Annotated in this window: 109 protein-coding genes and 1 tRNA gene (2 of these 110 running past the window's edge); 36 read left to right on the forward strand and 74 right to left on the reverse strand. The window is 64.1% G+C overall.

The features are described 5' to 3' along the window. A protein-coding gene (locus FJ959_RS23965) for an MFS transporter (RefSeq protein ID WP_140632478.1) crosses the window boundary here: on the reverse strand, positions 1–796 show its 5' portion. Its footprint begins 440 nt before the window's first position; only the first 796 of its 1,236 coding nucleotides appear in the window; the start codon lies at positions 794–796; its stop codon lies beyond the left edge, outside the window. A 227-nt stretch (positions 797–1,023) separates the two neighbouring features. Then, positions 1,024–1,311: a hypothetical protein gene (locus FJ959_RS23970; protein WP_140632481.1), complete on the reverse strand. Its 288-nt coding sequence runs from the start codon at positions 1,309–1,311 to the stop codon at positions 1,024–1,026. Between the two features lie 193 nt (positions 1,312–1,504). Here FJ959_RS23970 and FJ959_RS23975 point away from each other — a divergent pair, with 193 nt between their 5' ends. Beyond that, the gene (locus FJ959_RS23975) at positions 1,505–1,837 is read left to right on the forward strand and encodes a hypothetical protein (protein ID WP_140496294.1); all 333 of its coding nucleotides are present in this window, start codon (positions 1,505–1,507) and stop codon (positions 1,835–1,837) included. Positions 1,838–2,797: 960 nt separating this feature from the next. On the opposite strand, the gene FJ959_RS23985 is transcribed toward FJ959_RS23975, so the two are convergent. Further along, positions 2,798–2,872: transfer RNA gene (locus FJ959_RS23985), tRNA-Val, on the reverse strand. Between the two features lie 116 nt (positions 2,873–2,988). Next, the gene (locus FJ959_RS23990; RefSeq protein ID WP_006199474.1) at positions 2,989–3,351 is read right to left on the reverse strand and encodes a response regulator; all 363 of its coding nucleotides are present in this window, start codon (positions 3,349–3,351) and stop codon (positions 2,989–2,991) included. A 164-nt stretch (positions 3,352–3,515) separates the two neighbouring features. Here FJ959_RS23990 and FJ959_RS23995 point away from each other — a divergent pair, with 164 nt between their 5' ends. Then, positions 3,516–4,457 carry an N-formylglutamate amidohydrolase gene (locus tag FJ959_RS23995; RefSeq protein WP_140632484.1) on the forward strand — a complete coding sequence of 314 codons (942 nt, stop codon included), beginning with the start codon at positions 3,516–3,518 and terminating at the stop codon, positions 4,455–4,457. Positions 4,458–4,839: 382 nt separating this feature from the next. Continuing rightward, complete coding sequence (gene hisN / locus FJ959_RS24000) at positions 4,840–5,613, forward strand: histidinol-phosphatase (RefSeq protein ID WP_140513691.1); 774 nt, start codon at positions 4,840–4,842, stop codon at positions 5,611–5,613. A gap of 24 nt (positions 5,614–5,637) precedes the next feature. Here hisN and FJ959_RS24005 read toward each other — a convergent pair whose 3' ends face one another. Then, positions 5,638–6,081, reverse strand: coding sequence for a hypothetical protein (locus FJ959_RS24005; RefSeq protein ID WP_140513690.1), 444 nt, complete (start codon positions 6,079–6,081; stop codon positions 5,638–5,640). Between the two features lie 305 nt (positions 6,082–6,386). Then, positions 6,387–7,367 (reverse strand): alpha/beta hydrolase, encoded by a 981-nt coding sequence (locus FJ959_RS24010; protein WP_140632487.1) that lies wholly within the window; start codon positions 7,365–7,367, stop codon positions 6,387–6,389. Positions 7,368–7,836: 469 nt separating this feature from the next. On the opposite strand from FJ959_RS24010, the gene FJ959_RS24015 reads away from it, so the two are divergent. Continuing rightward, positions 7,837–8,304, forward strand: a complete 468-nt coding sequence (locus FJ959_RS24015; protein ID WP_140496288.1) for an Hsp20 family protein — start codon at positions 7,837–7,839, stop codon at positions 8,302–8,304. A 73-nt stretch (positions 8,305–8,377) separates the two neighbouring features. On the opposite strand, the gene FJ959_RS24020 is transcribed toward FJ959_RS24015, so the two are convergent. Further along, positions 8,378–9,430: a low specificity L-threonine aldolase gene (locus tag FJ959_RS24020; protein WP_140632490.1), complete on the reverse strand. Its 1,053-nt coding sequence runs from the start codon at positions 9,428–9,430 to the stop codon at positions 8,378–8,380. A 473-nt stretch (positions 9,431–9,903) separates the two neighbouring features. Between FJ959_RS24020 and gltB the strand changes: the two genes are divergently transcribed. Continuing rightward, complete coding sequence (gene gltB, locus FJ959_RS24025; RefSeq protein WP_140632493.1) at positions 9,904–14,628, forward strand: glutamate synthase large subunit; 4,725 nt, start codon at positions 9,904–9,906, stop codon at positions 14,626–14,628. 142 nt (positions 14,629–14,770) lie between these two features. After that, positions 14,771–16,225 (forward strand): glutamate synthase subunit beta, encoded by a 1,455-nt coding sequence (locus tag FJ959_RS24030; RefSeq protein WP_140522407.1) that lies wholly within the window; start codon positions 14,771–14,773, stop codon positions 16,223–16,225. Between the two features lie 154 nt (positions 16,226–16,379). Here the strand turns inward: FJ959_RS24030 and FJ959_RS24035 are convergent, their stop codons facing one another. Together FJ959_RS24035 and FJ959_RS24040 are read right to left on the reverse strand one after the other, a co-directional pair. Beyond that, positions 16,380–17,609 carry a DUF459 domain-containing protein gene (locus FJ959_RS24035; protein ID WP_140624327.1) on the reverse strand — a complete coding sequence of 410 codons (1,230 nt, stop codon included), beginning with the start codon at positions 17,607–17,609 and terminating at the stop codon, positions 16,380–16,382. A 27-nt stretch (positions 17,610–17,636) separates the two neighbouring features. Beyond that, on the reverse strand, positions 17,637–18,860 hold the full coding sequence (locus FJ959_RS24040; RefSeq protein WP_140496283.1) for a lytic murein transglycosylase: 1,224 nt from the start codon (positions 18,858–18,860) through the stop codon (positions 17,637–17,639). Positions 18,861–19,061: 201 nt separating this feature from the next. Between FJ959_RS24040 and galU the strand changes: the two genes are divergently transcribed. Beyond that, the gene (gene galU, locus FJ959_RS24045) at positions 19,062–19,976 is read left to right on the forward strand and encodes a UTP--glucose-1-phosphate uridylyltransferase GalU (RefSeq protein WP_181168598.1); all 915 of its coding nucleotides are present in this window, start codon (positions 19,062–19,064) and stop codon (positions 19,974–19,976) included. A 56-nt stretch (positions 19,977–20,032) separates the two neighbouring features. On the opposite strand, the gene FJ959_RS24050 is transcribed toward galU, so the two are convergent. Further along, positions 20,033–21,808: an outer membrane beta-barrel protein gene (locus tag FJ959_RS24050; RefSeq protein WP_181171970.1), complete on the reverse strand. Its 1,776-nt coding sequence runs from the start codon at positions 21,806–21,808 to the stop codon at positions 20,033–20,035. 227 nt (positions 21,809–22,035) lie between these two features. Here FJ959_RS24050 and FJ959_RS24055 point away from each other — a divergent pair, with 227 nt between their 5' ends. Continuing rightward, entirely contained in the window at positions 22,036–23,037 is a 1,002-nt protein-coding gene (locus FJ959_RS24055) for a KpsF/GutQ family sugar-phosphate isomerase (RefSeq protein ID WP_140632496.1), read from the forward strand. Between the two features lie 114 nt (positions 23,038–23,151). Here FJ959_RS24055 and FJ959_RS24060 read toward each other — a convergent pair whose 3' ends face one another. From FJ959_RS24060 to FJ959_RS24115, 12 genes are all read right to left on the reverse strand, one after another. Then, the gene (locus FJ959_RS24060; protein ID WP_140496280.1) at positions 23,152–23,616 is read right to left on the reverse strand and encodes an NfeD family protein; all 465 of its coding nucleotides are present in this window, start codon (positions 23,614–23,616) and stop codon (positions 23,152–23,154) included. 24 nt (positions 23,617–23,640) lie between these two features. Next, the gene (locus tag FJ959_RS24065) at positions 23,641–24,591 is read right to left on the reverse strand and encodes an SPFH domain-containing protein (RefSeq protein ID WP_140513683.1); all 951 of its coding nucleotides are present in this window, start codon (positions 24,589–24,591) and stop codon (positions 23,641–23,643) included. Positions 24,592–24,680: 89 nt separating this feature from the next. Further along, entirely contained in the window at positions 24,681–25,925 is a 1,245-nt protein-coding gene (locus FJ959_RS24070; protein ID WP_140632499.1) for an FAD-binding oxidoreductase, read from the reverse strand. A gap of 55 nt (positions 25,926–25,980) precedes the next feature. Next, on the reverse strand, positions 25,981–27,045 hold the full coding sequence (gene hemH, locus FJ959_RS24075; RefSeq protein ID WP_140632502.1) for a ferrochelatase: 1,065 nt from the start codon (positions 27,043–27,045) through the stop codon (positions 25,981–25,983). 134 nt (positions 27,046–27,179) lie between these two features. Then, complete coding sequence (locus FJ959_RS24080; protein WP_140624316.1) at positions 27,180–29,204, reverse strand: bifunctional metallophosphatase/5'-nucleotidase; 2,025 nt, start codon at positions 29,202–29,204, stop codon at positions 27,180–27,182. Between the two features lie 203 nt (positions 29,205–29,407). Further along, on the reverse strand, positions 29,408–29,785 hold the full coding sequence (locus FJ959_RS24085; protein ID WP_140496275.1) for a hypothetical protein: 378 nt from the start codon (positions 29,783–29,785) through the stop codon (positions 29,408–29,410). Positions 29,786–29,971: 186 nt separating this feature from the next. Further along, positions 29,972–31,417: a homospermidine synthase gene (locus FJ959_RS24090; protein WP_140560308.1), complete on the reverse strand. Its 1,446-nt coding sequence runs from the start codon at positions 31,415–31,417 to the stop codon at positions 29,972–29,974. Between the two features lie 109 nt (positions 31,418–31,526). Then, the gene (locus tag FJ959_RS24095) at positions 31,527–32,450 is read right to left on the reverse strand and encodes a DUF3445 domain-containing protein (protein WP_140632505.1); all 924 of its coding nucleotides are present in this window, start codon (positions 32,448–32,450) and stop codon (positions 31,527–31,529) included. A gap of 3 nt (positions 32,451–32,453) precedes the next feature. Continuing rightward, a complete protein-coding gene (locus FJ959_RS24100; protein WP_140632508.1) occupies positions 32,454–33,116 on the reverse strand; it encodes an aminotransferase class IV family protein in 663 nt (220 codons plus the stop codon). After that, complete coding sequence (locus FJ959_RS24105) at positions 33,065–34,210, reverse strand: aminodeoxychorismate synthase component I (RefSeq protein ID WP_140513676.1); 1,146 nt, start codon at positions 34,208–34,210, stop codon at positions 33,065–33,067. Before FJ959_RS24105 ends, FJ959_RS24100 begins: the two co-directional genes overlap by 52 nt. Positions 34,211–34,404: 194 nt before the next feature. Then, positions 34,405–35,130: a proton-conducting membrane transporter gene (locus tag FJ959_RS24110; protein WP_140496270.1), complete on the reverse strand. Its 726-nt coding sequence runs from the start codon at positions 35,128–35,130 to the stop codon at positions 34,405–34,407. A 376-nt stretch (positions 35,131–35,506) separates the two neighbouring features. Beyond that, positions 35,507–37,345, reverse strand: coding sequence for a M3 family oligoendopeptidase (locus FJ959_RS24115; protein ID WP_181171971.1), 1,839 nt, complete (start codon positions 37,343–37,345; stop codon positions 35,507–35,509). A 168-nt stretch (positions 37,346–37,513) separates the two neighbouring features. On the opposite strand from FJ959_RS24115, the gene FJ959_RS24120 reads away from it, so the two are divergent. From FJ959_RS24120 to FJ959_RS31910, 3 genes are all read left to right on the forward strand, one after another. Beyond that, positions 37,514–39,049: a sigma-54 dependent transcriptional regulator gene (locus FJ959_RS24120; protein ID WP_140522386.1), complete on the forward strand. Its 1,536-nt coding sequence runs from the start codon at positions 37,514–37,516 to the stop codon at positions 39,047–39,049. A gap of 469 nt (positions 39,050–39,518) precedes the next feature. Continuing rightward, entirely contained in the window at positions 39,519–41,345 is a 1,827-nt protein-coding gene (locus tag FJ959_RS24125; RefSeq protein ID WP_181171642.1) for a DUF882 domain-containing protein, read from the forward strand. Between the two features lie 195 nt (positions 41,346–41,540). Next, positions 41,541–41,717 carry a hypothetical protein gene (locus FJ959_RS31910; protein ID WP_181165230.1) on the forward strand — a complete coding sequence of 59 codons (177 nt, stop codon included), beginning with the start codon at positions 41,541–41,543 and terminating at the stop codon, positions 41,715–41,717. An 86-nt stretch (positions 41,718–41,803) separates the two neighbouring features. Here FJ959_RS31910 and FJ959_RS24130 read toward each other — a convergent pair whose 3' ends face one another. Next, entirely contained in the window at positions 41,804–42,697 is an 894-nt protein-coding gene (locus FJ959_RS24130) for an AraC family transcriptional regulator (RefSeq protein WP_140632514.1), read from the reverse strand. Positions 42,698–42,916: 219 nt separating this feature from the next. Between FJ959_RS24130 and FJ959_RS24135 the strand changes: the two genes are divergently transcribed. Next, positions 42,917–43,675, forward strand: a complete 759-nt coding sequence (locus FJ959_RS24135; RefSeq protein WP_140632517.1) for an SDR family oxidoreductase — start codon at positions 42,917–42,919, stop codon at positions 43,673–43,675. A gap of 12 nt (positions 43,676–43,687) precedes the next feature. On the opposite strand, the gene FJ959_RS24140 is transcribed toward FJ959_RS24135, so the two are convergent. Further along, the gene (locus FJ959_RS24140; RefSeq protein ID WP_140556574.1) at positions 43,688–44,326 is read right to left on the reverse strand and encodes a 2-dehydro-3-deoxy-phosphogluconate aldolase; all 639 of its coding nucleotides are present in this window, start codon (positions 44,324–44,326) and stop codon (positions 43,688–43,690) included. Between the two features lie 187 nt (positions 44,327–44,513). On the opposite strand from FJ959_RS24140, the gene FJ959_RS24145 reads away from it, so the two are divergent. The 3 genes from FJ959_RS24145 (at position 44,514) to FJ959_RS24155 (ending at position 47,537) form a co-directional block, all read left to right on the forward strand. Next, the gene (locus tag FJ959_RS24145; protein WP_140632520.1) at positions 44,514–45,443 is read left to right on the forward strand and encodes a rhodanese-related sulfurtransferase; all 930 of its coding nucleotides are present in this window, start codon (positions 44,514–44,516) and stop codon (positions 45,441–45,443) included. A 116-nt stretch (positions 45,444–45,559) separates the two neighbouring features. Beyond that, positions 45,560–46,300, forward strand: a complete 741-nt coding sequence (locus FJ959_RS24150) for a tellurite resistance TerB family protein (protein WP_140632523.1) — start codon at positions 45,560–45,562, stop codon at positions 46,298–46,300. A gap of 484 nt (positions 46,301–46,784) precedes the next feature. After that, complete coding sequence (locus tag FJ959_RS24155; RefSeq protein ID WP_140632526.1) at positions 46,785–47,537, forward strand: SDR family oxidoreductase; 753 nt, start codon at positions 46,785–46,787, stop codon at positions 47,535–47,537. A gap of 62 nt (positions 47,538–47,599) precedes the next feature. On the opposite strand, the gene FJ959_RS24160 is transcribed toward FJ959_RS24155, so the two are convergent. Then, entirely contained in the window at positions 47,600–47,974 is a 375-nt protein-coding gene (locus tag FJ959_RS24160; protein ID WP_140496262.1) for a YciI family protein, read from the reverse strand. Positions 47,975–48,122: 148 nt separating this feature from the next. Next, positions 48,123–49,307 carry a pyridoxal phosphate-dependent aminotransferase gene (locus FJ959_RS24165; protein ID WP_140496261.1) on the reverse strand — a complete coding sequence of 395 codons (1,185 nt, stop codon included), beginning with the start codon at positions 49,305–49,307 and terminating at the stop codon, positions 48,123–48,125. Between the two features lie 83 nt (positions 49,308–49,390). On the opposite strand from FJ959_RS24165, the gene FJ959_RS24170 reads away from it, so the two are divergent. Genes FJ959_RS24170 through denD form a run of 4 tightly spaced genes read left to right on the forward strand, consistent with a single transcriptional unit; the run spans position 49,391 to position 52,393 of the window. Beyond that, the gene (locus FJ959_RS24170; protein ID WP_140522370.1) at positions 49,391–50,077 is read left to right on the forward strand and encodes a GNAT family protein; all 687 of its coding nucleotides are present in this window, start codon (positions 49,391–49,393) and stop codon (positions 50,075–50,077) included. Positions 50,078–50,104: 27 nt separating this feature from the next. Further along, the gene (locus FJ959_RS24175) at positions 50,105–51,133 is read left to right on the forward strand and encodes a cation diffusion facilitator family transporter (protein WP_140522368.1); all 1,029 of its coding nucleotides are present in this window, start codon (positions 50,105–50,107) and stop codon (positions 51,131–51,133) included. Between the two features lie 60 nt (positions 51,134–51,193). Further along, positions 51,194–51,406 carry a SoxR reducing system RseC family protein gene (locus FJ959_RS24180; RefSeq protein ID WP_140632529.1) on the forward strand — a complete coding sequence of 71 codons (213 nt, stop codon included), beginning with the start codon at positions 51,194–51,196 and terminating at the stop codon, positions 51,404–51,406. Positions 51,407–51,418: 12 nt separating this feature from the next. After that, positions 51,419–52,393 (forward strand): D-erythronate dehydrogenase, encoded by a 975-nt coding sequence (gene denD, locus FJ959_RS24185; protein ID WP_140496257.1) that lies wholly within the window; start codon positions 51,419–51,421, stop codon positions 52,391–52,393. Positions 52,394–52,546: 153 nt separating this feature from the next. Here denD and FJ959_RS24190 read toward each other — a convergent pair whose 3' ends face one another. The 3 genes from FJ959_RS24190 to FJ959_RS24200 form a co-directional block, all read right to left on the reverse strand. Next, positions 52,547–53,710, reverse strand: coding sequence for a nickel/cobalt transporter (locus FJ959_RS24190; protein ID WP_140496256.1), 1,164 nt, complete (start codon positions 53,708–53,710; stop codon positions 52,547–52,549). After that, entirely contained in the window at positions 53,707–54,375 is a 669-nt protein-coding gene (locus FJ959_RS24195; RefSeq protein ID WP_140632532.1) for a DUF1007 family protein, read from the reverse strand. The genes FJ959_RS24190 and FJ959_RS24195 overlap by 4 nt, the downstream gene beginning before the upstream one ends. 88 nt (positions 54,376–54,463) lie before the next feature. Continuing rightward, complete coding sequence (locus FJ959_RS24200) at positions 54,464–55,363, reverse strand: LysR family transcriptional regulator (RefSeq protein ID WP_140496254.1); 900 nt, start codon at positions 55,361–55,363, stop codon at positions 54,464–54,466. A 685-nt stretch (positions 55,364–56,048) separates the two neighbouring features. Here FJ959_RS24200 and odc2 point away from each other — a divergent pair. Further along, entirely contained in the window at positions 56,049–57,182 is a 1,134-nt protein-coding gene (odc2, locus tag FJ959_RS24205; RefSeq protein ID WP_140632535.1) for an ornithine/lysine decarboxylase, read from the forward strand. 267 nt (positions 57,183–57,449) lie between these two features. Next, positions 57,450–58,007, forward strand: a complete 558-nt coding sequence (locus FJ959_RS24210) for an N-acetyltransferase (RefSeq protein ID WP_246679009.1) — start codon at positions 57,450–57,452, stop codon at positions 58,005–58,007. Positions 58,008–58,090: 83 nt separating this feature from the next. On the opposite strand, the gene FJ959_RS24215 is transcribed toward FJ959_RS24210, so the two are convergent. The 5 genes from FJ959_RS24215 to FJ959_RS24235 all read right to left on the reverse strand — a co-directional run bounded on the left by FJ959_RS24215 (position 58,091) and on the right by FJ959_RS24235 (position 62,348). Next, entirely contained in the window at positions 58,091–58,375 is a 285-nt protein-coding gene (locus FJ959_RS24215; RefSeq protein ID WP_140496252.1) for an SCP2 sterol-binding domain-containing protein, read from the reverse strand. Positions 58,376–58,611: 236 nt separating this feature from the next. Then, the gene (locus FJ959_RS24220; protein ID WP_140496251.1) at positions 58,612–59,133 is read right to left on the reverse strand and encodes a hypothetical protein; all 522 of its coding nucleotides are present in this window, start codon (positions 59,131–59,133) and stop codon (positions 58,612–58,614) included. A 30-nt stretch (positions 59,134–59,163) separates the two neighbouring features. Then, a complete protein-coding gene (locus tag FJ959_RS24225; RefSeq protein WP_140496250.1) occupies positions 59,164–59,589 on the reverse strand; it encodes a hypothetical protein in 426 nt (141 codons plus the stop codon). 13 nt (positions 59,590–59,602) lie between these two features. Beyond that, positions 59,603–60,163 carry a rod-binding protein gene (locus FJ959_RS24230; protein ID WP_181171643.1) on the reverse strand — a complete coding sequence of 187 codons (561 nt, stop codon included), beginning with the start codon at positions 60,161–60,163 and terminating at the stop codon, positions 59,603–59,605. 211 nt (positions 60,164–60,374) lie between these two features. Beyond that, positions 60,375–62,348, reverse strand: coding sequence for a BTAD domain-containing putative transcriptional regulator (locus tag FJ959_RS24235; RefSeq protein WP_140584605.1), 1,974 nt, complete (start codon positions 62,346–62,348; stop codon positions 60,375–60,377). A 151-nt stretch (positions 62,349–62,499) separates the two neighbouring features. On the opposite strand from FJ959_RS24235, the gene FJ959_RS24240 reads away from it, so the two are divergent. From FJ959_RS24240 to FJ959_RS24250, 3 genes are all read left to right on the forward strand, one after another. Beyond that, entirely contained in the window at positions 62,500–63,492 is a 993-nt protein-coding gene (locus tag FJ959_RS24240; RefSeq protein ID WP_140632538.1) for a DMT family transporter, read from the forward strand. Between the two features lie 111 nt (positions 63,493–63,603). After that, on the forward strand, positions 63,604–64,245 hold the full coding sequence (locus FJ959_RS24245; protein ID WP_226880524.1) for a hypothetical protein: 642 nt from the start codon (positions 63,604–63,606) through the stop codon (positions 64,243–64,245). Between the two features lie 34 nt (positions 64,246–64,279). Beyond that, positions 64,280–65,173: a DUF1194 domain-containing protein gene (locus FJ959_RS24250; protein WP_348640293.1), complete on the forward strand. Its 894-nt coding sequence runs from the start codon at positions 64,280–64,282 to the stop codon at positions 65,171–65,173. A gap of 235 nt (positions 65,174–65,408) precedes the next feature. Here the strand turns inward: FJ959_RS24250 and FJ959_RS24260 are convergent, their stop codons facing one another. Further along, a complete protein-coding gene (locus FJ959_RS24260; protein ID WP_140513655.1) occupies positions 65,409–66,203 on the reverse strand; it encodes an SDR family oxidoreductase in 795 nt (264 codons plus the stop codon). 449 nt (positions 66,204–66,652) lie between these two features. Then, positions 66,653–67,231 carry a TetR/AcrR family transcriptional regulator gene (locus FJ959_RS24265; protein ID WP_140513927.1) on the reverse strand — a complete coding sequence of 193 codons (579 nt, stop codon included), beginning with the start codon at positions 67,229–67,231 and terminating at the stop codon, positions 66,653–66,655. Between the two features lie 79 nt (positions 67,232–67,310). On the opposite strand from FJ959_RS24265, the gene FJ959_RS24270 reads away from it, so the two are divergent. Together FJ959_RS24270 and FJ959_RS24275 are read left to right on the forward strand one after the other, a co-directional pair. Next, positions 67,311–67,673, forward strand: a complete 363-nt coding sequence (locus tag FJ959_RS24270) for a hypothetical protein (RefSeq protein ID WP_140632541.1) — start codon at positions 67,311–67,313, stop codon at positions 67,671–67,673. Positions 67,674–67,763: 90 nt separating this feature from the next. Further along, the gene (locus FJ959_RS24275) at positions 67,764–68,222 is read left to right on the forward strand and encodes a nuclear transport factor 2 family protein (protein WP_140496243.1); all 459 of its coding nucleotides are present in this window, start codon (positions 67,764–67,766) and stop codon (positions 68,220–68,222) included. A gap of 175 nt (positions 68,223–68,397) precedes the next feature. Here the strand turns inward: FJ959_RS24275 and FJ959_RS24280 are convergent, their stop codons facing one another. From FJ959_RS24280 to flhA, 3 genes are read right to left on the reverse strand one after another with little or no spacing between them, the layout of a single operon-like run. Then, positions 68,398–68,781: a hypothetical protein gene (locus tag FJ959_RS24280; RefSeq protein WP_140632544.1), complete on the reverse strand. Its 384-nt coding sequence runs from the start codon at positions 68,779–68,781 to the stop codon at positions 68,398–68,400. Between the two features lies 1 nt (position 68,782). After that, complete coding sequence (gene fliR / locus FJ959_RS24285) at positions 68,783–69,535, reverse strand: flagellar biosynthetic protein FliR (RefSeq protein ID WP_140624292.1); 753 nt, start codon at positions 69,533–69,535, stop codon at positions 68,783–68,785. Then, positions 69,532–71,619 carry a flagellar biosynthesis protein FlhA gene (gene flhA / locus FJ959_RS24290; protein WP_140496240.1) on the reverse strand — a complete coding sequence of 696 codons (2,088 nt, stop codon included), beginning with the start codon at positions 71,617–71,619 and terminating at the stop codon, positions 69,532–69,534. Before flhA ends, fliR begins: the two co-directional genes overlap by 4 nt. 114 nt (positions 71,620–71,733) lie before the next feature. Here flhA and FJ959_RS24295 point away from each other — a divergent pair, with 114 nt between their 5' ends. From FJ959_RS24295 to FJ959_RS24305, 3 genes are all read left to right on the forward strand, one after another. Beyond that, positions 71,734–72,033: a putative quinol monooxygenase gene (locus FJ959_RS24295; RefSeq protein WP_140496239.1), complete on the forward strand. Its 300-nt coding sequence runs from the start codon at positions 71,734–71,736 to the stop codon at positions 72,031–72,033. Positions 72,034–72,162: 129 nt separating this feature from the next. Continuing rightward, positions 72,163–73,959, forward strand: a complete 1,797-nt coding sequence (locus tag FJ959_RS24300) for a chloride channel protein (RefSeq protein ID WP_140632547.1) — start codon at positions 72,163–72,165, stop codon at positions 73,957–73,959. A gap of 96 nt (positions 73,960–74,055) precedes the next feature. Continuing rightward, the gene (locus tag FJ959_RS24305; protein ID WP_140496237.1) at positions 74,056–74,793 is read left to right on the forward strand and encodes a DUF4336 domain-containing protein; all 738 of its coding nucleotides are present in this window, start codon (positions 74,056–74,058) and stop codon (positions 74,791–74,793) included. Positions 74,794–74,846: 53 nt separating this feature from the next. On the opposite strand, the gene FJ959_RS24310 is transcribed toward FJ959_RS24305, so the two are convergent. From FJ959_RS24310 to FJ959_RS24460, 31 genes are all read right to left on the reverse strand, one after another. Continuing rightward, a complete protein-coding gene (locus tag FJ959_RS24310) occupies positions 74,847–76,490 on the reverse strand; it encodes an MFS transporter (protein ID WP_140496236.1) in 1,644 nt (547 codons plus the stop codon). A 272-nt stretch (positions 76,491–76,762) separates the two neighbouring features. Then, a complete protein-coding gene (gene fliQ / locus FJ959_RS24315; RefSeq protein ID WP_140496235.1) occupies positions 76,763–77,029 on the reverse strand; it encodes a flagellar biosynthesis protein FliQ in 267 nt (88 codons plus the stop codon). A gap of 21 nt (positions 77,030–77,050) precedes the next feature. Then, positions 77,051–77,458 carry a flagellar hook assembly protein FlgD gene (gene flgD, locus FJ959_RS24320; protein WP_140496234.1) on the reverse strand — a complete coding sequence of 136 codons (408 nt, stop codon included), beginning with the start codon at positions 77,456–77,458 and terminating at the stop codon, positions 77,051–77,053. Then, the gene (gene flbT / locus FJ959_RS24325) at positions 77,458–77,898 is read right to left on the reverse strand and encodes a flagellar biosynthesis repressor FlbT (protein WP_140496233.1); all 441 of its coding nucleotides are present in this window, start codon (positions 77,896–77,898) and stop codon (positions 77,458–77,460) included. Before flbT ends, flgD begins: the two co-directional genes overlap by 1 nt. Next, complete coding sequence (flaF, locus tag FJ959_RS24330; RefSeq protein ID WP_140496232.1) at positions 77,895–78,242, reverse strand: flagellar biosynthesis regulator FlaF; 348 nt, start codon at positions 78,240–78,242, stop codon at positions 77,895–77,897. The genes flbT and flaF overlap by 4 nt, the downstream gene beginning before the upstream one ends. Before the next feature lie 30 nt (positions 78,243–78,272). Next, positions 78,273–79,316: a flagellar hook-associated family protein gene (locus FJ959_RS24335; protein ID WP_140496231.1), complete on the reverse strand. Its 1,044-nt coding sequence runs from the start codon at positions 79,314–79,316 to the stop codon at positions 78,273–78,275. Between the two features lie 3 nt (positions 79,317–79,319). After that, positions 79,320–80,771: a flagellar hook-associated protein FlgK gene (flgK, locus tag FJ959_RS24340; RefSeq protein ID WP_140632550.1), complete on the reverse strand. Its 1,452-nt coding sequence runs from the start codon at positions 80,769–80,771 to the stop codon at positions 79,320–79,322. 28 nt (positions 80,772–80,799) lie between these two features. After that, positions 80,800–82,056: a flagellar hook protein FlgE gene (locus FJ959_RS24345; RefSeq protein ID WP_140624290.1), complete on the reverse strand. Its 1,257-nt coding sequence runs from the start codon at positions 82,054–82,056 to the stop codon at positions 80,800–80,802. A 79-nt stretch (positions 82,057–82,135) separates the two neighbouring features. Next, positions 82,136–82,804, reverse strand: a complete 669-nt coding sequence (locus FJ959_RS24350) for a response regulator transcription factor (RefSeq protein ID WP_140496228.1) — start codon at positions 82,802–82,804, stop codon at positions 82,136–82,138. A 222-nt stretch (positions 82,805–83,026) separates the two neighbouring features. Beyond that, positions 83,027–83,614 carry a lytic transglycosylase domain-containing protein gene (locus FJ959_RS24355; protein WP_181165242.1) on the reverse strand — a complete coding sequence of 196 codons (588 nt, stop codon included), beginning with the start codon at positions 83,612–83,614 and terminating at the stop codon, positions 83,027–83,029. After that, positions 83,544–84,542, reverse strand: a complete 999-nt coding sequence (locus tag FJ959_RS24360) for a flagellar hook-length control protein FliK (protein WP_246679008.1) — start codon at positions 84,540–84,542, stop codon at positions 83,544–83,546. Before FJ959_RS24360 ends, FJ959_RS24355 begins: the two co-directional genes overlap by 71 nt. A 365-nt stretch (positions 84,543–84,907) precedes the next feature. Beyond that, a complete protein-coding gene (locus FJ959_RS24365) occupies positions 84,908–86,272 on the reverse strand; it encodes a chemotaxis protein MotC (protein WP_140632555.1) in 1,365 nt (454 codons plus the stop codon). Continuing rightward, complete coding sequence (locus tag FJ959_RS24370; protein WP_140522326.1) at positions 86,269–87,603, reverse strand: MotB family protein; 1,335 nt, start codon at positions 87,601–87,603, stop codon at positions 86,269–86,271. Before FJ959_RS24370 ends, FJ959_RS24365 begins: the two co-directional genes overlap by 4 nt. After that, complete coding sequence (locus FJ959_RS24375) at positions 87,600–88,220, reverse strand: hypothetical protein (protein WP_140632558.1); 621 nt, start codon at positions 88,218–88,220, stop codon at positions 87,600–87,602. Before FJ959_RS24375 ends, FJ959_RS24370 begins: the two co-directional genes overlap by 4 nt. Before the next feature lie 3 nt (positions 88,221–88,223). Then, complete coding sequence (fliF, locus tag FJ959_RS24380; protein ID WP_140496223.1) at positions 88,224–89,873, reverse strand: flagellar basal-body MS-ring/collar protein FliF; 1,650 nt, start codon at positions 89,871–89,873, stop codon at positions 88,224–88,226. 124 nt (positions 89,874–89,997) lie between these two features. Then, positions 89,998–91,062, reverse strand: coding sequence for a flagellin (locus FJ959_RS24385; protein WP_140496222.1), 1,065 nt, complete (start codon positions 91,060–91,062; stop codon positions 89,998–90,000). A 263-nt stretch (positions 91,063–91,325) separates the two neighbouring features. Beyond that, complete coding sequence (locus FJ959_RS24390) at positions 91,326–92,324, reverse strand: flagellin (RefSeq protein WP_140632561.1); 999 nt, start codon at positions 92,322–92,324, stop codon at positions 91,326–91,328. 214 nt (positions 92,325–92,538) lie between these two features. Continuing rightward, on the reverse strand, positions 92,539–93,270 hold the full coding sequence (gene fliP, locus FJ959_RS24395) for a flagellar type III secretion system pore protein FliP (protein ID WP_140513640.1): 732 nt from the start codon (positions 93,268–93,270) through the stop codon (positions 92,539–92,541). After that, positions 93,267–93,761: a flagellar basal body-associated FliL family protein gene (locus tag FJ959_RS24400; protein ID WP_140496219.1), complete on the reverse strand. Its 495-nt coding sequence runs from the start codon at positions 93,759–93,761 to the stop codon at positions 93,267–93,269. Before FJ959_RS24400 ends, fliP begins: the two co-directional genes overlap by 4 nt. Before the next feature lie 21 nt (positions 93,762–93,782). Beyond that, the gene (flgH, locus tag FJ959_RS24405) at positions 93,783–94,487 is read right to left on the reverse strand and encodes a flagellar basal body L-ring protein FlgH (protein ID WP_140632564.1); all 705 of its coding nucleotides are present in this window, start codon (positions 94,485–94,487) and stop codon (positions 93,783–93,785) included. Further along, a complete protein-coding gene (locus tag FJ959_RS24410; RefSeq protein WP_140632567.1) occupies positions 94,484–95,056 on the reverse strand; it encodes a MotE family protein in 573 nt (190 codons plus the stop codon). Before FJ959_RS24410 ends, flgH begins: the two co-directional genes overlap by 4 nt. Before the next feature lie 9 nt (positions 95,057–95,065). After that, complete coding sequence (locus FJ959_RS24415; RefSeq protein WP_140522322.1) at positions 95,066–96,307, reverse strand: flagellar basal body P-ring protein FlgI; 1,242 nt, start codon at positions 96,305–96,307, stop codon at positions 95,066–95,068. Beyond that, the gene (gene flgA, locus FJ959_RS24420; RefSeq protein ID WP_140632570.1) at positions 96,304–96,828 is read right to left on the reverse strand and encodes a flagellar basal body P-ring formation chaperone FlgA; all 525 of its coding nucleotides are present in this window, start codon (positions 96,826–96,828) and stop codon (positions 96,304–96,306) included. The genes FJ959_RS24415 and flgA overlap by 4 nt, the downstream gene beginning before the upstream one ends. Positions 96,829–96,833: 5 nt before the next feature. Then, positions 96,834–97,622, reverse strand: a complete 789-nt coding sequence (flgG, locus tag FJ959_RS24425) for a flagellar basal-body rod protein FlgG (protein WP_140513636.1) — start codon at positions 97,620–97,622, stop codon at positions 96,834–96,836. A gap of 11 nt (positions 97,623–97,633) precedes the next feature. Continuing rightward, the gene (locus tag FJ959_RS24430; protein WP_181168599.1) at positions 97,634–97,957 is read right to left on the reverse strand and encodes a flagellar hook-basal body complex protein FliE; all 324 of its coding nucleotides are present in this window, start codon (positions 97,955–97,957) and stop codon (positions 97,634–97,636) included. After that, the gene (gene flgC, locus FJ959_RS24435) at positions 97,954–98,370 is read right to left on the reverse strand and encodes a flagellar basal body rod protein FlgC (RefSeq protein ID WP_140496213.1); all 417 of its coding nucleotides are present in this window, start codon (positions 98,368–98,370) and stop codon (positions 97,954–97,956) included. Before flgC ends, FJ959_RS24430 begins: the two co-directional genes overlap by 4 nt. 2 nt (positions 98,371–98,372) lie before the next feature. Continuing rightward, entirely contained in the window at positions 98,373–98,753 is a 381-nt protein-coding gene (flgB, locus tag FJ959_RS24440) for a flagellar basal body rod protein FlgB (RefSeq protein ID WP_140496212.1), read from the reverse strand. An 86-nt stretch (positions 98,754–98,839) separates the two neighbouring features. Next, entirely contained in the window at positions 98,840–99,499 is a 660-nt protein-coding gene (locus tag FJ959_RS24445) for a hypothetical protein (protein ID WP_140560332.1), read from the reverse strand. Continuing rightward, the gene (gene fliI, locus FJ959_RS24450) at positions 99,480–100,877 is read right to left on the reverse strand and encodes a flagellar protein export ATPase FliI (protein WP_140632573.1); all 1,398 of its coding nucleotides are present in this window, start codon (positions 100,875–100,877) and stop codon (positions 99,480–99,482) included. Before fliI ends, FJ959_RS24445 begins: the two co-directional genes overlap by 20 nt. A gap of 1 nt (position 100,878) precedes the next feature. Beyond that, positions 100,879–101,601 carry a flagellar basal-body rod protein FlgF gene (flgF, locus tag FJ959_RS24455; RefSeq protein ID WP_140513633.1) on the reverse strand — a complete coding sequence of 241 codons (723 nt, stop codon included), beginning with the start codon at positions 101,599–101,601 and terminating at the stop codon, positions 100,879–100,881. Positions 101,602–101,603: 2 nt separating this feature from the next. Continuing rightward, complete coding sequence (locus tag FJ959_RS24460; RefSeq protein ID WP_140632576.1) at positions 101,604–103,415, reverse strand: DUF1217 domain-containing protein; 1,812 nt, start codon at positions 103,413–103,415, stop codon at positions 101,604–101,606. A 157-nt stretch (positions 103,416–103,572) separates the two neighbouring features. On the opposite strand from FJ959_RS24460, the gene motA reads away from it, so the two are divergent. Genes motA through FJ959_RS24490 form a run of 6 tightly spaced genes read left to right on the forward strand, consistent with a single transcriptional unit; the run spans position 103,573 to position 108,412 of the window. After that, positions 103,573–104,448 carry a flagellar motor stator protein MotA gene (gene motA, locus FJ959_RS24465; RefSeq protein WP_140496207.1) on the forward strand — a complete coding sequence of 292 codons (876 nt, stop codon included), beginning with the start codon at positions 103,573–103,575 and terminating at the stop codon, positions 104,446–104,448. Between the two features lie 32 nt (positions 104,449–104,480). Beyond that, positions 104,481–105,428, forward strand: coding sequence for a FliM/FliN family flagellar motor switch protein (locus FJ959_RS24470; RefSeq protein WP_140522317.1), 948 nt, complete (start codon positions 104,481–104,483; stop codon positions 105,426–105,428). A 17-nt stretch (positions 105,429–105,445) separates the two neighbouring features. Next, a complete protein-coding gene (fliN, locus tag FJ959_RS24475; RefSeq protein WP_140496205.1) occupies positions 105,446–105,832 on the forward strand; it encodes a flagellar motor switch protein FliN in 387 nt (128 codons plus the stop codon). Positions 105,833–105,875: 43 nt separating this feature from the next. Next, the gene (locus FJ959_RS24480; RefSeq protein WP_140522315.1) at positions 105,876–106,889 is read left to right on the forward strand and encodes a flagellar motor switch protein FliG; all 1,014 of its coding nucleotides are present in this window, start codon (positions 105,876–105,878) and stop codon (positions 106,887–106,889) included. A gap of 9 nt (positions 106,890–106,898) precedes the next feature. Continuing rightward, positions 106,899–107,981, forward strand: coding sequence for a flagellar biosynthesis protein FlhB (flhB, locus tag FJ959_RS24485; protein WP_140632579.1), 1,083 nt, complete (start codon positions 106,899–106,901; stop codon positions 107,979–107,981). Further along, on the forward strand, positions 107,978–108,412 hold the full coding sequence (locus tag FJ959_RS24490) for a hypothetical protein (protein WP_140496202.1): 435 nt from the start codon (positions 107,978–107,980) through the stop codon (positions 108,410–108,412). The genes flhB and FJ959_RS24490 overlap by 4 nt, the downstream gene beginning before the upstream one ends. Here FJ959_RS24490 and FJ959_RS24495 read toward each other — a convergent pair whose 3' ends face one another. The 4 genes from FJ959_RS24495 to FJ959_RS24510 all read right to left on the reverse strand — a co-directional run bounded on the left by FJ959_RS24495 (position 108,413) and on the right by FJ959_RS24510 (position 112,074). Continuing rightward, entirely contained in the window at positions 108,413–109,183 is a 771-nt protein-coding gene (locus FJ959_RS24495) for a helix-turn-helix transcriptional regulator (RefSeq protein ID WP_140566258.1), read from the reverse strand. It lies immediately after the preceding gene. Then, a complete protein-coding gene (locus FJ959_RS24500; protein ID WP_140496200.1) occupies positions 109,180–109,890 on the reverse strand; it encodes a helix-turn-helix transcriptional regulator in 711 nt (236 codons plus the stop codon). The genes FJ959_RS24495 and FJ959_RS24500 overlap by 4 nt, the downstream gene beginning before the upstream one ends. Before the next feature lie 476 nt (positions 109,891–110,366). Next, entirely contained in the window at positions 110,367–111,398 is a 1,032-nt protein-coding gene (locus FJ959_RS24505; protein ID WP_140632582.1) for a histone deacetylase family protein, read from the reverse strand. 22 nt (positions 111,399–111,420) lie between these two features. Continuing rightward, positions 111,421–112,074: a TetR/AcrR family transcriptional regulator gene (locus FJ959_RS24510; protein ID WP_140496198.1), complete on the reverse strand. Its 654-nt coding sequence runs from the start codon at positions 112,072–112,074 to the stop codon at positions 111,421–111,423. Positions 112,075–112,320: 246 nt separating this feature from the next. Between FJ959_RS24510 and FJ959_RS24515 the strand changes: the two genes are divergently transcribed. Next, positions 112,321–112,655, forward strand: the start of a protein-coding gene (locus tag FJ959_RS24515; protein ID WP_140632585.1) for an amidohydrolase. Its footprint extends 1,345 nt past the window's final position; 335 of the gene's 1,680 nt are visible here — the first part of the coding sequence; the start codon lies at positions 112,321–112,323; its stop codon lies beyond the right edge, outside the window.

The raw sequence follows: 112,655 nt of genomic DNA on the forward strand, positions 1-112,655 counted from the left end.
CGATGGCGCCGATGTTGGCGACGATGGTGATCCAGCTCACCGTGTGCGGGTCGAAACCATGCTGCTTCTTCAGGAATGTCGGGTAGAGATCCTGCGTGCCGTGGCTGAAGAAGTTGAAGAACATCATCAGCACGACCGCATAGAGGGCGACGCCCCAGTGCTTTTGCAGTGTCTCCAGCATGCCGGGCCTTACGGTCTTCCGCGCCTCGACGAAGGCCGGCGATTCCGGAACATGTGAGCGGATGAAAAGGACGATCAGGGCCGGGATGAAACTGAGCAGGAACATGGCGCGCCAGCCGATCGTGTAGCCGCCGATCGTCTGGTGATAGAGCAGGCCATAGACGACCGCCGCTAGGAGGTAGCCGGCCGGATAGCCGCATTGCAGGATGCCCGAGACCATGCCGCGGGCGCTGGGCGGGATGGATTCCATGGCAAGCGAGGAGCCAAGTCCCCATTCGCCGCCCATGGCGATGCCGAACAGTGCGCGCAGCGCCAGGAATATGCCGAGACTGGGCGAGAAGGCGGCCAAAGCGCCGATCACGGAATAACTGACGATGTTGAGCATCAGGATGGGCTTGCGCCCGAATTTGTCTGCCAACGTGCCGAAGAAGAACGCGCCAATGAAGCGCGTCGCAAGGGTCAGGAAAAGCGCCTTTGACACCGCCGGGACGTCGGTCTGGAATTCAGACGCAATGTCTGTGAGCAGGAATGTCAGAAGGAAGAAATCGAAAGCGTCGAGCGTCCAGCCCAGGAATGAGGCAAGGACGGTTTTCTTCTGCTGCGAATTGAGCTTCAAGGCGTTCCTCCTGATGTCGAGGAACGTTATCGCGTCGAGGCGAACAATCGTCAGTCACTTTTCAGAGAACTTGGTCACGTTTGCGTAGGGGGTCACCGAGTCCACAGCCGCATTCATTGGACGCCCGCCTGCCGAAGCCGACGGGCTATCAGCCCAGCAGGTGGTTCCAACTGACGCGAGGCACCTGGAGGCCAAGGTTGCGAGTCGAGACATCAGCGGCAATGCGGTCAGCAACCTTCCGTCGTCGTTTCCATCTGGCCAGGGGCCGCGGACTTGGCGCTGGTATCCTGCTGACCGGGAGCTGACTCCTTGGCGCTGCCTGTCTGTTGGCCCGGTGCGCAATCCTTGGCGGAGTTGGAGTTGGTCGACTTGGTCGTGGTCGAGTCCGTGTTCTGATCCGTCGGCATCGTTGTCGTCGTGGAGGAGGAGCCGCTCGACGTCGTATTGGTCGATTGCGCCAGGGCAAGGCCGCCGGAAAGAATCATTACGACGGAAGCGAGAAGAAGTCGTTTCATCATTCACTCCTGGTGAGTATCCCTTCGGCCGCATAACAAGGGAGTCGGCGAACGCTTCCGTGGAGTATCTGGCGCCGTCGCCGTGGCATCAACGTGCCGGTTGTGGTGCGTCGATGACGACATACGGCCCGGCCCGGAACAAAGAAAAGCGCCGTTAGTTTCACCCGCAGGGCACTCAAACAGAAGGACGAGCATGATGAAAATGGCTTTAGTAATCGCGCTTGCGGTGTCGTTTTCTGCGGGCTCTGCAATCGCGGCATGTCCGGACAAGTCGGCTGCCAACACGGGCGCCGACACCCAACAGACCGCCGGTATTTCGAAAGATGGTACCCACGCGCCCTTGGAAACTCCGAAGGCCAAGGATAGTGCCGGCAAACCGGCCGCCAAGGATGGCAGCACAATGCCGTTGGCGGGGGCGGAAGGCGGCGGTGACAAGAATCTCGCAACATCGCAGCAGGATATCGAGGCGCAGCAGCATGGCGGCAAGACCGCGGCGGCAAAGGCCGACGACAGCTGCAATGACTGACGACGAAACAGGGCCGGAGCGATTGTTGGCTCCGGCCTTTTCATCAAGTCTACAGAAGGTCGCGCATCGCGCTCGATCCCGCGTCAAAGACAACACCCATGAACAAGCCGTAGCCCCGGCCGAAGCCAGCGGCTTGGTTCTAGGTGCCGCTTTGTGGGCCCGCACCACTGGCGGGGCGATGCGGGCCCGACCAAGGTTCGGAACCTCGGCCGGCAGCGTGTGGGAACGCTGCCGCCACGGAAATCAGCCACCGAATATCAGGTTCCGCTTATATGACCAAAAGCCTTTGTTGCCCAGCGAGACGAAACCGCCTCCGGCAAGTTCGAAGAGCCGGCCGGACGGAGCCAGCGGGGCCTCGACGGACCGCGAGTGTTTGCCTTCAGCAGGTAGAGCTATGCCTTGGACGAGGCGGCCTCAGAGTTCCGCGTCGTTCGATGGCCGAAGGGGAAGAGGGAGCCAAACGAAGAGCACTCCTCCGCGGCCAGGGCTATGATCATTTCATCGATTCTCTCAACCGTTTCTCTGCTCACGTGATCATCGCCATGAAGGCACTGACGCGCGCGCTTCAGGTGTCGTCGTGCGGCCTCGAAATCGCTGCCCATCCGTTCCTCCCGCTTAGAGAGACTCCAGATTTGAACAGTTCACTCCTTTAAGAAAGTCACCCGAAAGAGCGATTCGGTCGGCAATTGGAGGTAGATGCCCAAAACGCAGAAACCCCGCCCCGCGAGCGCAGACGGGGCTATTGAGCCGACGGAGGGCGGAGGGAAGCGTGCCGCCTAATCTCTCACGGCGCTGGTTGTTCCGTTCGGCTTTTTCTTGATCCGCGCGATATCGGGCGCAACACACAAGCTGTCACGGATCGGCCGCATCGGAATACTCAAGGGCACCATTCAGGAGCTCAGTGGGCGTTTTGTGCCGTTTCTGTGCCAATCGGCCCAAGAAGCTAAGTCTTTGAAAGGATGGTGGGCGTGACAGGGATTGAACCTGTGACCCCTGCAATGTCAATGCAGTGCTCTCCCGCTGAGCTACACGCCCATCCGAAGCCGCGCATACACCATTTTTGATCCGGCGCGTCAATAGCAGGAAAAGGGAAAGAAGGCTCCGTTTTGCCGCACCGGCCGATAGTCGCCGATGCCTTGGGCAAAAACGGCTCAGGCCGCCTGCAGCATCTTCTCGACCTCGTTGACGAGGTCGCGCAGATGGAACGGCTTCGACAGCACCTTGGCGTCTTTCGGCGCCTTGGAATCCGGGTTCAGCGCAACGGCGGCGAAACCGGTGATGAACATGACCTTGAGGTCGGGATCGATCTCGGTGGCGCGGCGGGCCAGCTCGATGCCGTCCATCTCCGGCATGACGATATCGGTCAAAAGCAGCGAGAACGGTTCCTCGCGCAGCCGCTCATAGGCACTGGCGCCGTTGTCGAAGTCGCTGACCTGGTAACCGGCGCGCTCCAGCGCCTTGACGAGGAAGCGACGCATATCGTCGTCGTCTTCCGCCAGAAGAATGCGTGCCATGATATCCCGTCCGAATCACCCGCCCGGACTCTGCCGAAAGGCAGGGCCGTTAACCATCCTGTATATGAGGAGGCGAGGGTAAACATCAAGTGAACGAGGCGCGGCATAATCCGCATTCGCAAAGGCGGTGCCGGCGCCGAAATGCTGGACATGCGGCCGTCAAGGTGGCACTTTCATCCCATGATGCATTGGTGTTTTCGGGTTCGTTCAAATTGAAGACGGCAGCCGAGGATTTTTTGGTCGTTCCCCCCTTCGAAATCCGGTCGGGCGCCGAGCAGCGCGTCCCCTTCCTCTTCAACTCACCCCACAGCGGGCGCCATTATCCGGAGCGCTTCCTCGCCATGGCAAGGCTGGACCGCAACGCCATTCGCCGGTCCGAGGACTGCTATGTCGACGAGCTGTTCGGCGGCGCGGTGGCGCTTGGCGCGCCGATGCTCGCGGCTAATTTCCCGCGTGCCTATCTCGACGTCAACCGCGAGCCGTGGGAACTCGATCCGCGCATGTTCGCCGAGCCGGTGCCATCCTTCTGCAACATCCGTTCCGCACGCGTGGCCGGCGGGCTCGGCACCGTTCCGAAGCTGGTCGGTGAAGGCCTCGACATCTACTCCGGTCGCCTGCCGCTGGCCGAAGCGGTTGCCCGCATAGAGGCCGTCTACAAACCCTATCATGAAACGCTGAAACGGCTGTTGACGCGAACCCACGCGCGTTTCGGCTTTGCCGTGCTGATCGACTGTCACTCGATGCCGGCGAGCATCCGCGTCGGAGACAGCGGCCTGCGGCCCGATTTCATCATCGGCGACCGCTTCGGCATCTCAGCCACCGCGGCATTGACCGAGACCGCGATCGGCCTGCTCAACGCCATGGGCTATACCGTCGCCCACAACAAGCCCTATGCCGGCGGCTTCATCACCGAACACTACGGTCGCCCGGCGCGCCATCTCCATGCGCTGCAGATCGAGGTCAATCGCGGGCTCTACATGAATGAGCGCACATTCGAGAAAGCGGCCGGTTTCGATGCGCTGACCGACGACCTGGCGCGATTTTCGGCCGACCTGATGGCCATGCCCGACCACCATTTCATGGATCTGCCGCTGGCCGCGGAGTGAATAGATCCTGGTTTCATTAGATGGCGCCATCCTCAACCGCCGCATAGTCTTGGGCGACATGGATCGGGATTGGCGGGGATTGGAATTGGCGGCGAAAAAAAGACCGCATCGTTCGCACGATACGGTCGAAGTCTAGGGAGGAAACGCCCAAGGAGGGCATGGACAGGAAACCCTGTCCGAGATCAAGGGTATGGTGCGCTGCACAAATGTCAAGCGACCTACCGGCTTTTTTAATTCAGAGTGATGTGGAAATTGCGCTTCGGTGGCGCCGGCGTGTTATTCTGGCAACAGTCGGCGCGGCGAAAAATCCTGGAACGCCCTTGTCTTGGCGCGAAACTGGCGGCACCCGTGGCTCGGGCATGCTGCAATGCGGGAGAATCAGTTGGACATCAGCATCGATTTCATGCGCCGCATCGCGCAGGCGGCGGCAGCGGAAACCTTGCCGCGCTTCCGCAGCCAGGGCGCGGTCGCCAACAAGGAAAAGGGCAGCTTCGATCCAGTCACCGAAGCCGATCGCGAAGCCGAGCGTGCCATCCGGGCGCTGATATCGGCGCAATATCCGGACCATGGCATTCTCGGCGAGGAACACGGAAGCGAGAATATTTCCAGCAGGCATGTCTGGGTGATCGATCCGATCGACGGCACGCGCGCCTTCATCTCCGGCCTGCCGGTGTGGGGGACGCTGGTCGGATTGACGGTGGAGGGCGATGCCGTTGCCGGATTGATGTCGCAGCCCTTCACCGGCGAGCTCTTCTACGCTAACGCTTCCGGTTCTCATTATGAGGGGCCGGGCGGGCCGCGAAAACTGGTCACGCGCAAGACGACGAGCCTTGCTGAAGCAACGCTGTTCACCACGACGCCGGCGCTGTTCAAGGGCGAGGCGCGCCTGCGCTACGACCAGTTCGAGAGGCAGGTGCAACTCGCTCGCTATGGCACCGACTGCTACGCCTTCGCCATGGTCGCCGCGGGAAGCGTCGACATCGTCGCCGATCCCGGACTGAAGCCCTATGACATCGTGGCGCTGATCCCCATCATCGAGAAGGCGGGCGGCGTGGTCACCACCTTCGACGGCGGGCCGGCCGAGAATGGCGGCGATATATTGGCGGCGGCGACGCCCGAGCTCCATGCAGCGGCGATGGCGGCCCTGCGCGGCTGAGCATCCGTTTCGCCGCGATGCGCTTTAGGCGTCTGAGAGACGCAGGCCCCATAGAATGAGCGCGAAAGCGATGAGGCCGGTCGGCGCGGACGAATAGGCGATGCCTTTGATCGCGTATTCCTGAAAGGCGCTTCCATGCGCGGCTCCGGCCGCCAGCGGCATCGTCTCGTTGCCGGCTCCCCAGAGGCTGGCCATCACATAGGCTGCCAGGATGGCTAAGGCTGAATAGATCAGGAACCAGAACGCAATCCGTGACATCGCGACGCCAAGATTGAGCCTGGACCAGACGAGACCCAAAACCAGCAGCAGGACGCCCTGCAAGGCGCTGAGCGTGTGAACCGACAATCCGAGCCGCGGTGCGGCGAGGTATGGGATGGCGAACCCTTCGAATGACGAAAACAGCAGGAGGGCGATGCCGAGCTGCAGCAGGCGATGGCCCTGGCGTGGCAGCGTGCCCGATGCGTTCATGACCGCTCCTCCCGATCCCGTCGACTGACCTCTGCGGACGGTAACTAGCGCCCGGCGCCGGAACGGGAACCAGGCGTCGAGCTGTCTCCGGCCGAACGGCCGAATTGAGAAGCATGCATAGCCGTTAAACCTGCCGAGGCGTCGGCGCGATCATCGTCCGACATTGATCCGTGCAAGACGGCGTGCTGGGAATGGGCGTTGTCGGCGGATAGCGGGGCGACCTGGGGGGCCAACCGGATTATGGAATTTCGCCAACCAGGCATGAGCCGGCGCCGGACCGGCTCCGGTCTCGGCAATACGCGCCATCAGGCCGTCGGGTCGTCGCTGCCGGGAATGAAAGCGTCGAAGGCGGCGAGGAATTGCTCGCGGTAGATGTCGGCCTCCTGCAGGATCTCGTGACGCGCGCCGTCGATCATGAGCAGCGAGCCGAGGCGCAGACGCCTGGCATAGGCTTCCACGGCCTTGGTCGAGACGACCTGATCGGCACCGGCGGCGATGACCAGCAGGGGGACCCGGATGCGGGCCATGAATTCGGGATCGCTTACCGCTTCCGCGGCTTCGGCAGCCGCTCTCAGCCAGCGGATCGTCGGGCCGCCAAGCGCCAGTTGCGGGTGATCCTCGTAGATCTTGGTGTTGCGGCGGTAGCGTTCCGGATCCGTCGTTACCTTGTTGGTGTCGAAGGGAGCGGTAACCTTCGGCCGCGGCCCCCAGGCGGCGTAAAGCCGGCCAAGGCCCAGGGCACAAAACAGCGAACAGACGCGGCGGACCGTCCGGATCGAGACGGGCAGGTCGGGCAAGGTGAAGAACGGCGCGATCAGCACCATGCGCCGCACGCGGTTGACCATGGAGGGCGAAGCAAGCAGCGTGATCACGGCGCCGGCCGAATGGGCAAGGATGTAGTACGGCCCGCGGCAGTCCGGCAGCACGATCTCCTCGAAGAACTGTTCAAGGTCGGCCGTGTGGTCGCGGAAGGACCTGATATAGCCGCGCTGGCGATCGCGGATCAGCCGGTCGGAGTCGCCTTGGCCGCGCCAGTCAAGCGTGGCGACGCCAAAACCGCGCGCCGCAAGATCGCGAATGGTTTCGAAATATTTCTCGATGCACTCGTTGCGGCCGGACAGCAGCACCACGGTGCCCTTCATCGGGCGGGCGAGCGCGGCGAACAGGCCATAGCGTATCTTCTTGCCGTCGCGTGCGGTGAAAAAGCCGCCGGTGGCGTTTTCCGGTCGCGGGTTGCCCTCAGTTTCATGAAAAAGGGGAGTTTCGTGAAAAGGGAGATCCGTCATTCGGCGCTTCGTGCTCGGCGTCTCGCATGCCTGCCTGTCGTGGCCGGCCTCGCCAAGGTTGATAGCCGTCCATGGGCCAAAAGCAAAGGAATTCCGGGAGCGTCGGATCGGCAACAGGGAAGGCCGGAAGCCGCTATGAGCGCGCTTCCGGCCCCTGTCGATCCGGGAGGAAGGGACGTTGCACCCGGTTCGGCCTCGTCGCGGCGCCCGGTCCATGCAGATCCGGCGCCGCTTGTCCTTGATGTCGAGAGCAGTCTAGCGGCGGCTGTCTGAACGCGCGCAAAAGCGCCGGTTCATCTGCCGTTCATCCTCGATTTTTGCCGGGAGGCAAAATCTTGAAATGGCTTTGCCCGCTCCCCAAATGTGGATTGCGGCCGCCAATGTCGGGGCCGCTGGTCAAACCGGAACGCCGCTCACGGGTTTCGCACCGGCCAAACGCAAACCTTGTTGCTCAACAGGAGAACACACCATGCGTCACGTTGATTTTTCCCCGCTCTATCGCTCGACCGTCGGCTTCGACCGTCTCTTCACCATGCTTGATTCCCTTGCGCAGCCCGATGGCGCGCAGACCTATCCGCCCTACAATATCGAGCGCACCGGTGAGGATGCCTACCGCATCTCGATGGCTGTCGCCGGCTTCTCGGACGAGGAGATCTCGATCGAGGCCCACCGCAATGTGCTGACCGTGAAAGGCGAGCGCAAGGATGAGGGCACCGGCGAGGGTTCCGAACTGCTCTATCGCGGCATTGCCTCCAGGGCCTTCGAGCGCCGCTTCCAGCTTGCCGACCACGTCGAGGTCGTGGGCGCCACGCTGAAGAACGGCCTGCTCTTTGTCGACCTGAAGCGCAACATCCCCGAGGAACTGAAGCCGCGCAAGATCGCGATCACTTCGGCTCCGGCCAAGGCCAAGCAGATCGAGGCCAAGACCGCTGCGTAATCCCTAAGTCTCCTCCCGAGACGGAAGCGGCGCCGAAAGGCGCCGCTTCTTTTTTATTTGCCGGGAACAGCAATTACCCGGCGATCAACTGGCCAAAGCGGTCGACTTCCTCTGACGTCGTCGCAAAACTGGTGACGAAGCGATAAAGCAATTCGTCCTCGCCGATATGGCCTTCGAAGCCATGCGGCTTGTGCCAGTCGTAGAAAACAGCACCCGCCGCCTGCAGCCTGTCGGCTTCAGCCTTTTTGATCACCGCGAAAACCTCGTTCGCTTGCGGCAGCCAAGCCAGTTTCGCCGTCTCGGAATCCTCGATCGCCGCGGCAAGGCGGGCAGCCATGGCATTGGCGTGCCTGGCGGTGTCGAGCCACAGGCCGTCGCGGAAATAAGCCTCGAACTGTGCCGCGATAAAGCGCGATTTGGAAAACAGCTGGGCGGCGCGCTTGCGCAGGAAGGCCAATTCCCGGGCACGCTCGAGACCGAACAGCACGATCGCCTCGGCGCACCAGCAGCCGTTCTTGGTGCCGCCGAAAGACAGTATGTCGACGCCACTTTTCCAGGTCATTTCGGCGGGCGTCGTGTCGAGCGCGACCAGTGCATTGGCAAAGCGGGCGCCGTCCATATGCAATGGCACGGAATGTTGCCGCGCGATGGCCGAGATCGCGGCGATGTCATGCAGGCCGTAGACCGTGCCGACCTCCGTCGACTGGGTGATCGAGACCGCCATCGGCCGGCCCCAATGGACCACCTCGCCGGCGAAACGGCCGATCGCCGTTTCCAGATTGTGCGGATCGATCCGGCCCAGCGCGCCATCGACGGCATGCAGCCGCGAGCCGCCGGAGAAATATTCCGGTGCGCCGCACTCATCTTCGATGACATGCGATTCGCGATGAGCGAAGGAAATGCCGCCGGGCTTGTTGTAGGCGGTCAGCGCCAGCGAATTGGCGGCGGTGCCGGTGGCCACGAAGAACACCGCAACCTCGCGTTCGAAGATTTCGCTGAAGCGCTGGCAGACGGCCTGGTCGAGCGCGCCATCGCCATAGGCAGTGGAAAAGCCGCCGGCGTGGGCCGAGAGGCCGGAGGCGATGTTGGGGTGGGCGCCTGCCCAATTGTCGGAAGCGAAGAACATGCATCTGCCTGTGCTGGGAAAATCGCTGCAACCTTGACCGGTTTCATGGCTGGCTCGCAAGGGCCAGACGCCAGAAAACGGGTAAAGCCAGCGAGCTGCCGAAAACCGGCAGGGACGGAAGCTTGCGTTTAGCGGGTATTTCACGAAGCTTTGTGTCGCAGAACGCCGAAGTTTTTTGTGAATCGGTCTTGTATGCGCCCGGCTTTTCTGCCATAAAAATTTAGGACAGTAGTGCTGTCTTATTTTGTCGCGCAAAACAGGCTGGATTGGCGTATTCTAAGCCTCTCCGGCTTTTGCCGCGAGCGACAGGTGGACGGCCGTGCTCTGGCCTGTACGATACCGGATGCGAACCGCGCGGCGAGCCGCATGGTTCGGCAAGGATTTCGCAAGACGTGCCGTAAGGATGAAGGGGAAGCAATGCGCTTCCCGAGGCAAACCAGCGCCCGCTAGGACGCGGAATGGAGGACAGGACGATGACGGAATTGACGCACGCTGCGACGAACGGCAAGGCCGCGCAGACGAAAGCGGCAGCCGTCAAAACCCTGGCCAATACCCGCCGCACCGGTTTGACCGCCCAGGGCCTTTACGATCCGCGCAACGAGCACGATGCCTGCGGTGTCGGCTTCATCGTCAACATGAAGGGCGCGAAGTCGCACACGATCGTCGAGGACGGGCTTTCCATGCTCGAAAACCTGACGCATCGCGGCGCCGTCGGCGCCGATCCGCTGATGGGCGACGGCGCGGGCGTGCTGGTGCAGATTCCCGACGGCTTCTTCCGCGAGGAGATGGCCGCGCAGGGCGTCGAGCTGCCGCCGGCGGGGCAGTATGGCGTCGGCCATTGGTTCATGCCGCAGGATGCCGCGCTGCGCGCCCATGTCGAGGACATCATTGCCGAATCGGCGCAGTCCGAGGGGCTGCCGCTGCTCGGCTTCCGTGACGTGCCGGTCGACAATTCGTCGCTCTCCAAGGCCCCGGATATCGTGGCATCCGAGCCGTTCCACCGGCAGGTCTTCATCGGACGCACGGCCGACATTCCCGACGACGAGGAGTACGAGGCCAGGCTCTATCTGCTGCGCAAGGTCATATCGGGCCGCATCTACGCCGAGAACGACAACAAGGACATCGGCGCCTACTGCGTGTCGCTGTCGGCGCGCACCATCGTCTACAAGGGCATGTTCCTGGCCTATCAGGTCGGAGCCTATTACAAGGACCTGTCCGATCCGCGCTTCGAAACGGCGCTGATCCTGGTCCACCAGCGCTTCTCCACCAACACCTTCCCCTCGTGGAAGCTGGCGCATCCCTATCGCATGGTCGCGCATAATGGCGAGATCAACACCGTGCGCGGCAACAACAACTGGATGGCGGCGCGCCAGGCGTCGGTGGATTCGGAGCTGTTCGGCAACAACATCTCCAAGCTCTGGCCGATCTCCTATGAGGGCCAGTCCGACACCGCATGTTTCGACAATGCGCTCGAGTTCCTGTTCCAGGGCGGATACAGCCTCAGCCACGCCATGATGATGCTGATCCCGGAAGCCTGGGCCGGCAACAAGCTCATGGACGCCGACCGCAAGGCCTTCTACGAATACCACGCGGCGCTGATGGAGCCGTGGGACGGGCCCGCCGCGGTCGCCTTCACCGACGGGCGCCAGATCGGCGCCACGCTCGACCGCAACGGCTTGCGGCCAGCGCGCTACATCGTCACCGACGACGACCGGGTCATCATGGCGTCGGAGGCCGGCGCGCTGCCTGTGCCGGAGGAAAAGATCGTCCAGAAGTGGCGGCTGCAGCCCGGCCGCATGCTCTTGATCGATCTTGCCAAGGGCCGCATCGTTTCCGACGAGGAGATCAAGTCGGAGATCGCCACCAGGCATCCCTACAAGACCTGGCTCGCCAATACGCAGCTCATCCTGGAGGACCTGAAGCCGGTCGAGCCGCGCGCGCTGCGCAAGGATGTCAGCCTGCTCGACCGCCAGCAGGCGTTCGGCTACACCCAGGAAGACACCAAGCTCTTGATGTCGCCGATGGCCACCACAGGCCAGGAAGCCGTCGGTTCGATGGGCACCGACACGCCGATCTCGGCGATGTCGGACAGATCGAAGCTGCTCTACACCTATTTCAAGCAGAACTTCGCCCAGGTCACCAATCCGCCGATCGACCCGATCCGCGAGGAACTGGTGATGAGCCTGGTGTCCTTCATCGGCCCGCGGCCCAACATATTCGACCTGGTCGGCAGTTCGCGCCGCAAGCGGCTGGAAGTGCGCCAGCCGATCCTGACCAATGGCGATCTCGAAAAGATCCGCTCCATCGGCCACACCGAGGATCGGTTCGACACCAAGACGATCGACATCACCTATGCCTCGATCGAGGGCGCGGCCGGCATGCAGGGCGCCATCGATCGGCTGTGCGAGCGGGCGGAAGCGGCGGTCGCCGGCGGCTACAACATCATCATCCTGTCCGACCGCCAGCTCGGGCCGGACCGCATCGCCATTCCCGCGCTTCTGGCCACGGCCGCGGTGCATCATCATCTGATCCGCAAGGGGCTGCGTACTTCGGTCGGGCTCGTCGTGGAATCCGGCGAGCCGCGCGAAGTGCATCATTTCTGCTGTCTTGCCGGCTACGGCGCCGAAGCGATCAATCCCTATCTCGCCTTCGACACGCTGCTCGACATGCACAAGCGCGGCGAATTGCCGGAAGAGGTCGACGCCTACGAAGTCGTGTCGCGCTACATCAAGTCGATCGGCAAGGGCATCCTCAAGGTGATGTCGAAGATGGGCATCTCGACCTACCAGTCCTATTGCGGCGCGCAGATCTTCGACGCGATCGGGCTGAAGACCGATTTCGTGGAGAAGTATTTCACCGGCACCGCCACGCTGATCGAAGGCGTCGGGCTGGACGAGATCGCCGAGGAGACGTTCAGGCGTCATACGGATGGTTTCGGCAACGATCCGGTGCTGCGCAACAGCCTGGATGTCGGCGGCGAATACCTGTTCCGCATGCGCGGCGAGGCGCATATGTGGTCGCCCGACGCGGTCGCCACCTTGCAGCATGCCGTGCGTCAGGGGTCTTGGGAGACCTTCAAGGAGTATTCCGCGCAGATCGACAGCGAGACGGCGCGCGCGCAGACCATTCGTGGCCTGTTCAAGATCAAGCTGGCGGAAGATACCGGCCGCAAGAAGGTCCGTCTCGACGACGTCATGCCGGCGGCCGAGATCGTCAAGCGTTTCTCGACCGGCGCGATGTCGTTCGGCTCGATCTCCAGGGAAGCGCATACGACGCTGGCGCGCGCCATGAACGCCATCGGCGGCAAGTCGAACACTGGCGAGGGCGGCGAAGAGGCAGACCGCTATCTGCCGCTGCCCGGCGGCGGCAAGAACCCCGAACGTTCGGCGATCAAGCAGATCGCTTCCGGACGGTTCGGCGTGACGACCGAATATCTCGTCAACTCCGACGTCATGCAGATCAAGGTGGCGCAAGGCGCCAAGCCCGGCGAGGGCGGCCAGTTGCCCGGCCACAAGGTCGACGCCACCATCGCCAAGGTCCGGCACTCGACGCCCGGCGTCGGCCTGATCTCGCCGCCGCCGCATCACGACATCTATTCGATCGAGGATCTGGCGCAGCTGATCTACGATCTGAAGAACGTCAACCCGGCGGCCGACATTTCGGTCAAGCTGGTGTCGGAGGTCGGGGTCGGCACGGTCGCGGCGGGCGTCGCCAAGGCGCGCGCCGACCACATCACCATCTCGGGCTACGATGGCGGCACGGGTGCCTCGCCGCTGACGTCGCTCAAGCATGCCGGCAGCCCGTGGGAGATGGGCCTTGCCGAGACGCACCAGACGCTGGTGCTCAACGGTCTCAGGTCGCGCGTGGCGCTGCAGGTCGATGGCGGATTGCGCACGGGCCGCGACGTCATCATCGGCGCGCTGCTCGGCGCCGACGAGTTCGGCTTCTCGACCGCGCCGCTGATCGCGGCCGGCTGCATCATGATGCGCAAATGCCATCTCAACACCTGCCCGGTTGGCGTGGCGACGCAGGATCCGGTGCTGCGCAAGCGCTTCAAGGGCACGCCCGAGCACGTCATCAACTTCTTCTTCTATGTCGCTGAAGAGGTGCGCGGACTGCTTGCCGAAATGGGCTTCACCCATATCGACCAGATCATCGGCGACGCCGATCTCTTGGAAAAGCGCGACGTGATCCAGCATTGGAAGGCGCGCGGGCTCGACTTCTCGAAGATGTTCTACAAGCCCGATGCGCCACATGAGGCGGTGCACTGGACCGAGCGGCAGAAGCACCCGATCGACGACGTGCTCGACCGCAAGCTGATCGAGCTGGCCAAGCCGGCGCTGGAGGCCAAGCAGCCGGTCAAGATCGAGGTCGACATCCGCAATGTCGATCGTTCGGCGGGCGCCATGCTGTCGGGCGAGGTCGCCAAGCGCTTCAAGCACAAGGGCCTGCGCGAGGATACGATCCAGGTGAAGCTGACCGGGACCGCCGGCCAGTCCTTCGGCGCCTTCCTGGCGCGCGGCATCTCCTTCGAGCTGGTCGGCGCCGGCAACGACTATGTCGGCAAGGGCCTGTCGGGCGGCCGCATCGTCATCCGGCCGCCGGATGAAGCCAAGATCGTCGCGGCCGAGTCCATCATCGTCGGCAACACGGTGCTCTATGGCGCTACCGAAGGCGAGGCTTATTTTGCCGGTGTCGCCGGCGAGCGCTTCGCGGTGCGCAACTCGGGCGTCGTCACCGTCGTCGAGGGCGTCGGCGACCATGGCTGCGAATACATGACCGGTGGCATCGTCGTCGTCATCGGCAAGACCGGCCGCAACTTCGCCGCCGGCATGTCGGGCGGCGTTGCCTATGTGCTGGACGAGGCGGGCGATTTCGCCGAGCGCTGCAACATGGCCATGGTCGAGCTGGAGCCGGTGCCGGAAGAAGACGACCTGATGGAAAAGCTGCTGCATCATGGCGGCGACCTCGACCACAAGGGCCGCGTCGACGTCTCGGGTGACATGACCAGCCATGACGAGGAGCGGCTCTATCAGCTGATCTCGAACCACGTGCACTATACGGGTTCGGTGCGCGGCCGCGAGATCCTCGACAATTGGGCGGCGTTCCGGCCGAAATTCCGCAAGATCATGCCGGTCGAATACCGCCGCGCGCTGATCGAGATGGAACGCATGCGCATGAGCGTGGCGGCCGAATAGATCTTCGCAAAGGCCGGGAAGCCCAGGCTTCCCGGCTCCATGTCACTGATAATTTGACCTCTCGCGGAAGGTTGCCACGGCTGCCTGAAGAGGTTAACGGGTGCGGCGAAAACCGCACCATCTGGACAGCAGGAACTGGACTATGGGCAAGGTAACAGGCTTTCTCGAGATCGACCGGCAGGTGCACAAGTACCAGCCGGCCTCCGACCGCATCCGGCATTTCCGCGAGTTTACGCTGCCGATGTCGGACAAGGAGGTCGAGAAACAGGCCGCGCGCTGCATGGACTGCGGCATCCCGTTCTGTCACGGGCCGACCGGCTGCCCGATCCACAACCAGATCCCGGACTGGAACGACCTCGTCTATAACAGGGACTGGGACAATGCGATCCGCAACCTGCATTCGACCAACAATTTCCCCGAATTCACCGGCCGCATCTGCCCCGCGCCTTGCGAGGAAGCCTGCACGCTGAACCTCGAGGACATTCCGGTGGCCATCAAGACGGTCGAGCAGGCGATCGCCGACAAGGCCTACGAGACCGGCCATATCAGGCCCTATCCGCCGGAGAGGAAGACGGGCAAGCGCGTCGCCGTCATCGGCTCCGGCCCGGCCGGCATGGCCGCCGCCCAGCAGCTCGGCCGCGCCGGCCATGATGTCCATGTCTACGAACGCGAAAGCCGGCCAGGCGGGCTGATGCGCTATGGCATTCCCGACTTCAAGATCGAGAAGCACTATATCGATCGCCGCATCGAGCAGATGCAGGGCGAAGGCGTGACCTTCCATTGCGGCGTCAATGTCGGCATCGACAAGCCCGTGGCCGAACTGCTCGCCGAGCATGACGCGGTGCTCTATTGCGGCGGATCCGAGACCCCGCGTGCGGCCAACATCCCCGGTGACGATCTCGGCGGCGTCTATGACGCGATGCCTTACCTGGTGCAGCAGAACCGGCGTGTCGGCGGCGAGCCGATCCAGTCGGTGGCGTGGCCGTCGCACCCGATCATCGCCAGCGGCCAGCATGTCGTCGTCGTCGGCGGCGGCGATACCGCTTCCGACTGCGTCGGCACCGCCTTCCGCCAAGGCGCCGTGCGCGTCACGCAGCTCGACATCCGTCCGCAGCCGCCGGAGAAGGAAGACAAGCTCGCCGTCTGGCCCTACTGGGCGACCAAGATGCGCACCTCCTCCTCGCAGGCCGAGGGCGCCGAGCGCGAATTCCAGGTGGCGACACTCGAATTCATCGGCGAGGAAGGCCAGCTGACCGGTGTCAAATGCTGCGAGGTCGACGACAAGCGCCGACCGATCGTCGGCACCGAGTTCGTCATCCGCGCCGATCTCGCCTTCATCGCCATCGGCTTTGCCGGGCCGGCCATGGCCGGCGTGGTGTCTGAACTGGAAGGTGAGATGAAGATCGTCACCGACAGCCGGCGCTCCCGCAATGTCGAGGCCAATGACCGCGACTACCGGACCAGCGTCGACAGGCTCTATGCCGCGGGTGACGTGCGTCGGGGCCAGTCGCTGGTGGTCTGGGCGATCCGCGAGGGTCGGCAGGCGGCGCGTTCGATCGACGAGGCATTGATGGGTTCGAGCGTCCTGCCCCGCTGAGCCCGTTTGGAAACTCTACTGCTGCGGCCATAAGGCGTTTTCTGCGCTTCCGGTGCTCCCGTACCCAAAAAGTACGCTCGCTCCGGTTCTTGAAAACGCCATCCTATGGCTCGCAGCAGCGAGTTCCGAAAACCGGTTTCGGCCCTCCGCGCTGCTAAGGAGTGATGGCCGTCGTCGTGCCAGCCGCGGCGGCCGCGGCTGCCGGATTTGTCTTCGGCGGCCAGGCGAAATCGTCGGCGCGGCCGGGCGAAGCCACCGGCGCCTTGCCCTCGACCACCAGTTTTTCGCCGGGCAGGCCCGGGTTGGCCTTCGCGGGCGGTCCGGCGCCGAGCAGTTCCGTGCCGCCGTCGAGCGCCGGATCGCTGAGCAGCATCGGCGCGGTGCGGTCAATGACGATGGGAGCCGCGGCCGGCGCCGGCGCCTCGACCGGCGCGCCGGCAGGAGCAGCGGTCGGGGCGACGCTTCCCGGCGCGGCCAGGCCCAGGACCTTCATCAACGGCTTTTCGGTATAGAAGGCGAGCTTGCGCTTGCCGGCCTTCGACATGTTGATGCCGTCATCGGAGCGCAGCCGCACGGGCTGGCCGTTGATGTCGGGGCCACTGGTGACGAAGGCGCCGTTCTCGTCGACGAATCCATCCCAGATATCGACGAATTCGCCGCCATGGCTTTCGGCCGCCTGACGGTAGATGTCGTTGAAGGCGAGCATGTCGGATGTCATCTTCGAAACCCTGAACGCCGGCATGCCGACCCACAGGAAAGGCACCTTAGCCGTGGCGATGGCCTTGCCGAACGCTTCGGTGCGACGTTCGTATTCCTTGGTCCAGGTCTCGGAACGGGGCTGCTCGCGCACATCCCCCACCTTCATCGGCTGGCGGTCGTTGGAACCGAGCATCACGACCACGGCGGCGGGCTTTTCGGTCTCTATCAACGATTTGATCTGTTCCGGCCAATTGTAGAAATCATCGCGCACGAAGCCCGACGAGCCATTGGAGCGAACGACGATCCTGACGCCGGTATTCTCGGCAAAGGCGGTATCTAGACCTTCGGCGAGCCCGGCCGCCATGAAATCGCCGACCACCAGGACGACCCGGGCGTCCGGCGCCTTCTCGGCGATCGGGATTTCCGGTTCCGCGGGCGGACGCGGGGCACGCGGCTTTTTTGCCTTCGGCCTGGGCCTTGGTTTCTGGATGTCCAGCGGCGGCTCGATCCGCTCGCTGCGGCGCGGGAACAGAAGGTCACGCAATGACCAGCCGCGGCTTTGCTGCTCCTGCGCCATGGCGGGGGCATGGAAGGCGCCTGCCATGGCGACGGCGAGCACGGCGACGGCCAGGAACAGCACCAGCATGCGGGGAATGAAGGTCCCGATGCGCGCAGCCCAAGCCAATCGCTCCTCCTCAGTTCATGACAGGCCCTATTTTTGCCTGAGCCATTTTAGCACTTCCATGCTCGGATAGCCGTCCTGGGTCAAGCCGACCTTTGCCTGATAGGCCATGATGGCCGACTTCGACCCGTCGCCGATCTTGCCGTCGAATTTGCCGTCATAAAGGCCGTGCTGGGAGAGCCGCTTCTGCAATTCCTGCCTTTCCTCGAACGTCAGCTTGGTGAAAGGCCGTTTCCAGTCCTGTACGAGGCCGGTGGAACCGGCGATCTCGTCGGCAAGAAGACCAACGGCAAGCGCGTATTTGTCCGCATTGTTGTAGGCCTTGATGACCGAGAAATTCCTGATCATCAGGAAAGCGGGGCCGCCGCGGCCATCCGGTACTTTCAACGTCGCCTTGTCGCTGAGGTTCCTGAACGGCTTGCCGCTCGCCCTGACCACGCCGAGCGCCTGCCATTGCGCCAGCGTCCTGGAGCCTGCGGGCAGCTTGCCGGCCGGCAAGGCCACCTCGTAGCCCCAGGTCTTGCCGGCCTGCCAGCCATTCTTCTTGAGCAGATTGGCTGATGTCGCCAGCGCATCGGGAATGGAATTCCAGATGTCGCGCTTGCCGTTGCCGTCCATGTCCACGGCATAGTGCTGGTAGCTGGTCGGGATGAACTGGGTCTGGCCCATGGCGCCCGCCCAGGAACCCATGAGGTGGCTCTCGTCGATGTCGCCGGTCTGGAGGATCTTCAGTGCGGCGACCAGTTGCGTGCGGGCATATTTCGACCGCTTCTGATCGCCATAGGCCAGGGTCGCCAGCGAGCGGACGACATTGCGCATGATGTCGTCGCGCTTGAGGATCTCGCCATAGTTGGATTCCATCGACCAGATGGCCAGCAGGACGTTGCGGTCAACGCCGAACCTCGCCTCGATCCTGTCCAGCCACGGCTTCCATTTCCTGGCCATCTGCTGGCCGACCGCGACCGACTGGTCGTGGACGCGGTTGTCGAAATAATCCCAGGCGGGCGCGGTGAATTCCGGCTGGGTTCGGGCTTTTTCCAGCACCACCGGATCGGGTTCGTCGATGCCCCTGAAGGCGCGGTCATAGACGGCGCCGGAAACGCCCCCCTGCACCGCGGTGGCGCGGAAGCCGGCGACCCATTGCCGGAAGCCGGCATCGGCGAAGGCCGGCCCGGCAGGCATCAGCATGGCGAGCGAGAGGCTGGCGGCCGTCATGACGCTGGTGAAACGCTTTGCGGCATTGCGAACGGACATCTTTTCCTCCTTCTCCGTCTTGGGAAAGACCATTCATCGCCGAACCAGGTTAGGAATTGGTTTACCATAGGCCGCCCCTGGAACGAAAAGGCGCCTCGATGCTTCTACCGGTGCAAGTTTCCCTTCATCCGCCCGATAATCCTCAATTCCGGCGTGAAAATGTCGCGGGGCGGGATTGCGGAGCCGGCCTGCAAACGGATAATTGAAGGCATGAAGAGAGTTCGCAAGGCAGTTTTCCCGGTCGCAGGTCTCGGCACGCGGTTTCTCCCGGCCACCAAGGCCGTCCCCAAGGAAATGCTTACCGTGGTCGACCGGCCCGTCATCCAATACGTGGTGGACGAGGCGCGCGAGGCAGGCATCGAGCATTTCATCTTCGTCACCGGGCGCAACAAGGCGGTCATCGAGGATCATTTCGATATCCAGTTCGAGCTCTATGACACGCTCGCCCAGCGCGGCAAGGACGACCAGCTCGCCAGGCTGCAGCGGCTGCAGCCCGGGCCGGGACAGACCAGCTTCACTCGCCAGCAGGTGCCGCTCGGACTTGGCCATGCCGTCTGGTGCGCGCGCGAACTGGTCGGCGACGAGCCGTTCGCGCTGTTGTTGCCCGACATGATCATGCAGTCGGAAAAGAGCTGCATGAGGGACATGGTCGACCTCTATGCCGAGACCGGCAACAACATTATCGCGGTTCAGGAATGCGATCCCGCCGAGACCCATAAATACGGCATTGTCGGCCGGGGCGAAGCCACCCATCATGGCTTCCGCATCACCGAGATGGTGGAAAAGCCGAAGACCGGCACCGCGCCCTCCAATCTCTACATCAATGGCCGCTACATATTGCAGCCCGAGATTTTCAAAATCCTCGAAGGCCAGGAGAAGGGCGCCGGAAACGAGATCCAGCTCACGGACGCAATGCTGAAGCTGGAGAAGCAGCAGCCCTTCTACGGCTACCACTTTCAGGGCCGCACCTTCGATTGCGGATCGCCGGAAGGGTTCGTCGAGGCCAATGTGGCCTTCGCGCTCTGGCGCAACGACATGAACCAGAGCATGGCCGGCGTTATCCGCAGGCTTCTCGACGAGATGGCGCCTTCGGAGCACGTTGTGGCGGCGCTTTAAGGGAGGCGCTGTCTGGCCGATGTCTCGGATGCGGCACGCAGCTTAGCGGCCCGCGCTTACCGCTGCACCTTCACGCCGAGATAGATGCTGTTGGCGGTGTAGTCGCGGCCAGGCAGGTTGCTGGTGAGCTTCTCGGTCCTGGCGCGGGTGGTGAGGCCGGCATAGCGGTTCAGCCACCATGTCAGCCCGGCTTCGGCGCTCAGCACCCTGTCATGGCCGTCTATGCCGATATAATCGCGCCAGTCCAGGCCCAGCGCGGCATTGCCGGTCAGGTTGGCGCGGATCTGGCGTTCGGCCGTGAGGCGGCCGGAATAGAGGATGTCGCCGCTTTCACCTGCGGTGGTCGTGGGCTCGACCGTGGTCCGCCCGGTCAGGCCGATCGTGGTGCCGCGTTCGGGCGACCATTTCAGGTCGGCGTCCACGGTGGCACCCGCGATCGCCCCCAGGCGGTCGTCGTCGATCGCTTCCCGCAGCCAGCCGGCCGAGAACTCGCCGGCGAGCTTCTCGCCCATGTCGAGCTCGAGGCCGGCGCGGGCACCAAGCCGCGTTGATGAACGCTCGAAGCCTTCATTGTCGAAGCGTTGATCATAGGCCCTGCGCCCGAGTTCGATTTCGGTGAAAGGCGTAAGGGCAGGGGAGATTTCGTAGCCGGTGCGCAAGGTCGCCGTATAAAGCGTGGAGTTACGATCCTTCTGCGACAGCGAGGTGTCGTCAGAAAGCTTGGCGTCGCCATAGAAGTCGTGCGAGACCGCGCCGGTCAAAGTGTATTGCGCCTTGCCGACGTCCTTTTCGATGCCGAGGCTGCCGTCGATGGTCTGGCGCAGCGGTTGCTTGCTGACGCCTGCAATGGCGTCGGGCGACGAGGCCGATTCCGGCACGGCCTCGTAACCGAGCTTGGCGACGGCGCGTTGCTCGTTGTCGAGGTCGACATTGAGCTGGCCTTCGATGCGGCCTTGCTCATTGTGAACCGGGTAGCCCGAGACGGTCTCGCGGAAGAGGCCATAACCATCAATGGTCGCGGAGTTCTCGCGCCAGTCGGAGGCGGCGGAAAAGCGCAGTGCCGTCTCGGACAGCAGCGCCGCTTTGCCGGCACTGCTGGAATCGCCGTTCGAGGTGGCGGTCAGGCCCTGCTCCAGCGTCGGCCTTATGACGAACGAGCCCCATTTGATGCCTGGAGCGGTGAACGGATCGTCCTCGATTTTCTTCTTCTGCCCTTCGATGGAAGCGGTGCGTTCGGCGCCCGGATCGAGCTGCTGCCGGTCGACGCTGTCGATCGTGACGGCGCGGCGGTTGGCGGTCTCCTGGTCGGTGCCGGTGACGGTGGCGTCGGCATCGTCGGCCGTGCTGGCGGTCGTGGTCGCGTCGGTCGTCGCGGTGGTGTTCTTTTTCTTTGTCTTCGCCCTGTCGGCGGCCTTGTCCGCATTGGCCTGCCCGGTGGCCGATGGCCGGCGTGGTTTGGGCGGAGGCGGATTGTCGGCGGTCACGTCGTCACCGGCCGCCGGCGGGTCGAAGATGCTGCCAGTGGGCGAGGCGGCACCGCTATCGTCAGGAGCAGCGCCGGCGCTGGCGGGCAGATAGGTGCGCGACGGCGTGTCGTCCTGACCGGCGGCATTCGCTGGCTGCTGTTGACCCTGACCGGCTATGGCGGCCAGTCTCGCTTTGCGCTGCTGGTCGGACAGGATCGCCGATTCCGAGACCTCGCCGCGCAGCTCCGTTTCCTGGGCGAAGGACAGCGTCGGTCGCGGCAGGCCGAAGATGCTGGTCGCCAGCAGCAAGGCGCAGGCAGCCTTGCTCTTTCGCCTTCTCGTCTTTTCTGACTGGGCCCCGGACATCGCCACCACTGCTTGCGCGGCGCGAGCGCGCGCCATACTTACCGAACCGTAAATGGGGATGGTTAACGGAGGGTTGAGGCGGGGGGCGATTGCTTTTCCAAGCGCTCATTGTTCCAGGCCTCGACATTCGTGACCTTGCGCTTCGTTCATTCGAACCGCTCTCCTAGACGGTCGGGGGAGGCATTTCCGTTGGACAGGCGCGGCACAAAGCGCTAATCGCATCGGCCATGGATGCGCGATCCCTCGACAAGAAGCCGTTGGACAGACAGGCCTCGAACGCTTCGGCGCTAAGAACGGTGGCGACCGAACAGGCGGGAGTGGCAGCGCTGGCCGAGGCGCTCGAAAACGGGCTGGCGAAGCCCTTTGCCGAAGCGGTCGACATGATCTCGAGGATCGAAGGCCGGGTCATCGTCACCGGCGTCGGCAAAAGCGGCCATATCGGCTCGAAGATCGCCGCGACCCTGGCCTCGACCGGAACGCCGGCCTTTTTCGTCCACCCCGCTGAAGCCAATCACGGCGATCTCGGCATGATCGCCAGGGACGATGCCATCATCGCCATGTCATGGTCGGGCGAAAGCAAGGAGATGATGGGCATCGTCGCCTATTCCAAGCGCTTCTCCATCCCGCTCATTGCAATCACGTCCGGTGAGACATCGGCGCTGGCGCGCGCCGCCGATGTCGTGCTTTTGCTGCCGCGTGCGCCGGAAGCCTGCCCGCATGGCCTGGCGCCGACGACATCGGCACTGCTGCAACTGGTGATGGGCGACGCACTGGCGATCGCCCTGCTCGAGGCGCGGGGTTTCACGCCCGATCATTTCCGCACCTTCCATCCCGGCGGCCAGCTCGGCGCCAACCTGATGCAGATCCGCGAGATCATGCATGTCGGCGAGAGATTGCCGCTGGTCGTTTCGGGCACCGGCATGCAGGACGCGATCCTGGAGTTGTCGCGCAAGGGCTTCGGCTGCGTGGCGGTCACCGCCGCCGACGGCGCGCTGATCGGCATCGTCACCGATGGCGACATCAGGCGTCACATAGGCAGCAACCTGACGGCGATGACCGTCGATCAGGTGATGACGAGATCTCCCAAGACCGCGGCGCCGGACACGCTGGTGGCGACCGCACTGCAGACGATCAACAATTCAGCCATCACCAGCCTGATGGTGGTGGAGGGCAACAAGCCCGTCGGGCTCGTCCACCTGCACGATCTTTTGCGCATCGGCGCTGCGTAGGGCAGTTCACCGTTTCACGGAAACGGCGAACTGCTCTATCTCTTTGTTTCTGCACAATTCCGGACGGAAAACCGTACACACTTTTCCTGGAATTGCGCTAGCGCGGAGCCGGTTTCACACTCGCTCGACGGTCAGTTCGAGATCGGTGTCGGCGGCTCCGGTGACGCGCACCTGGGTGCCGGCCGGCAGGTCAGGGCCAGAGACGCGCCACAGCGTGTCGCCGAGCTTGATGCGGCCGCGGCCGTCGCGGATCGGCTCGGCCAGCGTCGCCATCCTGCCGATCATCTGCGCCCCACGGCGGTTGAGCAGCGGCTGGTCGGTCGGCTCGTCGCGTCCGCCGATGAGTTTCTTGCCGACCAATGCCGAGACCAGCGACAGCGCGAGGAAGACGAGCACTTGGACCTGCCAGGTCCAGCTGGCCGCATCCCAGACCAGCAGCGATACCGCGCCCACGATCAGCGCGGCGATGCCGGTCCACAACATGAAGATGCCCGGTGCGATGATTTCCATCGCCAAAAGCACGAAGCCCAGAACCATCCAGTTCCACGGGCCGAGTTCGGAAACGATGCGGTCGATCATGGTTTTGATCCACTCACAAAGGCATTAGTTGTCGCTCGGCCTGACGACCGGAGGTCGTGAGACCTGCCGCTGCGTGCCGGACGGCCCGTCGCCCTTGAACACTTCCCTGGCGATCTCGCCGATGCCGCCCAGCGAGCCGATCAGCGACGACGCTTCGAAAGGCATCAGCACGATCTTGCTGTTGGTGGCCGAACCGATCTTGCCCAGCGCTTCGGTGTATTTCTGGGCGACGAAGTAGTTGAGCGCCTGCACATCTCCCTTGGAGATCGCTTCCGACACCACTTGCGTGGCGCGGGCTTCCGCTTCGGCGGAGCGTTCGCGTGCCTCGGCATCGCGGAAGGCGGCTTCCTTGCGGCCTTCGGCCTCGAGGATCTGCGACTGCTTGAGGCCCTCGGCGGCAAGGATCTGCGCGCGTTTGTTGCGTTCGGCCGTCATCTGCCGGCCCATCGATTCGATCAGGTTGGCGGGCGGATTGATGTCCTTGATCTCGACGCGGGTGATCTTGATGCCCCAGGGATGGGCCGCTTCGTCGACCACGCGCAGCAGGCGCTCGTTGATCGCGTCGCGGTTCGACAGCAGCTCGTCGAGATCCATCGAGCCCATCACGGTGCGAATGTTGGTCATGGTCAGGTTGAGGATGGCGTTCTGCAGGCCGGAAACCTGGTAGGCCGCCTGCGCCGCGTTGAGGATCTGGAAAAAGGCGATGCCGTCGACGCCGACGATGGCGTTGTCGCGGGTGATGATCTCCTGGCTCGGGACGTCGAGCACCTGCTCCATCATGTTCAACTTGGCGCCGATGCGATCGATGAACGGCACGATGAGGTTGAGGCCTGGCGACAGCGTTTTCGTGTAACGGCCAAAGCGTTCGACCGTATAATTGTAACCTTGCGGGATTGTCTTTATGCCTTTGAACAGCACCAGCACGACAAGAGCGACCAGAACAATAATCGCAATATCGAAACCACTGAAATCCATTTGGCTCTCCCTCAAGAGGCAAGCCATGGGAGCCATTCTCCCGCAGCCGGCTTCAGCAAACACTTAAGTGTGTTTCAACAACGTTACAATCAGGTGATGAGGGATTGTTTGTGTCGCTGCTGCCGGTGCCTGAAGGCGAACAGGCTTGCGTCCGTATCTTCCGATCCGGCGATGGCGGCAGAAACGATTTCGGATGCGATTTGCGAGAAGGCGATGCCGTTGCCGCCATAGCCCATCACGGCCTGGATGCGCGGATGCCCAGGGATGGCGCCGATATAGGGCAGGCCGGTGGTTGTGGTGCCGAAGGAGCCGGTCCAGGCAAAATCGGGCCTGGTGTCCAGATCCGGGAACAGGCGGCCGAGCTTCCTGGCCAGTCTCAGGCTCTTGCCGGCGATCAACGCGTCACGCCGTTCCTTGTCGATAAAATCCTCGTCTTCGCCGCCGCAGATCACCCTGCCGTCGGCTGTCGCCCTTGCATAAAGATAGGGGTCCGACGCTTCCCAGATGAGGGCCGCGTTCGGCCAGATCTTTCGCGGCTGCGGGCGTGTGGCGATGGCCCATGTCGAGATGACGCGGTGGGCGGCTGCCGGCACGATGTCGGTCAACTCGTAGCCGGTCGCGAGCAGGACGTGCTGCGCGCTGATTATGGGGCCGCCCCTGGTGGCGACGACGACCTCCTTGGCGCTGTCTTCGATCGTGGTCGCCTCGACCGGGGCGTAGAGGCGCGCCTTGCGCTCCAGCGCCTTCAGCAGCAATCCGGCGGTCAGTTTGCGCGGATCGAGCACGATGTTGCCATGGCTGAGGATGGCGCCGTCGCGCTCGATGCCGAATCGCGCAGCCAGCGGCGCAGGGGCGAGATAGGTCGCGGCGATGCCGGCCTGTCGCCGCGCCTCGGTCTCGTCACGCAACTGCGATGGGCCGAGCACGGTACCGGCCAGATAGAGGGAGGGGGCGCGGCTCAGGCGGCAGTTGATGGAGAGCTCGGCTATGCGGCCGGCAAGGTTGGAAACGGCCAGACGCGAGCGCCGCCAGGCCTGTTCCGCCGAGGCCTTGCCGATCATCCTGCCGAGTGCCGTCAGCGGCTGGTCGATCTCGAACTGCACCAGGGCGGTGGTCGCCGACGTCGACCCTCTCAGCGGGCCGCGCCGGTCGATGCAGACCACCGAATGGCCGTCCGCCGTCAGCGCTTCTGCGATCATGGCGCCGCTGATGCCCATGCCTATCACCAGCACATCGGCCTTGGCGTCACGGGTCAGAGCGCTTGTCGGGACAGCGGGTGCCCGATAGGCGGACCAGACTGGCCGCCCGCTTCTGAGGTCGAGCTTGCGGGGCATCGATGGTCTCCGGAGGGCGCGCCTCAACGCCCCGGAACGTCCATTGTTCCCGGGTTCAGATCCAGCCGGACAGTTCGCGCCGCACCATCGCCTCGATCACCGCCATGCCTTTGGGACTGTCGTTGAGGCAGGGGATGTGCGCGAATCTCCCACCGCCGGCATGATGGAAGGTTTCCGCCGCCTCGCGGCCGATCTCGTCCAACGTTTCGATGCAGTCAACGGAAAAGCCGGGGTTGACGATGGCAATCGATTTCACGCCGTCCTTGGCCAGTTTCTCCACCGTCTTGTCGGTGTAGGGCTGCAGCCATTCCTGTGCGCCGAAGCGCGACTGGAAGGTGGTGATCAGCTTCTTCTCGTCCCAGCCGAGCCTCTCGCGCAGCAGCCGTGTCGTCTCGAGGCAATGCTCGCGGTAAGGATCGCCTTTGTCGGAATAGGGTTTCGGGATGCCGTGATAGGAGGTGATGACCACCTCCGGTTCGAAATCGAGGCTGGCCAGATGCCGTTCGATCGAATGGGCGAGCGCCTCGATATAGACCGGTTCGGCATAATAGGGCGGCACGCTGCGGACGGCAGGCGCCGCACGCATCTTCATCAGCGCCCGGAACAACTGGTCATTGGCAGTCGCCGTGGTGGTGGCCGAATATTGCGGATAGAGCGGAAAGGTCAGGATGCGGTCGCAGCCCTGCGCGACCAGGCTTTCGGCGACGCTCGCGGTCGAGGGATTGCCGTAGCGCATCGCCCAGCCGACGACCACGTCGGGCAGGTCGCGCAATGCCACGGTCAGCTTCTCGGCCTGGGCGCGGGTATAGGTGCGCAGCGGCGACTCGTTGTTCTCGCGATTCCAGATCCTGGCATAGTTGGCGCCCGACTTCTTCGGTCGCGTGGTCAGCACCAGGCCGTAGAGGATCGGATACCAGATCGCCTTGTTGAGTTCGATGACGCGCGGGTCGGACAGGAATTCGCGGAGATAGCGCCACATCGGCCTGAAATCGGTGCCGTCCGGCGTGCCGAGATTGACCAGCATGACGCCGACCTTGCCCGCCTTGGCCGGCGAATGTCCGGCCGGTCTCGGCCCCACGGTTCTCGCGGGCTTGGCGTCGACAGGAGTGGAAGGCGGCATTGCGGGTCTCCGAACACGGCGCGAAAGTAGCGATGCGGCGCTGCTTTTCAATGCAGCGTCTGGCCGCACCTTACCCGAAACAGGATGCCCGCCCTGTTTCGGGCGGGTGTCCCTGCGCGCAAAGGCGAAGGCGGTTACCTCGGCGGTATGGTCAAGGTGGCGCCGACCGGAAGCCGGCGCGGCTCGTAGCCCTTGTTGGCTTCGGAAATGACTTTCCACCTGGTGCCGTCGCCATAGGCCTTCTTTGCCAGGTCCCAATAGGTATCGCCGGCGACGATGACATGGCTGGTTTCGGCCGGTGCGGCCTCGGCGGGCTTTGCCGGCTCAGCCGGCGCGGGTGTTGCCGGGGCAGGGGCGGCTTCGGCAGGCTTTGCCGGTTCCGCAGGTGCTGGCGTTGCCGGAGCGGCAGGCGTTGCCGGTGCGGGCGCAGGCGCGGCCTCGGTCGACACGGCCGGCGGCGTGTTGGCGATATCGCCGGAGTTGGCAGGCAGATCGGGCATTGCTTCGGCTGGCTTGGCGGGCTCCGCCGCAGGCGCGGCCGCTGTCGTCGCGGCGATCTCGGTGATGCGGCCGTCGAGCTTGGGCGTGTAGGGCCGGTGCGCGCCGAGATAGTCGGCGACCACCTGTTCGAGGCCGGGGCCGTAATCATAGGCGTTCTTGGCCTTTTCGGCGAAAACCTTGTAGCCGTCGCCGCCCTGGCGGACATAGTTGTTGGTGGCGACCAGATAGTCCTTGTCGGGATTGAGCGGCGTCCAGGCGCCGTTCTCCATCACCTCGACAGACTTGACGCGGCCGGCATTGGCCGGGGCGGATTTGTCGAAGGCGTATTTCAGGCCGGCCACCTGCGGGAAGCGGCCGGCGCCGTCCTCGACCTGGCTGAGACCGCTTTCGAGCCCGGCAACGAGGTCCTTGCCCGAGATCTGGAAGGTCGCCAGCGTGTTCTGGAAGGGCAGCACGGTCAGCACCTCGCCCATGGTGACGGTGCCCTTGTCGATCGAGGCGCGCAGGCCGCCGCCATTGGAGATGACGATCTCGACGCCCTGTCCCTTGACGTGGTCGAGGATGGCGTCGGAGACGAGATTGCCCATCGCGCATTCGCGGGCGCGGCAGCTCTCGCGGCTGCCGTCGATGACGTCGGTCGTCTCGGCCACTTCCTTGTTCTTAAGCGCTTCGATCGGCGCGCCGAGCTCCTTTATGCGGGCGAGCACGGCGGGATCGGGCGTGATCGACTTGTCGAGGAGGATCGGGTCGCCGCTCGCCGACTTGACGACGCCATTGTCGTCGAACACGACCTTGAACTCGCCGAGATATTTCGAATAGGACGCCGCCTGCACGACCGGCACCTTGTAGCCGTCCGGATTGTCGACCATGGTCGGATAGGGGCCTGCCGCCTTCGGATCGGTGTTGGACAAAAGCGTATGGCTGTGGCCGCCGACGACCACGTCGACGCCCGGGATCTTCGCTATGACATCGCGCTCCCTGTTGTAGCCGATATGGGTCACGGCAATGATCTTGTTGACGCCCTCTCCCTTCAGCTTCTCGACCTCGGCCGTGATCGACTTGACGTCGTCCTCGATGGCGATGTTGGGGCCGGGAGTGGCGAGTTCGGGCGTATCGTTGGTGACGGCGCCGATGATGCCGATCTTCTGGCCGCCGACCTCGACGACGATGGACGGCTTGACGCGGTCACCGAGCTTGGACTGCGCGTTGGCTTTCACATTGGCGCCGAGCACGGGGAACTTGATCATGTCGAGGAACGGCGCCAATGCCGTTTCGCCGTCGTCGAATTCATGGTTGCCGAGCGCCATGGCATCGAACTTCATGTCGTTGAGGAACTCGCCTTCGGCCTTGCCTTTGTAAGTCGTGTAGAACAGCGAGCCCTGGAAATTGTCGCCGGCGCTGAGCAACAGCACGTTCTGGCCTTCCAGCTTCTTGCGCTCCTGCGCGATCGCCGTGACCAGCCGGCCGGCGCCGCCGACGCATTCGCCCTTTGTCTCCTCGTCGGCCGAGCAGGTGGATTCGTATTTGTTGTTGCTTTCGATGCGGCTGTGCCAGTCGTTGATGTGCAGGATATTCAGCGTGTAATCGGCAAAAGATGCGCCGGCCGACAGGCCCAGCGTCGACGCGGAAAGGGCGGCAATGGCGGCAAGCTTCTTCATCTTCGTCTCCCGGATAGGCTGATCAGAGCCGTTTAGCGCTCTTGCTTGACCGGTCTCTAACAGCCGGCTTTTTCAGCCATGTTCCCATCGCGTTCCGGAGCATGCAAGGGAAAATCGGGGCAAAACCCCGTTGATCTCTGCGGGGCACAAAAAAGGACGGCGGCCATTGGCCGCCGTCCTTGGATGTCTGAATGCCTGGCGGTTCAGGCGCGCCGGGTCAACACGAAATTCTGGCCGGAGCCGCTGGTGCAGTTGAGCTGGCTGGTGGACACCAGCAAGCAGTTGAAGCTCACCGGAGTCTGCCGGATCAGCGAGGTACCGTGGATCTCGACCGAAGTGGCGCCGGTCATCGTATAGGTACCGTCGGACAGCTTCTGGCCGGTATCGGTCGCTACCGTGGTGAAGGTTCCGCCGGCAAAGGTCGAAAGACCGGTGCCCTTGGCGTCGATCCAGGAGCCTTCGACGCCCTTCGGCGCGGCCCCTATCGACGGCTCGTCGGGACCGCTGGTTGCACAAGCGGCCAGCCCCACCATCGTGGCCGCCGCAACACTCATCGAAAGAATCTTGCGCGCAATGGTCATGTAAAAATCCTCTCCTCGCCCGTCGGCCCGAAATCGGAAAACGACTTTCGGAAAGCACGGTGCATGCATCCAAGTTTCAAGAGCGTAGTTCATGCGTCCAGATGGACGCGGCTTGCTCCCGTCCGCATCCTTCAATCGCCCGATTTCCGGGCGATTGCAAGGCAGTGAGGCATGCTTGGCGCGACGCTATCGCACCAGGATGTTGCGGAATTGCCACGGGTCGTTCCGGTCGAGGTCCTCCGGAAACAGGCCGGGCCGATTATCGAGCGGCGTCCAGTCGGTATAATAGCCCTTCACCGGTCCGAGATATTGCGACTGCACGTCCAGACAGCGCTTGTAGTTCATCTCGTCGGCCTCGACGATGCCGGCCTCGGGGTTCTCCAGCGCCCAGACCATGCCGGCCAGAACCGCCGAGGTGACCTGCATGCCGGTGGCGTTCTGGTAAGGCGCCAGCTTGCGCGCTTCGGCGAGCGACAGTTGCGAGCCGTACCAGTAGGCGTTCTTGTCATGGCCGTAGAGCAGCACGCCGAGCTCGTCGACGCCGTCGACCAGTTCGTTTTCGTCCAGCACATGGTGTACCGGTTGCGCCTTGCCGGCGGCGCCGAACATTTCATGCAGCGACAGCACCGCGTCGTTGCAGGGATGATAGGCGTAGTGGCAGGTCGGGCGGTACTGAACCTTGCCCTTTTTGGAGCGCACGGTGAAGAAGTCGGCGATCGAGATCGCCTCATTGTGGGTCACCAGGAAGCCGTATTGCGCACCTGGCGTCGGGCACCACGAGCGCACGCGCGTGTTGGCGCCGGGCTGCTCCAGATAGATTGCAGCCTTGGAACCATGCTTGTGTTTCTTGCCGTTCTTGGGCATCCATTTCTCATGCGTGCCCCAGCCGAGTTCGGCGGGCTGCAGGCCCTCGGAAATGAAGCCCTCGACCGACCAGGTGTTCCAGAACACGTCCATCGGCTTCGGCTTCTTGGTGCGCTGGGTGTCGCGCTCGGCGATATGGATGCCCTTGACGCCCGCCTTCCTCATGAGCTTCGCCCAGCCCTCGCGGTCTTCCTGCGCGGGTTCCGAAAACTCGAGGCCGAGATCGGTGGCCAGGTTGACCAATGCCTGCTTGACGAACCACGAGACCATGCCTGGATTGGCGCCGCAGGTGGAGACCGCGGTCGCGCCGCCGGGCTTGTCGTGCTTTTCCTTGAGCAGCGACTCGCGCAACGCATAGTTGGTGCGGCTGGCATTGTCGGCCTCGGCATCGAAGTAGAAACCGAGCCATGGCTCGACGACCGTGTCGATGTAGAGCACGCCGAGCTTGCGGCAGAGCCGCATCAGATCCACCGAGCCGGTGTCGACCGACAGGTTGACGCAAAAACCCTGGCCGCCGCCATTGGTCAGAAGCGGGGTCAGGAGCTTCTTGTAATTCTTCTCGGTCACCGCATCCTGCATGAAGGTGATGCCACGCTCGTCGAGCAGCGCGCGATCGGTGCCGCGCGGGTCGATGACCGTCATGCGCGATTTGTCGAACTTGAAATGGCGCTCGATCAGCGGCAGCGTGCCCCGTCCGATCGAGCCGAAGCCGATCATCACCACAGGGCCGGTGATCTCACCGTAAACGGGCCAGTTTTCATTCGCCATTTTATCGAGCACTCCTTCAGACAGGTGCAAACCCGGGCATTCTCGCCCAACGGGCATGCGCTACATCACAGATCATTGTCATAAACCAGTGAAAAGCGCCAACCGCCGGTCAGGCGGCGTTCGCCATTTGGTTAAGGACGCCGACCAGCCGGTCGCGGTCTGATGTCAAGCCCTTGTAATCGAGCTGGGCGATGTCGAGCGCTTCGAGCTGGGCAGCGAAAGCCGGAGCCAGCGTCGCCCGGTCGGGGTGATGCGCCAACGCCGCCAGCGGGTCGAGATGAATGCGGATGGTGAACAGGATGTCGCCCGAGACGGGCAGTTTTCGAAGCGTCTGCCGCTCGATGCGGATGAAGGCGTGGGCATTGGCGTCGCCATCGGCAAATCGCGACGGGCGGCTGGCGGCGCGCTCGATTCGCTCGACATTGGACAGCGGGTGGTAGAGCGCATCGCCCGATTGAATCGACCAGTTGTAGCGCTCCACGGCCTGGCCCTGGAGGCCGTCGAACATGCGGTTGATCAGCTCGGCCGGCCGCGTGCCAGGGCCAAAACCCGGCACAGGCGCATGGATCTGCTGCAACGGCTTGCCGAATTTTTCGAGCAGCGACCAGGACGAGGGAAAGCAGAGCGAGCCGGCGGCGAGCCGCCAGCCGTCTTCGCCGCAGCGCATCAGGATCAGGTCTTCCTGGACGAGCAGCGAGGCCGCGACAAGCGGCGCCTTGGCGAAGTCGCCCTCGGGATTGCCGGCGGCGCCGATCACCTCGACCCCACCACTGGCACGCCGATGGGTCTCGGGAAATGCCCGCGGCAAGTGCGCTTCGAGCAGGTCGAGCACTTCGCGCTGGGCATCGCGCGTGCCGTCTTCCTCGACGAACACGGTGCCGGGCATTTCGGCATAGAGCCGCTGCTTCTCGGCGAGGAACGGCAGGAGATGTTCGTCGACTTCGATCCAGTCGGCCAGGGCAAGCGGCTTCAGCCCGATGGTGAACAGCTTGGACGAGCCATCATAGGGCGTGTGGGTGGGCAGCGATGTCATGCTTCAGATCAGTTTTGCCGGGATCAAGCCGCGCAGTGAATTGCCGACATAGAGCGCCCTGGCGGATTTCAAGTCGTCAAAGCTGTAGATCGCCTCGCGGGCGCGGCCTTCATCCAGAAGCGCGCCGCGCAATACGCCAGGCAGCAGCCCGCAATCGAGGCGGGGCGTCAAAAGCATGCCGTCGCCGAAATCGGCGAAGACATTGGTGATGGTGCCTTCGCACATCTCGCCACGTTCGTTGGCCAACAGCACTTCGTCGGCCTGGGTGATGAGGTATTCGGCACGGGCATGCGCGTAGACCTGCCGGTGGCTGGTCTTGTGGCGCAGCAGCATGTCGTTCGAATCGAGCCTCGTGCGCGCCAGCCGCAGCGTCCAGACCTTATCGGCGGCGAGCGGCTCATAGGACTGGACCGAGGCGGCCGCGTCGCCACTGCGCGCCAAAGCCAGGCGCGTGCGCAAGGCGTTGCGCGCGCCATCGACAGCCTTGCCCAACACGTCGCCGATCCTTTGCGGGTCGCAGGCAAAACCGAGTTCGGCCGCCGAACCATAGAGGCGCGCGAGATGCCGCTCGAAGCGCAGGAAGCCCATGGGCGGCTCCCAGCGCATGGTCTCGATCAATTCGAAACCGGCGGCGTTCCCGTCGCGAAGCGGGCTTTCAAGAGACACTCCTGATACTCCTCCTGCGCGGTTGAATCGAAGACGATGCCGCCGCCGACATTGTAGACGGCCTCGCCGCCGGGAAAGAGCGAGATGGTGCGGATCGCCACGGAAAAGCGCATCGTGCCGCCGGGCGCGATCCAGCCGATGGCGCCGCAATAGACATCGCGGGGCGTGCCTTCAAGGTCATGCAGGATCTCCATGGCGCGGATTTTCGGCGCGCCGGTGATGGAGCCGCAGGGAAACAGCGCGGCAAAAATCTGGCGGATCGTGAGGCCCGGCAGCAGCTTCGCCCTGACGTCGCTCACCATCTGGTGGACGGTCGGATAGGTCTCGATGCGGAACAGCTCTGGCACTTCCAGCGTACCGACCTCGCTGATCAGCGAGATGTCGTTGCGAAGCAGGTCGACGATCATCCGGTTCTCGGCCTGGTTCTTCTCATCATTGCGCAGGAAGGTTTTCTGGCGCTCGTCGTCGGCTTCCGTCGCACCACGCGGCGCCGTGCCTTTCATCGGATGGGTCTCGACCATGCCCTGGGCGTCGATCTCGAAGAACAGTTCGGGTGAGCGCGACAGCACGACCGGATCGCCAAGCGAAACCAGGGCACCATATTTCACCGGCTGGCGTTCGGTCAGCGCGTCGAAGGCGGCGAGCGGATCGCCCGACCATTGCGCATGCACCGGGAAGGTCAGGTTGCCCTGGTAGCAGTCGCCTTGCCTGATGTGCCGGTGCAGCCGCGAGAACCGCTTCTCGTAATCCTCGAACGACCATGTCGCCCTTGCATCGAAGATCGGGCCGTTGGTCGCCGCCGCCTTGCGGGGCGGCACCGGCTCTTGCACCGGCGCGTCAAAGACGCCCAGGCAGACCAGCGGGGCGCGGCGCCCGGCCGGCAGCAACGGAACCAGCTTCGGCTCCAGCAGGTAGCCCGCCTCGTACGAGAAGTAGCCGGCAAGCCACTTGCCGGCATCATGCGCGGCCTGGGCCGCCTGCAGCGCGGCCGAGAAATCCCGGGCCTCGTGCGCCGTGATGATGTCGTCCGGTCGGTCGAAAACGAGCTGGCGCGCGCTTTCGTCATTGCGGAAAATTGCGGCGGGCAGGGGCATGGAACTCGGCGCGTGGATCGATGAAGCCAATGATGGCTCTATATGGGGGGGCAGCCGCGCGCAATCGAGGGAGCGGCACCTTGCCACTTAAACCCGACCTGTCGCCCGATCCGTGGGCAGACCTTGCGGCCAAAAGCAAACCGGCGGCGCTTCGTTCGCGCCGCCGGCCGCAATCGTCGGATCTGCCCTGTCGCTCAGGTGTTGCTGGCGGTTCCAGCCGACGGAAACTGCCTGGCGAATTCCGCCTCGTTGCCGGCGGCGAGCAGCTTGGCCTGCTCGATCCAGCGCTCGCGCGCGATACGGCCGTCGAAATTCATGACGTCCTCGATCCGCTTGATATCAGCGGCTGTCCAGGCGGCGATCTGGGCAAAGCTGGTGACGCCTTGTGCCCTGAGCAGTTTCTCGTTGACCGGGCCGATACCGATCAGCCGGCGCAGATTGTCGGGTTTGCCGGAAGCCGCCTTGGCCGGCGCGGCCTTCGCCGGTGCCGCCTTCCTGGGCGCCACGCTGGCCTTGGGTGCCGCCTTGGCGGCAGCGGCCTTCGGCGCGCCGGTCTTCGCGGCGCTGGAAGCGGCCTTGGCCGCAGCCGGCTTCCTGGGCGCCGGCTTGGCCGCCGGAGCGGATTTGGCAGGGGTGGGCGTCGACATCAAGGCGGCCGGCGCCGGCGCCGCCGCCTTTGCCGGGCCGGAGCCGGTCGAGGCCTCGCGCAGCTGGCGCTCGAGATCGGCGCGGGTGCGCCCGCAGGCATCCAACTCGCCGGTCAGGCGATCGCTGTCGGCCCGCAGCCGGTCGCGCTCGCTGCGTGTGCGGTCGAGGTCGCCGCGCAAGCTGTCGAGCTCACCGCGCAGGCGTCCCCAGATGAACCAGCCAACCAGCACACCCACAAGGAACGCCAGGAGCATGTAGAAAAAAGTGCCCATTGTCTCTCTCTCCAGTCAGATCCGTCTGCCGCGGCATTGGACTTAATGACCTTCGGCGAAGGACTACTCGATGATGGTTCGGCCGCCTGCGGAACAGCCGGCCTCAGTCGAGCCGTCGGCGTCGGCTTTGCAAGCCATGGCCAATGGCCGTCGTCGCGTGCACCGGAACGCCGCGATCGGCTGAGACTTCCCCGCCCGACCCGCATGCTCCGGCTGAGCTTGGCGGGGAGGCTATCATAGAGCTTACGGAAAGCTATGGGAAAACTACGAAAGAGAGTTATTCAAGAACAGATATTTAGACCAAGAATAGTGTGGGCCCAATATGCATTCCGGCTAAACTGTTCTGAGCAGGTGGGGACGACGTACAGAAGACGCCTCAGTTGTCGAGCGCTTCCAGCTCGTCGATCAAGCCGCTGATCACGCCAAGCCCGATCTGCCAGAAGGCGGGATCGGTGGCATCGAGGCCGAAAGGCGCCAGAAGCTGCGAATGATGCTTGGTGCCGCCGGCGCGCAGCATCTCGAAATATTTGTCCTGGAAGCCGCGCTCGGCGTTCTGGTAGACCGCGTAGAGCGAGTTCACCAGACAGTCGCCGAACGCATAGGCGTAGACGTAGAAGGGCGAATGGATGAAGTGCGGGATGTAGGTCCAGAAGACTTCGTAGCCGTCGCGCAACTTTATCGCCGGGCCCAGACTTTCCGCCTGCACCTCCAGCCAGAATTGGCCGAGCCTGTCGGATGTCAGTTCGCCGTTGCGGCGCTCCGCATGCACCTTGCGCTCGAATTCGTAGAAGGCGATCTGGCGCACGACCGTGTTGATCATGTCCTCGACCTTCTGGGCGAGCATGGCCTTGCGCTCGCGCCTGTCGGTGGTCTGCTCGAGCAACGAGCGGAAGGTCAGCATCTCGCCGAAAACGGACGCCGTCTCGGCCAGCGTTAGCGGCGTCGAGGCCATCAGCGCGCCCTGGCCGCCGGCCAGCACCTGATGCACGCCATGGCCAAGCTCATGCGCCAGCGTCATCACATCGCGCGGCTTGCCCATGTAGTTGAGCAGTACGTAGGGGTGCGCCGAAGGCACGGTCGGATGGGCGAAGGCGCCGGGGGATTTGCCTGGGCGCACCGGCGCGTCGATCCAGTTGCGGTCGAAGAAAGTCCGCGCGATCTCGGCCATCTCGGGCGAGAAGCGCTGATAGGCGGACAGCACCGTGTTCCTGGCCTCGTCCCAGCCAATCACCGCCTGCGGCGTCTCCGGCAACGGCGCGTTGCGGTCCCAGTGGTTCATCACCTCCATGCCCAGCCAGCGCGCCTTCATCCGGTAATAGCGGTGTGACAGGCGCGGATAGGCCTCGCGCACCGCCGAAGCCAGCGCATCGACCACACCGCGCTCGACGCGGTTGGCGAGATGGCGTGAATCGGCAATGTCCTCGAAACCGCGCCAGCGGTCCGAGATTTCCTTGTCCTTGGCCAGCGTGTTGGTGACCAGCGTGAAGGTGCGCAAATTCCTCCGGAAGGTCTGGGCGAGCGCCTCGGAGGCGCGGCGTCGCACCTCGCCGTCGGCATCCTGCAATCGGTTCAGGGCCGGTTCCAGCGTCAGCTCCTCGCCGTCGACGTCGAAGCGCAGGTCCGTCATAGTCTCGTCGAACAGCCGGTTCCAGGCGCCGCGCCCGGTGATCGACTTCTCGTGGAACAGCTGCTCGACGCGATCCTCGAGCTGATAGGGCTTGTCCAGGCGCAGATCGAGCACCCAGGGCCGGTAATGACCGAAGGCGGGGTCGGCGGCGAGCGCGCCCTCGATGGCCGCGTCGTCGATCAGGTTCAGTTCGAGCGCGAAGAACAGAAGATGCGCGCTGGCGTCGGTCATCTTCTCCTGGATGTCGCCATAGAGCTTGGCGCGCTGCGGATCGGCGGTGTTGCCGGCGTAGATGAGGCCGGCATAGGAGACGATGCGGCCGATCAGCTCTTCCAGAGCCTCATAGGCGACAAGCGCCTCGCCCAGCCTGCCTGCGCTGCCGCGCTCGGCCTCGGCGGACAGCGTGCCCTTCCAGCGGCTCTCGAAGGCGACCGCATCGGCGGCGGCTTTCGCGATGTCGCGCTTCAGCTCCGGCGCCTCCATGCCCGCATAGAGGTCGGCAAGATTCCATTCCGGCAGATCGCCAAGCTCGGCGGCGCCCTGACCGGAAGCTGGCGCCGCAAGCCGCCGATCAAACATCACGCGCATCGACAATACCTTCTTTGAATCGAGTGGCCGGGCCCAGGGCCAGAATCAGGAGAACGGAGAAGCCGGTCAAATCCTAAGGAATTCGTTCACCGGGTTTTTTGAAACCTTATTTAGAACCCTGTGCCAAGATGGTCCATGGGGATATCAGGCGGGCGGCTCAAGACAGTCATGACAGGTTCCATACTCATAGTCGATGACGATCCCGTGCAGCGCCGGCTGCTCGAGGCGGCGGTGACGCGGTTCGGCCACACCGCAATCGTCGTCGACGGGGGCGCTGCCGGCCTCGACGCCCTCGACGGACCCGGCGCCCGCGACGTGTCGGTGGTCATCCTCGATCTGGTCATGCCTGATCTCGATGGCATCGGCGTGCTCAAGGCGATGCGCGAGCGCGGCATCACCATCCCGGTCATCGTGCAGACCGCCCAGGGCGGCATCGAGACCGTGGTTTCGGCGATGCGCCACGGCGCCTTCGACTTCGTCGTCAAGCCGGCCTCTCCCGACAGGCTGCAGGCCTCGATCGCCAACGCGCTCAAGGTTGAGGCTGTCGAAGGCGAGGTCAAGCGCACGTCGCGCCGGCGCGGCGGGCTGCTGACCTTCAGGGACATGATCACGCACAGTCCCGCCATGGACAAGGTGATCCGCCTCGGCCAGAAAGCGGCGGCATCCAACATCCCGATCCTGATCGAGGGCGAATCCGGCGTCGGCAAGGAACTGGTGGCGCGCGCCATACAAGGCAGCGGCGACCGCCGCTCGAAACCGTTCGTCACCGTCAATTGCGGCGCCATTCCCGACAATCTGGTCGAATCGATCCTGTTCGGCCATGAGAAGGGCTCGTTCACCGGAGCCACGGAGAAGCACACCGGCAAATTCGTCGAAGCGCATTCGGGCACGCTGTTTCTGGACGAGATCGGCGACCTGCCGCTCGACGTGCAGGTCAAGCTGCTGCGCGCCGTCCAGGATGGCGAGGTCGATCCGGTCGGCGGCCGCGCCACGGTCCGGGTCGACATCAGGCTGATTTCGGCGACGCACCGCAATCTCCTGCAGCAGGTCAAGGACGGCAAGTTCCGCGAGGACCTGTTCTACCGGCTCAACGTCTATCCGATCTATGTGCCGCCATTGCGCGACCGCCGCGACGACATTCCCGATCTGGTCGCACATTTCATGGAGAAGGTGGCTCCGGCAGACCCGCGCCATCGCCTGCGGGGCATTTCGGCGGCGGCGCTCGCCGTGCTCCAGGCCTATGACTGGCCCGGCAACATCCGGCAGCTGGAAAATGCCGTCTTCCGCGCCTCGGTGCTGTGCGAAGGCGATGTGCTCGGCGTCGAGGATTTCCCGCAAATCCGCGCCCAGGTGGAGGGCACGGTCCGTCTCGATGTGGACATCGCGCCGACCGGCCCGGCTTTGGCCGTAGAACCGCGCGATGAGCCGGCGCTGGCCGGCGAGGGCGTTTCGGCTGCCGAACCCGAATCGCCGACGCGGCTTCAGCCACGCTTCGGCACGCTGCGCGCGCTCGACGAGCGCGGCAATGTGCGCGCGCTGGCGGATGTCGAACTGGAGATGATCAAGCTCGCCATCGATCACTACAACGGCCAGATGAGCGAAGTCGCCCGCCGCCTCGGCATCGGCCGCTCGACGCTTTACCGCAAGCTCAAGGAATACGGCATCGATCCGGAAACCGGCAGGCTCGACCGGCTCGCTTCCTGAGGGCGCTATCGCGCACAGCCGCCCGATGTCCGGCCTGAGAGCGGTCGGCCCGAGTGCGGTCACGCAAGGCCGGGACCAGCTTGCGCTGCCATCATGTCGCCGGTGCATTGACTGGACCGGAGTGTGGCGCGCCGATGGCGACGTCCCCGACGGTCCCGTTCACGCATTAAGGCTAACGGTAACAGATCGTGTTTCGGCCAAACGAGGAATCATGATCTAAACCAGCGGTTTACCAAGAAACCTTGTGGACAATTTTTGGCGGGATATCGCCACGGTCTTACCGCATTTCGGCTTCAATAAGCGATGATTAACCATTAGGATCGATATTCGGATGTGACAACGACACGTCCGTTTGGGCAAATCCGGGGACAAACGGCAGCCTGCAAGGCCTTTTGATTTGAACAGAATCGAACGACACACAAACGGGCGGCACTATCATTTGAGCGTCTGGCCGAAGTGGCTGGCGGCCATGATTGTCGCATTTGGTTTTCTTGCCGCTGCCGCAACCGGCGCCAGGGCCGAAGTGCGTTCGCTGAAGCTCTACCACCTCCACACGCACGAGAAGGCGGAGATCGTCTACAAGCGCAACGGCCGTTACGATCAGGCCGGGCTGAGGAAGATCAACATCATCCTGCGCGACTGGCGCCGCAACGAGCCGACCAAGATGGACCCGCGCCTGCTGGACCTGGTCTGGGAAGCCTATCGGGAAAGCGGCGCCACCGACTATATCCAGGTGGTTTGCGGCTATCGCTCGCCGTCGACGAACTCGATGCTGCGCAGTCGCAGCAAGGGTGTCGCCGAGAAGAGCCAGCACATGCTCGGCAAGGCGATGGACTTCTACATTCCGGGCGTGCCGCTGAAGAAGCTGCGCAATATCGGGCTCAAGATGCAGGGCGGCGGCGTCGGCTACTATCCGAGATCCGGTTCGCCGTTCGTCCACATGGATGTCGGCAATGTGCGCCATTGGCCCGGCATCAGCCGACAGGAACTGGTGAGCCTGTTCCCGAACGGCAAGACGCTGCACGTGCCGAGCGACGGCCGGCCGCTGCCTGGCTTTGAGCAGGCGCTTGCCTCATACAAGGCACGCAAGGGCTCCGGCGGCGCCGCCATCGAGCTGGCCAGCGCCGGCGGTGGTTCCAAAAGGTCCGGCGGACTGCTGGCTGCCTTCTTCGGCGGCGGCGACGACGAGGCCGACGACAGCGCCGATGTCGCATCGGCAGAGCCGGCGCCGAAGCCGAGAAGCGTGAAGCCGGTACCGGCGAGCACCGCCAAGAGCGGCACCCTGCCGGGGATCGCGATCGTGGCGCCCGAGAACGCCAAGCGCGCCGAGATCCCGCAGGTCGCCGAGGAGCAGGCCCCGGAGCCGGAAAAGGATACGCCCGAGACGATCATCGCGGCGTTGCCGGCACGCAGCATCCCGCTGCCCGATTTCGCTCCGCGGCCGAAAGTCGACGTCGGCGCGCAGCCGCCTGAGAATGTTCCCTTCGGCATGGCGGATGCGACGGCCAGCACCGAACAGACCGTGGCAACCGTGCAGACGCCGGCGAATATGCCTTTCGGCAAGGCTGATCCCTCGGCGGTCGCCGCCGATGCAGCGCAGGTTGCCGCCAACAACATACCTTTGCCGACATGGCGCCCCGAACACACGTTGCCGGCGGTGCTGGCGCCTGCGCCCAGCAAGGATGTGCTGATGGCGCTGGCCGAGACGGCCGAGCGTGGCAAGACCGCGACCGATGCTTTCTCGGTGCTGCCGAGCGCGCGGCCGGATATGACCAATATCGATGCGGCCAAGGCCGATGCGGTCAAGCCCGATGCGGTCAAGGCCGTGCTCGACGAGGCCGAGGCGCTTCCCGTGCAGGCTGACTATTATCGGGTTGCGTCGTTGTCCGAGCCTCGTTCGGCTTTCAACGACCCGTCCGGCGTCGATGCCGCATCGCCGCGCGAGGCCGTCGTCGCCCGCGCTGCCGGTTCCGATCCGGTCGCCGCGATCGGCGCCGGCGTGAAGACGACCCGCAAGGAGGCCAGAGCCACCGCCCGCGACCTCAAACCCGGTCCCAAGGCCATCGTGGTTGCCGCCGCACCGCAGGCCGCCCGCTGGGCGCTGACCAGCGGCGAGAATGTCGCGACGGTTTCGAGCGCCACGACGGCGCCGGGCTACGCCTACAACGTGGTCCACACGCCGCCGAGCGAGGTCTACACGGCCGGCTTCCAGCAGGGCGACCAGATGGCGGATGCCAACCGTTTCACCGGCAATGCCGTAAAATTCCTGTCCGTCGCGCGCTTCCAGACGAAGTAAAGACCGGGCATTCCGAAAGCCGCGCCGGGCAACCGGCGCGGCTTTTCGTTGTCAGCCGGCTGTGTGCGGGCACAACCGGCATGCATGAAGCCGGCCCCGGCCCCGCGGGATCACGGGTGCCTGAACTTCTCGTGAAAAGGTAAAAGCTGCCTGTTTCCCGGCTAGAATGGCTGCGTTCCAACCCCGGGGATATTCATGAAGAAGATCCTGTTGGCATCCGTCCTGGCGCTGGTGGCGGCATCGGCGGCTTTTGCTCCCTCGCAAGCCGAAACCGTGATCATCAAAAATGGCAAGCATCACTGCCGGACCAAGATGGTCACGCATTGGAAGCATCGCCACAAGGCGGTCGAGAAGGTCAGGGTCTGCAACTGACCGCCAAGACACCACTGACTATCATGGCACCAGACTAGCCCGATCGGCGCAAGCCGGCCGGGCTTTTTCGTGCCGCCCGGGATGGTTCAGTCGATGTCCAGCGCGGCCGCTTCGCCCTGCGCCAGAAGCCGCGCGGCATCGCGTGCAGGCGGCAACCCGAACTGACGCGCATACTCCCGGCTGAACTGCGAAGCGCTTTCATAGCCCACGGTAAAGGCAACCCGCGCGGCGTTTCCCGGCTGGGCCAGCAGCAGGTGGCGGGCCTCCAGCAGGCGGACCTGCTTCTGGTACTGGATCGGGCTCATCGCCGTCGCCGCCTTGAAGTGGCGATGAAACGCAGCGCTGCTCATATTGGCGAGCTCGGCCAACCGCCGCACCTCGATAGGCTCGTCATAGTGAGCCCGGATCCAGGCGGTCGCCCGGCGGATCTGTGACAAGCGGCTGTCGGCGCCGGCGAGCTGGCGCAACTTCGCGCCTTGCGGGCCTTGCAACAGGCGAAACAATATCTCGCGCTCGAGCAGGGGAGCGAGCACGGGAATCTCGGCGGGCCTGTCGAGCAGCCGCAGCATCCGGCGCCACGCGTCGAGCAGGTCGTCATTGGCCAGGTAGGTCATGAAATCGTCGCCACCGACGGCCGGCTCGTGCTCGATGAGCAGGGCTGCGATCGCCTTGACATCGAGGGCGAAGCCGATGGCCACATAGGGATGCGCGATACTCGCCTCGATCAGCTGGCTGGTGGCGGGTGTCTCGACCGCGTAGACGAAATAGCTGCCGGCTTGATAACGAAGCGTGCGCTCGCCGATCAGCACCGATTTCGTGCCTTGCAGCACGAACAGCGCCGTCGGCTGACAAAGCTCGGGCATCGGCGGCGTCGGGACCTCGCTGCGGCCGATCGTAACGCGAGGGATCGCCGTCCTTGTCCGCCGCCCATGCGCATGGCGGCCGGCGATGGCGATCAATTCCAGCAGCGCTTCTCTCATCGTTTCAGCATTGCCGATCCGCGTGGGCCGCGCAACCAGGTGAGAGGATCAGGCAAGAGCAAGAGAGTTTTCGGCGCGCCAGGCGGGCGGCAATCCGCCATCTCTAAGGCGCGCCGCGTTTGGCGACGCGTCTTGGGCCTTTGTTTATGCATGTCGTTCTCCCGGACCGGGGCCACTTCTAGGCGACATGCATCAGGCCTCCACAAAGGAGATTTGGATATGACGACATCGAAGCGCGCACTGGTGACCGGCGCCAACAAGGGCATCGGCCTGGAGACCGCACGGCGCCTGGCGGCGACAGGATTCAAGGTCTGGCTCGGCGCCCGCGACGCTGAACGCGGCGCTGAGGCGGCACAGGCGCTGCGCAACGAAGGGCTCGACGTCGAGTGGCTCGAACTCGACGTCGTCGATGACGAAAGCGCGGCGGTCGCCGCCAGGACCGTCGCGGCGCGGGTAGCCAGCCTCGACGTGCTGGTCAACAATGCCGGCATTGCTCCTGGATATGTCGACGCGCTCGGCCCCGACGAGCGCTATGAGCTGCCGCCGAGCCGGGAGAATATCGCCGACATCAAGGCCACCTATGATGTCAACGTCTTCGGCCCGATCCGGGTCACCCAGGCATTCCTGCCGCTCTTGCTGGCATCGCCCGCCGGCCGCATCGTCATGGTGAGCAGCTATATCGGCTCGATCGCACGCGCGCAGGACGCAACAGGCGAAAACCAGTCGCCCAACATAATGGGCTATGGCAGCTCCAAGACGGCGCTCAACGCGATTACGGTGGCGTTCGCCAGGGAGCTCGCGCCGCGCGGCATCAAGGTGAATGCCGCTGCTCCCGGCTACACCGCGACCGATCTCAACGGGCACAGGGGCGGTCGCACGGTGCGGCAGGCAGCCGAGATCATCGTGCGCCTGGCGACGCTCGATGCCGATGGTCCGACTGCCGGCTATTTCGACGAGAATGGCCCGCTGCGCTGGTGAACGCGAAAGCGCTTATCCGGCGAGCTTGCTCGCGGCGCGTGCGAGAGCTTCGATTTCGTCCCACCTGCCGGCCTTGACCATGTCGTCGGGGGCGACCCAGGAGCCGCCGACGCAGATGACATTGGGCAGGCTGAGATAGTCGGCCGCGTTCTTGCCGGTGATACCGCCGGTCGGGCAGAATTTCACGTCGGCGAGCGGCGAGGCGAATGCCTTCAGCGAGGCGATGCCGCCGGACTGCTCGGCCGGGAAGAACTTCAGGAAGCGCAGCCCGGCTTCGCGCGCGGCCATGATCTCGCCGGGGGTGATGGCGCCGGGCAGCAGCGGAACCTCGCTGTCGGCGGCGCCTGCCAGAAGCTCGCGGGTTATGCCCGGGCTGACGATGAATTGCGAGCCGGCGGCGGCCGCCTCATCGAACTGGCGGGCATCCAGAATGGTGCCGGCACCGACGATGGCTTCCTCGACCTCGCCGGCCACGCGGCGGATCGCTTCCAGCGCATCCGCGGTCCTGAGCGTGATCTCGATCGCCGGCAGGCCGCCGCGCGCCAAAGCGCGGGCCAACGGCACCGCATTGGCAAGATCAGTGATCTTCAGCACCGGGATGACCGGCTGACCGTTGAGCAACGACAGGAGTTTTTCGGTCTTGCTGGGCATCTTCTTCTCCATATCGTTGTCAATTCAACCGATTAGCAAACGGATATTTTCCTGTCCACGCAACCGGGCGTGTCGTGATGTCACGCACGCCGGGTAGCTTACGGGCTCTTCCGGAACAGGGCCATGGCAGGCCGTCAAACCCGTTTCACCTTGAAACGGCTTTTACGAGCGTCTAGTTGCTCTGGCAATGACACCGTCCGCGCCATCCCAGCCTGTCCGCGTCGCCGCGCTCTACAAATTTGCCCGGCTCGACGCCTTCCAGGCGCTGCGGGCGCCACTGGCTGCCTTCTGCTGTGGGCGCGGCATCAGGGGTACGCTGCTTCTGGCGCATGAAGGCATCAACGGCACGGTCGCCGGCAGCGATGCGGCGATTGCCGAACTGATCGAACATCTCGAAGCCATCGACGGGCTGTCCGGCCTCGAGGTGAAATACAGCAGCGCCGCGCAAACGCCCTTCCACCGCATGAAGGTGCGGCTGAAGCGCGAGATCGTCACCATGGGTGTCGAAGACATCGACCCGGCGAAGAGTGCCGGCACCTATGTCGCGCCGGCCGATTGGAACGCGCTGATTTCCCAACCCGACACGATCGTCATCGACACGCGCAACGCCTACGAAGTGTCGATCGGCACCTTCAAGGGCGCCATCGATCCGGCGACCGCGAGCTTTCGCGAATTCCCGGCCTGGGTGGAAGAGCACCGCGCGGAACTGGAAGGCCGCAAGGTCGCCATGTTCTGCACTGGCGGCATACGCTGCGAGAAGGCGACGGCCTATGTCAGGTCGCTCGGCCTTGAGGAGGTGTTCCATCTCAAGGGCGGCATCCTGAAATATCTCGAAGAGGTACCGGCCGAAGACAGCCTGTGGCAAGGCGAATGCTTCGTCTTCGACGAACGGGTTTCGGTGTCGCACGGCCTCGCCGAGGGCGATGCCGAGCTGTGCCGCGCCTGCCGGCATCCACTGACCTTGGACGAGCTGACATCGCCGAAATTTGCCGCCGGCGTCTCCTGCCCGCATTGTTTCGACGCTCGGTCGGACGACGACCGCCAGCGCTATGCCGAGCGCCAGCGGCAGGTCGAGCTGGCGCAGGCGCGGGGCAGGGGACCGCATATCGGGTCCTGATCAAGGCGCCTGGGCCGGGGCAAAGCGGCCGCCCGTCATTGCAATGCCAGGTTTCGGGACCTACGTCTTCGGCGTTCGAAACCTGCCCGTTCGGCCGGGCAATCCTGGAGGCATTGATGTTCGATCCCAAGAAGCTTCTCGACGATCTGCTCGGCTCGCAGATTCCCGGCACCGGCGGCACGGTCCGCGACAAGGCCGGACAGGCGGTGCAGATGGCCAAGGACAATCCTCTTGCGGCGGGCGCGCTGGCCGCGGTGCTGCTTGGAACCGGCGCCGGGCGCCAGGTCACCGGTGCCGCCGTCAAGCTCGGTGGGTTGGCAGCGATCGGCGGCCTCGCCTACAAGGCCTACCAGAACTACAAGGCCGGCAATGCACCCGAGCAGGCGCCGGCGGCCGGCGAACCGGAATTGCTGCCGCCGCCGAAGGACACTGCGTTCCACCCGTCGCAAGCGCCGCAGGGCGAGGACGAATTCACGCTGACCCTGGTGCGGGCGATGATCTCGGCGGCCAAGGCCGACGGCCATATCGACGATGAGGAGCGCAAGAAGATCGCCGGCAAGCTGAGCCTCGCGGGGATCGGTTCCGATGCGGAAAAATTCCTGATGGCGGAGCTGGAGAACCCGCTCGACCTCGACACGCTGGTGGCCGGCGCCAAGACCGACGCGCAGAAGCTTGAGCTCTACACCGCGTCGCGCCTTACAATCGATCCCGACACACGCGCCGAGCGCGGCTATCTCGATCTGCTCGCGGGCCGGCTCGGCCTGCCGGATGCGCTGATCGACCATGTCGAGGCAACGGTTTCGGCGGCCAAAGTGCCGGCTGCCAAGGCCGGGACCTCACCCAATCCACGCTGGTAGGCCAAAACGGAACAGGCGGGCCTTCGTGGCGTTAACCTCTCGTTAACCCAGGAAGCGCATGATTCTAGACAGTCGGATCGGCTTTCCTCCTCCCAAGTCCGGTCCAGATCAGGGCGGTCGCCAATGACCGCCCTTTTTGTCGGCCCTCCGGGCTTCTCCCAAAAAGGAATTGCACCTTTCGGCACCCGGCCAGGCTCCGAACCCTTGATAGGAATTTTTTCCTTGACTGGGTGACGGCAACTATGGTAGATATTTGGTTATGGTGCTGAGTTGCGCCAGGGACCCGCCGCACAGGCGGGTTTTCCGTTCAATGCTCCCTCGACAGCGCGCGGTCGAAGGCCGGACGAAACCTGTCAGCTTGGATTCGTTGCCCTGGACACCAGCGTCCCGCTTGCCATCGCCGCCGTCATTTGCGATGCCTTTTGCCCCTGGACCACCTGAAAATCAGTCGAGCCAAATGCGGCGCAGCCGGAGGATATCTGCCATGACCGAAAAAACCGCCATCGTCACCGGCGCCGGCACGGGCATCGGCAAGAGCGCCGCCACCGCGCTGCTCAAAGCCGGCTGGAACACTGTATTCTGCGGACGCCGGAAGGGGGTGCTGGACGAGGCGATCGCCGCGGCCGGGCAGACGGATGCCAAGGCACTGGCTGTCGCCTGCGACATCAGCAAGCCCGGCGAGGTCGATGATTTGTTCGAGACGGTGGCGGAGGCGTTCGGCCGCGTCGACCTGCTCTTCAACAATGCCGGCATGGGCTACAAGTCGGCGCCGATCGACGAGATCCCGGTCGAGGTGTGGAACGATATTGTGGGCGTAAATCTCACCGGTTCGTTCCTGTGCGCCCGCGCGGCCTTCCGCGCCATGCGCAAGCAGAAACCGATGGGCGGCCGCATCATCAACAACGGCTCCATCTCGGCCTACGCGCCGCGCCCGGGATCGGTGCCCTATACCGCGACCAAGCATGCCATCACCGGGCTGACCAAGACGCTGGCGCTCGACGGCCGCCCCTACGACATTGCCTGCGGCCAGATCGACATCGGCAATGCGCTGACCGACATGGCGCAACCGATGACGGTCGGCGTGCCACAGGCCAACGGCTCCATTGCCGCCGAAGCGGTGATGGACGTCCAGCACGTGGCCGACGCCGTCGTCCACATGGCCAGCCTGCCGCTCGAGGCCAATGTGCTGTTCATGACCGTGATGGCGACCAAGATGCCGTTCGTGGGCAGAGGCTGACCAAGCGTTTATTTTTGCGCAATTCCGAAGGGAAAGCGCTACGCGCTTTTCCCGGAATTGCTTTAGGCCCCCGCCAGCGCCACGCCCGGCAGATAGAGCGCGATCGGGCGGATCTCGTAGACGGCGGTCGGGTTGACGCGGCGCAGATCGCGCGCGATGGCGATCGCGTCATCGCGCTTGGCGCAATCGACGACATAGAGGCCGAGAAGCTGTTCCTTGGTCTCGGCGAAGGGGCCGTCGATGACGATCCCGTCGCCGGGTCCGCGCAAGGTGCAGGCCGACTGGGTCGCTCCAAGCCGCGCCGAGGGGCCGAGGCTGCCGTTCGCATAGAGCCCGTCGTGGATCTTGAGCAGGTCGGTCATCAGTGCCGCATCTTCCTGCGGCGTCAGTGCCTTGATCGCGTCTTCCACGTGATAGGCAAGAATTGCATAAAACATCGAGGCACCCCATTTCGATCCTGATCCGACGATCGTAGCGGCTCCCCGCACGCAGGCACAGTCTTTGGCCATGCGCCTCCCGACGCATCATGACATTGCCATGCCGCCAGCGGCAATCGATGCGGACTCGCGGCGAACGCCGGAGGCCTCACTTGGCCAGGAACGCTCCGATCCTGTCCAGCGCGCGTAAAATGTTCTCCTCGGAATTGGCGTAGGAGAGCCTGACATAGCCTTCGCCGAGAATGCCGAAATCGGGGCCGCCGATCAACGCGACGCCGGCGTCGTCGAGCAGGGCGGAGGCGAGTTTCTTCGCCTTCCAGCCGGTCTTCGACACGTTGGGGAAGGCATAGAAGGCGCCCTTGGGCGTGATGCAGGATATGTTTGGCAGGGCGTTCAGTCCCTCGACCACGATCTTCCTGCGGCGATCGAAGGCGCGCATCATCTTGTCGACGTCGTCCTGCGGGCCGTCGATGGCCGCGATGCCGGCAAACTGGCTCGGCGCGTTAACGCAGGACCAGCAATTGACCGCCAGCTTGCGCACCTTGTCGTAGAGATGGGCGCCCTTGTCGCCGTTCGGCCAGATCGACCAGCCCATGCGCCAACCGGTCATCGCCCAGGTCTTCGACCAGCCGTTGAGCACGATCAGCCGGTCGCGGATTTCGGGAAACCCGAGCAGCGAGCAGTGTTTTTCGCCGTCATAGGTCATCACGTCGTAGATTTCGTCGGAAAGGATGGCCACCCGCGGATGTGCCTCCAGTCCCTTGACCAACTTCTCGATCTCGGCGCGCGGTGTGACGCCGCCGGTCGGGTTGGCCGGCGAGTTGAGGATCAGGAGCCGCGTCTTAGAGGTGATCAGCGCCAGCGTCTCCTCGGCCGAGAAGGCAAAGCCGTTCTCCTCGCGCATCGGCACGGGGATGGGTGCCGCACCGGTGAACTCGATCATCGAGCGGTAGATGGGAAAACCGGGATCGGGATAGAGGATCTCGGCGCCGGGTTCGCCGAACATCAGGATGGCGGCGAACATGGTCGGCTTGCCGCCGGGCAGGATCATCACCGCCTCGGGCGATACCTCGACCCCGGTCGTGGTCAGCGTGCGGCGCACCACCGCCTCGCGCGTCGCCAACAGGCCGTTCGCCGGCGTGTAGCCGTGGTGGCCGTCGCGCAGCGCCTTGATCGCCGCCTCGACAATGTGCTGCGGCGTCTTGAAGTCGGGCTGGCCGATGCCGAGATTGACGATGTCGCGGCCTTGCTGGGCGAGTGCCGTGGCCCTCGCGAGCACGGCGAAGGCGTTTTCCTCGCCGAGACGATCGAAGGCCGAAATCGTGTGGAGCATTTTTCCCGTCCGTGTGGTTCTTGCTATGCGGTTGCGTTTTTGTGAGCTTCGGCCCGCAAAAGTCAAACGGATTGGAGCTTTCGGTGTCGGAAAATCTCAAGGACTGGCAACCGCGTCCGCGCCCGGAGCGCAAGGTGCTGGAGGGCCGCTATGTCAGGCTTGAGCCGCTGAGCGCCGCGAAGCACGGCGATGGCCTCTATGAAGCGTCTTCCGTGGCCGACGTCGATGGCCGCTTCGCCTGGCTGCCCGACTATCCGCCGGAAACCCGCGCCGCCTTCCAGCCTTGGCTGGACAAGGTGGAGGCGAGCGAGGATCCGCTGTTCTTCGCCGTCATCGACAAACCGAGCGGCAAGGTCGCCGGGCGCCAGACGTTGATGCGCATCGATCCGGCCTATGGCGTCATCGAGATCGGCAACATCTATTGGGGGCCGCTCATCGCGCGCAAGCCGGCGGCGACGGAAGCGCAGTTCCTGTTCATGAAATACATTTTCGACGAGCTCGGCTATCGCCGCTACGAATGGAAATGCAACAACCGCAACGAGCCGTCGAAGCGCGCCGCGGAACGGTTCGGCTTCAAGTTCGAGGGCGTTTTCCGCCAGCACCTGATCGTCAAGGGTGAAAACCGCGACACCGCATGGTATTCGATCATCGACAAGGAATGGCCGGCCTTGCGCAAAGCCTACGAGGCGTGGCTCGATCCGGCCAATTTCGACGGTGCCGGCCAGCAGAAACGACGGCTCGAGGATTTTCGCGCGGAATTCGGCGCTTGAGCTGAATCCGGGCATGGGAGTTTGCCATTGGCGCACAGTCACGACGACAGCCGGCACGACGACAGCCGCCACGACCACAGCGGGCACGGCTACAGCGGGCACGGCCACAGCGCGCATAGTCATGGCTCGACCGACAAGAAGCGCGTTCTGATCGCGGCCTGCCTGACGGCGGGCTTTATGGTGGCGGAGGCGCTTGGCGGCCTCTTCACCGGCTCTCTGGCGCTGCTGGCCGATGCCGGCCACATGCTTGCCGACGCCATTGCGCTCGGCCTGGCCTGGTATGCGTTTCATCTTGCGGACCGGCCGGCGACCGTCCGCCTGACCTATGGCTTCGGCCGGGTCAAGACGTTGGTGGCCTACACCAACGGCATCGCCATCTTCGTCATCGCGCTGTGGATCGTCTACGAGGCGTGGGAGCGCCTGCAGACGCCGGCGCCGGTGCTGGGCGGGCCGATGCTGGTGGTGGCGATCCTCGGCCTGCTGGTCAACATCGGCTCCTTCCTGGTGCTGCATGGCGGCGACCGTGAGAGCCTCAACATGCGCGGCGCCATCCTGCATGTGCTCGGCGACCTGCTCGGCTCGGCCGCGGCAATCGTGGCGGCGATCGTCATTCTGGCCACCGGCTGGACCCCGATCGATCCGATCCTGTCGGTGCTGGTCTCGCTGCTGATCCTGTCCACGGCATGGTCGCTGATGCGCGCGGCCGCCCACGTCCTGCTCGAAGGGGTGCCGCCGAGCCTCGACCGGGACCTGATCGCCAGCGACATCGCGACGACGGTCCAGGGGGTGCGCGAGGTGCACCACATGCATATCTGGTCGATCGACGGCACCAGCAGCATGGCGACGCTGCATGCATGCCTCAACGAGGGCGTGGACGCGCACAAGGCGGTCAGCGCGATCAAGAAGCGGCTTGCGTCGGAGCATGGCATCAGCCATGCCACGGTGGAACCTGAATTCGGCCAGTGCGCCGACGACGGCGACGAGCACGACCATGGTCATGACCATGATCACCACCAGGGGCATGACGCGGCTTTGCATCATGGCCATCATCACTGACGCAGGGAATCCAAGCGCCTTGAATCCGAGCTCGACGACCCCTGGCCACGCAGGGACAGCATAATGGATCGCGATACCAAGAACGCCGCCATCGCCGCGCTGTCGATCATGCTGCTGTTCGGCATTGCCGTTTATTTCCTGCCAAACATCATGCTGGCCCTCGGCGATCTGTCGACCGTGCTGGCCGGCATCTTCGGCACCGCGTTCGTGCTGGCGTTTTTCTTGGTGTTCTGGCTGCGCGCGCGCAGCCAACGCAAAAATCAGGGCAAATAAGGGAAGTTCGACATGCGCATTCTGATCACGGGCGCCGCCGGCATGGTCGGCCGCAAGCTCATTGCACGGCTGGCGAAGGACGGCAGGCTGCGCGGCCAGAAGATCACCGCGCTCGACCTGCACGACATCGTACCGCCACAGGCGCCGGCCATCGATGGCGTCAGCATCCACAGCCATACCGGCGATCTCGCCGAGGCGGGCGCCGCCGAGAGGCTGGTCGCGTCGCGGCCCGACGTCGTGTTCCATCTCGCCGGCATCGTGTCGGGCGAGGCGGAAGCCAATTTCGATCTCGGCTACCGCGTCAATCTCGACGGCACGCGCGCCTTGTTCGATGCCATCCGCCTGGCGGGGTTTGCGCCGCGCGTCGTGTTCACCTCGTCGATCGCGGTGTTCGGCGCGCCGTTCCCGGACGTCATTCCCGATGAATTCCACACGACGCCGCTGACCTCCTACGGCACGCAGAAGCAGATGAGCGAGGCGCTGCTGGCCGACTATTCCAGGCGCGGCTTCTTCGACGGCATCGGCATCCGGCTGCCGACCATCTGCGTGCGGCCGGGCAAGCCGAACAAGGCGGCCTCCGGCTTCTTCTCCGGCATCATCCGCGAGCCGCTGAACGGTCAGGAGGCGATCCTGCCGGTGCCGCGCACCGTCGTCCATACCCACGCCAGCCCACGCTCGGCGGTGAATTTCCTGATCCATGCGGCCGGGATCGACGGCGCCGCCGTCGGGCCGCGCCGCAACCTGACGATGCCAGGCGTCGCCGTCACCGTCGGCGAGCAGATCGAGGCGTTGGAACGCATCGCCGGGCCGAAGGCGGTGAGCCTGATCCGCGAGGAGCCGGACGAGACGATCTGGGCGATCGTCAAGGGCTGGCCGACGCGGTTCGAGGCGCGGCGGTCAAGGGAACTCGGCTTCAGCGCCGAGAAGAGTTTTGACGAGATTATCCGCGCTCATATCGAGGATGAACTGGGCGGCAAGGTGTATTGATATTCAGGTGATGCCGGCCTGCGAACGGCTGATACCTGCGCTTCCGGTGCTCACGTACTTTAAGTAAGTACGCTCCGCTCCGGTTCTCGATATCAACCGTTCTCGGCGCGGCCTGACCTGAATCTCAACACACCTTCGGGCGCTACTTCCGGGTCAAACGCCGCCCGTCAGGCTCGCCGACAGCAGCAGCAGTCCGAACAGGAACACGAAGGCGGCGCCGCCGATCTCGACGATCGAATGGATGCGGTTGCCCATGCGGCCGTCGCCGGCGAAATACACCGCCCAGTTCTTTGCGGTCACCGCGATCGTGGCCAGCGCCGAGACGGTTATGGCGGTGCCGATCGACATCGCCAGCACCGACAGCAGGCCGCCGAGCCACAGGCCATTGAGCAGGGCGAAGCTGAGCACGATCAGCGCGCCGGAGCAGGGGCGGATACCGACCGCGGCCACCGCCGTCCAGGCGGTGCGCCAGTCGAAGCGGTCGCCCGACAGCAGCGCCGGATCTGGCGCATGCGAGTGGCCGCAGGTCTCGCAGACCTCGCCCGCCGCGTGCGCGTGATCGTGCGCGCCATGATCGTGGTGATGGTCATGCGCGCCGTGGTCATGATGATCGTGCGAATGCTCATGCCCGTGGTCATGATGATCATGCTGATGCAGCGCGTGCGCCGAATGGCTGTGAGCGGCATGCGAATGGCCCGCATGGGAATGCCCGGCGTGAGCCGCCGACAGGCTGTAGGCGGGACCTCTGCCGAACAGGCGCAGGATGGATGGGCCGAGCTTGCGCCACAGCAGCCAGGCGCCGAACAGGGTGACGAAGACGAAGCTCATGATCTCCATGAACCAGGCCGCGTCGGTCATAGAGACGGCGGTGCCGCGCAGGACGAAATAGGCGACCGCCATGACCGCGACCGCGGTCAAGCCCTGCAGCAAGGCCGAGACGAACGACAACAGGATGCCACGCCGCAGCGCCACTTCGTTGGCCACCATGTAGGACGAGATCACCGCCTTGCCGTGGCCGGGGCCGGCGGCGTGGAAAATGCCGTAGGCGAAGGAGAGGCCGATAAGCACCCAGAGCTTGCTGTTGTCCTGGCGCATCGCCTTCATCGCCGTGGCGAGTGCGCGATAGAACTCCTGCTGCCGCAGGTTGATCCACATCAGTATGTGGGCGAACGGGCCGGTGGTCGGCGCCATGCCATCGTTGACGCCGATGCCAAGCGAGCTCTGGGCATGAGCCGAGCCGGCGAAATGCACCATCGCGAAGCTGATGGCCAACAGGCCGAATGCCAAACGCAGGGACGGTCTCATCACCGGGTTCATCCTTCTGGCTGACAGGTCAGTTCGAGCTTGGTGGCAAAGATCTTGCTCATGTCGGTGCCTGTCGGGTCGTTGAAGAAGGCGTCCGTCAGGGTCTTCTGGTTTTCCTTGATGGCCTCATCCGGGTCGGGGCGGACCACCTTGTCGGTGCAGTTCGGCGGCAGGCCCTCGACCGTGATGTTGGCGTCCTCGGTGAAATCGATCGCCGTGTAGAAGGTCGGATCGTAGACGCCGATATCGATCTTGCCGGCGAGCTTGATCGGCGCCTTCGGTTCGGACTCGAACAGGATGATCAGCTGGTCGTTGTCGAAATTGGCCATCAGATGCGGCGGCGGCGTCATCGGCACGTCCTTGCCGTCCTGGGTGACGAGCTGGAAGTAGTTGAATTCGGCCAGCGAGGCGTGGACCGTGTCGGCGACCTCCTTCAACTCCTTGTCGTCAAGCTTCAGGTCGGAATTCTTGTCGAACTCCATCATGACAGTACTGGAAAACAGATCGTCGAAGCGCCAGAGATGGCGCAGCGCTTTCACGCTTTGGTGATCCGGGGAGAGGATCACGTCGAGGCGGGCCTCGGCGAAAACGTGCGGATGCACCTCGGCCGGTCCAACGGCGGCCAATGTCGCCGCCAGGGCCGAAGCCAGCATGATTGCGTGCCGTTTCAGATGCATTCGCGGTCGCGATTCCCTTGGCTTCGGAGAGAAGTCGACAGTTACCAGAAAGGGGGCGAAAATGGGACCGCGCCGCAATTGAAGCCGGTCATGCGGTTTCGCGCGTCCTGAACCACTGGACCAGGAAATCGACGAAGACACGCACCTTGGCGGGCAAATAGCGCCGGTGCGGATAGACGGCGAAAATGCCGGCGCCCGACAGGGTGCGGTCATCCAGAACCGTCACCAGCCGGCCGCTCGCAATATCCGGCACGGCGATGAAATCCGGCAGGATGGCAAATCCCAACCCCGACAGGGCAGCAGCCCGCGCCGCCATCGGGCTGTTGACTTCGATCGGGCCGGAGACCGAGACGCTCACCGTATCCTCGCCGTCTCCCTTGAATTGCCAGTTGTTCAAGCCGCGGCCATTGGTGTCGACGATGCAGGGCATGCGGCCGAGATCCTGCGCCCGTACCGGCATGCCATGTTTTGCGATGAGTTCGGGAGATGCGCACAGCCGTGTCGAAAACGGCGCCAGACGCCTGGCGATCAGCGACGAGTTCTCCAGGCGCGAGATGCGCACCGCGAGATCGAAGCCTTCCTCGACGAGGTCGACGAAGCGGTCGTCCAGCTGGATGTCGAGCACGATGTCGGGATATTGCTTGGCGAAGTCGATCAGCGACTGGCCGATCGGCGCGTCGGCGAAGGTGCGCGGCGCAGACAGTTTGATCCTGCCGCGCACGTCGCCGGAGGATTCGCGCACGGCGTCGGCAAGACTGTCGACCTCGCGCACGATCTCGGAGGCGCGGCGATAATAGGTGTGGCCGGCCTCGGTCATCGAGAACTGGCGGGTGGTGCGGTTGAGCAGCAGCGCGCCGAGCTCGTCCTCCAGCTCGCGCACATATTTCGACAGCAGCGCCTTGGAGCGGCCGATCTTGCGCGCCGCCGCCGAAAAGCCCTCGGCCTCGACCACGTCGATGAAGGCGCGCATGCGGGTCAGTGTGTCCATGAATCAGGCCTTTCGTGCGGCGTCGAGATTTCGGCCGAGCCGTATCAGGGCAATGTCGCCGCCGGAAGGGCCAGCGACAGGCCGGCCCACCGGTATCTTGCGAGGGTGCAGAAGGGGGTCGAGAGGGTCGTGCGTGCCTGTCATCGTTCGATATCCGGATACGGTGAAACCAACATTGTTCGATGCCGGAATTTTTACAACCTGCGATACGATTTTTATTGATTGTGAATCTCTCTGCCCCTATATCGCGCTTGCCCAAAGTCGCACGTGCCTGTGGGTGTCCGCCGATCCTCTGAATGGTGAGGGAAATCGGTAAGGTAACTGGAGCCAACCCCTCCAGTCGGTTTAGCGGCCAACCGCCAGACCGAGGACACCTTGAAGCAACGACGGTGCGGGCCTTTCTGGTTCTCTGCCGGTTGTCCAAAGACCGGGGTTACTGAAGAGGCACACCATCATTGCCGGCAGTGCGGAACGGGGTTCTCCCAATCCAAGCCAAGGCAGACAAAGCGAACCGAAGCCGGGCAAGGCCAAGGTTCATCGCCGCGAGACGGCGTTTCATGGTTCCGGGGTCTCCACCGGCTGGTTCCATGGATTTCCGTCCCGCCTTTGTCCACCGCGTGTTCGCGAGGCCGACAGCCCGCGTCCGCACCCTTGTGCGCGCCGAAAGGCGTGATGGAGAAACCCGATGGCCACGCAGCGCATCCTCGACTTCCTCGCCACCCGACGTCCGACCGGTCCTTGCCTCGTCGTCGACCTTGATGTCGTGCGCGACAATTTCCGTGCCTTCGAGAAGGCGCTGCCCGATTCCAGGATCTACTATGCGGTGAAAGCAAACCCGGCGCCGGAAATCCTGCGCCTCCTTGCTGCGATGGGCTCGTCCTTCGACACCGCTTCCGTTGCCGAAGTCGAGATGGCGATGGACGCCGGTGCGCCGGCGGACCGCATCTCCTTCGGCAACACCATCAAGAAGGAGCGCGACATCGCGCGCGCCTACCAGCTCGGTATCAAGCTGTTCGCCGTCGATTGCGTCGAGGAGGTCGAGAAGATCGCCCGCGCCGCTCCAGGCGCCCGCGTGTTCTGCCGCGTGCTGACCGATGGCGAGGGCGCCGAATGGCCGCTGTCGCGCAAGTTCGGCTGCGTGCCTGCGATGGCTGTCGACGTGCTGCGCCATGCCAAGGCGCTCGGGCTCGACGCCTATGGCGTGTCGTTCCATGTCGGCTCGCAGCAGACCGACCTGACGGCCTGGGACCGCGCGCTGGCCGACGCCAAGACCGTGTTTTCGACGCTCGCCGAGGAAGGCATCGTCTTGAAGATGGTCAATATGGGCGGCGGCTTCCCGACGCGCTACCTGCGCGACGTGCCGGCGGCCCAGGCTTACGGCCAGGCCATCTTCTCGGCGCTGCGCAAGCATTTCGGCAACGCCATTCCCGAGACCATCGTCGAGCCGGGCCGCGGCATGGTCGGCAATGCCGGCGTCATCAAGTCGGAAGTCGTGCTGATCTCGAAGAAGGCGGACAACGACAATGTGCGCTGGGTGTTCCTCGATATCGGCAAATTCGGCGGCCTGGCCGAGACGATGGACGAGGCGATCCGCTATCCCCTAGTGACCGCGCATGACGGCACGGAAACCGCGCCTTGCGTGCTCGCCGGCCCGACCTGCGATTCGGCGGACGTGATGTATGAGAAGACGCCCTATCCGCTGCCTCTGTCGCTGACCATCGGCGACGAGGTGCTGATCGAAGGCACCGGGGCCTACACGACCACCTATTCGGCGGTCGCCTTCAACGGCTTCGAGCCTCTCCGATCCTACGTGATCTGACGGTTCGAAAGAACCGTCGGATCATCCCAGGTGGGCGTTTGTCGCCCATCCGGGCTCGCCTGTGGAACAGTCTCCGCTCGTGAATGGATCGCGGAAATGGACATTGCAAATTTCGTTGTCGAAGGCGCTGCGCGCGACATCTCCCCTTCAGAGGTGGAGATGGTCACGAACTGGCCGGAGGGGTTTGTCTCAGCCGCCTCGACGTCTCTTGGACCGCATGGGGCTAGCGCTTCACGCGCGGCGAACCCCTCTGTCGCCTTCGGCGACATCTCCCCCTCGAGGGGGGAGAGTGCCCGTGCTTTCGCCATCGTTGCCGAAACGCCTGATGACATCGCGGCGCGCGAGGCGTTGCTCGATGCCGCCATGGGGCCGAAGCGCAAGACGAAGTCGTCGGAGAAGCTGCGGCGGGGCCGGCGGCCCTCGGAAGGCCTGGCTTTCGTCGCGCGCGACGCATCGGGCGCCGTGATGGGCACGGTGCGGCTCTGGGACGTCACGCTGGGCGAGGGCGGTCCGGCAGCACTGTTGCTTGGCCCTCTGGCGGTCGCTCCTTCGCTCAAGAGTGCCGGCATCGGCTCGGCGCTGATGCGCCATGCGGTCGCCGAAGCCGCGCGTCTCGGCCACGCCGCGATCCTGCTGGTCGGCGACGCGCCCTATTACGGCCGCTTCGGCTTCTCGGCCGCAAAGACCGGTTCGCTGGCCATGCCCGGCCCCTATGAGCGGCATCGGCTGCTGGCGGTGGAACTGGTGGAGGGCGCGCTCGCCGGCGTCCATGGCACGCTGAAGGCCGCGGGGCGCAAGCTGAAGGCGCCGACGCTGGCGGCCTGAGCCGCTGAGCCCCGAACGAACGAAAAACGCCGCCCGAAACGGCGGCGTTTTCGTTCCGAGAACAGTCTCGGCGGTCTTCTATCTCAGCCGATCAACTGGCTGAGCGCCATGGCGACAGACATATCGCCTTCGACCTTTATCTTGCCGGTCATGAACGCCATGGTCGGGTTGAGATCGCCCGATATCAGCGAGTCCAGATCGTCGAGCGAGAGCTTGATGGTGCAGTCGGCGGGGCCGTCGGCGGTCGAGACATCGGCGCCGTCGATGACGATGACGCCATCGCTGCCGGTGTCGAATTTCACGGAACGATCGAACCCGCTGCTGGCCACGCGCGACCTGATCTTGTCGGCAATCTCCTGAACGCTCACGCTGTTCTCCTGTCTGGTTGCATCTGCCTGTTCGGTTGCATCTGCTTATCTGGTTGCATCTGTCGCGCCACGACACATCGATCCGCCCGAGGGCCATGCATCTTCGCGGCCACGGTCGCTGCCGCATATAGCTTTGGATTGACGTTTACGTCAACGCGAATTGCAGGGCCTGGTTCCTATCGCCGCACCGGGCGAGGACCGGATCACCGTGCCTGGCCAGTGGCATGCCCGGGGGCTCAATGCGACTTGAAGGCCTTGGTCATCTCGGACGCAGTGGCGCCGGCTTCCTGCCGGCGGCGCAACCAGTTGTCGCGTATCTCATCCTTGCTCAGGAAATTGACCTGATCGACCAGAACCTCATGCACCAGTGTGGCGCCGACGCGTGTGTTGACGGTATCGCGGATCGCGGCGCGGAAGGCGTCGAGGTCGATCGTCTCCTTCTTGGTGAAGTCGATCTGCGGATTGGAATACAGGTAGGAATAGACCTGGTCGGTGATCAGTGCCTCGGCCGGGATCGACAGTTTCTTGATCTGCTCGGGTTCGACCGTGTAGACCAACTTGGTCAGGAAATAACCGTCGATCCTGGCGTTGCGGATCAGCGGCACCGAGATGACCTCGGTCTTGACGTAGTCCAGCCCGCCCAGCATCGGCTTCGGCTTTTCGCCGACGCCGCGTTCGCCGGCGGCCTGGAACGAATAGAACACCGCGCCGAGGGTGGCGACGCAGATCCAGACCGCGATGGCGATGACCTTGACCATTCAGGCACCCGAGCCGGCGACCACCGCGCGCTAACCGCGCGCCCGGCCGAACTCGCCGGCGGAATAAGTGCCGTCGGTTTCGGCGCGCTGGATGGCGGTGCGCAACAGGCCAGCGACCTCGTTGACGGCGCTCAGATGCGCCAGGATCGCTGCCTCGTTCTTCGCAAGCTTCTGGCGAAGCCGGACAAGGCCTTCGCGGTGCTGTTCGAGGAACTCGGCTTCGCTGCCGCCGCGCATGGCACGGGTCAGTTCATAGAGATAGCGGCTCTTGCGCGCGTTCGATGCCTTGAGGTCGTAGCCGGTGTCGCTGCGCAGCCCGGCCGTTTCTTGCTCGACGACTTCCTCGATGCGGCCGATGATGGCGGCAAGGTTTCCGGGCCGCGCGAGTGCGACCGGGGCTTCCGATGTGGCCGTGCGCGCCGGCAGGTTGGCGGTGAATTCCGAAAAGTCGGCCATGGCGTTTCCCAGTCTAGATCTTGATGTCTGTCTTTGTGGTCGTTTCATCGCCGGTCATGGACCTGGCGGCCTTGCGCTGCAGCTCCTGGACGAGCGAGGTGGACAGACGGCTCTGCCGGTCGATCTCGGTCTTTTCAGGCCCGCCGGAGACCGGGCCGATCGGCACCTTGCGCTTGCCTTCGAGATAATGGTCGGCGAGCAGCGATTTGGCGATGCCGATGCCGCCGCGCTCGGCCATGACGTCGGCGACGCGCTCGGCGAGCTGCGATTTCCACATGTCGCCGGCCAGGCCCTTGCCGTACACGCCCTCGGTGTCCTTGGGCATCATGTTCTGGATGAAGGTCTGGAGCACCATGGCTTCGAATTTCTTGAACTTCCTGGATGGATCGGCCGCCACGGCCTGGTCGGCGGTGGCGCGCGACAGCATCGTCCCGGCCGAAGCGGCATCGACCGAAAAGCTGCCGGCAACGCCGCCCGCATGCCTGGTCAGCGCGGCGCGCGCGGCCGCGAGATCCGCCGGCTCGGCTGCTCGGGCAACATCCATCACGATGTCGCTGGGGGGAGAGATCGCCAAGAAGTCCGCCTTTTATTGGTTTCCTTGGCCAGACCATGCCTCAACAAGCTTGTGGCAGGCTTGCGGGGGGAGGGAGCAGGATCAGGGTTCTCTGCATCCAAGCCGCGTAGCCAGATTTCAACAACGCATGTCGCGTAAAAAGTGGCTTCCGGTTTTGCGAGAACGACCTGCAGAAAGCGTTTCGCCCGAATCCGTTCGAACGTGACGCGCTTCAGGACGGGGGAAGGCCGGCCCTCGACAGCATTTCAAGGAACCGGGAATGGTGATGATCCTTCACATAGCGCGGCACAAAGCCAGGGCAGACATTGCTCAGATTGAGATGCGGAAGTTGTGACAGGCAATGATGGATGGCCCGCGACGCTTCATCGCGATTGCCGGTTGCGGCCGCGGCCGCGGCCCAATAAAGCGCGCCACGAACGAAGCCCGGCTTTGTCCTGACCACCTTGCGCGCGACCTCGAGCGCCCGTTGATCGTCTCCGCCGGCAAACAACGCCATAACGAGCCCGTGGTGACGCCAGTAGTCGATGACGTCATGGGTTCCCAGCCGGATCGCCTCGTTCGCCTCGCGCACGGCTTCGCTGACCTGTCCCCGCAGCGCGAAGAGCATCGCAATATCGCCGTGGCCGCTCGGATAATTTGGGTTGAGGCTGATCGCGTGCCGGCATTCGACGATCGCCTCGTCGATACGACCGCAACTTTCGAGAGCAAATGACAAGATGCACCGGGCAATTTCATCGTCCGGCACCGCCCGCACCGCGGCCTCGGCAAGCGCCAGCGTATACTCGATATTGCCCTGCTCGCGGGGCAGCGCGCCAAACGCGATGCCCATGGAAATCATGATCGAGAGCGTCCGCTTCGCACGGGCGTTGTCGGGCCCTGTCGAGAGCGCCTTCGTCGCAAGTTCCATCCCAACCAGCAGTGAGTCGTGGGTCATCTCAAAATATTTCATGAGCGCCTCGTTCACCAACCTGCGCACTTCAGGGGGACCAGGCGGACTCTTGTCGCGGACCTTCCAGTTGGTCAGTTGAAGTTCGAGGATCACCGCCAGAACGACGGACTGGGCGATCCTGTCCTGGAATTCGAGCGCATTCTCGGACTGGCCGTCGAACTTCTGGGCCCAGACATGATGACCGCCGACGGCATCGACAAGCTGGATATTCACCCTCAACCCATTGCCGGATCTCTGGATGCTGCCGCTGAGCACATATTGTGCCCGCAGCGCTCCCGGCGCGTTACCTTCTTGGCGCAGGCCGACCTTATCTGTGGGGGGAACCGCGGAGAGCACGACATAGTCGGCCACCTCGGAAAGGGCTGTCGTGATGTCCTGGACCAGTCCCTTGGAGAAAAAATTGTCGCCTTGTTTTCCGGTCAGATTGGTGAAGTCGGCAACGCCAATGGAGGGGTGTCCGAGGCGATGGCTGGCCGCAACACCACTTGCCGACGGCGCGTGTGGCGCCGTGTCGGAAGCAAGCAGCAGGGACTGCCATAGTGCCCGCGTCTCTGGGCCGGCTTCGACGCCGAACTCCTTCTTCAGCATGCTTCTGCAAGCCTCGTATGTCCTGAGCGCCTTGTCGCGTTGACCACAAGCAAGGAGCAATTCCATCTTGAGCCGATAGGATTCTTCCCGCGCCGGATCCATGGCCAGGACGCGATCGGCCAGGACGAGGCCCGCTTCAGCGTCGACGAGGCGAGCCAGTTTCTCGAACGATTCAAGCGCACGACCGAGCAACCTGTCGCGTTCCGACGCGACCCAGTCGTCGAAGCCATTGCTTCCCACATGGAGCCCGTCGAGGAACGGGCCGGTGTAGTTCGCCAGGGCCTTTTCGAGTTCCTGCGCGGAGCGGGCCGATAGACCCGTCTCGAACTCCTCCACATCGACCCGAAACGCCTCTGGCCTGAGGTGGATCAACTCTCCGGTGGAATGGATAAGATCGACACCCGAGAGATCGCGGCGCAGGACGCTGAGGGTTTGGCGAAGACTGTTGCGCGAATGCCCGCCATCGCTGTCGCCCCATAGCAGGTCAGCCAGTTTTTCCCGCGTCGCTGCCATGCCCGGACATCGGGCCAGATAAGCAACGATTGCCGGGCCGCGTTTCCCGACCAGTCGAAGCGGGCCAGTTGTTTCAATACGGAAGCCGCCGAAGAGTGAGATTCTATTTGCAGCGCCGCCGTCGTCACTTTGCATCTGCTGCCTCAGCCTGACGAAATTCTAACGCAAATCTAACGTTCCGCAATCGTCCGTCACCGCGCTTCAAGCGCTCCCGTGACGGCAGGTAATTTAGACTTCGCTAAATTAGGCGGCCAAGTCAACGCAATGCTTGGTTCAAGGGGGGCGCGTGTCCAGAACAAGAGCCAATTTGCTGCTGCTCCTTGCAGCCGCATTGTGGGGCTTCGGCAACGTCTCGCAAAAGACGGTGCTGGTCCATCTCGACGCCATGAGCGCGGTAAGTCTGCGTTGCCTGATCGGCGGGCTGCTGGTGCTGCCCTTTGTCTTGACCGAAAGGCGAGTGGCGATCGGGGCGGGCTATTTTCCGAGCCTGGCCAGGGTGGGCGCGCTGTTCGCCATCTCCATCACGCTTCAGCAGCTTTGCTATGTCGGAGCCTCGGTCACCAATGCAAGCTTTCTGGTGAGCACGGCAACCGTAATGACACCATTGGCCGCCTGGTTGCTCGTCGGCGAGCGTCCGACAGCGGGCCTCACGATCGCTGCCGGGCTGACCCTGGTCGGAGCCCTGCTTTTGTCGGATGGGATCGGCGGCCTCGGCAGCGGCGATCTCACCGCCATCCTGTCGGCTGCCTGCTATGCGCTCTGGGCGGTCGAGCTCGGCCGGCACATGCAGGCCCATGCGCGGCCGTTCACCGCCGCCGCGGCACAATTTCTCGGCGCCGCAGTCTTCGCCCTGCCGCTCGGGGCAATGCATGGCAACCTGTCGCTGGCCGCCGCATTCGCAGCCGGCCCGGAATTGGCGATACTCGGCGTCTTCTCCACCGCGATAGCCTTCGGCATACAGACGGTTGCCCTGCGCTTCACGCCGGCCAGCCACGCCGCCGTGATCGTCAGTGCCGAAAGCGTTTTCGGGGCGCTGGGCGCGGCGATCTTTCTGGGCGAGCGGAGTTCGTGGCCGGGCGCTTTGGGAGCGGCGATCATTCTCGGTGCGATCCTTTCGGTAGCACGATCGAACCGAACGCCGCAGGCACGTGTGCGGACCGCTTCGAACCAACTCTTCGACATTGCCCCTGCCTTTGCAACAGCGCCGGCAAGCGGGGCAGGCGAACGCCGCGTCAACAGTTCAGGTCCGGTGGAGGAATGCGATGACCACTGCCGCTGATGCGAACGTCGCCGTGTCGAGCGCGGCCGGACAGGCCGCGGGGGCGCTGCGATGAACGCGTGGACAGTCCTTCTTCCGCTCGCACATTTGAGATCGGCCCTTGGTGCCCGCATGAAGGGACCCGGCGGCTATTACAACAGTGGCAACGCGCTTGGCCTCGTCGTAGGTCTTGCAACCCAAATTGCGGCCGCGCCAGTCGGCCAGCATGAGGAAAGCGCTGTCATCGCGGCGGTGACGGACTATTTCGCAGGCAGCCATGGCACTGTTGCGCTCACCTTGGCTACCCTCGTCTTTTTCTGCGGCGGCGAAGCCTACCACCGGGCTTGGGCAAAGCCGGATGTTCCCGATCCCACCCTCAATCGTCTGGGCGACTTCCTCTCGGGATTAGGCGCAATCGGGCTCGGCATCGCGCTCTTGCTGCTCGGCGACCCGCTGCTTGCGGCGACGTCCGGCCTGCTGCATGCGCTCGGCAAGTTCGGCAGCACCTTTCACAGGCCGGGCAGGCCGGTTCCGGTGTGGCCGACCGCCTGGCCCGATCCGTTCCGCAGTGCGGTGCTCGCCAGCAGGTTGCCGGCAGTGGTGGCGACAACCGTCGCCCTCGGCCAGGCTTTGCCGGTAGTCTGGTCGGGCGAGTCCTTCGCGGCACTCATCATGCCGCTGACGTTACTCGGCTGTTATCTTTTGTGGACCAAGGCCGATCTGCTGCTGTTCGGCGTTGGGTCCAAGGTCCCTCGTCAAATTTCCACATGTTGAAAATGGGCGGCTTTGACAACGATCGGTTGTCGAGATGGAGAATGGCATGTTTATAGATATGTATCAGGACGCCGGTCCCTCTTCTGGAGCGGTCTCCTTTCGCGGGCGGGTGCAGCCGATAGGCGGGGCCAATCTTTTTTCGCCGAAAAAGCCATCGGGAAGGGGGCTGGCAAAGCGAGCCAATTCACTCCTGAGACTGGCGGGGATACTTGCAGCTTCTGCGTTCTGGAATCTCCCGGCGGATGCAGCGAATGTCGACGTCGCCATCGTGTTCGCGGTCGACTTCTCGTCATCGATTGATCCAAAGATCGCCGATCTGCAACGCGAGGGACATGCCGCGGCACTCACTTCGCCCGAGATCATCGCCGCCATCGGCCGGAATTACGTCGGCTGCATCGGCGTGGCCTACTTTGAATGGTCGAGCCCCGGACACGCACGCACCATACTGCCGTGGACAAGCATCTGCGGACTGGAAGATGCAAGAGCGGCGGCGGCGGAGATCAGCAGGAAAGGGGATACCGGCGTCATCCGCCGGGGGCGATCCGGAACATCGGTTTCCTCGGCTATCGACATTGGCAGTCTTCTGCTGGACCAGTTTCCTGGAAATGCCGCCAAGAAGGTCATCGATATCTCCTCCAATGGTGAGAACAACGACGGACTTCCTGTTCAGCCGAGCAGGCTGAACGCCATTGCCAAGGGATATACGATCAACGCGATCGCCATTCCCACCGAAGACGACGATCCCGGCAATCCGCTGGCATCTTATTTTGCCAAATCGGTCATTGGCGGTTCCCAGGCCTTCGTCATGACGCCAAAAGGGCCAAACGACTACAGCACGGCGCTTCGCCGCAAGCTGGTCACGGAAGTAAGCATGAACAACGAAGGGAAATTCCCGCAACCGGCGGACGGGCGCTCTTCTCAACCGTAATTCCGGACAGTGGCGCATTGCTGCACGTCCGCGTAAGGGCCGAGAGCAGACGGCGGCTCCTGGCATCGATCCACGGCCGCTCGTCGATCTTGACCTCGGCCCGGTCGATCCGGGCACCCCAGGCGGCTCCGACGATCCGATAATCGCTGCCGACAGGAGTCACCCGAGCCGGCGCCGATCTGAGGCCGGCTCAGCCGCGGCAACCCTCATGCCACCGCGGCGGTGGGAGCGCGGCTCATCCGATCGAGCGGAGCACACCACCGTCGACGCGCAGCGCGGCGCCGGTTGTCGCCGAGGCCTGCTCGGAGCAGGTGTAGACGACCATGTTCGCGACTTCCTCGGTTGTCGCGAACCGGTTGATGAGCGTGGTCGGACGCAGCGATTTCAGGAAATTATGCTCGGCGTCCGTTTGCGTGATGCCCTGCTCCTTCGCGGTGGCCTTCATCCAGCCGCCGAGAATCTCGGAGTCGGTCGGCCCCGGCAGGACAGCGTTGACCGTGACGCCGGTGCCACCGACAAGTTCGGCCAGCCCGCGCGACACGGCCAGCAACGCGGTCTTGGTCATGCCGTAGTCGATCATCTCCTTGGGGATGGCGAGCGCGGACTCGCTGCTGATGAAGACGACCCGTCCCCACCCGCGCTCGACCATACCCGGCATATAGTGGCGCGCGGCGCGCACGCCGCTCATCACGTTGAGCTGGAAGAGGTCGAGCCATGCGGCGTCGTCCTGCTCGAAGAAGCCATTGGGACGCGCAGTGCCAACATTGTTGACGAGGATGTCGGCATCCGGCGCCTGTGCCGCGAGCGCCGCCGAGCCCTCGGCTGTCGCGAGATCGGCGGCAATGCCGGTGAGGTCGGCGCCAGGCAGCAGCGCGCGCAGTTCCCGGAGCGTCGCGGCGACCCGCTCTTCAGTACGTCCATTGACGACGACGGCGGAGCCTGCGCGCGCCAGCCCTTCGGCGATCGCGCGACCGATGCCGGCGGTCGATCCGGTGACGATGGCCTTTCGGCCCTTGAGTTCGATGTTCATGCCCTTGATCTCCGATTATAGGTGGCCAGACGACCGGACGGATGGCCCGGAGGTCAGCTGATGCCGCTCAGCTAGATAAGCCGCGCGAGCGCACGCAGGCGTTCCGATGCTAGTGCCGAAGGATGCCGAGCCCGGTGCTTGCCTAGCGGCCGAACATACGGGCCAATGCCTGGCCAACAGCCCCAAATCTCACGGTGGAATAGCTCATCGCGCTTCTCCTTCGGGCGGACGCATCGCCGCTGCCCCACGCCAAGAGGTAGGCATGCCCAGGCGCGCCATGCAGTCGGAAGACACGCACTACGGTGGTGCGAAATCGCACCGGAGGCTTCACGTGACGACGCGAACTTCTCCATGATCGACTGGGACGGTATCCGTTACTTCTTCGCAGTCGCGCGCGACGGTTCGGTCCGAGCGGCGAGCAATGGATCAGGCGCCGCTGCCCGCATCATTCAGATGGCGACTGTCTCGCGAACCTGATCGGCCGCCGCATCCAGAAAAGCCTGCGCGAGGTCCGGGTCGTTGACCACCCGCGAGAGCATGACCGCGCCGACCATTGTCGAGAGAACGGCCATTGCCTTGTTGCCGCCCTTTTCGCCGTCGTCCTCGCCAACCCAACTGCCGAGCATCTCGAGATACTCCCTGATGCCGGCCTCGAATGAGGCCTTTACCTCGGCGCCTTGCCTGGCCGCATCCGAGCCGAGCGCGACGACCGGGCAGCCGTCCATCTTTTCCGCGCGATGATCCATACTGAGGTAGAATGAGATCACCCCGTCGAGCGGTTTCCCAGGGTTTGCCGCTGTCGCGGCCGACCACTTGTCGGTGGCGCTTTCCATCGCGCGCCTGGATGCCTGCGCCGCCAGGTCGTCCTTTGACTCGAACTGCTTGTAAAAGGCGCCCTGGGTCAGCCCGGCGCCCTTCATCAGATCCTTGAGGCCAATGCCGTCAAAGCCTCGCTCCCGAAAAAGGCGGCTTGCCACATTGATCACGGTTTCGCGGTTTTCCGCGGCCTGAGTGCGACTTACGCGCATCGCCATCTCCTTTTTAGATTGCATTCGTAATCTATACATTATATAGAGGTCGAACGCAATCCAAAAAAGGAGATATGAGATGATCCGCAAAACCCTGAGTGCGTCCGTTCTGGCCGCGATGTTTCTTGCGAACCCGGCTTTTGCCGAGGAAGCGACCATCGGACGGCCGATCGAAGCTGCCAGCCTGCACGAGGGACAGCTCGACATGGTGGTCTACTACGTCCCGGTCAACGGCGGCCTGCTGGAGGTCACCGCCACCCTCGCGCCGAAGATCGGAGGTGATCCGCTGCGCTTCGTCATGGGCCTTGCTGACGGCGACTCCGTGGCCTTTTCCATGCCGGGCCACCAGGATTCGCTTTATGCGTTCTCAAGGTCGGGCGAGGAGGTCACGATCTCGACCGAGACCGACACATACCTGCGAGCCGACGCGACAATGCGCTGACGCGCAGACCCTGCATGGTGTCGGCTGCGTCCGAACAGCTTGCCACAGGTGCCTTCGATCGCGCTACCGAATGAGTTGGAGGAGAGTGATATGCTATATAGTTATTTTGTCGAGAAATCGATCCGAAAGAGCTTCGATGACGTCAACAATCATCGCTGGGATGCGGCGGTGAAAGCACTCGCGCCGCATGTCCATCATCGGGTTGGCGGCGCCCACGCGCTTGGTGGAGAGCGCCACGACAAGGAAGCCCTGCGCCGCTGGTTTGAACGCCTCGGCCGTGTTCTGCCCACCCTCCGTCTCAGGGTCAATCACATCTGGGTGGAGGGCTGGCCGTGGCATACCACTGTGTTTGCCCAGTGGGATGGCACCGCGACCCTGCTTAACGGCGACACGTCGTACATCAACCGAGGTCTCCACGTGTTTACCCTGCGGTGGGGCAGGGTCCATGCGCTGGAGGAATTTTACGATTCACAGGCAGCGGCTCGCGGTCTTGCCGTCCAAGCGGCAGCTGGCCTCGAGGAAGCTGCCGCCGAGCAGATAACAAGCTAGCTGAAACGTCGCCTTTTCACGATCCTCCGCAATGCGGAGGCTCGGCACATTCTTCGACAGGCTGTACGGGCGGCTTCTGGGTAGACGCGAAATTGCATCCATAGCCCGTACGAGGCGCAAAGCGGTCATCCAGGATTCCGCTGCGAAGGCTTGCTTTGCGTCCAGACCTCCTCCTCTACTCCTGTCTCCGCTTCTGCGCGATCAAATCGAGGCGTTCGCGGTCGGAGCGTTCGCGTTCGTCGCGATTGCGCACGTCCTTGTAGGCGCGCTCGACCATGTTGGTGCGCGCGGTTGCCGACGCGACGAGGCCGGCTTCCTTCCTGGCGCTTTCGAGGTTCGCCTCCTGGCGCACGACGGCCTGGGCGATGCGGCGGTGGTAGAGATCGGGGAAAAGGCCGGAGAGGGAATTGTCCCTATCGAAATGCTCGACCAGTTCCTTGGCCTCGGCTTCGGCGGCATTTGCGGCGGCGAGGAGGGTGGCGTGGCGCGTCTCGTGCAGCGCCTTCAACTGTTCCTGAACCTTGACCAGCTTCTTCAGGCGGTCCTTGCGCGTGCTCATGTCACCTCGCCAGCGTCAGGTCGACAAAGCCGTCGACGAACAGCGACAGCATGGAGCCGACGGCGAAATAGAAGATGAGCATGCCGCCGGCGATGACGAAGGGCTGAGAGATGAAATAGATCGGGATCTGCGGCGTCAGCTTGTTGACGAAGCCGATCGTCAGGTTGACGAGAATGGCATAGGCGACGAAAGGGCTGCCGAGGCGGATGACCAGGAAGAAGGTGTCCGACACCGTGTCGGCGACATCGACCAGTGCCGCCTGCGGGTTGAAGAAGACGTTGACCGGCGCGACCGTATAGGACGTCACCAGCGCGCGTATGATCTCATGGTCGAAGTCGAAGACGAACAGCAGCAGCAGTGCCGAGAACGAGATCATGGCGGCGAGCGCCGCCTGCGGTTCGGGCTCCTCGATCGCTGGCCCGCCCGAGCCGCCATAGCCGATCAGCATGGCGATGGCCGACCCCATGAAGCGCAGGGCTTCCATGTAGAGCCTGGTCATGGCGCCGATCAGGCCGCCGACCAGGAGTTCGGAAACGATCATCGGCACCAGGATCTGCGGACGCGGATCGACGAAGGGAAAGATCTTGTCCCACAGGAAGGCGAGCAGGCCGGCGGTGGCGGCGACTGCAACGAACAGCCTGACCTGCACTGGGATGCGGGCGCTGGACAGGCCGGGCATCAGCATGAAGCAGGCGCCGATGCGGCAGAAGGCGAGGAACGCCGCGATGACGACCGCTTGCGAGAGAACGCTCACGATATGGTCCCGAGCACCCTGATCTCGACGCCCTTGGCGATTTCGACATGCGAGAGCACCGGCAGCGTGGTGAACAGCCGCTCGATGATCATGCGCACATAAGGGCGCGCGTCGGGCGCGGTGACGAGGACGAAACGCTCGCCGGCTTCGAGGAATTTCTTGATCGCCTTGGTGGCGTCCTGGCCGAATTCTTCCAGCTGGCGCGGATCGATATCGAACTCGCGCACCTCGCCCTTGGCGTCGCGCTTGAGGCTCTGGTGGAAGGCGAGGTCCCAGCGGTTGCCGAGACGCAACACCTTGAGCACGCCGCCCTCCGAAAGATCGCCGCAGATCTGCTGCGCCATGCGGATGCGGACATGCTCGACGATCTGCTCGGTGCGGCGCACATGCGGCGCGATCTCGGCGATGGCCTCGATGATCAGGTGCAGGTTGCGGATCGAGACACGCTCGGCCAGCAGCAGCTTCAACACTGCCTGCAGGCCGGGATAGGAGATGTGCGTGGTGCAGATCTCGTCGGCGAGCTTGCGGTATTCCTGATCCTGGCGCTCGAGCAGCGCCTTCATGTCCTTGTAGGACAGAAGCTGCGGCAGGTTGTTGCGGATGACCTCGGAGAGATGGGTGAGCAGCACCGACATGTTGTCGGCAAAGGTGTAGTTCTCGCGCTTCAGATCCTCGGCGAATGTTTCCATGACGGAATAGGCACGCATGCCGAAGGCCGGCTCGCGGATCTCCTCGCCCGGAATTTCGGGAACGTCGCGGTTGCCGAGCAGCACCATGATCTCCCCGACGCGCATCGAATATTCGGCGACCACCGTTCCGTGCACTTTGATCTGATAGCTTTTCGGCGGGATGGCGAAATCGTCGGCGACGCGCACTTCGGGCACGACGAAGCCATATTGCTGGGCGAACTTCTTGCGCATCTTGGCCATGCGGAAGACCAGCTCCTGATGCGAGACCAGCAGCCGGGTCGAAAGCTGCTTGCCGATCAGAAGCTCGATCTCGGCGGTGGCGAGCGAGGCCTTGACCGAGTTCTTCTCTTCCTCGGCCTTGGTCGCCTTCTCCTGGTTCTTCAGCGCCTCGGCCTCGGCCATGGCCCGGTTGTGGCGCATCGGAATGACATAGCCGAGGCCGGCCATGCCGCCGGCGAGCGCGAAGAAGGGGAAGAAGGGCAGGCCAGGCATCAGCCCGAGCAGCACCAGCAGCGCCGCCGCCACATAGAGCGCGCGCGGATGCGCGCCGAGCTGCCCGAACACGGCCTGGTTCGTCGAACCGCGCGTACCGCCCTTGGAAACCAGCAGGCCGGCGGCGAGCGAGACGATGAGCGCCGGGATCTGGGTGACCAGACCGTCGCCGACCGACAGCTTGATGAACACGTCGGCGGCCTCGCCCATGCCCATGCCGTGCCTGATATAGCCGATGGCGATGCCGCCGACGATGTTGATGGCGGTGATGATGAGGCCGGCGATGGCGTCGCCGCGGACGAATTTCGAGGCGCCGTCCATCGAGCCGAAGAAGGAGGATTCCTCTTCCAGCTCGCGGCGGCGCAACTGCGCTGTCTTGTCGTCGATCATGCCGGCGGAGAGGTCGGCGTCGATCGACATCTGCTTGCCGGGGATGGCATCGAGGGTGAAACGGGCGCCGACCTCGGCGATACGGGTGGCGCCCTTGGTGATGACGATGAAGTTCACCACGATCAGGATCATGAAGACGATCAGGCCGATGACGAAATCGCTGGCCATGACCAGTTTGGAGAAGCCGGCGATGACGTAGCCGGCGGCATGCGTGCCTTCATTGCCGTGCGACAGGATCATGCGCGTGGTGGCGATGTTGAGCGACAGCCGCAGCATGGTTGCGATCAGCAGCACGGTCGGAAACGAGGAGAAGTCGAGCGGCCGCTGGATCCACAGCGCGACCATCAGGATCAGCACCGAAAGTGCGATCGAGAAGGCAAGGCCGACGTCGATGAGAAAAGCCGGGATCGGCAGGAACAGCACGGCCAGGATGATGACGATGCCCAGCGCGAAGAAGACGTCGCGGCCGTTCTTGGCCACGGCGCCGGGCTGGATGCTTTCGCTTATCGCCATTCTAGTCCTCGAAAACCGTGGGGCTGCCGAGCATGCGACAGCCCGGCGAGGGTAGCTGGCCAAGCTTGCGCGAGGGTGGGAGAGTGGCCTGCCCAACCATCGAAAGGAAATCTCATGCTGCTGGTCATCGGCACGGTTCGTCTGCCACCCGACAAGCTCGAACAGGCAAGGCCAGCGATGGAACGCATGGTTGTTGCCAGCCGTGCCGAGCCCGGTTGCCTCGCATACTCCTATGCGCAGGATGTCCTCGACGCCGGGTTGATCCGGGTCACGGAAGTCTGGAATGACAGGGCGGCGCTCGACGCACATTTCGCCGCGCCACACCTTGTGGACTGGCGCGCAAGTTGGCCGTCGCTCGGCATCGGCGAGCGCAATCTCGTGCTCTACGAGGCCGGCGACCCGAAGCCGACCTGACCATCGGCGGCCGGACGGGCCCCTCCAAACGGCGCGCGGGCGCCGTCATTGTGGTTGCCATGCGGTGCCGCTCGGCGTATCAGCACGGCAGTCTTTTCAATGCCTTGCTGATGTCGGCGAGCCGCTCCGGTGCTTACCAAAAACCAATCGCCCAGGAATCAACCGCAAGTCTACGCCCGCCGGCTGCGCGCGGTGCTCATCAATTCGATCCCGCTGCTCGAAGCGCGAGGCATCGCGGTTGTCGTCCTTGCCGGCATCGTCGGCGTGATGGCGGGCATACTGGTCACCGCGATGAGCCAGATCGTGCAGGACCTGCACGGGCTGTTGTTCGGCGTGCAGGCCGGCGGCCGGCTTTCCGGCATGTTCTCTCTCGCCCACCCCATGCAAGCCCTGATCCCGGCGATCGGCGGCATCCTGCTCGGGCTGACGGTGATCTGGCTGAGAAAGCGGAGATTTCGCACGCCTGTCGACCCGATCGAGGCCAACGCGCTCTATGGCGGTCGCATGTCGCTGACCGATACGTTCATCATCGCCGGCCAGACCATGCTCTCCAGCGGTTTCGGCGCCTCTGTCGGGCTGGAGGCCGGCTACACGCAGGTCGGTTCCGGCCTGGCTTCGCGGCTGGCGCGGCTGTTCAAGCTACGCCGCAACGATGTCCGCATCCTGGTCGGCTGCGGCGCCGCCGGCGCCATCGCGGCGGCTTTCGATGCGCCGCTGACCGGCGCTTTCTATGGTTTCGAACTGGTCATCGGCATCTATTCGGTCGCCAATGTGGTGCCTGTCATGACCGCGGCGATCTCCGCCTCGCTCACCGCCGAGATGTTCGGCGGCGTGCCGTTCCCGCTGGAGCTTGCGGGCCTGCCGGCACTCACGGCCAGCCAGTACGTGCCCTTCCTGCTGCTTGGGCTTCTTGGCGGGGCCGCCTCGATCGCCATCATGCATCTGGTGACGCTGGTCGAGCGCGCCTTTGCCAAACTGTCGGTCGATGCGTCGCTGCGTCCCGTCATCGGCGGCGTCATCGTCGGCCTGCTTGGGCTGGTCACGCCACAGGTGCTGTCGAGCGGCCACGGCGCGCTGCATCGCGAATTCGCCATGAACTATGGGCTGAGCGTGGTGGCCAGCGTCTTCGTGCTGAAGCTGGCGGCTTCCGCGATCTCGCTGGGTTCGGGGTTTCGCGGCGGACTGTTCTTCGCTTCGCTGTTTCTTGGCGCCCTGCTCGGCAAGGCATTCGCCGACGTGATGGCCTTCGTCTCGCCGTCGACCGGCATCGATCCGGCCGTCGCTGCCGTTGTCGGCATGACATCGCTGGCGGTCGGCGTCGTCGGCGGGCCGCTGACGATGACGTTCCTGGCGCTGGAATCGACCCGCGACCTGACGCTAACCGGCGTCGTCCTGGCGGCCTCGATCATGGCGGCGATCCTGGTGCGCGAGACCTTCGGCTACTCCTTCTCGACGTGGCGCTTTCATCTGCGCGGCGAAACGATCCGCAGCGCCCATGACGTCGGCTGGATGCGCAGCCTGACCGTCGGCTCGATGATGCGCAAGGACATCAAGACCATCAATGCCGACACGACGCTTGCGGCCTTCCGCAAGCAGGTACCGCTGGGCTCGGCCCAGCGCGTCATCGCCGTCGACGCGGGTGACCAGTATGTCGGCGTGCTGATCGTTGCCGAACTGCACAGCGACCTGTCCGACGGCGAAACGGCGGTGCGCGACCTCGCGCAATACAAGGATGCCGTCCTGGTGCCGAGCATGAACGTGCAGTCGGCCGCCGAGACCTTCCAGCGGGCCGGCGCCGAGGAGTTGGCCGTGGTCGAGGATTTCACCGACCACATCGTGCTCGGACTGCTGACCGAGGGCCATCTGATGCGGCGCTATGCCGAGGAGCTGGAAAAAGCGCGCCGGGACTTGTCGGGCGAAGGGTAGGTCGGGCGAAGGTAGGCTGCCGAGCCGGCCCGGCTGAACTCGTGCAAGGCGAAGCTGCCGTGGCCAAGCTTGTTCTCCACCCTACATCAGCAGACCATGGCCGACCGCACACCATATCCGCCGCTCAACACGTTAAAGCTGGTTTCGAAGGACATCTGGATCGTGGATGGCCCGGTCATCCGCTTCGGCATGCCTTGGCCGAAAATGCGGTTTCCGACGCGGATGACCGTCATCCGCGTCAACGATGGCGATTTGTTCGTTCATTCACCCACCTTGCTGACAGAGAGCCTCGAGGCCGAGATCGCTGGATTGGGCAAGGTCCGCTACATCATCGGGCCGAACCGGATCCACTATTGGTGGATTCCGATGTGGCGCAGGGCCTTTGCGGATGCGGGCATCTGGCTGGCACCGCGGATTCGCGAGCAGGCGGGCGACAGGATCGATTTCGAGGCGAACGAGCTTGGTGCCGAGAGCGGCTACCCGTGGGACGATGACCTCAAGTCGCTGCCGGTGGAAGGCAGCTTCATGACAGAGATGGTTTTCTTCCATTCCGTCAGCCGAACATTGATCCTGACAGACGTGATCGAGAACTTCGAACCGCGGAAGCTTGGCTGGCCGTGGCGCTGGCTTGCCAGGGCGGCTGGTGTCGTTGATCCGGATGGCAAGACGCCGCGCGATTTGCGATTGACCTTCCCCAGGGGGCAACTCAAGGCGGCAGTCGAAAAGATGATAGAATGGAATCCGGAACGCGTGATCATGGCGCACGGCCGTTGGTACGAACACGATGGCGTCGCCGAACTGAAGCGCGCGTTCCGCTGGCTGGGTCCGCTCTAACGCTTTGTCTGATGCAAGCCCGGACGAAAACGTCTTCGCGCTTTCCTGCACTCCTAATGCTCGATCGGCCCCTTTGCCATGACCAGCGCCGTGCCCGCGGTTGTCGGGCGCTCGATCACGCGGCGCACCCGCGGCGGCTCGTCGCCGCTGTGCAGTGCCCGCAGGCGCTCGCCGACCATGGCGTCGGCTTGGGTGATGCGGCCATTGTGCCTGACATATTCGAGCCAGGTCGGCGTGTGGTAGTGCTCGATCCAGATCGCCGGATTTTCGAGATCGCGCGCCAGCGTCCAGTTGCGGGCACCGTCGCGACGGCGGATGCGGCCGCGCTCGGCCATGGTGGCCAGGAACTCCGGCACGTCCTCGTCGCGGATGATGTATTCGATCATGATGGCGATGGGGCCGCTGCGCGGTTTCAGGTCGAGCGCGAGGTGCGGCTCCTTGAAACGGTTGAGCGGATCGAGGTTCAGCACCTGCTGCTGCGGCAGCGGCAGCACGAGGCCGATGGCGCCGCCAGCCAGCATGGCGATGGCCGCCGCAATCAGCGCTGTCCCGGCGCCATGCGCGTCGGCGACGATGCCCCAGATCCAGCTGCCGAGCGCGATGCCGCCGAAGGTCGCGGTCTGATAGACCGACAGCACCCGGCCGACGACCCAGCGCGGCGTTGCCATCTGCACGGTGACGTTGAAGTGCGAAAGCGCGATCACCCAGCACGCGCCGCCGACCAGCAGGCCGAGCGATGTCAGCCAGGCGTCGTGGCTGACGGCGGCATTGAAGGCGCAGACGGCGAAGCCGGCGAAGGCCGAGCGCACCATGGTCTCGCTGGACAAAAGCTGGCGCAGCCGCACGCTGATCAGCGCGCCGCCGACCGCGCCGATGCCGAAGGCGCCCAGCATGATGCCGTAGGTCAGGGCGTCGCCCTTGACGACGTCGCGTGCCACCAGCGGCAGGAGCGCCAGCACCGCGCCGGCGCTGAAGCCGAAGGCGGAGCCCCTGACCAGCACCTTGCCGATATTGGGCGACATGGCGACATAGCGCAGGCCTGCGCCCATGGCCGCGCCAAGCGATTCGCGCGGCAGCGTCGATGGCTGAACCTGCGGCTTCCAGCGCGCCAGCACGACGATGAGACCGATATAGCTCACCGCGTTGGCCGCGAAGGCGGCCGCCGCCCCGGCTGCGGCGACGATGATGCCGCCGATCGCCGGACCGACGCTGCGGGTCAGGTTGAAGCCCATCGAGTTCAACGCGACGGCGGCCGGCACTTTGTTGCGGGGCACGATGTCGCCGACGGAGGCTTGCCAGGACGGGCTGTTCAGTGCCGTGCCGCTGTCGATCAGGAAGGTGAAGGCAAGCAGCGTCCACGGCGTCATCAAGCCGGAATAGGTGAACAGGGTCAGAAGCACCGAGACGACCAGCATGAAGGTCTGGGCGACCAGCATAACCTTGCGCCGGTCGAAGCTGTCGGCGATGGCGCCGGCGACGAGCGCGAACAGCATGATCGGCAAGGTGGTCGAGGCCTGCACCAGCGCGACCTGATAGGGCGAGGTGGCGATCGTGGTCATCATCCAGGCGGCGCCGACGCCCTGGATGAGGCCGCCGAAATTCGACACGAGGCTGGCCGACCACACGGCGCGGAAGATGCCGTGCCGGAACGGCGCCAGCGCTGAAACGCTCTCGCTCTCCGGCTTTTCGTCAATCATAGGAAAGGCCCTGCCATGGCTTGCCGATCGTTGCGGTGATCCGTTTCCCCGGATGGTTTGCCGAAACTATGGCATCGTGCCGCAAAGAGCGACCGTCTCGAAAAAAAGATCATGGTCCAACAAGGGGATAGAGGAGGACCACGCAGCCGTGCGGCTTTGCTTCGATGCCGCGCCGCGGATGCAGCCTATGCCGTACACGATCCGCCGTCGGCGAGGGCCGGGCTGCTGCCGGTAAGTCGTCGGGACAGAACGGGCGGGCTCGCCGCAAGCAGCTAGAACCCGTTTTCAATGCGCTCGAAGACGACGTTGGTGAAGGCCGATATCTGGCTGCCGATGAAGGGACCGGTCAGTGCCGCCACGAGCATGATGGCGACGATCTTCGGCACGAAGGTCAAGGTGATCTCCTGGACCTGTGTCAGGGCCTGGATCAAGGCGATGCCGATACCCACCGCCATGGCGACCAGCACCACCGGGGCGGATGCGGTCAGCACCGTCCACACCGCGTACTGGACGATGTCGAGTGCGTCGGCCTCGTTCATGGGATCGGCCCGCCGGAGCCGTCAGCTTGCCGCCTTGACCGAGACGCCGGGGCCGACCGCGATCTCGGTGCCGTTGCCCAGCACGGCGATGAGGCCGCTGCTGGCAAGGCGCACGGACGCGACGGTGCCCGTCGTGTTGCCGTCGGCGGACGTTATCGAGCGCCCGATCAGCGCATCGGCCTGCGACAGCGCCGAGGACTGCATGATCTGGTCCAGCTTGGTATTGGTCTGCACAGACTGCTCGACCTGCGAGAAGGTGGCGAGCTGGGCGACGTACTGTGTCGAATCCATCGGCTTGGTCGGATCCTGGTTCTTCATCTCGGCGATCAGAAGCTTCAGGAAGGACTGGTAGTCGACAGCGGTCTTGGAGGTCTGCTGGCTGGCCTGATTGGCGCCAACCGGTATCGTCGTCGTCATGTCCACGGTCATCAGCGTGCTCCCACAGCCAGCGGACGCGAGGCGCCCGGAACGTCGTCATTGCCGCCCAGCGCGCGGCGTTCGAGCGGATAGAGCGACCGGATCGCCTTTAGCGCCTCGTAGATGTGGTCCTCGCCGACCATGCGGTCGATCTGTTTCAGCGCACTGCCGATCTCGGCGTCCTCGAAACTTGCAAGCAGCAGCGGCAGGGAGCGGCGGAACATTTCGCGCGCCTCGCCGGCGCCGGCCGGGTTCATCAGCATCACCTGGAGGATGAAATACAGCTGCTTGAGCGGCGTCGAGGCGTCATCGGCCTGGATCACATGGCTTTCGAGCAGGAACTGCACGTCGTTCATCAATTCGACGGTGACCTTGCGGTCGACGCGGATGACCGCACCGTTGATGTAGATCTTCTCGTTCGGCTTCAGCGATATCTTCAGCGTGTTGGTCATTGAATGCCGTCGCGGATGATCTGGGATACCTCGATCAGTCCCTCGAAATTCTGGGTGCGGCCCTGGCGGATGTCTTCCGCCTCGCGCAGCAGCCAAAGGCCGATCGAAATCAGGTTGGCGCGCAGTTCCTTGGGAAGCGCGTTGTCGTTGGAGCCGAGATCCTCGACAAAGGCGGTCCAGACGCGGTTGGTGAAATGCAGCGCCTCCACTGCCTCCATCGAAGCGGGGCCAAGGGCGGCGGCCGCCGCCAGCATGTCGATCGAGCGGGTCAGCAGCTCCCGTTCACGGTCCTTCGCGTCGGCGACAGAGGTGCTCTGGATGTCGGCGTAGGAGAATTGGTACATCGTTGGCTCTACCGTTCCGGTTCAGAGTTGTCAGGTCAGGTAATTCAACAGGCTGAGCTGCTGGAGCCGCGCCGTCAATGCGAAGGAGGTCTCGATGTGCTGCGTCAGGTCGGCGACGCGGGTCGCGGCTTCGGCCGGGTCGACCGCTTCAAGATCGAGAATGTGGCGCTCGAACAGGTCGACCTGCGTCTTCATGCGGTCGACGGCGTCGGACACGCGCTTCTGGACGATGCCGGTTTCGGACTGAACCTGGCCGATGCCGCTCAGCGCTTCGCCGACCAGCGACTGCGAGCGGCCGACGATGGTGTCCTTCGCCGCCTGGCTGATGTTGGTCGACATCAGGCTGGAGACCATGGCCGCCGCCATGGCGAGCTTCTTGATGCCGTCGCTGTTGGCGCTGGTCGAGGTCGCGGTGGTTTCGTTGAGCGCGATGCGGCTGACGATCTGCTGGTCGGTGGCGTTCGACCAGTTGGCCTGCCAGCCCGAACCGAAGAACTGCGGCTCGACGTCGTTGGTGATGAAATCGTCCATCTGGGCCGCGGTGATGTTTGCCGCGGCGGGGTCATCCGGCGTGAAACCGAAATTGGCGACAAAGGAGGCGTCGAAGGCAGCCTTGGCGGGTGATCCGGCCGCTGTGAAATCGTTGATCGGCTTGACGTCGGTGTTGGTGCCGGCAAACAGATACTCGCCGTTGACGCTGGTGTTGAGGATCGAGGCGAGCTGCTGGACGGCCGTCTTGCCGGCCGACTGGGTGAGGTTGGCGGAAGAATCGCCCGACGTTGAGGTGGTCAGGCTCGACAGCAAGGTCTGCGCGACGCTGGAGAGCTGGCCGAGCGAGGTCTGCGTCGAGGAGAGCCGGGCGGCCACCAGGCCGTTGGAATCGATAATGACATTGAGCCGGTCGAGATCGCGCGAGAAGGTTACGGACTGGGCGGTGCGTCCGCCCAGTGCCAGGCCGACATCGGCGACCCTGCCGGTGGAGGACTCCTTCGTGGCTTTGACGAGCTCGGCCTGCATGCGCATCTGCTGATAGCGCATGGCGTTCGAGAGAGCGGCCGAAGAGACTGAGGTCATGGATTATCCCACCGCGCTGAGCAGAGCCGCCAACATGTCGTCGACGGTTTTCATCATTCGGGCCGATGCCTGATAGGTGTGTTCGAGATCGAGAAGCAGCGACATTTCCTGGTCGACATTGACGCCGGTCGCGTTGGACAGCGCCTCGGCGCTGCGCGATGCCAGGGCTTGCTTGGCGTCGGCTGCGGTCGAAGCCTGCTGGCGCACGCTCTGGAGCCAACCGATCGAATTGGCGGCATAATCGGCAACGCTCGACGTCGCCGAAATCCCGGCGGCGGGGTCGAATGTCATCGGCTGATCGAGCCGGTCGCCATAGGCGACCAGAAGGCTGGAATAAGAGGCGCCGCCAGTGTTGACGACATAGGCCGCGCCGTTGGCGCCGCCGTCGCGCAGCAGTGCCGGATTGCCGCCGACACTTGGATCCATGGCGGCATTGACGCTGATCGTGCCGGCAAGGCCATTGACCAGCGTGCCAGCGGCCGGCACCGCCGGCGCGCCCGACCAGGTGAACAGCCCGGCGGCGTTGGGCATTGACGGCGCGGTCTCGGCGAAGGCCGTGATCAGGCCGCGCGCGGTCTCGTCGAGCTGGCTCTGCATGGTCGAGGCTACGCCATCGCGCAATTGCAGCAAACCGGCAAGCTCGCCGCTGGCGCTGGTGTTGCCGCCGGTTCCCGCCGAGATCGGCACGTTATCGATGTAGAGTGCGTTGCCGACGGTACCGGCGCTGTAGCCGGAGGACGGGGCGAAGCTGACCGTGCGCGGGATGGTTTCGAACAGCGTCGTGCCGTCACCCGTGGTGATGACCATGTCATTGTCGCCGCGCGTGAAGGTCGAAACCGGAACATAGTCCGAGATCTTCTTCAAAAGCGCGTCGCGCTGGTCCAGCGCATCGGAAACGTCGGTGCCGGAGCGCGTGCCTGATATGACAGCCTTGTTGGCATCCTGGAACTGGCTGAGCAGCGAGTTGAGATCGTCTACCGCGGTGGCGATCTGGCCGTCGGTCTGGGTGCGAAAGTCCTGAATGGCCCTAGAGCCTTCGTTCAGGGAGCGCACGACCTGCTTGGCCGCGTCGATAACGCTGGAGCCGAGATTCTGGTTGGACGGCGAGGTGGCATAGAGCTGCAGCGCCTGCTGCAAATTGCCGATCGCGGTCGAGGGAGAGGACGCATTGTCGACGCCATTGACCGAAACATCCAGCTGATCCAGGCCGCTATAGAGCGCGTTCTGGCCGCTGTATGCCGACAGGGCGCTGAGATTCTGGCGGAAGAGCAGGTCGTTGGCTACGCGCTGGATGTCAACCGAGCGCGCGCCCGGCGCCGTGCTGGTGACGACGGCGATACGGCGCGTATAGTCCGGATTGGAAGCGTCGGCGACGTTGCGCGAGACAACGCTGGTCTGCCGAGCGGTGTTCATAAGCGCCGATTGGGCGATGCTCAATGCGGTGGAAAGCGACATGCGGGTCTTTCACGGGCGTTGCCCGGTTTTATCTCTTCAGGTTGACAAGGACGTCCATCAGGTCGGAACCCGTCTGGAAGACTTTCGAATTGGCGGTGTAGCTGCGTTGCGCCGCGATCATGTTGGTCAGTTCCTCGGCGATATCGACGTTCGAATTCTCGAGCGCGCCGGAGATGATGGAGCCGAGCTTGCCTTCATTGGCAAAGCCGACGCGGACCGCGCCGGATTCGGTGCCCTGCGAGTATACATTGCCGGGCAGCGCGGTGAGCTGGTCGGGACTCTGCACATCGGCCAGCGGGATCTTGTAGAGCGGTTTGGTGGAGCCGTCCTTGTACTGGGCGTAGATGGTGCCGTCCTTGCTGATCTGCACCTTGTCGATGGTGCTCGGCGCGTTGCCGTTGACCTGGGCGTCCGAAACCGTGAAGCCGGTGCCGAGCTGGGTCAATGCCGACAGATCGAGCGAAAAGGCGCTGCCGTTGGGCACGGTGAGCGAGACGCTGTCGACGGCGCCGGTGAGCTTGCCCGTGGTCGTGTCGAACGTCAGGTTGGCCGAGCCCAGTGCGCCGCCGGCGTAGGGGAATGACGTTCCAGCGGTCGCCTTCGACTGGTCGAAGACCGACACCTGCCAGGTGCCGGCGCCGGTGTTGGTGAAATAGACGTCGAGCAGCTTCTTGTTGCCGAGATTGTCATAGGCGACCATCGAGGATTTCGAGGTGTACTGCGCGCCTGCGGCATTGGTGGTGGGCAGGTTGCCGGCCGCGACTGGCGTCGCGCCTGCGGGCAGATTGCCGCTGTAGAGACCCTCGGTGCTCGGGGTCGCGGTCATTCCCTGGTCGGAGATGACGACCGGGACCAATCCTTCAAAACCGTTCACCGTCGCCGCCGGCACGCCATTTTCGTAGCTGTAGGCCATCAGCTGGAAGCCGGCCGAGTTGACCAGCCTGCCCTGCCCATCGGGAACGAAGGCGCCGGCGCGGGTCAGGAAAGGCGTGCCGCTCGGGTCCTGGACGACAAAGAAGCCGTCGCCGCTGACGGCAAGATCGGAGACAGAGGTAGTGTATTGGAGCACGCCGGGATCGCTGACCGCCTGCCGGATCGTGGTGGTGATGCCGCCGGAATTATAGGCGCCGCCCGTCGAGGGCATGACCAGCGTTGAAAATTCGGCGGAGGACCGCTTGTAGCCGGTGGTATCGGAATTGGCGATGTTGTCGGCTGTCGTCGACAGACGGTTGGCCTGCGCGTTCATGCCGGAAACGCCGGTCCGCATCATCCCGTAGAGGCTCATCGAAATGTCTCCGCAATGTCCATGCCACTGGCAGCGAGGCTACGCGTCCTGTCTTGCGCGAGGCTGGCGCGGCGGTGCATCAGAACACCAGCCGGTAGCCGAGGAAGCGCTTGGAATCGATCGGATCGGTGCCCAGCTTCTCGCGCAGCTTCTTGCGCAGCTTGCTGATGTGGCTTTCCACCACGTTCTCCTCGACCTCTTCGTCGAAGATGCCGTAGATGGCGTTGAATACTTGGGTCTTGGTGACGCGGCGGCCGCGATTGCTTGCCAGATATTCGAGAATGCGGCGCTCACGGCGCGGCAAGGGAAGCGGCTGGCCATTGATTTCAGGGTCGCGGCCATCCATGAAGATGCGCATGGCGCCGATTTCGGTAAAGGCGGCATCTTCGTTGGCGCGGCGGCGGATGGCTGTTATGCGAGCCAGGATCTCGCGGATATGGACCGGCTTGCGGATGACGTCATCGACACCGCTCTCGAACAGCCGCAACGTGTTCTCCAGCGAATGCTGCTCGCTGAGAGCAATCACCGGGGCTCCGGTGCGGTCGCGGATCTGGCGCGGAGAGATCGCGCCTTCGCGGCAGTCGCCGATGAGGAAGGCCCGGACCGAGCGCAGATCGGCATCGGCGGCCGAGTTCACCCACTCGCCGAATTCGCCGGAAGCGAAGCCCGCGCAGGCGATGCCCTCGCGGTCAAAAAGTGAATTGTATCCGTCTGTCACGAGCTCTCGCTCGTCAACGATAACGATCATCGGCCCCGCCTCCGAATCAGCTCATCTGCCCCGTGGGGAAAGCCGTATCCGCTGGCAGGAATCCTGAACAACCGTCATTTCTTGTAACTAGTTTCTTGGGAGTCCGGAATCGCATCGGTTGCATTAGCGTGGGGTGAGATATGCTTCGTGCTCCAAGTCCCGGCCAAGTCGAAGCGCAACGCCGAGACTTTGCGACCGATTGCATGAGATGCAACAATACACTCATGGGTTGCAGAACGTGCGGGCGTTGCCGGTCCATTTGCCGAAGCCGGTGGCCACCATGTTTGATATCACGCGGCAGACATAGACCTTCTGCGCCGGGTCGTTGTCGGGCCCCGCGTGATAGCGGGCGACGGCCATCGACCAGGTCACGTGACGGGCATGAAGGCTGGCCAGGAAACGCGCCGCATAGTCGACGTTCTGACGCGGATCTAGCATGTCCTCGACGCTGCGGAAATGCGCGCCGTGGTAGTGGTGATTGATTTGCATGCAGCCGAGATCGATCAGCGTCTTGCCCTCGCGTCGGGCATTGGCGAAGGTGGCAAGAGCTTCGGCGCGGCTTGTCGGGAAGACTGCTTTTCCTTCTATATTCAATGCGTTGGGCTGCAAGCTTCCCTTCTTGCCGGTCTCGGTCAAGCCGACGGCATAGAGGATGCCGGCCGGCACGCCATAGTGGTCGGCGGCGCGCAGGATCTCCGGTTCGCAAGCATTGGCGGCGGCAGCGGCGGCGCTCGCAAGACTAGATAAAGATATCGCCGCCAGCGCGCTCGCGAGAAGGCGAAGCGGGGCGGCCGTGTGCTTGCGCGTCATCATTGTGTCTTCCGGCGGATTGCTGGCCCGGTTGCTGGCCGCCGGCGCCGCTGTTGCCGCCGCCGGAATTCCCGGGTTGAAAGGACGACTGGTCGCGGCCCGCCGCCGTCTGCAAGGATGCGGTCGCATCAGTGCGGGTCGTTGCGGGGACCGCTACCGAAGGTTGTAGTATCGTGACCTTGTCAACCTCGAAGCCGAGTCCGCGCAGGGACTTGACAATGGCATCGCTATCAGAGGACAGCCGGTGGTAGGCGTCATGTGTTTGAGGCTTCAACTCAATCGAAAGTTGTTCTCCGGAGAGGCGAAGATTGGCGGTGACCATGCCAAGCTCGGCCGGATGAAGTTCGATCTTCAACACATGTGTCGCGGCGGCAACAGGGCCTGTCAGTTGCGCAGTTGCGGAGTGTGTCGAAAGCGTCGTTTTCGGGCCGCCATCGGCTGTTATGGCGCCGATCACATTGAGGGCGGCCTGGCTCATCGGCGCCTGCGGCGGGGCAGGGAAGCTGCGCTCGGAAACCACGTCGATGCGTCCTGCCGCCGAAGGTTGTTTTCCGGGCTCGGACCGCAACGAGGACTGAACATCGGTGATGGACCTCAGCTGCGGTGCCGCGTGCTTCGGATCCACGCCCGGCACTTCGGCCGGCGCCGTCTGGGGCAGCGGCCCGGCCGCGATCGTATTATCGCGTTTTGGCGTGCCGGCGGCGTCGTTGACGGTCTGGCCATCGAGCTTGGTCAGCGCCCCATCGACGAGCGATGTCCGCTCGGGCTTCGACATCGGTTCGAGGTCATCATGCCCGGCGGCGGATTTCGGCCGGTAGGCCTTCGGCAGGAACTGCCCGTCGAGCGCCGGTTCCTGTCCGGTTTCGCTCGTATCGGCCGGTCTGGCCGATGTCGAGAAATGGCGCAGGTCATGGAACGCGATCAGCAACGGCAGATGGTCCTCGAGCGGCGTCGTACCTGTCTCGGCCGCTGCGCCATCGGCGTCCTTGTCCGTCTCGGCGGTCTTGTCGTCCCTGGCTGCTTTCGCGGCCAGCATTCCGCTGGATGGGATCCTTGCCTTGCCAGCCGGCAGTGGCTCGTCCTTCTGCCCGGCAGGAGCGGCGGCAAGCCTGCTCCAGCGCTCATCGCGCGATTCGGCCCCGGCTGCCGGATGCTTGTCCGGGTGGGCCGGGCCGGCCTTGTCGTCCAGCATCTTGCCGAAACCCGTGTCGTCATTCTTTCCGGTCGCCGCCGGCTGTTCCGCCGTCGTGCGCGCGGTGGTGATTCCCGGCAGCGCCGGACCGAGGCTGGGGGTCATTTCGGAGCGGCTCCAAGCATCTGGTCGATCAGGTCGAGCTGTCGACGGGTTTTGACCATCGCGGCATCGGTCGGGTCTGACGTGTCGGTGCTGGCCGCGGCCGCCGGCGCCGATGCCGGCAGGACAGTTGCCGCATCGCCCGAAGCCGGCGGGTTCGGCGCAGCTGCCACTGTGTCGCCGGATGGCGCGACGGCCGGCTGTTCGGAGACAGCACCCTCGACGGGCGGCAATCCGGCGGCGTCGGTGGACTGCGCGGCGGCAGGCTCGGGCTCGTGCGATGGTATGACCTCTGCAGGTGCCGGGCTGGCGGTCGGGAGGGAAGCGGGCGGCGCCACCACTTCGCCGGCGATGGCCTCGGCGGCGTCGAGCAGCGCGCGGTCGCCGTCCGATAACCGGCTGCGGTCGATCTTGCTCAGCTTGGCGCGCACCTCCTCGATGGTACCCGATGTCACGGTGGACAGGCTTGAGTAGAGCAGGGCGCGCGGATCGCCCTGATTGGTGTTGCCGTCGCGGCCTTGCTCGGCCCGCGCCGAGGCGAAGGCGGACAGTTCGTTCAGGCCGTCGATCGCGGCGCGGCGGGCGATGCGCAGATAAATGACCTTCTCGCGCTCGGGATCCATCATTGAGGTGATATCGGCCAATTTGTCCTGGCTGATCGACATGTGCAGCTCAATCACGCCCGAGACGAAGGAGTCGGCGAACTGGCTGGCATAGGGCGAATAGAGATAGCGCTCGACATATTGTGTGGAGGCAAGCGCAAAGCGCGCCGCGTCGCGCTGCGCGACCGCAATGCCGACCGAGCGGCGCAATGCCGCCTCCTCGACCAGTGTCCCGGGGCCGAGCAATTTCGCCTCGTCGAGCAGCACCAGCGCCGCGGCCGGGTGGTCGCTGGCGAGCAGCGAACCCTTGACCAGGGCAAGGAAGGCGGCGAGGTCGCTGGGCTCCGCCATCGGATCGACCGGCTTCAAGGCTTCGATGGCCTCGCCGGGGCGGCCGTTCAGGTAATCGATGACGCCCCTGGCAAGGGCTAGGTCCCGCGCATCGGCGGTGGCGCGCGACACGGCCGCCTCGACGGTCACCGGGTTGCCGCCGCTCATGCCGTAGACCAGCAGCGCGCGAAAATTCTTCGGATCCCTGAAATCGTCCTTGTCCGCCTCGCGCAAGCGCGTATCGATCATCTCCAGCAGCTTGGACTGCATCGGCAGCGCGGCGTGGTCGCCGACGGCGATACGGTCTTGAATAAGCTGCAGCGAGCGCACCAGCTGATAGGGCTGCAACGAATCCTGGGCGAGGGCGGCCGTAGGCTGGCCGGCCAACAGCAAAAGGCCCATCAAGCGGCTGGTGAAGACCGCCCGCTTCATCCGCCGGTCGCCATCAGTATCTCGATGCGGCGGTTCACCGCCGACAGCGGATCGGCGGGGTCCTTCGGCTGGCGGTCGGCGAAGCCGGCGACTTCGGTGATGCGGCGCTCGTCGACGCCGCCGCGCACCAGCATGTAGTACGCCGAATGCGCGCGCGCCGTCGACAGCCGCCAATTGTCGTAGCCGGCGCTGCGGAACGGCCGCGCGTCGGTGTGGCCGTTGATGCTGATCGTGCCCTTCTGGCTGTTGACGATGCGGCCGATCTTTTCCATCGCGAGCACCAGCTCACGGCGCGGCATCGCGGAGCCGACCTCGAACATGCCGAAGTCAAGCTGGTCGGTGATCGAGATGAGGACGCCCTTGTCGGTGGCTTCGACCGAGACGCCGTCGTGCAACTTGTCGCCAGGTTTGAAGGCCTCGGCCAGCTGCTGCCTGACATCGGCCGCAGCCTTAAGCGCGGCCGCGCCCGGCTTCTTTTCGCCGGCATCGGGCTTGGCCGCCTCCTGGGCGGCGGCAACCTTGGCGTCCGCGGGCCCGGCGGCGCCGGCTTTCGCATCACCCGCCTCGGCGATTGCCGTTGTGGCCTTGCCGTCCTTTGCCAGAGGTTCAAGCGGCGCCGCGATGACCGGCGGCGCAGGCGGCACGGCCTTGACCTTGGCGACCTGCGCCTCGGCGGCCTTGTCGCCGGGCTTCACCGGATCACCTTCGATCCTGGCGCGCTGCGCGCTGGCCTCGGCGCCCGGCGAGGCCACCTGCTGAGACCAGAAATCAGGCTCGAACGGATCGCGATAGGAGGCGCCGCCGGAAGCGCCCGTTGCCGGGCCGGCACTCTGCGCGCCGCCATCGCCCTTCTGGCTGACGTTCTGCATGATGCCGGTGTTGGTGGCGATTTCCGAAAGCACCGCGTAGGGATCGGCGAACAGGTGTTCGTCGGACTGCTCGGACTGCTGCGGCTCCTGCTTTTCCTTTTTGGGATCGGATGAACCCGCGCCGCCGGCTCCATCCTGTCCGGCCTTGGTGGCCGCCTCTTCCGGATTGTCGGCGGTCAGCCCGATGGCGCGCGGACCGTCGCCGAGATCCTCCAGGCCCTTGCGGCTCGACGTGCGGTCGACCAGCTTGACCGGATTGAAATAGCTGGCGACCGCCGCCTTGGTCTGTTCGTTGGCGGCGTTGATCAGCCACATGACTAGGAAGAAGCACATCATGGCCGTCATGAAGTCGGCGAAGGCGATCTTCCAGACGCCACCGTGATGGCCCTCCTCGTGGTCGTCATGGCCACGACGCACGATGATGATCTCGTGCCTGGCCTGATCGGCATCGGCGACGCTCATGCCAACACCTGGGAGAGCGTTGCCGACCATTCGGCCATGCGCGTCTCGAACACCGCTTCGTCGATGGAGACCGTGAGATCGAAGCCGGGAGCTTCGATGAAGTCGAGATTGGCGGCGCGCGCTCCGAGCGATGCCTTCAGCGCTTCGAAAAGGGAAAGCGGGCCGCGAACGACTATGCGCACCGCTTCGCCATCGCCGACCGCCTCGCGGACCGCACCGGCAAGCGCTTCAAGCGAGCGCTTTTGCAGGTCATCACTGACGATGCCGCCGATGATGCGGGCGACCGTGGCGGCGACGAGGTCCGTCACGCGCGCCTCCATGGCATCAATGCGCAGCGAGACCGCCTCGCCGACATCGCCGCCGAAGCTCTCGAGAAAGGCCTTCGCTTCCTCGGCATTCGCCCGGCGTTCAGCGTCCATCGCTGCTTCGTGGGCAGCCGCAAGCCGCTCGCCAAGCGCCGCCTCCGCCTGGGCGACCGCTTCGGCGATCAGCGTGCCGATATCGGCTTGCGGCGCGGCTGCTTCCGGCTCGTGCTCGGCGGCGGCCTTCGGCTGGCTGACACGTTGCGGGCGCGTGCCGAAATCCGGCAGGAGATCGAAAAGGGCTAGGGAAGGCATGGACTACACCGCGACTTCCTGGGCCGCCCATTTGCGCAGGATCTGCGCTGTGCGCTCCTCGTTGAGGTCGACCATGCGGGCAAGCCGCTCCTGCGGCGCGGGCCTGATCTTCTGGCGCAGGTCGTCGAGCGGCGTGGAGCCGGCCCGCACGCCCGGCAAGGCGCCGACGGCCGAGCCGGCTTCGGCGGAAGCCGTGCCCTCTGGCGTCGGCAGCGAGCGCTGGACCTCGTCGAAATTGGGACCGGCTATGGCCGGCGTCGCCTTTGCTGTCAGAGCCGCCGCCATCGGGCGCAGGCCGAAGAAGGCCACCAGGAACACCACGACGATGAAGGCGCCGGCATTGATCAGCGTGCCGGCATGCTGGCCGACGGAATCGAGCATTCCGGCTTGCGGGACCGCCTCGCCGTCGAGCCCGTCGATGAACTCGACCGCCGAGACGTCGATGACATCGCCGCGCTTGTCGTCGAAGCCGGTGGCAGAGGTCACCATCTTCTGGATGTCGGCGACGCGCTTGGCGATCTGTTCGGGCGTGGCGTCCTTGCCCAGGATCGCCTTCAGCCGATCCTGGTTGACGACCACGGCGATGGACATCTTGGTGACGCTGTAGCCGTTGGAGACGGTGGCGATCTTCTTGGAGTTGATCTCGTAGTTGGTGATCTCTTCCCTGCGGTCGTTCTGCGAGGAGGATTGCGGACCCTCGGTGGCGGTCGTCTGGGTCTCGGGCAGGTTCTGCTCGACGCTGGCCGGGGTGGAGGCCTGCTTCTGGTTGTTGTTCTCGTTGGCACGCACCGACTGCACCGAACGCTCGACGCGCGACTCCGGATCGAAGATCGTCTCCTCGGTTTGGCGGGTATCGGTGTTGACGTCGGCCTTGACGCTGGCGCGGAAATTGTCCGGGCCAAGATACGGGGTGAGGGCGCGCCGGATGTTGTCACCGATCTGCGCCTCGACGGTCTGCTCGACGCCCAGCGTGCGGGCGGCACTTGTGTTGGAGGGATCATCTCCCGCCGCCAGCAGATTGCCGTTGGAATCGAGCACCGTCACCTTGTCGGCCGACAGGCCGGGAACGGCGGCGGCGACGAGATGGCGGATCGACATGGCGCTTTTCTCGGCGTCGATGCCGGCGTAGCGGATGACGACCGACGCGGAGGGCTGCTGCTCGTCGCGGCGGAAATTGGCACGCTCGGACATAACGATATGGACGCGCGCAGCCTTGACGCCCGCGATCGACTGGATGGTGCGCGATATTTCGCCCTCCAGCGCGCGCACACGCGTGATCTGCTGCATGAAGGAGGTCAGGCCGAGCGAGCCGACATTGTCGAACAGTTCATAGCCGGCATTGGCGCTGGTCGGCAGGCCCTTTTCGGCAAGCAGCATGCGGGCCTGCGCGGTGGTGCCGGCCGGGACCAGGACCGAGGTTCCGTCGGAGCCGACGTCGAAGCCGATGCCGGCCTCGCCCAGCACGAGGCCGATCTGGTTCACGTCGGCGCGGTCGAGCCCGACATAGAGCGTGTCGTAGGCCGGACGGTTGAGATAGACGGAAGCGACACCGATGACGCTCATCACCAATGCGGCGATGCCCGCCAGCATGGCCAGGCGCTTCACGCCAAACCCGCGGAGATTCGCGATGATGCTCTGGATCTGTTCCGGCACGGTCGACTACTCCCAGCATGACTGTCCGCTGGAACACTAGCCCTCGAAGCTTGTGCGAAAATGAAATCGGGCCGCGCTCGGCGCGCGGCCCGTCAACCTTGAGGTGAAGACGTCGAGTGGGCGGTCAGCTCTTGAACAGCGACAGGATCGACTGCGAGGAACTGTTGGCGATCGACAGCGACTGGATGCCGAGCTGCTGCTGCACCTGGAGCGCCTGAAGGCGGGTCGATTCCTTGTTCATGTCGGCATCGACGAGCTGGCCGACACCGCGGTCGATGGAGTCCATCAGGCTCTGCGTGAAGGTCTTCTGCAGGTCGATGCTGCTCTTGGCCGAACCGAGGATGGTGGCGGAATCGGTCAGCTGGCTCATGACGTTGTCGATCTTGGTGATCATCTGGGTGATGATGTCGTCGGTCACGCCCGCCGCAGTGATGTCGAGATTGTAGGCGGAAATATTGTCGACCTTGGCAACCGCCCCCGCCGCGGTCTGGCCGGCGGTGTTGGCTGCGATATCCGTTGATCCACCCGCGATCGATGCCGCATAGGCGGTGTCATACAGGGTCTGCGCGGCCGCGGTCGAATAGACCGATGTCTTGCGGTCGAGAATGCCCTGGTTCTTGACCTCGCCGGCGAGACCGGAATCGAAAAGCTTGGTGCTCTCGACATCGATGTCAATCGTCCCGAGTTGGACGGCGCCGGACGAGGTGCGGTTGAACGAGGACACGATCTTGGAGTCGGGCTGGACGCCGTCATTGGCGGCCGACACCTGCTTGGAGATCACCGACAGGAAATTCGAACCGGAGAAGGTGGCGGCGTCGGCAAAGGATTTCATCTGCGCCTGAAGCGCCGTGATTTCGGTCTGCGTCTTTGCCTTGGCGGCATCTGTCTGGCCGACGGTCGAAAGCAGCTTGGTTTTGATCTTGCCGATCGTGTCCAGCACATTGTTCATGCCGGTATAGGCGGTGTCGACCTTCGAGGCGCCGAGGCCGAGCGCATCCTGCACGGTCGAGAGCGCCTGGTTGTCGGAGCGCATGGTGGTGGCGATCGACCAGTAGGCGGCGTTGTCGGAGGCTTCGGAGACGCGATAGCCCGTCGAGACGCGGGCCTGTGTCTGCTCGAGCGACTTGTTGGTGGCGTTGAGGCTTTGAAGTGCAGTCAACGCCGCAGCGTTCGTCATGATGCTCGCCAAGAAACTCGCTCCTTCTCTAAGCCGGCATGCCCACAGGCCTGGTCGGCCTGCCCATCGGCTGCGATCGTGCCGGTCGGGCCGATTCGACAACCTGTCGTAAGCTATTGGTTAACCATAGCTAGCGCGATATGGTTAACGCCCTGTTAAAAGTCAGCTTTCGACAGTTAAGGAACGAGGATTGCGCGGGGCTGGAGCAAACGCAATCGGGCCGCGCTTTTGGCGCGGCCCGATATCTTGGTGTTGTTCGTGGATGGTGAAGGCGATCAGCCGCGGAAGAGCGACAGGATCGACTGCGACGAACCGTTGGCGATCGACAGCGCCTGGATGCCGAGCTGCTGCTGAACCTGCAGGGCCTGGAGGCGGGTCGATTCCTTGTTCATGTCGGCATCGACGAGCTGGCCAACGCCGCGGTCGATGGAGTCCATCAGGCTCTGCGTGAAGGTCTTCTGCAGGTCGATGCTGCTCTTGGCGGCGCCGAGCGTGGTGGCGGCGTTCGTCATGTCCTTGAGCGCGGCGTCGACGACGTTCATCATCCCCGAGATTTGGTCGTCGCTGAAGCCTTTGCCCGTTGCGGAGTCGAAGATCTTCAGGCTGGCGACCGAATAGGTGTCGCCGGCCGCAACGGCAGCACCAGCAGCCGGAGTAGCCGCCGTGGCGGTGACGCTGCCGTCGGTGCCCAGACGCGCGGCGTCGAGGATGCCCTTCGCGGTGCCGGCCGTGGTACCCGCCTCGTACAGCTTGGTGCTTTCCACGTTGACGTCGATCGTCGAGATCGATACCGCGCCGGAAGCGTCACGGTTGAAGGCCGAAACGATCTTGATGTCCGCCACGGACGTGCCCGTGCCGCTGTCCACGGACAGCATGTTGGTGCCGGAGAAGCTGGCGCCGTCGGCATAGGCCTTCAGCTGCTTCTGAAGGGCGGCGATTTCGGTCTGGGTCTTTTCCTTGTCGGCATCCGTCTGGCCGTAAGAGGCGGTCAGCTTGGTCTTGATCTGGTTGATGGTGTCGATCGCGCTGTTCATGCCGGTGTAAGCGGTATCGACCTTCGAGGCGCCGAGGCCGAGCGCGTCCGAAACGGTCGACATCTGCTGGTTGTCGGAACGCATCGTGGTGGCGATCGACCAGTAAGCGGCGTTGTCCGAAGCCTGGGAAACGCGATAGCCCGTCGAGATGCGGGCCTGGGTGGTTTCGAGGTTCTTGTTGGTGGCGTTCAAGCTCTGCAGCGCGGTCAGCGCCGAGGCATTGGTCATGATACTGGCCATGTCTACTCGTACCTTACTTTTTACAGGTGTTTTTTGACATACCGGATTGGCCGGTATGACGGAGCGGCATCATGCCAATGATCTGTCTGAGACCCGATCACCCGCCATCTGCGGGGAATATGGCGGCAAGTCCCTACCAAAGGACTAAACCGGACGGTTAATCGAAAAATATTGTCGAAAAAAACGGGAGGGCGCGGTTCGGCGCCGGGCGCGATCAGTTGAAGGAGCGCACCAGGCTGCCGACAAGCAGGTTCCAGCCGTCGATCAGCACGAAGAACAGGATCTTGAACGGCAGCGACACCACCGTCGGCGGCAGCATCATCATGCCCATCGCCATGGTGATGGTGGCGACGATCAGGTCGATGACCAGGAACGGCAGCACGATCAGGAAGCCGATCTCGAAGCCGCGCCTGATCTCGGAGATCATGAAGGCGGGCACCAGGATGCGCAGGTCGACGGTTTCCTTCGCAACGGTCTGGCCGCGTTCGCGCGCGAGGTCGGCGAACAGGTCGAAGTCCTTGTCGCGCACATTGTGCAGCATGAAGGTGCGGAAGGGATCGGAAATCTTCTCGAAAGCCTCGGTTTGGCTGATCTGGTTGTCCATCAGCGGCTTGACGCCGGTATTCCAGGCCTGGTCGAAGGTCGGCGCCATGACATAGAAGGTCATGAACAGCGACAGCGAAATGAGGATAAGGTTCGCCGGCGTCGACTGCAGGCCGATGCCGGCGCGCAGGATCGAGAAGGCGATGACGAAACGGGTGAAGCTTGTCACCATGATCAGCAGGCCCGGCGCCACCGAAAGCACGGTGAGCAGGCCGAACATCTGGATGATGTAGCCAACGGTGGTGCCGTCGGCCTTGCCGATGCCGCCGAGGTCCAGTTGCTGGGCCGTCGCGATCGATGTGGCGGCGCCGAGCAGCGCCGCGGCAAGAAGAAATTTCTTCATTCGAGCAGCAACGTCCTGATGAGTACCTGCTTGGCATGCCCCTGGCTGCGGATCGAGGCGCGCTCCTCGATATCGGCCTTCAGGTGCTGATAGCCGCTGGCTCCTTCTATCTGGTGCATCTTCAGGGTGCGCACGAAGGCCAGAAGATCCTGATGGATCTCATCCGACATTGCCGGCGGCTGCGGCGCGTCGTAGACCACCGACACTTCCATCCTGATCCAGGTCTCGGCGGGCGAGGCGATGTTGGTGGTGATCGGCGCCAGCGCGACGAGTGACGGTCCCGTGCCGGGCTCTTGCGCGTCGGCGGGCTTGGGTACCTTGCCCTCGTTTTCCGGCGCGACGGGTACCGATGCCGGTGCCCCCACACCCTTGAGATAGCCGCCGGACAGCCAGCCCATGCCGATGGCGGCAGCCGTCACCAGGAGCAGCATGGCGCCCTGGACGGCAAGGGAAGGACCCTTGCGAGACGGAACCTGTTCGACGCTGGCCACGGTGCTGCGGTCTCCAATGCCCTAGAACGGAAGAACCTGGTCGAGGATCTGCTGGCCGTAGGCCGGCTGCTGGACCTCGCTGACGCGGCCGCGGCCGCCATAGGAGATGCGCGCCTCGGCGATGCGTTCGTAGGAGATGGTGTTCTCCGCGCCGATATCCGACGGGCGCACCATGCCGGCGATGGTGAGCACCCTGAGCTCATAATTGACACGCACTTCCTGCGAGCCCCTGATCATCAAATTGCCATTGGGCAGGACTTCGGTGACGACGGCAGCAACGTTGAGCTCCAGGTTCTCCGAGCGCTTGATCTCGCCGTCCGCATTGGTTTCGGTGCTGGAGCTCAGGCCGGCGTCGCCCTTGCCGCTCGTGCTCTTGTCTTCCCATCCGAGCGTGACGTCGTAACCCAGCTTGCGCGAGGCGGTGCGGCTCCTGTCGTTCTGGTTCTTGAAGTTGGCCTTGTCGTTGAGCTTGATCCTGACGGTGAGAATGTCGCCTTCGCGCAACGCCCTGGGATCGGTGAACAGCCGGCTCTGGCGATCGTCCCACAGCGAGAATTTCTTGACCGGCGCCGCAGGCGGCTCGGGATAGCTGTAGGGCGAAGCTCCTTCATTGCCGATGCCGGAACCGACCGGCGACAGTGAAGGCTCCCTGCCGATCTCCTTGAGATTGGTGCCGCAGCCGGACAAAGCTGCGACCGCGCACAGGACGAGCGTTCTGCGGATCATGACGGATCTACCCTTCGGGCTGCGCTGGCCATGATGCCGGTGAGCGTCGCCGCCGCCTTCTGGTCCATTTCGTTGAGGATGACGCCGGCCTTGCGCGAATCGAGCTTCATCAGGATGGCCGCGGCGAGATCGGCATTGACGATGGCCAGGCGCTCGGCCGCCGCGTCGGGCTTCATACCGGCATAGATCTTGACGACGCCGTCCTCGGCCCGGGCCAGGAACACCTCGCGCCGCTTCAGCCAGGTCTCGTATTCGGCCCGCTTTTCGTCCAGTGCCTTCATGCGTTGGTCGATGCCGGCCTGGAGCTGTTTCAACTCCTCCGCCTGCAACACGTAGCGGCGGTCGCGGGCGGCGTCGGCTATGTTGGAGCAGAAGCGCTCGATCTCGCTTTGGTCGGGAGCCTTCTCCCGGGCCAACAGCTGCGGCGCGGGTGCGGGCGGCGCCCCCGGCAGGACCTGGCGGACGGCTTCCTCGGCATGCACGCCGCTGGAAAAGGCCGCCAGAGCGCAGGCCGCGAACAGGATCGCGGCGGGGCGGCATCCTTGATGGAATGAGAGGGAGGAGATCATCGGCATCGCCTATTGGAGAACCAGATCGGCTTGCAGAGCGCCGGCCGACTTGATGCCTTGCAGGATGGCAATGATGCCGTCGGGCTTCACGCCGAGGCGGTTGAGGCCGGAAACAAGGGTTTGCAGGTCGGGGCCGTCGAGCACGGCGACGCGCGCGTCGGGCCGGCTGGCGTCGATGGCGGTAAACGGCTCGACGGCGGTTTCGCCCTTGGAGAAGGGTTCGGGCTGCACGACGCGCGGCGCTTCGGTGATGCGCACCGTCAGCGTGCCGTGGCTGATGGCCACGCGCGAGATCTTGACGTCGTTGCCGATGACTATGGTGCCGGTGCGCTCATCGATGACGACGCGGGCCGGCGTATCGGATTCGACCACCAGGTTCTCGATCTCAGCGTAGAAGCGGGCCGCCGAGACGCTTTTCGGCCGTCTGATCTGCACGGTGCGGGAATCGCGCTCGGCCGCCACGCGCATGCCGAAGCGCTGGCTGGTGTAGTCATTGATCGCGTCGGCGATGCGAATGGCGGTCGAGAAATCGGGATTGCGCAGCTGCAGCGTCAGTATCGGCTGGTCATCGAACTCGGCCTTCACGGCACGCTCGATGATGGCGCCGTTCGGCACGCGGCCCGCGGTCGGGACGCCTTGCGTCAACTGCTCGGCCTGGCCCTGGGCGGTGAAGCCCGAAACGATGACCGCGCCCTGGCCGACAGCATAAATCTCACCGTCCGCCGCCTTCAGCGGCGTCATGATCAGCGTGCCGCCTGCGAGCGAGGTGGCGTCGCCCATCGAGGAGACATCGATGTCGATGCGCGCGCCCGACTGTACGTAGGGCGGCATGTTGGCGGTGACGATGACGGCGGCGACGTTCTTGGCGCGCGCTCTGCCGCCTTCGGTGGCGATGCCGAGATTCTCCAGCATGGCGCGGATCGACTGTTCGGTGAACGGCGAGTTGCGCAGGCTGTCGCCCGATCCGGCGAGGCCGATGACCAGGCCGTAGCCGACGAGCTGGTTGTCGCGCGAACTCTGCAGCTGCGCGATGTCCTTGATGCGCGAGGCGACTTGGCCCGGCGGCAGCGAGCTTGGCCCGGGCGAGACGCGGAACATGCGCGTGGTGGTGGCCGGATCATATTCAGGATCGTCATAGACGCCGCCATTCCTGGCGGCGAGTTCGCGCTTGGCCTTGGGCGTGAGGCCGTCGGCCAAGGCAGGCTGCAGGCCGAGCGCGGCCGCAAGCAGAAGAGCAAGCGGACGCATCATGAAGCGCTGACCTGGATGGTTCCGTCGGCCATCACCGTGCCGGAGAGAATCTTGCCGCTGTCGCTGTTGCGAACCTTGATGAGATCGCCGGCCGAGCCTGGCTGCAAGGTCACGGCGGTGGCCGATATCGTCAATCCGCCGGCGATGAAGAAGACCTGCACGGCTGCGCCCTGCTCGACCAGCCAGGCGTCGCGAATGGCGGCGGCGGGGATGTAGCGGCCGGGCAGCAGCGTGCGCTTGGCGATCTTGCCCTGGAGTTCCTCGGCAAGGGTCGCCACCGCGTCGGGCTTGTGCTTGCCGGGGATGAGAGTCACCTGCTTGAGGGCCGCGAACTCGATGGTCTCGCCGGGATAAATGACCCGGTTTGGGATCAGCACGACCTCGCCGGCAGGCTGGCTGCTGGCGATCTGCGTTGCCGACCGGTTGGCCGCATCCTGCGCGAAAGCCGGCATGCCGCCGGTCACCAGCGCAAGGACGAGCGCCGTGCGGCGGAACGCGGAGCAGGAGACCGGACCGGCCATTGTCGTTACCTGATGTTCTTGGAGACGACCGAGGCCATGTCGTCGGCGGCCTGGATGACCTTGGAATTCATCTCATAAGCGCGCTGCGCCGAGATCAGTTCGGTAATTTCCTTGACCGGGTCGACGTTGGAGGCCTCGAGATAGCCTTGCTGGATGGTGGCGAAGCCGGGATCGCCGGGCACGCCGGCATTGGCCGGGCCAGAGGCGGTCGTTTCCTGGAACAGATTGTCGCCGAGCGGCGCCAGTCCCGCTTCGTTGGCGAAGTTGACGATCTGGAGCTGGCCGAGATTCTGCAGGTCGGTCTGGCCATCGATGCGGGCGAAGACCTGGCCCGTCTTGTTGACGATGACCTCGACGGCGTCGACCGGGACGTTGATCGCTGGAATGACGCTGGCGCCGTCCACCGTCACCAGCTGGCCTGTGGCGTTGGTGTTGAAGGCGCCGGCGCGGGTGTAGAGCGTGCCGCCGTCGGCGCCTTCGATCTGGAACCAGCCCCTGCCGGTGAGCGCCATGTCGAAACTGTTGCCGGTGCTGGTCAGTTCGCCCTGGGTGTGGACGTTGCGCACGGCGGTGGTCTTGACGCCGAGGCCGATCGAGACGCCTTCCGGCACCAGCGAAGCGTTGGAGCGGTTGGGCACGCCTTGCGTGCGGTCGACCTGGTAGAGCAGGTCGGAGAATTCGGCCCGCGCCCGCTTGTAGCCGGTGGTGTTGATGTTGGCGATATTGTTGGCGATGACTTCCAGATTGGTCTGCTGGGCGTTCATGCCGGTGGCGGCGATGGCGAGTGCTTTCATGGCCGAACTCCTCAGATGCCCATGCGGCTGACTTCGAGATAGGCCGAAACGACCTTGTCGCGGATGGCGACGGCGGTCTGCAGCGCCTGCTGGGCGCTCATCACGGCATCGACGACCTGGCGGGTGTCGGCGTCGCCCTTGAGCGCCTGGACCGAGACCTGCTCGGCGTTCTGCAGCGTGTTGACGGTCTTTGTGGCCGCCTGGCTCAGCGCCTCGGCGAAGGAGGTGCCGAGGTTGCCTGCGGTCGCGGGCGCAACGCCGCCCTGAAGCAGCTCAGTCGCCGTGTCGCCAAGTCCAGGCTTCAGGTTTAGCGCGCCGATGCCGTTCACGATCATTGGTTCCTCATCAGGTCGATGGTCATTGAAATGAGATCGCGCGCCTGCTTCACGACTTGCAGGTTAGCCTCGTAGGAGCGGTTGGCCTCGGTCATGTCAGCCATTTCGATCAGCACGTTGACGTTGGGCATCTTGACGTAGCCCTTGTCGTCGGCGGCCTCGTTGCCGGGTTGGAATTCCACGGGAAAATCGCTGGGATCGCGGTCGATCGAGTTCACTTCGACCGTTGAGCTGCCAGTGGTCCGGTCGAGCTCCGAGACGAAGCTGATGGTCTTGCGGCGATAGGGGTCGGAGCCGGGGGTGGTGCCGGTCGACTGGGCATTGGCGAGGTTTTCGGAAACCACGCGCAGCCGCTCCGACTGGGCGCCGAGGCCGGAGGCTGCTACTTTGAGGGCTGCTGTGAGCGCGTCCATGGTCAGCTCTTCACCGCCATCATCATCATCGAATGGAATGCCTTGACGATTGCCGTGTTGAGCTCGAAGGAGCGGCGCACCTCACCGGCCTTGAGAAGCTGGTCCTCGAGCACGACGGTGTTTTTTGACGGCATGACGACGCCGTCGTCTTCCTGTGGCTTGATCGCGAAACCGGCATTGGTCGCGGCGCTGCCGAGGTGTCCGGCCTGTGTCGTCTGCAACGACACCGCCGCGCGGTCGAGCACCTTTTCGAACGGCTCGACATCGTTTGCCGTATAGCCCGGCGTGTTGGCGTTGGCGATGTTGCCGGCGACCGCCGACTGACGCACGGCCAGCCATTGCGCCTGCTTGGCGGCGAGATCGAAAAGAGAAACGGGCTCCATGGGAATCTCCGGGCGTGTGCCCAAAGACTAGGCCGCCAGTCTTGCGCGGACCTTGCGGGCGGACGCAACCGGCAAGCGCGGCGAACTTATCTGGAAAGCTCGATCACCTGGTTGGCGCTGGTGACCATCACCCATTTGCCGTTGCGTTGCTCGATCGACGACACCTTGTTGGAATCCGGCAGTATCGAGCCGCGCTGGACCATCCACAGCCCGGTGTCGTCCTCGATCATGGCGCGGCCATTGGCGACGTGGACCATGCGGAATTTGGTGACGTCGGCTGGAAAGGGCTGGTCATCTGGTGCCGGGGCGGCGCTGGGATCGCCCTGCACGGTTCCGGTGGCAAGCAGGTCGATATTGGCATTCGGAACGTCCTTGGCCGTCAGCGGCGCGCTGCGCTCGGCAACCACGCCGCCGCCCTCGCGTCCAGAATTGGTGCCGGTGCCGCCGAACTTGATTGCCTGGACGCCGAACTGTTCCTGATTGAAGAAGATATACCAGGGAAACAGCGCGCAGATCAGGCCGAGCGTGATGCCGAGCGCGGCGATGACGAAGTCGCTGCGCCGCCCGGCCTTCTTGCCCAGCCTGGGAAACGCGGTCTTGGGCGGCTGCGGCCATTGCGGCGCCGCGAAGAGCCCGTCGATGGCCGAGTTGCGGCTGGCTTCTATCTCTTCTTCGGCTTTCGCCTCAGCGATCATTTCGCGCAGGATGCGCTCGGTATGCTGGAGCTCAGTCCCCTGGTTCGGCATTCTGCTTTCCCTTGAGATGGCGGGCGAGATCGGAGAACGGATCAGCGGACGGGCGGTCCTTGGGCGATTGCATCAGCGCCTCGTAGATCAGGGGTACCTGGCGCACCGCCATGTCGAGTTCCACGTCGGCGCCGCCCTGGTAGGCGCCAAGCAGGCGGATGTCGCGCGTGTCCTCGAAGCGGGAGATCATCGACTTCAGCCGCGTCACCAGCGCGCGCTGCTCGACGCTCCAAGCCTTGCCGGCCAGGCGTGATATGGACGACAGCGGATTGACCGGCGGATAGCGGCCCTGTTCGGCGATCGCGCGGTCGAGCACGACATGGCCGTCAAGGATGCCGCGCACGGAATCGGCCACCGGATCGTTGTGGTCGTCGCCGTCGACCAGCACGGAAATGATCGCGGTGATCGATCCTTTCCCTTCCACTCCCGGCCCGGCGCGTTCGAGCAGCTTCGGCAGCTCGGTGAAAACCGAAGCGGGATAGCCGCGCGCGACCGGCGGCTCACCCGTTCCCGTCGCCACTTCGCGCAGGGCGTGGGCAAAGCGGGTGATCGAATCCAGCACCAGAAGCACGCGGTGGCCCTGGTCGCGAAAATGTTCGGCGACGCGCATCGCGGTGTCCGGCGCGCGCCGGCGCATCATGGCGCTTTCGTCGCTCGTGGCGACGACGGCTACGGTCTTGGCCAGGCTGTCGCCGATCGTGTCCTCGAGGAATTCGCGGACCTCGCGGCCGCGTTCGCCGATCAGCGCCACGACCACGGTGTCGAAGGCGTCTGCGCCGGCGAGCATGGCCAGCAGCGTCGACTTGCCGACACCGGAACCGGCAAAGACGCCCATGCGCTGGCCGAAACAGAGCGGCGTGAAAATGTCGATGATCTTGACCCCGGTCATGAAGGCGGTGCCGACGCGCTGGCGCGCCATGGCGCCGGGCGTGGTGGCCCCGGACATGCCGTCGCCCCTGATCAATGGCGGGCCACCGTCGATCGCCCGGGTGAGCGCGTCGATCGTGCGGCCGCGCCACGAGGCATGCGGCGCCACGGCGAGCGGACCGCGACGGAAAACGGCGTCGCCTATGCCGGCATCGGCACTGCGTTCGAAGGGGGCCACGACAATCTCGTCGCGGCTGATCTTGACGATCTCGCCGCGGCGCGTGCCGGCATGGCCGCGCTGTTCGACAAGATCGCCCAGCCTGGCGAAATCCGAAAGGCCGCGCACCTTGTAATGCGTCGATGTGACTTCGGTGACGAGGCCGCCGCGTTTGAGCAGTCCCTCGGCATCGCTGAAGCGCCGCCATATCCGCTCCAGCGCGGCAAGCCGGTCTTCCGGCGTTGGCTGGGGCAGTCTTTCGGGTGCGCGCAGGGTTGGCTGGTCGAGCGACATGTTACTTCGAGCCGAGCGTCTTGATCGCCTCGTCGGTGGAGGAATCAGTCTGCCGCATCAGGGCGGCGGTGTTCTCGAAAGCGCGCTGGACCATGATCAGCCGCGTCATCTCCAGCACCGGATTGACGTTGGATTCCTCGACGAAGCCCTGGGCGACGCCGATATCGGCGCGATCGGTCACCGGCTCGGGCGTGCGCGCCGGCACGATGCCGGAATTGCCGTAGCGCACGAAATTCTCACCCGGATCGAAATTGTACAGGCCGATGGAGCCTACCAGCTGATCGTTCTGGCGCAACGATCCGTCGGCTCCGGCCTTGGGCGGGCCGTTGCGGGGGTCGAGCTGGATCGGTGCGCCGCCGGCGTCGAGCACGGGATGGCCCTCGACCGACATCAGCTCGCCATTCTCGTTCATCGAGAAGCGGCCATCGCGGGTCATGACGGTGCCGACCGGCGTCTCGATGGCGAACCAGGCGTCGCCCTGTATTGCGAAATCGAACGGATTGCCGGTCTCGGTCAGGGAGCCATGGGCGCCGGAAAGGTAGGTCTTGCCCGAGGAGGCGAAGGACACGGATTTCGGCCCGGTGCCGGACACCACGTCCTCGAACTTCACGCCGGTGGCGCGAAAGCCGACGGTCGAGGCGTTGGCGACATTGTCGGCGATCGTGTCGAGCCGACGCTCGAGCGCGATCTGCGAGGAAAGGGCGACGTAGAGACTGTCCCGCATGGTCAGAACTTCAACTTCTGCATGGCCATCATCAGGTCGGTGGAGATCCCCGCCGTGACCGGCTTGGCGAAGAGCACGCTGATCGACGACACGGCTGACGAGGTCGGGTGGTTGATCTCGTACATGGAGGTGAAGCGGGTCAGGAACTTGCCGAGCTTTTCGGGGTCGGAGAAATCGGAAATGTCGAGCTTCTGCTCGAACAGCTGCGCCTGCTTGTCGACATCGGCGGTGGCGAAGGAATCGGGCAGGCCGAGCACGGTGCGCACCACACTGGCAAGAGCGGTGTCGGCGAGCACATTATACCAGCTGGTGATATCAGGCGCCTTGCGCTGGAAATAGAGCGCCAGCCGTACGCCCTCGTTGGTTTGGCCGGCATCCTCCTCCAACGTCTGGCGCATGTATTTGTCGACGGTCGGCTGCTGTGCCGGATTGGTCGTGGTGGCCGCTTCGCCGTATTGTTCGAAGTTGAAGGCGGAGGCGAGCCCGGCATAGGCTTTGTAGGTCATCTTGTTGGCGACGCTGTCGGGGTCGCGGACGCCACCGGCCAGGACGCTGCGGATGAGATCCTTGCTCTCTGTCGCCGGATCGAGCGCGTAGGCCGACAGGGCATAATTGTACAAGCGGCTGTTGGCCATCAGATCGTCGATGGATTTCACGTTCGTGATGTTGGCCAGGTAATATGCGGTCTCCGACTTGATGTAGTCCGCATTTGGCTTGATCAGGCCAAGCGCCGACCCTGTCGTGTAGATTTTCGGCGTATCTTTCAGCACTGCGTCGCGCGAGGTTGTCTGATCGCCATATTGGGCAAAATCGAAGGCCGTGACAAAGTTGGCGTATCGTTTATCGGTCAGCTTGTTTGCAGGGCTGTTGGGATCGCTCACGCCGCCCTCGAGCATGGCGCGGATCTGCCGCGGGGTTTCGGTTGACGCATCCAGTCCATAGGACGCCATGGCGAATGTAAGCAGGCGCTTGTCCGCCATGAGGTCGTCAATCGACTTCACCTTGGAAACGTTTGCCGCGTAGTAGTCGGCCTCGCCCTTGACGTACTGCGCGCTCGGCTTGACCAACGTCAGCCCGGCTCCGGCCATGTAGCCCTTAGGCACCGCCTGCTGGACGTTGTCGCGCGTGGTCGTCTGATCGCCATACTGGGCGAAGTCGAACGTCGAGACGAAGTTGGCGTAACTCTTGTCGGTCAGCTTGTTGGCGGGACTGTTGGGATCGCTGACGCCACCTTCGAGCATCGCCCTGACCGTTGCGGCCGGTTCGGTTTCGGCGTCGAGCCCGAATGCGGCCATCGCGTATGTCAGCAGGCGGCTGTCGCCCATCAGGTCGTCGATCGACTTAACCTTGGAGATGTTGGTGACATAATAGGCGGTTTCGCTCTGATAGTAAGAGAAGCCCGCCTGCGAGGCGCCGATCTGGACTTGCAGCGCATAGTTGCCGGTCACCAGCTGCTGCGACTTGTTGTAAACCGTGGTATTGGCGCCGTTGGCTGCGAAGTTGAAGGCGCTGACAAATTCGGCGTAGCGCTTGTCGGTCAGCTTGTTGGCGAAACTGTCGGGGTCGGAAACGCCTTCCTTGAGCGCCTTGACCATGAACGCCTTGGCGTAAGCCATGTCTTCCAGGCCGTAGGCCTTCATGGCATATTTGAACAAACGGTCATTGTTGACGAAATCGTCGATCGATTTCACCTTGGTGATGTTGTCCAGATAATATTTGGTGTCGCGATCGACCGTCGGCTGCTTTTCGATGCGGTCGATCGACTTGTCGATGTCCCTGGTGATCAACTGGTAGCTGGTATAGGTACTGAGCAAGGACGCGCCTCCGGCCGAAGCTATGCCAGCACAATAGACTCACTTCCTTGCGCGAAACTGAATCGCGCCAATCGGCTCGATGCCGCTCCGATTCAAGCCTCACACAAGGCACGGGGACTATTCCTTGCAGCTGACTTGAAATGCGGAAGGACCTCTCGTGGGCATTCTGATTGGACTGGTGGTGACGCTCGGCTGCGTCCTTGGCGGCTTCATGGCCATGGGCGGGCATCTGCATGTGCTGATGCAGCCCTGGGAAGCGGTGGTTATCTGCGGCGCCGCACTCGGCACCTTCCTCGTCGCCAATCCGATGAAAACGGTCAAGGACACCGGCAGGGGCATCCTCGAAGCCTTCAAGCAGGCCGTGCCGAAGGAGCAGGATTATCTGGAAACGCTCGGCGTGCTGCACAGCCTGATGCGTGAACTGCGTTCGAAGTCGCGCAGCGAGGTCGAGGCGCATATCGACAATCCCGAGGAATCGGCGATCTTCCAGGCATTCCCCACCGTGCTGAAGAACCACGACCTGACGCATTTCATCTGCGACTATTGCCGGATCATCATCATCGGCAACGCCCGTTCGCACGAGATCGAGGCGCTGATGGATGAGGAAATCCAGACCATCAAGTCCGACAAGATGAAAGCCTACCACGCGCTGGTGGCGGTCGGCGACGGCCTGCCGGCGCTCGGCATCGTCGCCGCCGTGCTCGGCGTGGTCAAGGCGATGGGCGCGCTCGACCAGTCGCCGGAAATCCTTGGCGGCCTGATCGGCGCCGCCCTCGTCGGTACCTTCCTCGGCATCTTCCTGTCTTACGCGGTGGTCGGGCCCGTCGCCACCAAGATCAAGACGGTGCGCGAGAAGAAGAACCGCCTCTACATCATCGTCAAGCAGACGTTGCTCGCCTATATGAACGGCGCCCTGCCGCAGGTGGCGATCGAGTTCGGCCGCAAGACCATATCGTCCTATGAGCGGCCGACCATCGACGCCGTCGAGCAGAGCACGATGAACACCGGCTCCGCCGAGAAAAGGGCCGCCTGAGCGATGCGCGACAGATCGGTGCCGACATTGTCATGACCAGTCCCGGCAGTCCCTCACAAGCGCGCTCGCTGATCATCGAGCGCCTGGTCGGCGACAGCGGCGAGGCCGCCCAGGTCATCGGCACCGGCCGGGGCATGGCAGAGCGCGCTGCGCCGCTGCTGCAGAAGAGCCTGACCAGTGAGCTTGGAGTTCCGGTCACCGTCGATCTCAGGGGCGTCGAGGTCAGCCGCGTCGCGGAGGCCCGCTCCCGTGCCGGCGATACGTTTGCCATGACCATCGTTGCGTCAGCCACGTCCTCCGATGCCATGACCCTGGTGATCGATGCGCCGGCGATCGCGGTCACGCTTTGCACGCTGTTCGGCGGCGACCCGGAGATGCCGGCATCGCCGATAGAGCGTGATCTGTCGCAGATCGAGGTCGATGTTTCGACCATGGTGTTCCAGCAGGTCGCGCAGGCACTGAACGGATCGGGGCGACGGTCGCTCGACCTGCGCCTGCCAGTGCCGCGGGCGATGTCGGGCACCGAAGCCAAACGACACGTGTTGCGCGATGGCGCTGCAATCCGCATCGTCTTTGGCATCTCGACGCCGGCCGACAGCGGCACCGTCACGGTTACGATGCCGCAGCGTGTCGTGCTGGCCAGCCGGGACAGCGCTGCCGCCGGCGGGGAGAACGATCAGGGCGCCAGCTGGCGCGCGCGCTTTTCGGAAGAAGTGATGCGCTCCACGGTGGCGCTCGAGGCGACCATGCCGCTGGCCCGACTGACGCTCGGCGATCTTGCCGATTTCGAAATTGGCCAGATCATCGAATTCGAGGAAACGGCGCAATCGCAAGCGCGTCTCGGCGCGCGCGGCAAGACGCTGTTCGTATGCGAGTTCGGCAAGCTGGGACAGAATTACACCGTCCGGATCAAGCATCCCTATGATGCCGGACAGGATTTTATCGACGGGCTCATGCCGGCTGGTGCCGGGCACGCCTGAGCTTTTGGAGACGATGCATGGCCAAGACCAAGGCAGAAGCCGAAATCGACCAGCCGGACGAGCAGCTCGACCGCGCCATCGAGGAATTGCGCGGGGTTCTGCATGAAGAGGAACAGCGCCCCGATATTGCGTTCAAGGCCGCGTCCGCTGCCAATTCGAGCGTCATCATGAACATCCCCGTCGACGTCCAGATCATCCTCGGCAGCACCGAGATGCCGGTGTCCGACCTGATGGCGCTGCAGAAGGGCTCCACGGTGGCGCTCAACCGCCGCATCGGCGAACCGGTCGACGTGGTGGTCAACGGCCGCAGAATAGCGCGCGGCGAGATCACCGTGCTCGAAAGCGACCCGTCGCGCTTCGGCATCAGGCTGACCGAAATCATCGCCGGCACGAAGGGCGCGTGAAGATGCGTCGCGGGTCTTGCCGGCGGCAGCGGGAGCGAAAGGCATGACGACGTCCCTTTCCCTGACGCGTCCGCAGAAGGCGGCCGCCATACTGGTGGCGATGGGCAAGCCGTCGGCCAGCCGCCTCTTGAAATTCTTCAAGCAGGAGGAATTGAAGGCGCTTATCGAGGGCGCCCGGCTGCTCAGGACCATTCCGCAAGGCGATCTCGAGCGCATCGTCGCCGAGTTCGAGGCGGAGTTCACCGAAGGGGCGGGACTGCTCGATTCCGCCGACAGGATGGACACCATCCTCAATGAATCGCTGTCACCGGAAGAGATGAGCGCGATCATGGGTGACAAAAAATTCGAGGTTGCGCCGGAAGGTCCGCCGCCGATCTGGCCCGAGCTCGAGAAGCTCGAGCCGGTGCGGCTTGGTACTTTCCTGGCCGGTGAACATCCGCAGACTGCGGCCATGGTGCTGTCGAAGCTGGCGCCGCAGGCGGCGGCGAGCGTGCTGTTGACGTTGAGCAAGCTGACGCGCGGCGAGATCATCAAGCGCATGGTGACGATGGCCAATGTTCCCGACGCCGCCAGCAGGATCGTCGAAAACCGGCTGCGCACCAGCGTGCTGGCGGAAACCGCGACCAAGGATACATCGGCCGGACAGGCGCGCGTCGCCAGCGTTCTCAACGAATTGGACAAGCCGCTGCTCGAGGAGGTCATGCAGGACCTGGAGGCCGCCGGCACGCCCGATCTCGACGGCGTCCGGGCTCGGCTGTTCGCCTTCGACGATTTGCCGCTGCTTACCCAGAAAGCGCGCGTGCTTCTATTCGACGGGCTGTCCACCGAACTGGTCACGCTGGCGCTGCGCGGCACTTCGGCGATCCTTGCCGAAGCGGCGCTGTCGGCGATCGGCGCGCGCTCGCGGCGCATGATCGAAGCCGAACTCGGACAAGGATCCGAAGGGGTCCCCCTCGCCGACATCATGGCGGCGCGCAAGACGATCGTGACGACGACAATCCGGCTGGCGCGCGAAGGCGCGTTCGAGCTTCCCGCGACCCAGAACGCCGCCGCCTAAGGCCGGATCATGGCAGAGGCGGTCGACAAGGATTCCAAAACCGAAGAAGCGACGGAAAAGAAGATCCGCGACACCATCGAACAGGGCAAGCTGCCTCATTCGAGGGAGACCGCGCTCCTGGCCTCCTTCGTCGCCATACTGGTGTTCACCGTCTTCTACGCCAAGGATGCCATTGTCGATCTCGGCATGTTCCTGTCGATGTTCCTGGAGAAGCCGGAAGCCTGGCCCATGGACACCGAGACCGACGTCATCGCGCTCTACAAGATCGTCATGCTGGAGGTGGGCCGTGCCATCCTCAGCCTGCTGGTGCTCCTGACCATCGCCGGCATCGGCGCCTCGGTGTTCCAGAACATGCCGCAATTCGTCGGCGAACGCATCAGGCCGCAGCTGTCGCGCATCTCGATCGTCAAGGGCTGGAACAGGCTGTTCGGGGTGCAGGGCTGGGTCGAGTTCCTGAAGGCGCTCGGCAAGGTGGGCTTCGCCATCGTCGTGCTCGCCTTCACGCTGTCCGAGGATCACCGCAAGCTGCTCGCCGGCATGATCACCAATCCCGTCGCCTTCGGCCTCGTCATCCGCGGCATCGCGGTCGACATACTGGTGGCGATCGTCTTCGTCATGGGCCTGATCGCGGCGATCGACATCGTCTGGTCGCGCTTCCACTGGAAGCAGGACCTGCGCATGAGCAAGCAGGAGGTCAAGGACGAGTTCAAGCAGTCCGAGGGTGACCCGATCGTTAAGTCGCGGCTGCGCTCGCTGGCGCGCGACCGCGCTCGCAAGCGGATGATGACGGCGGTGCCGCGCGCGACGTTGATCATCGCCAACCCGACGCACTTCTCGATCGCGCTGAAATATGTGCGCGACGAGGATTCGGCACCGTTGGTGCTGGCCAAGGGGCAGGATCTGGTGGCGCTCAAGATCCGCGAAATCGCGCGCGAGCACGACATCCCGATCTTCGAGGACGTGGCGCTCGCCCGCTCCATGTACAAGCAAGTTTCGGTCGATAGTGTGATCCCGTCGCAATTCTACCAGGCCGTCGCCGAACTGGTGCGGATCGTCTACTCGAAAAAGGCTGAGCGCAGACAGATTTCATGAACCGCCAACCGCACGCCAACTCCCGCGAGATCATCGTCGCCAGCGCCATCGAGCAAGTCGTGGCGGAGCTCAGGCTGATCGATGTCGCCGATTATATCGCCTTCATCCGGCTGGAGCATTTCGCCTGCCTGTCGGACCTGGTCGATTCCGCGGCGGAGCTGTTCTTCAAGCCGGGCACGCTGAGGCTCGGCCATGGCGGCGAGGCTCATGTCGACTGGAGCGGTAGCCCGCGCATCGTGCTCGATCTCGAGCTTCGGCCGCCCGGCGTCACCGTCTATTTCCAGCTGACGCTGAGCGAAAAAGGCGCCTCGGTCGCGGTCAACTACGTGTCGTTCGAAAAGCCCGGCGAGGACCCCGAGCACAACACCGCCCTGCTCGAGGCGGTGGTCGAACAGGCTCGTATCCGCAAGGTCGAGCCGCTGGCGTTCTAACTATTCGATCAGGCCGAGCCGCAGCGCCTTGGCGACCGCCTGGTTGCGGTTGACGGCGTTGAGCTTCTGGGTCGACTGGGTGAGATACTGGTTGGCAGTATGCACCGACAGTTTCAGCAGCCGCGCTATCTCCTCGCTGGTATTGCCGTTGGCGGTCAGCTTCAGGCATTCGAGCTCGCGTTTGGAGATCGCGCGCGTCTTGCCGACATCGCCCGGCCGCATGCGGGCGACAGCGGCGAACAGCGAAAAGCAACGGGCGTGGATTTCATAGAGCGCGTCCTGCGGCAGGGCGATCTCCGAGCCGAGGAAGACGACGAGGCCGCACTGGCCGCGATCGGCGTGGACGGGAAAGGCGATGCCGCTGCTGCCGGGCGCCGGCGGCGCCATCTGCTCGGTCCAGGCAAGGCCGCCGAACATATCGCTCATGGCCGCCACACCGTCATCCGTCCACCAGCGCGGTTCGGTCGAGATCCTGCTATGGCGCACGATCTCCTCGCCATTGGCGCCCGAGATGAACTTGGTCGCCACCGATATGCCGGGATAGTCGGAATCGAAGCACGGCACCAGCCGCGCCCGCTCGAGCGACGGGCTGACGAAGAACAGGCCGAAGGCCGAGGCATTGATGTCGACGGCGATCCAACGGCAGCGCCGCACAGCATCGGGAATGGTCACGGCGTGATGCGTTTCGGAGCCGAGCGAGAAGGCACCGAACGGATTGCGCTGGTCGTTAAAAAGGGCCTCGGCGGCCTGCTTGACGTCGGCCTGTTTCAAATGATGCCGCTCCTGATCGCCGTGGCGATGGCCATCGCGCGGTTGCTGGCCGCGAATTTCTGGATGGCGTGGGTGATGTAGCTGTTGACGGTGTTGGAGGACACGCCAAGGATGACGGCAACCTCGTCCGTGGTCTTGCCTTCCGAGACCCAGAACAGGCATTCGCGCTCGCGGTCCGACAGCGGATCCTGCATGGCGGCGGCGGCGATCAGTTGCGGAATATGCGAGAGCGCGTAGCAGCACTTCAACTGCGCCTTCATCAGCGCCGGTTGGTCGATCCGACCGGCGGCTGCCGCCGAGAACAGCGCGAACAGGCGTTGGCGGCCGACATTCAGCCTGAGCGAATAGATTTCGGCATGGCCGAGCACGTCGAGCAGACGTGCCTCTTCGCCGGAGACCAGCCCCTCGGCCTGTGGTGCCTGCGCCGACACCAGCGGCCTTGGACGCATGCCCGGCGCGACGGTGAGCGCGCCCTGGGCAAGGCCAGCGATTAGCCGCTTGCCGATCAGTTCGATGGCGTCGAAAATCCAGTTGGACGAGACGATGCGCGCGTCGTTGCGGTCCTGATCGTGGACGATGGCGACCAGCATATAGCTGTCGGCACCGATCTCGGCGGTCAACTCCATGAAAAAGCTGGTGAGATCGCCGCGCGACGTCAGGCGCGAGCCCAATGTGTCGGATTGAAGAAGCGCGGCGGGACTGCTCATTGCTGTTTTTGGCCGGAATCGATGCTGATGTCCGGATGCTGGAGAGCCAGCCGCCGAACCTGAAAACGCGTTACATTTACGAGACACACACAAGCGCGGGGTCGCGCCCGATCAGACGGAATCCATTCAGGGAACGCGAAGCCGTCCGCGTCTGGCGCCAGAAAATTCCGGCACTTGAGACTTTGGGTGGTCGCCGCGCCCCCCGAGGACCGGCTGATTCGGGTCTAATCTACCCGTAGATGAATCTGACATCAAACGCGATTTGACAAAATCGAATCGAGTGGACTCAAGCTGCGACTCAGGCGCCGATTTTCGCGCGTTTCGGTGCGTGAAAATGTTCGAGCCGTGCAAGCCAGTCTTCTCGGCCGGGGCTGTTTCGGTCGCGCCCACCAAGGGGCTAGAGGATGTCAAAGAGCGGCTGACGCCGCCCTTTTTCGTGGTTTCCCTGAGAGCTGCCGCGCTTCGGGCAGCCGGTGTCACCGGCCCTCGAAGCCGGTCAGCACGCCGACGGCATTGATGCCGATTTCCTCGACGGCGTAGCCGCCTTCCATGACGAACAGCGTCGGCAGGCCGAGCCTGGCGATGCGGCGGCCGATCATGGGATAGTCCGACGACTTCAGCTTGAACTGGCTGATAGGATCCTTCTCGAACGTGTCGACGCCGAGCGAGACGATGACGACGTCTGGCGCGTAGGCGGCGAGCCTGGCGCAGGCGTCTTCCAGCGAGGCGCTCCAGGCGTCCCAGCCGGTGCCGAACGGCATGGGATAGTTGATGTTGAAACCTTCGCCCGCGCCGGCGCCACGCTCGTCGGCATGGCCGAGGAAGAACGGATATTCGACCATCGGGTCGCCGTGCAAATTGAGGACCTGCACGTCGGCGCGGTCGTAGAAGATCTCCTGTGTGCCGTTGCCGTGATGATAGTCGACATCGAGGATCGAGATGCGGCCGGCCCCCTGGTCGCGGAACCATTGCGCGGCAACGGCCGCGTTGTTGATGTAGCAATAGCCGCCCATGAAGCCGGCTCCGGCATGGTGGCCGGGCGGACGGCAGAGCGCGAAGGCGGAGGCTTCGCCGGCCTTGACCAGGCCCGCGGCGGTCAGCGCGACGTCGTAGGAGGACTTGATCGCATCCCATGTTCCTTCGACGAAGGTGGCGCCGCCGTCGAAGGAATAATAGCCGAGCAGGGCGTCGACGCGCTTGGGCGGCACGTCGCCGCGCAGGCCGCGTGTCGGCCAGGTGAAGGGCATGGCTGTGCCTGTGTGGCCCTCGGCGATCCATTGCGGCCAGACCGTCGGCAGGAAATCGACGTAGTCGGCCCTGTGGATGCGCTTGGCGGCGGCAAGATCATGCTCGGCCGGCGCGATGATCGGCCCGAGTTTCTCGCTGTCGACCCGCGCCTTGATGAACTCGGCGCGCGAGGGTTTTTCGAAACCCGGCACGATCGCCGATGTGACCAGTTCCATCTGGCCGGCGTGGCCGGCGTGAAGCGGCGAATAGACAGTCTTCATAAAATTCCTCTCGAATGCGAAATCAGTCAAGGTTGAGGTAGGGGGTCACCAGAGCGAGCCACATGGTTTCGACATCGTCCTCGATGAGGTCGTATGTCCGGCGATCCCTTTTCAGGCCGACAAGACGGCAGGCGTGTCCGACCTCCATCATCAGCACGCCGAGCCGGTTGGCGACCTTGTCTTCGAGAGCCGGGTTCACGTGCCGCAGCCACGCCGCATAGAGGGCGATGATCTGGTCGTCATACTCGTTCTGGATCGGTCTCAGGTCGGCGTTGCCTGAAATCGCCTCGATCACCGGCATCAGGCTGGCATTGTCGAGATAAAGCCTGGAGGTATCGGTGAAGAGCCTGCGCACCTCCCGCCGAAACTCCTCGCGGTTGGTGGGCGGATCGACCCTGATGCGCCTCGCGATCACTTCGGGAAAGGATGACAGCCAGCGCCGGGCGAGGTCCAGGAGAATGGCTTCCTTGTTGGGGAAGTACTGGTAGACCGAACCAACCGACAGGCCCGCGCGCTGCGCTATGGCGAGCGTGGTCGGCGTCCTTGTGCCTTGCTCGCGGGTCAGGATCAGCGCCGCGTCGAGGATCCGGTCCACCACCTTGCTCGACCGTTGTTGGCGCGGCTGCTTGCGCGGTTCGAGCGCTATCCTGGTTTTGCGATCGAGACTGCGCTTCACGGCTTGACGTCCTCGTTCCCCGCCCAGTCCCAACATCGGCGCAGAGTGTTGTCCACAATACATTGCAAATTCCGCATGTTGACAAACGCGAATGATTAGTCGCATTCTTTTATCCACGCTGCCTTGGGGATAACAAGGGGAATTTCGAAGACAGCGCGCCGGCATCATCTTTCCCCATCGCCCCTCCCGCGGAGCGGCAGCTCGTGGGCAGTGGTTGTCGGTCTCAGTCAAAAGCGCGGAGTCGCGATGTCTGTCACGGGTGCGGGTCACAAGGCGGATCTGATCGTCATCAATGGTCGTGTGTTGACCATGGACGATGACAATCCGACCGCCGAAGCCGTTGCCGTCAAGGATGGCGCCATCGTCGCTCTCGGCAGCCACGCCTCCATCGAAGAGTTCAAGGGGCCGGCCACCAGGGTCATCGACGCCAGGGGCGGTTCGGTGATCCCGGGTTTCATCGAAGCCCACATGCATCTGTTTTCAGGCGCGGCCGAGCTTGCCCATCTCCAGTTGTCGGGCGTCCACGGTTTCGAGGCGCTGCAAAAGGCGATCCGCGACTACGCGTCGACGCACCCCGATGC

Source organism: Mesorhizobium sp. B2-2-4, assembly GCF_006442375.1.
GTDB lineage: Bacteria > Pseudomonadota > Alphaproteobacteria > Rhizobiales > Rhizobiaceae > Mesorhizobium.

Excerpts from the sequence above, each read along its gene's own strand:
- FJ959_RS23970 (WP_140632481.1), bottom strand. The coding sequence starts at position 1,311 with ATGAAACGACTTCTTCTCGCTTCCGTCGTAATGATTCTTTCCGGCGGC.
- FJ959_RS23975 (WP_140496294.1), top strand. The coding sequence starts at position 1,505 with ATGATGAAAATGGCTTTAGTAATCGCGCTTGCGGTGTCGTTTTCTGCG.
- FJ959_RS23990 (WP_006199474.1), bottom strand. The coding sequence starts at position 3,351 with ATGGCACGCATTCTTCTGGCGGAAGACGACGACGATATGCGTCGCTTC.
- FJ959_RS24005 (WP_140513690.1), bottom strand. The coding sequence starts at position 6,081 with ATGAACGCATCGGGCACGCTGCCACGCCAGGGCCATCGCCTGCTGCAG.
- FJ959_RS24010 (WP_140632487.1), bottom strand. The coding sequence starts at position 7,367 with ATGACGGATCTCCCTTTTCACGAAACTCCCCTTTTTCATGAAACTGAG.
- FJ959_RS24015 (WP_140496288.1), top strand. The coding sequence starts at position 7,837 with ATGCGTCACGTTGATTTTTCCCCGCTCTATCGCTCGACCGTCGGCTTC.
- FJ959_RS24020 (WP_140632490.1), bottom strand. The coding sequence starts at position 9,430 with ATGTTCTTCGCTTCCGACAATTGGGCAGGCGCCCACCCCAACATCGCC.
- gltB (WP_140632493.1), top strand. The coding sequence starts at position 9,904 with ATGACGGAATTGACGCACGCTGCGACGAACGGCAAGGCCGCGCAGACG.
- FJ959_RS24030 (WP_140522407.1), top strand. The coding sequence starts at position 14,771 with ATGGGCAAGGTAACAGGCTTTCTCGAGATCGACCGGCAGGTGCACAAG.
- FJ959_RS24040 (WP_140496283.1), bottom strand. The coding sequence starts at position 18,860 with ATGTCCGTTCGCAATGCCGCAAAGCGTTTCACCAGCGTCATGACGGCC.
- FJ959_RS24050 (WP_181171970.1), bottom strand. The coding sequence starts at position 21,808 with ATGTCCGGGGCCCAGTCAGAAAAGACGAGAAGGCGAAAGAGCAAGGCT.
- FJ959_RS24055 (WP_140632496.1), top strand. The coding sequence starts at position 22,036 with ATGGATGCGCGATCCCTCGACAAGAAGCCGTTGGACAGACAGGCCTCG.
- FJ959_RS24060 (WP_140496280.1), bottom strand. The coding sequence starts at position 23,616 with ATGATCGACCGCATCGTTTCCGAACTCGGCCCGTGGAACTGGATGGTT.
- FJ959_RS24065 (WP_140513683.1), bottom strand. The coding sequence starts at position 24,591 with ATGGATTTCAGTGGTTTCGATATTGCGATTATTGTTCTGGTCGCTCTT.
- FJ959_RS24070 (WP_140632499.1), bottom strand. The coding sequence starts at position 25,925 with ATGCCCCGCAAGCTCGACCTCAGAAGCGGGCGGCCAGTCTGGTCCGCC.
- hemH (WP_140632502.1), bottom strand. The coding sequence starts at position 27,045 with ATGCCGCCTTCCACTCCTGTCGACGCCAAGCCCGCGAGAACCGTGGGG.
- FJ959_RS24080 (WP_140624316.1), bottom strand. The coding sequence starts at position 29,204 with ATGAAGAAGCTTGCCGCCATTGCCGCCCTTTCCGCGTCGACGCTGGGC.
- FJ959_RS24085 (WP_140496275.1), bottom strand. The coding sequence starts at position 29,785 with ATGACCATTGCGCGCAAGATTCTTTCGATGAGTGTTGCGGCGGCCACG.
- FJ959_RS24090 (WP_140560308.1), bottom strand. The coding sequence starts at position 31,417 with ATGGCGAATGAAAACTGGCCCGTTTACGGTGAGATCACCGGCCCTGTG.
- FJ959_RS24095 (WP_140632505.1), bottom strand. The coding sequence starts at position 32,450 with ATGACATCGCTGCCCACCCACACGCCCTATGATGGCTCGTCCAAGCTG.
- FJ959_RS24105 (WP_140513676.1), bottom strand. The coding sequence starts at position 34,210 with ATGCCCCTGCCCGCCGCAATTTTCCGCAATGACGAAAGCGCGCGCCAG.
- FJ959_RS24110 (WP_140496270.1), bottom strand. The coding sequence starts at position 35,130 with ATGGGCACTTTTTTCTACATGCTCCTGGCGTTCCTTGTGGGTGTGCTG.
- FJ959_RS24115 (WP_181171971.1), bottom strand. The coding sequence starts at position 37,345 with ATGCGCGTGATGTTTGATCGGCGGCTTGCGGCGCCAGCTTCCGGTCAG.
- FJ959_RS24120 (WP_140522386.1), top strand. The coding sequence starts at position 37,514 with ATGACAGGTTCCATACTCATAGTCGATGACGATCCCGTGCAGCGCCGG.
- FJ959_RS24125 (WP_181171642.1), top strand. The coding sequence starts at position 39,519 with ATGATTGTCGCATTTGGTTTTCTTGCCGCTGCCGCAACCGGCGCCAGG.
- FJ959_RS31910 (WP_181165230.1), top strand. The coding sequence starts at position 41,541 with ATGAAGAAGATCCTGTTGGCATCCGTCCTGGCGCTGGTGGCGGCATCG.
- FJ959_RS24130 (WP_140632514.1), bottom strand. The coding sequence starts at position 42,697 with ATGAGAGAAGCGCTGCTGGAATTGATCGCCATCGCCGGCCGCCATGCG.
- FJ959_RS24135 (WP_140632517.1), top strand. The coding sequence starts at position 42,917 with ATGACGACATCGAAGCGCGCACTGGTGACCGGCGCCAACAAGGGCATC.
- FJ959_RS24140 (WP_140556574.1), bottom strand. The coding sequence starts at position 44,326 with ATGCCCAGCAAGACCGAAAAACTCCTGTCGTTGCTCAACGGTCAGCCG.
- FJ959_RS24145 (WP_140632520.1), top strand. The coding sequence starts at position 44,514 with ATGACACCGTCCGCGCCATCCCAGCCTGTCCGCGTCGCCGCGCTCTAC.
- FJ959_RS24150 (WP_140632523.1), top strand. The coding sequence starts at position 45,560 with ATGTTCGATCCCAAGAAGCTTCTCGACGATCTGCTCGGCTCGCAGATT.
- FJ959_RS24155 (WP_140632526.1), top strand. The coding sequence starts at position 46,785 with ATGACCGAAAAAACCGCCATCGTCACCGGCGCCGGCACGGGCATCGGC.
- FJ959_RS24160 (WP_140496262.1), bottom strand. The coding sequence starts at position 47,974 with ATGTTTTATGCAATTCTTGCCTATCACGTGGAAGACGCGATCAAGGCA.
- FJ959_RS24165 (WP_140496261.1), bottom strand. The coding sequence starts at position 49,307 with ATGCTCCACACGATTTCGGCCTTCGATCGTCTCGGCGAGGAAAACGCC.
- denD (WP_140496257.1), top strand. The coding sequence starts at position 51,419 with ATGCGCATTCTGATCACGGGCGCCGCCGGCATGGTCGGCCGCAAGCTC.
- FJ959_RS24190 (WP_140496256.1), bottom strand. The coding sequence starts at position 53,710 with ATGAACCCGGTGATGAGACCGTCCCTGCGTTTGGCATTCGGCCTGTTG.
- FJ959_RS24195 (WP_140632532.1), bottom strand. The coding sequence starts at position 54,375 with ATGCATCTGAAACGGCACGCAATCATGCTGGCTTCGGCCCTGGCGGCG.
- FJ959_RS24200 (WP_140496254.1), bottom strand. The coding sequence starts at position 55,363 with ATGGACACACTGACCCGCATGCGCGCCTTCATCGACGTGGTCGAGGCC.
- odc2 (WP_140632535.1), top strand. The coding sequence starts at position 56,049 with ATGGCCACGCAGCGCATCCTCGACTTCCTCGCCACCCGACGTCCGACC.
- FJ959_RS24220 (WP_140496251.1), bottom strand. The coding sequence starts at position 59,133 with ATGGTCAAGGTCATCGCCATCGCGGTCTGGATCTGCGTCGCCACCCTC.
- FJ959_RS24225 (WP_140496250.1), bottom strand. The coding sequence starts at position 59,589 with ATGGCCGACTTTTCGGAATTCACCGCCAACCTGCCGGCGCGCACGGCC.
- FJ959_RS24235 (WP_140584605.1), bottom strand. The coding sequence starts at position 62,348 with ATGCAAAGTGACGACGGCGGCGCTGCAAATAGAATCTCACTCTTCGGC.
- FJ959_RS24245 (WP_226880524.1), top strand. The coding sequence starts at position 63,604 with ATGAAGGGACCCGGCGGCTATTACAACAGTGGCAACGCGCTTGGCCTC.
- FJ959_RS24250 (WP_348640293.1), top strand. The coding sequence starts at position 64,280 with ATGGAGAATGGCATGTTTATAGATATGTATCAGGACGCCGGTCCCTCT.
- FJ959_RS24260 (WP_140513655.1), bottom strand. The coding sequence starts at position 66,203 with ATGAACATCGAACTCAAGGGCCGAAAGGCCATCGTCACCGGATCGACC.
- FJ959_RS24265 (WP_140513927.1), bottom strand. The coding sequence starts at position 67,231 with ATGCGCGTAAGTCGCACTCAGGCCGCGGAAAACCGCGAAACCGTGATC.
- FJ959_RS24270 (WP_140632541.1), top strand. The coding sequence starts at position 67,311 with ATGATCCGCAAAACCCTGAGTGCGTCCGTTCTGGCCGCGATGTTTCTT.
- FJ959_RS24275 (WP_140496243.1), top strand. The coding sequence starts at position 67,764 with ATGCTATATAGTTATTTTGTCGAGAAATCGATCCGAAAGAGCTTCGAT.
- FJ959_RS24280 (WP_140632544.1), bottom strand. The coding sequence starts at position 68,781 with ATGAGCACGCGCAAGGACCGCCTGAAGAAGCTGGTCAAGGTTCAGGAA.
- flhA (WP_140496240.1), bottom strand. The coding sequence starts at position 71,619 with ATGGCGATAAGCGAAAGCATCCAGCCCGGCGCCGTGGCCAAGAACGGC.
- FJ959_RS24295 (WP_140496239.1), top strand. The coding sequence starts at position 71,734 with ATGCTGCTGGTCATCGGCACGGTTCGTCTGCCACCCGACAAGCTCGAA.
- FJ959_RS24305 (WP_140496237.1), top strand. The coding sequence starts at position 74,056 with ATGGCCGACCGCACACCATATCCGCCGCTCAACACGTTAAAGCTGGTT.
- FJ959_RS24310 (WP_140496236.1), bottom strand. The coding sequence starts at position 76,490 with ATGATTGACGAAAAGCCGGAGAGCGAGAGCGTTTCAGCGCTGGCGCCG.
- fliQ (WP_140496235.1), bottom strand. The coding sequence starts at position 77,029 with ATGAACGAGGCCGACGCACTCGACATCGTCCAGTACGCGGTGTGGACG.
- flgD (WP_140496234.1), bottom strand. The coding sequence starts at position 77,458 with ATGACCGTGGACATGACGACGACGATACCGGTTGGCGCCAATCAGGCC.
- flbT (WP_140496233.1), bottom strand. The coding sequence starts at position 77,898 with ATGACCAACACGCTGAAGATATCGCTGAAGCCGAACGAGAAGATCTAC.
- flaF (WP_140496232.1), bottom strand. The coding sequence starts at position 78,242 with ATGTACCAATTCTCCTACGCCGACATCCAGAGCACCTCTGTCGCCGAC.
- FJ959_RS24335 (WP_140496231.1), bottom strand. The coding sequence starts at position 79,316 with ATGACCTCAGTCTCTTCGGCCGCTCTCTCGAACGCCATGCGCTATCAG.
- flgK (WP_140632550.1), bottom strand. The coding sequence starts at position 80,771 with ATGTCGCTTTCCACCGCATTGAGCATCGCCCAATCGGCGCTTATGAAC.
- FJ959_RS24345 (WP_140624290.1), bottom strand. The coding sequence starts at position 82,056 with ATGAGCCTCTACGGGATGATGCGGACCGGCGTTTCCGGCATGAACGCG.
- FJ959_RS24350 (WP_140496228.1), bottom strand. The coding sequence starts at position 82,804 with ATGATCGTTATCGTTGACGAGCGAGAGCTCGTGACAGACGGATACAAT.
- FJ959_RS24355 (WP_181165242.1), bottom strand. The coding sequence starts at position 83,614 with ATGACGCGCAAGCACACGGCCGCCCCGCTTCGCCTTCTCGCGAGCGCG.
- FJ959_RS24365 (WP_140632555.1), bottom strand. The coding sequence starts at position 86,272 with ATGAAGCGGGCGGTCTTCACCAGCCGCTTGATGGGCCTTTTGCTGTTG.
- FJ959_RS24370 (WP_140522326.1), bottom strand. The coding sequence starts at position 87,603 with ATGAGCGTCGCCGATGCCGATCAGGCCAGGCACGAGATCATCATCGTG.
- FJ959_RS24375 (WP_140632558.1), bottom strand. The coding sequence starts at position 88,220 with ATGCCTTCCCTAGCCCTTTTCGATCTCCTGCCGGATTTCGGCACGCGC.
- FJ959_RS24390 (WP_140632561.1), bottom strand. The coding sequence starts at position 92,324 with ATGGCCAGTATCATGACCAATGCCTCGGCGCTGACCGCGCTGCAGAGC.
- fliP (WP_140513640.1), bottom strand. The coding sequence starts at position 93,270 with ATGAAGAAATTTCTTCTTGCCGCGGCGCTGCTCGGCGCCGCCACATCG.
- flgH (WP_140632564.1), bottom strand. The coding sequence starts at position 94,487 with ATGATCCGCAGAACGCTCGTCCTGTGCGCGGTCGCAGCTTTGTCCGGC.
- FJ959_RS24410 (WP_140632567.1), bottom strand. The coding sequence starts at position 95,056 with ATGATCTCCTCCCTCTCATTCCATCAAGGATGCCGCCCCGCCGCGATC.
- FJ959_RS24415 (WP_140522322.1), bottom strand. The coding sequence starts at position 96,307 with ATGATGCGTCCGCTTGCTCTTCTGCTTGCGGCCGCGCTCGGCCTGCAG.
- flgA (WP_140632570.1), bottom strand. The coding sequence starts at position 96,828 with ATGGCCGGTCCGGTCTCCTGCTCCGCGTTCCGCCGCACGGCGCTCGTC.
- flgG (WP_140513636.1), bottom strand. The coding sequence starts at position 97,622 with ATGAAAGCACTCGCCATCGCCGCCACCGGCATGAACGCCCAGCAGACC.
- FJ959_RS24430 (WP_181168599.1), bottom strand. The coding sequence starts at position 97,957 with ATGATCGTGAACGGCATCGGCGCGCTAAACCTGAAGCCTGGACTTGGC.
- flgC (WP_140496213.1), bottom strand. The coding sequence starts at position 98,370 with ATGGACGCGCTCACAGCAGCCCTCAAAGTAGCAGCCTCCGGCCTCGGC.
- flgB (WP_140496212.1), bottom strand. The coding sequence starts at position 98,753 with ATGGAGCCCGTTTCTCTTTTCGATCTCGCCGCCAAGCAGGCGCAATGG.
- FJ959_RS24445 (WP_140560332.1), bottom strand. The coding sequence starts at position 99,499 with ATGCCGAACCAGGGGACTGAGCTCCAGCATACCGAGCGCATCCTGCGC.
- fliI (WP_140632573.1), bottom strand. The coding sequence starts at position 100,877 with ATGTCGCTCGACCAGCCAACCCTGCGCGCACCCGAAAGACTGCCCCAG.
- flgF (WP_140513633.1), bottom strand. The coding sequence starts at position 101,601 with ATGCGGGACAGTCTCTACGTCGCCCTTTCCTCGCAGATCGCGCTCGAG.
- FJ959_RS24470 (WP_140522317.1), top strand. The coding sequence starts at position 104,481 with ATGACCAGTCCCGGCAGTCCCTCACAAGCGCGCTCGCTGATCATCGAG.
- fliN (WP_140496205.1), top strand. The coding sequence starts at position 105,446 with ATGGCCAAGACCAAGGCAGAAGCCGAAATCGACCAGCCGGACGAGCAG.
- FJ959_RS24480 (WP_140522315.1), top strand. The coding sequence starts at position 105,876 with ATGACGACGTCCCTTTCCCTGACGCGTCCGCAGAAGGCGGCCGCCATA.
- flhB (WP_140632579.1), top strand. The coding sequence starts at position 106,899 with ATGGCAGAGGCGGTCGACAAGGATTCCAAAACCGAAGAAGCGACGGAA.
- FJ959_RS24490 (WP_140496202.1), top strand. The coding sequence starts at position 107,978 with ATGAACCGCCAACCGCACGCCAACTCCCGCGAGATCATCGTCGCCAGC.
- FJ959_RS24500 (WP_140496200.1), bottom strand. The coding sequence starts at position 109,890 with ATGAGCAGTCCCGCCGCGCTTCTTCAATCCGACACATTGGGCTCGCGC.
- FJ959_RS24505 (WP_140632582.1), bottom strand. The coding sequence starts at position 111,398 with ATGAAGACTGTCTATTCGCCGCTTCACGCCGGCCACGCCGGCCAGATG.